We start from the raw sequence: 106886 nt of genomic DNA, 5'->3' as shown, positions 1-106886 counted from the left end.
AGGCTGAAAAGCCTGCCGCGGACAGTAAAAGCGGAAGGAGCATACAGAATGGCTTTATTCGTAACCAAGGAAGGCAAGCGCAAGAGTCCGATGGCAGTTACCTGCTTTTTCGTGGATCTGCTGTTCTGCCTGGTATTCGGCGGTATGTATGCACTGCTGACCGGCGTACTGCATGACCATCTGCCTCTCGGCGGAGGCATGGCAGAGAACTGGATCCACTGCGGTCTGATCTCTGTGGTGGGTACTGCGGTCTGTTGCATCCTGTTTCTGCTGCCGGATAAGCGGATCGTGCCTTACAGCTTTGCGAGCCTGCCGGTTATCACGATCATGTGCGTGGTCGCAGCGTTCCAGTTGGAGCCTGCTGCCCGGAATATGATGCTGTATGTGACCTTCCTGTATACCCTGATGCCGATCCTTGTCGGCAACGCGGTATCGTGGACGCTATATTTCAAGCTGTACAAAAAACCGATGCCGCGCCGCCTGTAAAGGGGGAGCAGTATGGAAAAACTGACAAAAGAGTGCGTGCTGCAATCTGCGGCACGGTTGGAGCAGGAATCGCAGGATGCGGTGATGCGGGATATTCCTCAGTTTTTTGAGGCGGAGATCGTGACCCGGTTTGCGGGTGCGGTGCCGCAGAAGAAAGAACTGAATCCGCTGGTGTTCAACATGGAGCGGGGCATATGTCTTGCTGAAACAGTAGATTTTCTCCGGGAATGCCCGGCACTGCGGCCGTATGACCTGATCCTGGCCAATGAGCTGGATAGCGGCTGTGCCCGGTCGGGCGAGCGGGATACTGCCGCAGAGATCGCCCGTGCGCTGGGAATGCAGTATGTGTTCGGGCTGGAGTTTGTCGAGCTGAAGGACGCTGCACACGGGTTTCACGGCAATGCAATCTTTTCGCGCTGGCCGATCCTGTGGGCAGAGGTGCTCCGTCTGCCAGAGCAGTATAACTGGTATTATGACCGACAGAAGCGCATCGGCGGCCGCAATGCGGTTTTTGCAAAGCTTGATGTGCAGGGACAGGAGGTCGGCGCGGTATCCATCCATCTGGAAAACCGGACGAGCGGCGCGGGCCGCCTGCAGCAGATGAAAGCTGTACTGCAGGAGGTTGAGCGTGTATTTCCGGGGATTCCCGTTGTGCTGGGCGGCGATCTCAATACCAATACCTTTGACGGACGCGATAAGGCGGTGATTCGTCATCTGTGTGACGAGCCGGAGGAACTGGCTGCGGCGATCGAAATGATCGACCTGTATGAACCGCTTCTGCAGGACTGCACCGCAGCGGGCTATGCATGGCGGGCGGCTTCGGGCGGTGCGGACTGCACACGGCGCAAACCGCTGCCGGAGGGCGGCTGCCTGCATATGAAGCTGGATTGGTTGCTGCCGCGCGGCTTTACCGTGCACTGCAGCAGTGTGATTTCTACACTGACGGCAGACTGCGGCTTTGCTGCGCAGGACAGCGCGCTGGCCCGGTATACACAGCCGGAGCTGAGCGATCACAATGTGGTTCGTGCCTCCCTTGCACTGCCGCAGAAGGAGGAGTAAACGTGATTAACACTATATTATTTGATATGGGAGGAACGCTCGAGGATATCTGGTATAATGATCAGACGATTCACTCGGTTACCGGAGAGTTGCGGACGTTCCTCAATGAACATGATTTGGGTACAGGCTGCAATGACATTACCTTCTGGAACAAGCTGAACAGCGGTATCCGTACCTACAAACAATGGAGCGAATCCAACGAACTGGAGAAAAAACCAGAGGAAATCTGGCCGGAGTATTATATGGCGGACTTCAATCTGGACCGTGAAAGACTGCAGGAGGTAGCGGAACAGCTGGCCGGCATGTGGGAAGTGACCTATTATCACCGCGAGCTTCGTCCGAAGGTCAAGGAGACTCTGGAGGAACTGAAAAAACGCGGGTATCATCTGGGCGTCATCTCCAACACGGCATCGCTTTATTCGGTGTTCGATGTGCTGGAGCAGTACGGAATCCGCGATTATTTTGAAGATGTTACCCTGTCCAGCGTGACCGGATACCGGAAACCGCATCCGTCTATTTTCCAGATCTCGCTGCGCCAGATGCAGGCGAAGCCGGAGGAATGTGCCTATGTGGGAGATACGATCTCGCGTGATATCATCGGTGCAAAGCGAATGCATTTTGGTGCCGCGATCCAGATCCAGTCGTTCCTGTCGGCGCAGAAGGATGCCGGTGTAGATGCTGCTTACCAGCCGGATCATATCATTCGGGAATTGCCGGAGCTGGTGGATTATCTGGAGGAGCGAAATCGAGCAGAGCGCTTGACGATGCAATAAGAAAAAGAACGTAACCGTAACAATCTCTCTCTCTTTTTCTGACCGTACCCTGCCATTGCAGGGTGCGGTCAAATATTTTAGACAGGAGGGAAACGAAAATGGGGAAAATTACAGTGGTGGATATCGTGCTGCGGCTGCTGGGTGCAGTGATCGTCGGGTTTGCCGTCGGCGCGCAGCGCGCACGGACCTCGCATCCGGCGGGAATCCGCACACATATTCTGGTAGCACTCGGCTCGTGTGTGGTCATGGTGACAAGCTGCATCCTGTATGAGCAGACGATCGCAGTATTTGGGACAACGCCCTCTGACCCGGCGCGACTGGGCGCACAGGTCATCAACGGCATCGGTTTTCTGGGTGCCGGTGCGATCCTGCGTGAGGGATTTACCGTTCGCGGACTGACAACGGCGGCCAGTGTCTGGGTCGTTGCCTGTCTCGGTCTGTCGGTCGGCATGGGATACTATGTGCTCACGGCAGTCGGTACGGTGATTGCCTTTGTAACACTGGTGGCGTTTGACGGGATTCAGGAGAAAATCCGCGCCAGAAGCCGCTCGGAACTGGATCTGCAGATCGAATGTGACCATATGGGCGACATCATGGTGGAACTGTCGCATCTGGCAGAACGGCATTTCGCGAAGCTGCTTGATCTGTCCTTCAGCAGAACTCCGCATAACACCTATATCATCAGCTTCCGTGCAAGCTTTCCACCGAACGGATATGAGTCCGCGCAGAATGCATTCCGTCAGGAGCTGGCAGGTGTTTCCGGCATGATCCGCATGGAAAATCATAATGACCATATCTAAGGCAACACCGCATAATTAGAGCCGCGGTTTCTTGCGCAGGCTCCGGTCGCGCTGTCGCGGTTTCTTGCGCAGGCTCCGGTCGCGCTGCCGCGGCGCTTGGCGGAAATTTTGTGCCCTGACCTTGCTGTGCTTTTATGTTAATACATCAGGTATTGCTGTAAGATCACGCCTCGTCCGTGCAGAAAAATTTGCTTGCAGTATTATGCGGTATTGTCCTATTTCTTCCCGAGGGGAACAGCAGCACCCGAATCAGTGGCATGGTCGGTGCTGCTGTTTCCTTTTACCCGCAATCATACACCGTTGGGAAAACCACAGCAGTTCCCGCGGTCATTTCTCAGACAAAGGAGTCGGTACAGTATGAACCCGGTTTTTGTTATCGGACATCGTAATCCGGATACAGATTCGATCTGCTCTGCGATCTGTTATGCAGAGCTTAAGCACAGGCTGACCGGAGAATCATATATCCCCTGCCGGGCAGGCCATGTCAATACAGAGACCAAATTTGTCCTGGAGCGCTTCGGCGTAAAAGCGCCGCGTTATATCAAGTCGTTTGAGCCGTGTCTGAGCGATGTGCAGTATCGCAGGATCCCCGGTATTGATGAGGAGATGTCGCTGCACCGCGCATGGAATTACATGAACGAAAATGATATTCAGACTCTGGCCGTTGTCGATGAGGAGCGTCATCTTAAAGGACTGCTGACGCTGAGTGATATCGCGCGCTTCTATATGGAGGATAAGGACGCGAACGCACTGGCGGAGGCCGGCACAAGCTATCGCAACCTGGTGGATGTACTGGATGGTACGCTGATTGTCGGTGATATCGAAAAGCGGTTCGAGCAGGGCAGCGTGGTGGTTGCGGCAGCCAATCCGGATGTTCTGGAGGATTATATCGGGCCGCGTGACATGGTCATTCTCGGCAATCGCTATGAGAGTCAGCTCTGCGCCATTGAGATGAACGCGGGCTGCATTATTATCGGGCTCGGCGCGAAAGTCTCGCGTACCATCCGCAAGCTGGCAAGTGAAAATCAGGTATCCATCATCGCAACGCCGCTGACGACATACAGCTGCGCCAAGGTGGTCAGTCAGGCTGTGCCGGTGCGCCATGTCATGCGCCGCAAGGGATTGATCACCTTTGAACCCGATGACGTGGTAGAGGATGTAAAGCGCGCGGTATCCAAAAAGCGTATGCGCTACTATCCACTGCTGGATGAGCAGGGACGGTATATCGGAATGTTTTCTCAGCGCAATCTGCTGGATCTGGAGCGTCCATCGGTCATTCTGGTCGATCATAACGAGCGGGATCAGGCGGCAGACGGCATTCGTTCGACTAATATCATTGAAATCATCGACCATCACCGCATTGATTCGGTTGAAACGAGCGGGCCGATCTATTTCCGCAATCAGCCGCTCGGCTGTACTGCGACCATTATCACAGGAATGTATCATGAGCATAATGTGCCGATCGAACCGAAAATCGCGGGTCTGCTGTGCTCTGCGATTCTGTCGGATACACTGATGTTCCGTTCTCCGACCTGTACGCCGCTCGACCGCGCCGCCGCAGAGGAGCTGGCGCAGATCGCAGGTCTGGACATCAGAGAGTATGCAACGGAGATGTTCCGCTCCAGCTCGCGCCTGCGCGACCGTTCAATGGATGAGCTGTTCCACATGGATTTCAAGTACTTTCAGGTACAGAATAAAAAAATCGCCATTTCGCAGATCACGAGTGTCAGCGAGAATGAGCTGAACGGCATCCGGGATAAAATGCTGGGCTATATGGAGGACTATCTCAAGACGAGCGGACTGTCCATGCAGTTTGTCATGCTGACTAATATCATCGAGGAAAAGACCGAACTGCTTTATGTCGGCAGGGGTGCAAAGAATCTGGTGCATACCGCGTTCCGCAAGGAATGTGGGGAGCATTCGGTCGTGCTGCCGGGTGTAGTCAGTCGCAAAAAGCAGATGGTAACGCCGCTGCTCAGTGCAATGGAGGAGGAAGGGACCATGTAAGGCGGAAGTGCCTTGTGCTGCGTGCAGGCGCAGCTTCGTGCGATACAGAACGAATACCCCCGTTCTGCACAATCTGTGCAGAATGGGGGTATTTACGCTCTGTGGAAGGGAAAAAACAGTTCGGAGAGGATGCATCGAAATAAAAAATTTCACAAATGCGGATATTTAGAACTTAATATATAATAATATGGAGACAATTAAATACACAAACGTTTGCGAATGTACAAATTACACAAAAATGAACAAAATACTTCTTACAATGTGAGGGATGAAACTTTGCCTGATTCGGTGTTATACTGTATATATACCAAGGAGTGCAGGGTGTAAAACGACCATTAGCGCAAACGTGTGCGTAAACGGTTTCCGCAGGAAATGAGGAGGAGCAGAACATGACAGAAACGATTGCATATCTTCGCGAATTTCACTTTGCATCGGTCGTGCTGCGGCTCGCTCTGGCTATGCTGCTCGGCGGCTGCATCGGTCTGGAGCGGGAACGAAAACGCCGTCCGGCGGGCTTCCGTACATATATGCTGGTGTGTCTGGGTGCAACGCTGACCGTGCTGCTCAGCCTGTACGAATTTACCATGGTGACAGGGCCGTGGTCGGATATTTGCGCAGAGATCGGCATAAAAACCGACGTTTCCCGTTTCGGCGCACAGGTCATCAATGGCATCGGCTTTCTCGGCGCAGGCACGATTCTGGTCACCGGCCGTCAGCAGGTCAAGGGACTGACTACCGCCGCCGGCTTGTGGGCTTCGGCGTGCACCGGCCTTGCGGTCGGCGCGGGATTTTACGAGTGCGTACTGATCGCGTTTGCTATGATCTTTCTGAGCATCCGCCTGTTCCCGATCGTGGATGCATACATTCAGGAAAACGCACGCGATATCAATCTGTATCTGGAGTTTAACTCAATGGACGATGTCAGCACGATCATCAATCAGCTGAAAGCGCAGAATGTGCAGATCTACGACATCGACATCGAGCGCAACCGGAGCGGTGAGCAGCTGCATCCAAGCTCGATCTTTTCGATTCGTCTGAATGAAAAAATACCGCATACGCAGCTGCTGTCCGAACTGGCCGGGCTGGATTGTCTGTGTGTAATCGAAGAGCTGTAACGGGAGGGAAGCAATATGTTATCTGTTTTTGACGGTCTGCGCAGCGTTACCACGCTCTCCGTATTTGTGCGTCTCGCCTGTGCATTTATCTGCGGCGGCATCATCGGCATCGAGCGCTCGTACAAGCGCCGTCCGGCAGGCTTCCGCACGCATATCCTCATCTGCATCGGTGCAGCGATCACCACGCTGACCAGTCAGTATCTGTATCTGAATATGCATTATTTCACTGATATGGCGCGTCTGGGCGCGCAGGTTGTTGCCGGAATCGGCTTCATCGGTGCCGGTACGATCATCGTCACCAAGCGGCAGAATGTGAAGGGACTGACAACGGCGGCCGGACTGTGGACCTCGGCTATCATCGGTCTGGCGTTCGGCGGCGGCTTTTATGAGGGCGGCATTCTGGCCACCGGCTTTATCATGCTGGCAGAGCAGGTGTTCTCGCGGCTAGAGTACCGTGTGCTGGAGCACGTTCCCGAGATCAATGTGTATATGGAATACGAGGATAAAACGTGTCTGGACGATGTGCTGCAGCTGTACCGCAGATGTGATGTCAAAGTGCTGAATATCCAGATCACCCGTGCGGCGGAAAACGGTGAGCACAATGCCTGTGCCATCTTCACACTGCGCCTGCCGCGCAGCTGCACGGTAAACCGTCTGATGACACTGGTCGGCGAGCGTAAAGGCATCGTGTCGGTCGAGGAACTGTAAAACAGAACAAATCTATTGCATTTCATCCTTTCAGGCAACACCGCATAATGAGACAAAAGGCGACTTGCGAGCAGGTTTTGCGTGCTGACGAGGCTTGGTTCTGCGGTAATACTTGAGGTATTACCATGGAAACGCAGCAAAGTCAGGGTGCAGAATTTCAGCAAAGCGTCGCAGTAGCGCGACCGGAGTCTGCGCAAGAAGCTGTGGTTCTCATTATGCGGTGTTGTCTTAACAGACCGTAAACCTTTTAACGCGCACTGGCGCGCGAATTGTTTAAATTGCAGGAATATGACATTTTGACAGACTGAGACGCACATCTTGCGATGTGCGTCTCAGCTTGTCGAAAAAGTTAGATTTCTATTTTGTGCTTCGTGCGACAGCACGCATAAAATAGAATTTGCGCAGCAAATTCATAAAAACCGGGGGCGTGTACCTCGGTTTTTATACAAGGGAAGAAAAAATGTGTCCGGAGGACGCGGTTTTTCTTCAGCCTCAGACGCACATCTTGCGATGTGCGTCTTTTTGCATATTTGCACGGTTACAGCTCCGGCACATCTGTATCTATGAACGGTACATCGGTTTTGCATACCGCATCAATCGCTTTGGACATATGCTGGATACGGTACTGCCGCGGTGACGTACCGACCTTCTTAACGAACAGGTTGATCAGACTGCCGCTGGTCGAGTAGCCGACCTCCTCGGCGATTTCTGCAATCGGCTTCTGCGTGCGCACGAGCAGAACCTTCGCCCGCTCAATGCGCGAGTTGATGACATAATCGGCAGGGGAGAAGCCGGTGCGGCGCTTGAACATATGCGCGAAATAGGATGCGCTCAGGCATACGGTAGACGCCAGCTCCTCCACGGAAATCGGCTGACCGATATGCGAGCGGATGTACTGGATGGCCTGCTCGACCGGCGTATCCGCTGACTGCTCGGCGGCACTCGGTGAGAGCAGCAGGTCAAACATGCGGTAGATGCGTGCCGAGCGCTGCATGTCGGTCTCTACACCGTTCTCATCGTAAAAGCGCACCATGTCGTACAGCAGATTGCCGATCAGCATGTTGTTATCGCGGCGGATGAGCCAGCCGTGCCGGTCGGTGATGCGGCGGCACAGCTCACGCGCGTTCGAGCCTTCAAAGTGCATGTACACGAACTCCAGTCCGTCCTCGGCGTGGTAGTAGTGCGGCTCGATGCAGTCGAGCAGCAGCACGTCACCGGCTTCGGCGACATGGAATTCACCGTGGTACTCCACGCGGAAGCGTCCCTTGCGGATGTAGGCGATGAGCAGCGGCGGATAACTGTCGCGCTTCATAAAATAGTTGGCGGTGCAGTAGTAGTGACCGCACCATGTCGGGTAGAACAGCAGCTCTCTCGCGGTCTGCGACGGCGTAAACGGAAAACAAACCGACTCGCTTCGGATGCCGGGATCAACACTTTGCATAGACTCTTCTCCTTCCGTATTTTGCACTCATAGAATCCATGAACGAAATAGCAGGATTGATGAACTGGTTTTCTGTGTTTTTTCACAGAAAGCAGGATTGATGAACTTTGCAGCAGAAACGCTTATTGAATATATCCATAAAATATTTTATACTTAGGCCAGAAGTTAGGAAATGGATACAATAAACAAAGATAAATCGAATTTGTTGTATGTATTTCACAAAACATCAAAATTAGCAGTACAAAAACAGAATCAAACACTTTTTTGCAAATCGAAGAAAGAAGGAAAACATTATGTTTATCGGTGAAAAGAAAATTGCTCGTCCGTTCCGTTGGGGTATCGTAGGCGGCGGCCGCACTTCCGGCGTTGGCTACAAGCATCGTCTGGGTGCTATGCGAGACAACACCTCGTTCGTACTCAAGGCTGCAGCGTTCGACCTGGACTTCGCCCGCTGCGTAGACTTCGGCAAGAACCTGAACATGGATGAGGAACGCCTCTATCCGGATTACAAGACCATGTTCGCTGAGGAAGCAAAGCGCGAGGACGGCATCGAGGCTGTTGACATCGCAACCCCGAACTTCCAGCACTTTGAGGTCTGCAAGGCAGCTCTGGAAGCTGGCCTGCATGTAATCTGTGAGAAGCCACTGTTCTTCAAGGTTGAGGAAGGCGAGGAGATCAAGAAGCTGGCGGAGGAAAAGGGCAAAATCGTTTGCGTAACCTACGGCTTCTCCGGTTTCGACCTGCTGAGCCAGATGCGCTCCATGGTTCTGAACGGTGACATCGGTGAGGTTACCATGGTAGACCTCCGCTACGCACATGGCTTCGCTTGCGACCCGACCGGCGACAAGCAGGCTGAGGGTCAGAAGTGGCGTGTTGATCCGGCAAAGTCCGGCCCGTCCTTCGTACTTGGCGACCTGTCCACCCACACCTTCTACATGTCCGAGCTGATCTGCCCGCAGCTGAAGCTGAAGCAGCTGCTGTGCGACCGCCAGAGCTTCATCAAGTCCCGCGCACCGCTGGAGGACAATGCTTACGTCCTGATGCGTTATGAGAACGGCGCAGTTGGCCGTATGTGGGCATCCGCAGTTAACGCAGGTGACATGAGCAGCCAGCACATCCGCATTGTCGGCACCAAGGCTTCCCTCGAGTGGAACGACATGCATCCGGATGAGCTGTACTACGAAGTACAGGGTCAGCCGCGTCAGACGCTGGTTCGTGCAATGGATTACCTGAATCCGGAAGCTCTCGAGTACGAGCGCCTGGGTGCTCTGCACTACACCGGCCTGATCGAGTCCTGGAGCAACCTGTACACCCGTTTTGCTATCGCAATGGATGCAAAGAACCGCGGCGACGAGGAAACCCTCAAGAATCTGGTTTACCCGGATCTGGAGCACGGCATCGACGGCATCCGCTGGGTAACCAAGTGCGTAGAGTCTGCTGACAAGGGCGGCGTATGGGTAGATTTCAAGTAAGTCTCCCGATTTCCATCTAAACTAAGACACTCTCTCATTTCTTTTCTCTGTACCGCTGCCTTCCATAAGGCGGGCAGCGGTAAACTCTTAAACGCTTATAACGCTAAAATTCCCTTTTGATAACATACTTGAAAGAATTCTCTCTCTAAAAATCGCTCCAACGATTTCTACTACAACAAAAAAGAAGAAAAGTGAGGTTTTTTATATGAAACTCGCAATTTGCACGGATGTTTTTGCTGATCTGTCCTACACGGACATGCTCGATAAGGTAAAGTCTCTCGGTATCGACGCGGTCGAGATGACCGCAGGCGGCTGGGGTGCCCGCAAGCACTGCAACACCGCGGAGCTGCTCGCGGACGAAGGCAAGCGCAAGGAATTCATGGGCGAACTTGAGAAGCGCGGCATGCGCATCTCTGCACTGAACACGTCCTGCAACCCGCTTTGGCCGAGCAAGACCGGCGAGGAATACAAGAAGTCCATGTACGACTGCGCTACGCTGGCAGGTCTGCTGGGCGTCAAGAAGATCGTTGCGATGGCTGGTCTGCCGGCCGGCAACGAAACCGACACCACCCCGAACTGGATCACCTCTACCGTTTCCTGGCCGGATTTCATGGCTCCGGCGTATGAGTACCAGTGGAAGGTAACGATCGAGTTCTGGAACGAATTCATCGCACACTGCAAGAAGTGCGGCATTGAGCACATCGCTATCGAGGAATTCCCGGGCACCATGGTTTGGTCTGCTTCGACTCTGCTCAAGCTGCGTGAGGCTACCGACCCGATGCTCGGCATCAACCTCGATCCGTCCCACATGATGGTTCTCGGCGCTGATCCGATTGCGGCTGCTCGTGCTCTCAAGGGCTGCATTTTCCACGTTCACGGCAAGGATGCCCGCATCGAGCGCGGTCTGGCAGACACCGACGGTCTGCTCGAGCCTCGCCCAGTTACCGAGTCCGCTGACCGTGTATGGAACTACGTTGCAGTCGGCTGCGGCAAGGACCTCCAGTGGTGGAAGGAATTCTTCTCCGTTTGCCACATGATGGGCTACGACGGAGACGTTTCCCTCGAGATGGAGGACCTGACCATGACTGTTGATGCAGGTGTCAACACCTCGATCGACGCGCTGCGCCAGACCATCAGCCAGTAATTGGTGCGGCATCACCGAACAATTGCGTCTGCGGCACTTTGCGAAAATTTTGTGCCCTGATGTCGTTCCGACTTTTTGCAATACACAAAGTATCGCTGCAAAGCCGCGCCTAATCAGGACGCAAAATTTGTTCGCAAATTGCTCTTGTCGAATTGTTCCGGTGATACCGTAAAAGAAAAAGATTTTTCATTAAGTCCACAGCATTTTCGCAATTCCAGCACCACCCCCATAGAGAAGAAAGAAAATCAATATGAGAAGAAGAGAAAGGGCAGTGTTTGAACTATGAAAAAGAAGCTTTTAGCAATGACGTTAGTAAGTGCTCTGTGTGCCGGCATGCTGGCAGGCTGCGGCGGCGGTTCGTCCGCATCGACTGGCAGTACGGGCGACAGCGGCTCCAACGCTTCCGGTGATGCCTACAACGTAACCGTTATCGTAAAGCATACGGACGGTCACTTCAACAAGGTTATTGCCGGTGCGCGCGCTTACGGCAGCGAGCACGACAATGTAAACGTCGAAATCCAGTCTCCGACCTCGGCTACCTCGTATGATGAGCAGGTCAACATGATTGAGACGGCACTCGGCAACCCAGGCATTGACGCCGTTGTTATCGCTCCGCAGCAGTCCACCTCTACCGCAACGCTGGTAGATACCGCGACCAAGCCGGTCGTAGCACTCGATACCGACTTCACCTCGGACAAGAAGGCATGCTTCGTTGGCACCGGCAACGAGGACGCAGCGCTGAACGGCGGCAAGGCGGTTGCTGAGGCCTGCAAGGCACTCGGCAAGGACAAGCCGACGGCGGTTATCATCGCAGGCGTACAGGGCGACGAGACCCATGAAGCACGTCTGCGCGGCTACCGCGATGCGATCGAAGCCGCAGGCGGTCAGGTGCTCGAAGTGCAGTACACCGACACCATGCCGGACAAGGCAGCCGCCGCTATGGAGGCGGTTATCCAGAAGTACCCGAACGGCGTAGACGCAGTTCTGTCCATCGCGGATGACATGGCGCTTGCAGCTGCAAAGGTTATCAAGGATTCCGGCAACACCAATTACGCAGATACCGTTCTGTGCGGTTTTGACGGCAACCAGTCTGCCATTGAGGCTGTTATGGACGGCTCTCTGACCATCGACATCGCTCAGATGGGCTACGACATGGGCTACAAGGCTGTTGAAGCAGCAGTTACCGTACTTGAGGGCGGCTCGGTTGAATCCTTCATCGACTCCGGCTCCAAGGTTATCGACTCCTCCAATATCGATGAGTACGTCTCCGACATGAAGTCCAAGGGTCTGTGGGAGTAATTCAAACACACATTTGACAGCATAAACAGTTTATAGACAGGGCGGACGCAGAGTTCGACACATGCGTCCGCCCTAACTATACGCATTTTTGAGAATTAAATTACAAATATGGGAAATTGAAGCGGTTGAGGGACCGCGTGAAAGAGGGGATTCCAATGGTTTGGACTATGGCGACGTTTATCGGTTTTACGATACTTGTTGCAGTCATTTCGTATGTAAAAACAAAGGGCGATGACCAGAGCACCGCAGACGGCTATTTTCTGGCCGGACGCGGACTGCCGGGCTTTGTTATCGCAGGTTCGCTGCTGCTGACCAACCTGTCGGCAGAGCAGCTGGTCGGCACAAATGGCCAGACATGGAGTGTGGGCATGAGCCCGATGGCGTTCGAGATCGTAGCGGCTCCGTGCTGTATCGTGCTGGCGCTGTTTGCGGCGCCGCGTTATCTGAAAAGCGGCATTACCACCATTCCGGAGCTGATCGGTCTGCGCTATGACCGCAGCACAAAGCTGTGGTTCTCCATCGCGTACATCCTGCTGTACATTGTCGTACAGATTCCGGTTATCCTGTACTCCGGTTCGCTGGTATTTGAAAATATCTTCAACGTATCCGGTATTCTGGGCGTAACCAAGTTCCAGGCCGTTATCATTCTGTGTATCATCATCAGTGTCATCGGCTCGATTTACGCCATCTTCGGCGGACTGAAAGCCGTTGCCGTATCGGATACCGTAAACGGCATCGGACTGCTGATCGGCGGCTTCATGATCCCGTTCTTCGCACTGAGCGTGCTCGGCAAAACGGCAGGCGGTGACGGTCTGTCGGTTATCGATGGTATGCGTTTCCTGATCGAAAACCATTCGGATATGCTCAACTCTATCGCTCCGGCGGATTCTCTGCCGCCTGCGGTTCCGTGGCCGACCGTATTTACCGGTCTGTTCTTCCTCGGTCTGCAGTCATGGTGTACGCACCAGTCGTTTATTCAGCGTGTACTTGCTGCAAAAAACCTCAAGGAAGCACAGAAGGGCGCACTCTACTGCGCGTTTCTGAAAATTATTGGTTTTATGTACCTTGCGCTGCCGGGCGTTATCGCGTATGCGCTGTTTGAGCTGCAGGGTGATCAGGTATCCATGATGGACGAAGCGTACCCGCAGCTGGTTTCGCAGGTTGTTCCGGCTCCGCTGATGGGCTTCTTCGCAGCCGTAATGCTCGGTGCGATCCTGTCCTCGTTCAACTCGGTGCTGAACTCGGTAGATACCATGTTCACCATGGATATCTACAAGGAATTCATCGACAAGGACGCTTCCGAGGACAAGCTCGTCAAGGTCGGCAAGAATGTCGGCATCATCTTCGCGGTGCTGACCACCATCGTTGGTCCGCTGATCTACTTCTTCCCGGCAGGTCTCAAGACCTTCCTAGATTCCCTCGTAATGCTGATTGCACTGCCGGTTCTGACGGCCGTATTCGGCGGCTTCTTCTTCAAGCACCTGCCGAAATACAGCGCAAAGGTCATTCTGGCGCTGCATGTGGTCTGCTACGGCTCGTTCCTGCTGTTCCTCAACAGCAAGTTCCATTATCTGTATGCTGTATTCGTTATGCTGCCGGTTGAGCTGCTGATTATGTTCATTTTCAATCAGCGAAACAAGACAAAGCATCCGGAGGCATGGGTACAGAAGGACATCGGCGCTGTCGATCTTACCCCGTGGAAGTATCGCTGGGTTGCCACCGCACTGATTCTCATTTGTGTCGCAGCGGTTTACCTTGCGTTCTCGCCGCTCGGTATCGGTACATGGAGTTATACACAGCCTTTCTAAAATCGAAAGTAAAACGGAGTGCGTTTGCACTCCGTTTTAGTATGTCAAAAAGTAGCATTTCGACTCTTGTACTTCGTGCGGCAGCACGCATAAAATAGAATTTGCGGAGCATTCATAAATTCCGAGATACACAAGGGAAGAAAAATGTGCCTGCAGGGCGCGGCTTTTCTTCGAAATTCGATCGAAAGGCTGCTCGGAAAACGTTAGTGTTTCGACAGACACAAAAGCCCGCACAGCTGCTTTACTCTGTGCGGGCTTTTGCAATTTACTTTTCAGTCGAATCCTCTATCACGAAGCACGCTCGGCCGTTCTCCTTGGCCTGATAGAGCACGCGGTCGGTTTCAGTGAGCAGGTGCTTGATCTCCTGCGGGAAAACAAAGCGGTACGCGCCGATGCTGCAGCTGACCGTGACCTGCTCGAGAATACCGGAAATATCGCGCAGGAACTGCGTCAGCAGATGCTCCAGCTGGTCCGGCGACAGATTTATATCGAGCATTACGGCAAACTCGTCACCGCCGATACGGCCGACAAAGCCGCAGAAACGAAAGGTGTTCTGCAGATGCTCGGCGAACTGCTTGAGGACCTCATCACCGACAGAATGGCCGTATTTGTCGTTGATGTGCTTGAAATAATCCAGATCACAGACCAGAAACCAGCCGGCTGTTCCGGCGTGGGACTTCTGGCTGCGGAGACAGGTGTGCAGGAACAGCTTGCGGCCCATAATGCCGGTCAGGAAGTCCAGCTCGCCGGTGTACTCACGAAATTTCATGTAGCGGTAGACCATCAGGATGAGGATGAGCAGAATGAAGTTGAGCGCCAGCATGGCAGTCAAAAACTGCACCTGCAGGTGGAGAATATCCCGATGGATGTGCTGTGTGACATCTACGCTGTGCTGCCCGAGCATGTAGTACATACGGTTGGAGAAGTAGACGGTCGAGAGGACCGCCATACAGAAGATAAACGTACTTACGGCCCCCAGCACGAAACCAATCTTCGGAGACCAGTACGGGGTGTTTTCGTATTCATTGACCGCTTTTTTATAGGTCTGGATAAAGGAACTGTGATACAGCTTGTCAATCGCCAGAACGACCGCAGCACAGAACAGCAGGATGATGAGGTCGCTTTTTTCAAGCATAAAGATTGATGAAAAATTGAAACCAAGAGAGGGGAAGAACAACCCCATCGCAGTATAAACCAAAAGCGCGTGCAGCTTAGGTGCCGCGATTGTGATGAGCAGCTTACACAGATTCTTTCGTTTGCTTTTGCGTGCCAGCTGAAACAGACAGCCGAGCAGAAAACCGAACAGCACACGCGTGCCGACACTCAGCAGTATGCTTCCAATGGGAAAATCACTCCGAAACGGAGAAAAGACCGCATCTGCAGGCATGACATAGGTCGCGGAAGCCTTATACAGACTGCCAAGACCGAACAGCAGTCCCGCGAGGGAAGCCTCGGCCGGGCCAAACAGGCAGGCGGTAATGATGATAGGGATATACGCCGTGGTAATGGAAATCGGCGGAATATGCACATATCCTAAAAATGTAAAGGACATAATGACTTCCACTGCCAGCAAAAGGCTGAATATGTAGTGCTCAAATTTGTGTGTTTCCCAGGTTGTATTCATTTTCCTGATTACCTTTATATAGGCAGTACCGCGACGGATCCGGCTGTGGAATTTGCTCGCAGATCACGCTTGTTCGATCATGCGGTATTGCCATGGATTTTACTGACAATTAAATATATTTGATTATATATTATACAGTAAAGGTGCGGAAAATGCAACCGATTTGCTGGCACACAGATAGTTTTGAGAATTGCGGAAAAGGTTCTGATGGGATGCGTACCGGAGCGGTTTTCGATTCTTTCCGTTTATACGGATGATTCGTTCTGCACGCTGTGACGGTAATCCTTCGGCTTGAGACCGGTGATCTTCTTAAATATGCGTGAGAAATACACGGGATCGTTAATGCCGACCCGCTCGGCAACTTCATAGCTTTTGAGTGCCGTAGTGCGCAGCAGATTTTTTGCGGCTTCGATGCGCACGTTCTGCAGATAAGTCGTCAGCGTTGTGCCGGTCTCGCGCTTAAACAGGCGCGAGAGATAGCTTGAGCTGAGATAGAACTGCTGGGCGAGCTGGTCGAGCGAAAGCTGCTCGCCATAGTGTGCGCTGATATAGGCCTGTACCGAGGAAACGATATGGTCTGCGCTGGCGGCGCTGCTCTGCGCCATGTCCTGCGTTTGCTGCACGAGTGCGCGGGTGCAGGATTCCATCTCGGCGATGGAGTTGGTCTCCATAATGCGCTTGAGCGAGGAAATGCTGCTGCCCTCGAGCGAATGTCCGGCCATTCCGGGAAACTGCAGCTCCATGCCGAACTGGTGAATATATACGCAGATATTGCGCACGGTATCCGGCGGCAGCTTGTTGCTGTCCGCATAGGCGAAAATGCAGTCGAGCAGCTGCTCTGTGTCGGCGGGATTACGCAGCTCCATCGCAGATTTAAGGGCAGAGAGCATTTCAAAGATTTCGTCGGTCAGCTGCTGCGGGAACGAGCTGAGCTCAGCGAAGTGCGTCACCGGATGGTCGGGCGTGAAGACGGTGAAGCGCACCGCCTGTGCGGCCTCGTCGGCGGCATCGGCGAGGCAGATGGGATTGTCATTGCAGTTGGAAATGCCAATGAACAGCAGAAAATGAGCCAGACTTCCGACAATATTGACTGCTTCCTTGCACAGTGCGGTGATGGGTGCTTCACCGGCGGCACAGATGACCACAAAGCAGTCCTGCGTGCCGCGGGCAATGTAGTAATGCTGGTAGGAGGATAGACAGTCGGACAGAATCTCCTGCGACTGATTGAGATACTCGTTGTATTCTTCCTCGGTCAGCGCTTCCTCGGACAGCGAGGTAATATGCAGCTTGAGTACAAAATAGCTGTGCAGGTCCATTTTCAGCTGAGCCAGGCGGTTGAGCACATACAGCTGCGAGCATGCAACACGGTGGATGAGGTCATGCAGCAGCATGCTCTGCTGCAGCTCCATGTTGCGCGCCGAGGTCGTGGAGAGCTTCTCCTGCAGGTCCTGACTGCTGCGGTCTTCCGCTATGGCGGCCTTGGCCTTTTCGATGGCATTGGTCAGGTTTTCTACCGTCATCGGCTTGAGTACAAAATCAACCACATGATACTGGATGGCACGCTGCGCGTAGGCAAAATCCGGATAGCCGGTCAAAATGATGACTTTGATGCCGGGATGGTCGCGGGCGATGATCTCGGCAAGCTCAAGACCGTCCATTCCGGGCATGCGGATATCGCTGATAACGATATTCGGCTGAATGACCGGAATCTGCTCGAGCGCCATCATGCCGTCGTCTGCCTGTGCGGCAATCTCACAGCCGAGGTCGCCCCAGTGGATGCAGTGTACCAGACCCTTGCGGATGGCGGATTCATTGTCAACGATCATAACTTTCAGCATAGGTCTTTCTCCTTTTCGGGCGGTGCGGTGATGATGGGGAGCGTCAGCACGATGCTCGTGCCGTGTCCGGGTTCGGATTTGATCGACATGCCGTAGGGCTCGCCGTACAGCAGCTGAAAACGGCGCTCGATGTTGTGCAGCGCAACATGTGTGTGGTGCTTGTCGTCGCTGCCGGGCTGGGGGATGGCGGACGGGTCAAAGCCTACGCCGTCATCGTGCACGCGGATGTACACGGCGTCCTCCTCCTCCCAGATGCTGACGCGCACCCAGCCGCCGTGACGCTTAGGCTCGAGTCCGTGTACGATACTGTTTTCTACCAGCGGCTGAATGGTCAGCTTAGGCAGGTAGCAGCCGAGCAGCTTGTCGTCCTCCACATCGACGGTGTACTGCAGCTTTTCCTCAAAGCGTTCCTTTTGCAGGGCGAGATAGTATTTTACAGAATCCAGTTCCTCCTGCAGGGTGATAATCTGCTTGCCGTGGTTAACAACGCTTGCCCGCAGCAGCTGTGCCAGATTCTGCACCGTGGTGCAGATGGCCGGCTGACCGGCTACCATGCAGCGGACATTGATCAGCTCGAGAATATTAAAGATGAAGTGCGGCTGAATCTGGCTCTCCAGCTGATGAATCTCTGCGTCACGCAGCAGCAGACCGCGCTGATAGACCTCCTGAAACAGGGTGTCCAGCCGGTCGGCCATGTCGTTGAAGGCATGCGAGATAGCGGTCGTTTCGGTGTAGGGCGTTTCATCCATGCGCACGGAAAAATCACCGCTGCCGATACTGCCGATGGTGTGCAGCATCTGCCGCAGAGGACGCAGCAGCAGGATGAGACAGGTGGCGGCCAGCAGCAGAGCCAGGATCAGGATGGCAGCACAGACGAGAAAATACACACGCGTACTCTGGCGCACACCGGTGAGGATTTCGGCGTTTGGAATATAGATGTCCACGCGCTCACGGCTTTTTCGGAGTGAGCTGGACGCATGATACCACTTGTTCATATCCTCGTTCTCGCGGAACAGGTCGGTCTGCAGAGAGCCGATGCGTTTGCCCTGAGCACCGCTGAAAATGACGACAGTGGAAGGGTAAAGCTGGTTCAGCGACAGCGTGGAGAGCAGCTTGTCGATGTTCAGCTCCACGATGATTTTGCCAAGCGGCTGCATGGTGTTGAGGTCAACAAAATCGACGATCATATATGCGTATCCAATGATGGTGTAGTGCGTGTACAGCGTGCGTGCGGAGTTGCAGTCCTCGTGCGTCTGGTACATCTGCCGGACGCGCCACGAGGTATTCAAATAGTAGTTGCCGCCGTAGACCGGCACATATTGGTCGTTTTTGATCAGATAGATGGCGCTGACCACATCGGGGTTGAGCGAATCGCCGAGCGAGAATGCGCGGCTGAAATTCTGCTCCAGCCGGAGAATCTGGATCTGGGTGAGCGGTTTGCTGCTGTTCATCATCTGCTGGGCGGCACTGTCTGAGGTCAGGTAGTACACACCATCCCGCAGGGTCTCCATCATGCGGTCGGTGCGGTCGGTGAATTCGTTCAGATACATGGAAACCGTCTCGCTGGCGGTATGCTGCAGCTGACCGGATACGGTATGGATAAAATAGATGCCGGCGGTGACAACAGGTGCGAATACCAGAACACATATCATCACAACGACCAGCCCGATAAGAGAGATCTTGCGTTTTGCCATACAATACACCTCACGGGAGCTTCTGCGAACTATACAAGGGCAGCACCATATAATAGAACTGCGGAGTTACCCTAAATATACCACAATTCGACCGCTTTGTGTACCATCCGGAGGGGGAGAAGCGACATTAGAAAAAAATATCCTGTTTTGGCGCAAAATAATCCTATGTTTTCAAAGAGGAGTGCAGAGCGTGTGAACGAAAAGCAAAATCGTCATATGTTTTGACCGGTTTACTGCATTGAGGGCAGACTGTTCCTCGGGTATAATAAATACAACAAAACACAGAGCGGTATTTGAATGAGACAAATGCCGTAAGGAGAGAAAGAGGAGGAACCCCACATGAAAACAAAGCGTATCCTCTCCCTGCTGATGGCAGGCGCGCTGCTGACCGGCGCACTGACCGGCTGCGGCGGCAAGAAGGATGATTCTGCACAGAGCGGTGACAGCTCCGGTGTGATCACCATCAACTATCCGACGTTCCAGTGCGGCACGAATACGTCCGCTCCGGTATGCGATGAACTGATTAAGGAATTCAATGAGAAGTACGCAGGCAAGTACGAGATCAAGAAGGAAGACGTTCCGGGCGACCAGAACTACATCGACAAGATCAAGGTACAGCTTGGCACGGGCGATCTCCCGCCGGTTATTTACGGCGGCGGCTACAATCTGCTGGATATGGTCGTTGCCAAGGATCTGGCAGTTGACCTGACCGATGCGGTAAATTCCGATGCAGACTGGAAGGCACTGTATTCCGATACCGCACTGGCTACCAACAGCCGCGACGGCAAGATCTACGCTTCCTCGATGGAAGGTCAGGTTATCGGTTACTTCTACAACAAGGAGCTGTTCAAGCAGGCAGGCATCACCGAGCCGGCTAAGACCTGGGACGAGTTCTTCCAGCAGTGCGACAAGCTGAAGGCAGCCGGCGTCACCCCGCTGTCCATGGATACCGCAGATTCTGCGTGGGTAACCCAGCTGTGGATGGGCGCTATGGTAGGCACCGAGTCGGACGCAGGCCTGGAGTTCATGAATACCATGAACCCGACCGACTACAACACGCCGGAAATGATCGCAGCAGCCGAGAAGATCCAGAAGATGTACCAGAACTACACCACGCAGGATGCAATCGGCGGCAAGTATGAGAATGCTGCAAACAACTTCCTGTCCGGCCAGACCGCAATGCTGGCGAACGGCCCGTGGATGATCGGTGATTTCTCCGATACCTCCATGGCAGAGGAAGGCTTCGCTGATAAGGTCGGCGTAGCGCTGTTCCCGGGCAACTTTGTATACGATGCACCGATTCAGGGCTACATCGTTACCAAGCAGGACGACCCGAAGGTAGAAGAGGCTGCCATTGAGATGGTCAAGTTCTTTACCTCGGCTGAGGCACAGCAGACCGCAATGGAGATGCAGGGCATGGTTCCGGCCTCCAACACGGTAGAGCTGACCGACACCGCAAAGGACAAGTACCCGCTGCTTGCTGAGTTCCTTGACCTTGCAACCACTGAGGGTGAAAAGCGCTCGGATACTCTGCAGGCTACGATGTACTCCAACCTGCTCGACGTTATGAGCCAGCAGCTCCCGCTGCTCGCTTCGGGTGAGCTGGACGCAAAGGGCTTCTGCCAGACGCTGACGGATGCTGCAGCGAAGAACCAGTAAACTGTTTACCGCAGGGACCCGTCAAAAACGGGTCCCTGTTTTTCTCCTCAACAAGAAAGGAAACCGCTTTATGAAACGTAAAAAAGGCTGGCTGCCGGTGTTCCTGCTTCCGGCTGTCGCATTGTTCCTGCTGGTCTATGCTGTTCCGTTGGTGATCGTGTTTGTTTCCTCGCTGTTTGATTACCGGCTGACGGGCGACTCGATGACATTCATCGGTCTGCAGAATTATACACAGCTGTTCAGCGATGCGACCTTCCGGCAGGCGTGCGGTCACACGGTCGTCTGGATTCTGATCCACTGTATTATTCATGTCTCCATCGGCGTTATCCTGGCGCTTGTGCTGTACAAAAAGCCGCGCGGCTGGAAATTTGTCCGTACGGCATACATGATTCCGAATATCATCTCCAACGCCGCAATGGGCATGATCTTCCTCAATATTTTCAACCCGCAGTACGGCGTGGTCAATTCCATCCTCAAGGCTGTTGGTCTGGAAAGCCTGACGCATAACTGGCTGATGGATACCACAACGGCGTTCCCGTCCGTCACCATGACGTGGCTGCTGTTTGCGGGCTACACCACGACGCTCGTGCTCGCCGAGGCGCTGACCATTGACGATTCGGTGCTCGAAGCGGCCCGTGTGGACGGTGCGACCTCGTTCCAGACCGATATGTTCGTTGTGCTGCCGCTGCTGCGCAAGATCATCGGCACGACCATGGTCATGGCGGCAACCTATATGCTGCAGATGTTCGACCTGATCTACATCACCACCAAGGGCGGCCCCGGCTCGGCTACCATGAACCTGCCGCTCATGCTGTACAGCGTGTACAAGAACGAAAATAACTACGGCTACTCGAATGCAATCGGCGTTTGCATCGTCATCGCGGGTGTCGTTTGCATGACGCTCATCAACAAGGCGATGCGCGTCAACGAAGAAGACTACTAAGGAGGCGTTCGACAAATGAAAACCAGCTTCGGTGCAATGACCGGCAGAGAACGCCTGTGCTTTGTGCTCAAATATCTGTTTATGGCGCTGTGTGTGGTTGTTGCGCTGTTCCCGATCATCTGGGTCATCCTGTCCTCGTTCAAGACGAATGCGGAGATCCTGTCGAACGGCATTTCGCTGCCGACGCACTTCGGGTTTGACGGCTATCAGTCCGCACTGGATATGGCGCCGATCTTCAAGTTCTTCGGCAACAGCGTGATCGTCACCTGCTGTGCGACCGTACTCAATGTGCTCGTCTTCGCTATGGCAGGCTACGCGTTTGCGCGGTTCCGCTTTCCGTGCGATAAGCTGCTGTACATGCTGCTCAGCCTGTCGCTCGTCATTCCGATGACGGCACTGCTGCAGCCGGTGTACAGCGTGGTCAACAATCTGGGCCTGTACGATACCAAGGCGGGTCTGATTCTGGTCAATACCGCACTGAATATGCCGATGAGCCTGCTCATCCTGCGCGGCGCATTCCAGTCCATTCCCAAGGCGATCGAAGAAGCCGCCTACATCGACGGTGCGGGCTTCCTGCGCACGTTCTTCCAGATCATGATGCCGTGCGCCAAGGGCGGTCTTACGAGCGCAGCTGTGCTGTGCTTCCTCAATACATGGAACGAATTTACGTTCTCCCTGATCCTGACCAGCAGCGAGAGTGCCCGCACGCTGCCGCTGTCGCTCAGCTACTTTACCAGCCAGTTCAGCTTTAACTATACGGCGCTGTTTGCCGCAGTTACCATTGCGGTCATTCCTTCGATCATCGTGTTTGCGATCTTCCAGGAGCAGGTCGTTTCCAGCCTGACCGCGGGTTCGGTCAAAGAATAAACGAGGTGAAATTACATGGCAAGCATTAGTTTGAATCACATCAAGAAGGTGTACCCCGGTGATATCGAGGTTATCTCCGACCTGAACCTGCAGATCAAGGATAAGGAGTTCGTCGTACTGGTCGGACCGTCCGGCTGCGGCAAATCCACCACACTGCGCATGATCGCGGGTCTGGAGGAGATTTCGGACGGCGAAATGTACATCGGTGACCGCAAGGTGAACGATGTAGCGCCGAAGGACCGCGATATCGCGATGGTTTTCCAGAACTACGCGCTCTATCCGCATATGACGGTTTACAAGAACATGGCATTCGCGCTCAAGCTGCGAAAAACACCTAAGGACGAAATCGACCGCAAGGTGCACGAGGCGGCTAAGGTGCTGGATATCGAGCATCTGCTCAACCGCAAGCCCAAGCAGCTTTCCGGCGGCCAGCGGCAGCGTGTCGCGCTCGGACGTGCGATGGTGCGCGACCCGGCGGTATTCCTGCTCGATGAGCCGCTGTCCAATCTGGATGCCAAGCTGCGCACCCAGATGCGCACCGAGATCATCAAGCTGCATCAGAAGCTGGATACGACCTTTGTTTACGTCACGCATGACCAGACCGAGGCCATGACCATGGGCGACCGTATTGTTGTTATGAAGGGCGGCGAGATTCAGCAGGCGGACACACCGCAGACGCTGTATGACCATCCGTGCAATCTGTTCGTAGCGGGCTTCATTGGTTCGCCGCAGATGAATTTCATGGACGCCGAGCTGGGACGCGATGCGGACGGCTACAAGCTGACCTTCGCGGACCAGAGCCTGCACTTTGCGGGCAGCGATGCGCTGAGTGAGTACGTTGGAAAGACGGTCGTGTTCGGCATCCGTCCGGAGAATCTGCACACCTCGGGTGAAAAGTTTACGCAGAATGCGGCGCATACGCTCACCATGCATGTGGATATTGCCGAGCTGATGGGCGCGGAGATTTACGCGCACTGCACCTGTGACGGTACGTCCGTGACCGTGCGTACGCCGTCCGGCGAGCCGATTCATGCGGGCGACACCATCACCGCGGCTGTGGATATGAGTCGCATCCATTTGTTCGATAAGCAGACCGAACGCGCGATCGCGTTCTGACAGGAGGAAAATCTGTGTTTCGTCCATCCTATTTGAAGGAAGGTCCGGGCATTGCCAAGGATGCACCGGAAAAGACCGGCGCCGCATGGGTCGGGGAGACCCTTGTACGGGAGTTTTGGCAGCTCGTCAAGCTGAACGTGCTGTTTCTGCTGTGCTGTCTGCCGGTTGTGACCTTTGGCACGGCTCGAGCTGCTATGGCGCGCTGCACGGTCAATATGGCGCGTGATGTGCCAAATGATGTGTGGACCGACTTTCTTGCGGCACTGCGGCAGGATACGGTGCGTAATCTTCTGTGCGGACTGGCCGAGCTTGCGCTGCTGTGGATGGGCGTGATGCTGGTAACGGCGGACGGATTTTTCCCGGCGCTGCTGGGTATGCTGCTGCTCTGCGTCACAGCTGCGTTTTTTCAGAATTTCTGGGCGGTGCAGGCAGCGGTGGACATCTCGTTTGCAGCGGCGGCGAAAAATGCGTGGTTGCTGTGTCTGCTCCGTCCCGGCATGACTGTGCTGGGGCTGGGCGTAAATGCGCTGCTGCTGATTCCGGCAGTGCTGTTTTTCCCGCTTTCTCTGCCGTATGTGCTGCTGTTCCCGTGCGGTCTGTCCGGATTTGCCTCGGGCATGATCGGCTGGTCCAGCTGCAAACGGTATCTGATTCGATAACAGGAGGTATCTTTTTATGAAATTAACGGTAATCGGCGGCGGCGGTGTACGCTCTATGTTCCTCGCAAAGAGCATTGCACAGCGTGCGGAGGAGCTGCACATTGATGAGCTGGTATTTATGGATAACGATCCGGAAAAGCTCCGCATCTACGGCGGTCTGGCGGCACATGTTGCGCGTATGCTGTGCCCGACCATGAAGTTCACGCTGACCTCCAGTGCGGAGGAGGCGGTAACCGATGCGGATTACGTCATCACGACCATCCGTGTCGGCGGCGACGCGACTCGCGTGCGCGATGAACGACTGGCGCTTGATCTGGGTATTCTCGGTCAGGAGACCACAGGTGCTGCCGGCGTTTCGTTTGCCATGCGCTCGATCCCGGCGCTGGCTGAGTACTGCGAGCTGATCAAAAAGCTGGCAAAGCCGGGCGTCAAGGTGTTCAACTTTACCAATCCGGCGGGCGTGGTTTCACAGGCGCTGCGTGATATGGGATATGATTTCACCTACGGTATCTGCGACGCGCCGAGCGGCATGCTGCACCAGTTTGCCGACCTGTACGGCGTGGATGCGTCCCGCATTTACGGCGAGTGCTACGGTTTGAATCATCTGTCCTACTTCCAGAGCATCAAGGTGGACGGAAAGGAGATCATGCCCGAGCTGATCGCCAATGACGAGGCTTACGCCAAGACCGATATGCGCTTTTTCGAGAAAAAGCTGCTCGAGGACCGCGGCTGCGTGCTCAATGAGTACCTCTACTACTTCTACTACCGTGAAAAGGCGGTTGCCAACATTCTGAATGCCAAGCAGACGCGCGGCGAGATGATCTGCGACATCAACCGCCACATGACCGAGGAGTTGTCTAAGATCGACATTGAGAACGACTTCGAGGCAGGTCTCAAGTGCTTTGAAAAGTGGTACGGCATCCGCGAGAACAACTATATGGCCAACGAGACCGGTGTTCACCGCGACAAGCCGTGGACGTTTGATGTGTATTCCAAGGACGCGGGCGGCTACGCAGGCGTTGCGCTCAAGTTCATCGAGATTGCAGCCTCCGGCGGCATGGGCACGATGATTCTGTGCGCGCCGAACGGCAATGCCATCGAGGGCCTCGAGCCGACCGATATTATTGAGGTCACCTGCGATATCTCCCGTGAGGGCTGCAAGCCGCACCATATCACCAATATTCCGGAGAGCAATCTGGAAATGATCCGCCGCGTAAAATATTACGAGCGTCTGGCGGCACGCGGCATCGTCAACCGCTCCAGGAAGGATATCACCGAGTGTCTGACCATGCACCCGCTGGTCGGCTCGTACTCGCTGGCAAGCAAGCTGACCGACGAGTATATCAAGCTCAACGCGCCGTACATCGGGGACTGGAGGGACTGACACATGTCGTTTCTCGCTTCGGTCGGTGTGACCAATGTGGATTTGATGTATGTCGGCATGCCGCGCGTGCCGCAGGAGGGCGAGGAGATCTTTTCGCAGGATTTCCGCGTGCTGCTCGGCGGCGGTGCACCGGGTACGGCAGTAAACGCCGCCCGTCTGGGCATTCCGACCCGTCTGGCGACCTATCTCGGCAGCGATCTGTTTTCCGGCTTTGCCCGCGCGCAGTTTGAGCAGAACGGCGTTTCTCCGTACAATTTGGCGGCGGAGGGCGAGACCGGTATTCCGGTGAATGTCACCAGTGCCATGCTCACGCCCGGCGACCGCACATTTGCGACCTACTGCAAGCCGACCGCCATCACGGACGAGCTGCTCGAGCGGGTATATACCATGTCCAAGGGCGCTAAGCTGGTGCAGATGCAGGAGGGCTTTTTGCCGGTATATCGCAAGCTGCACGAGGAAGGAGCCATTCTGATTTTCGACATGGGCTGGGATGATGAGCTGAGCTTTGAGAAGTACGGTGATTATCTGCGTCTGGCGGATTACTATACGCCGAATACCAAGGAAGCGCTCAAGATTACCGGCAGGGACACGCCGGAGGAGGCGCTCCGCGTGCTGGCGGAGTATTTTGAGCACCCGCTAGTCAAGCTGGATAAGGACGGCTGTCTCATTCTCGAGGATGGCACGCCGCGTCTGCTGCGCAATATTCCGGAATTCACCTGTAAGGATTCCACCGGTGCGGGCGATGCGTTCCTTGCAGGACTGATGTACGGTCTGTACCACGGCTATCCGTTTGCGGATTGTGTGCGGTTCGGCAACATCACAGGCGGCAAGAGTGTTACCGGCGTAGGCTGCCTGACCGAGTATGTGCAGGAGAGCGAGCTGCTCGCGCTGCGTGAAAAGTATAAGGATTTATAAGCGTTTGGAGGCTTTTTCGTTATGAGAATCATTCGTGCAAAGGATTACAAGGACATGAGCCGCAAGGCGGCAAATATCATTTCCGCGCAGGTCATCCTCAAGCCGGATTCCGTGCTCGGTCTTGCTACCGGTTCGTCGCCGATCGGCACATATGAGCAGCTGGTCAAGTGGTACGAAAAGGGCGATCTGGATTTTGCGGATGTGACTACGGTCAATCTGGATGAATACTATGGCATGAAGCCGGAAAACGACCAGAGCTATCATTATTTCATGCACGACCACTTTTTTGACCATGTGAACATTGACCCGTCGCGTATCAATCTGCCGAACGGCATGGAGCCGGACGAGAAAAAGGAGTGCGCCCGCTATGACGCGGTGCTCCGCAGTGTGGGCGATGTGGATATTCAGCTGCTCGGTATCGGCCGCAACGGCCATATCGGCTTCAACGAGCCGGACGACTGCTTCGCCAAGGGCACGCACTGCGTGGAGCTGACCGAGTCCACCATCGAGGCAAACAAGCGCTTTTTCGCCAGCGAGGATGAGGTGCCGCGCCGTGCCTACTCGATGGGCATTCACACCATCATGACCGCAAAAAAGGTGCTGGTCGTTGCCAGCGGCGAGGACAAGGCATGGGCTATCCGTGAATCCTGCTTCGGTCCGGTAACGCCCAAGGTGCCCGGTTCGATTCTGCAGCTGCACAACGACGCGATCGTTATCGCGGATGAGGCGGCCCTCAGCCTGTGCGGCGATTTCCTCTGATTGATGACCATGGCAGCGGCGGTACTGCGTTTTATCTCGCCGTGCGGTAAATCAACAGCATTCTGCGGTACCGTCGTTTTGAAACCCGAAGTGCAGTTCTGTCTCCTTCTGCGCTTTGGGTTTTATGATTTTTTCGCAAGGGAGGTGTGATAGGGTGCGCGTTACCGATATGACACACGGCCGTCCGATACGGCTGATTCTGCTGTTTTCGCTGCCGCTGATGTTGGGCAGCGTGTTTCAGCAGCTATATACCATTGTGGATACGATTATCATCGGACGCGGTGTCGGCATGCAGGCATTGGCGTCCATCGGTGCGGCGGACTGGATCAACTGGCTGGTTTTATGGGGACTGCAGGGCTTTACCCAGGGCTTTGCAATCCTCGCAGCACAGGAGTTCGGTGCGGGCGCCTATGACCGGCTGCGTCGTGTACTGGCTATGATCGTTAAGCTGTCGTGCTGGTTCGGCATTGCGGTGACGATCATCAGCCTGCTGCTGGTAAGGCCGCTGCTTTCGTTGCTGCACACCGATCCTGCGGTGTTCGGTGGAGCGCAGACGTACTTATATGTGCAGTTCGGCGGCTCGCTCATCATCATTGCGTACAACATGGCGGCGGCCGTGCTACGCTGTCTGGGCGACAGCAGAACGCCGCTGCTCGCGATCATCGCGGCAAGCTTTGCCAATATTGCACTCGACCTGCTGTTCGTGATGGGGTTTGGGTGGGGCATTTTCGGGGCCTCGTTCGCAACCGTACTGGCACAGCTGATTGCGTTTCTGTTGTGTCTGCGGTCATTGCGACGGCTGCCGTTCGTTCAGCTGGCCAAAGTCGACTGGAAAACCGACCCTGCGATTTTGCTGCACTTGTGCCGTCTTGGTATTCCGACTGGTCTGCAGATGAGCATGATCACACTGGGCGGCATGGTGCTGCAGTCCGTGCTGAACGGCTTCGGCGTGGTGTTTGTGGCGGGCTACACGGCGGCAAACAAGCTGTACGGCATACTCGAAAGTGCATCGGTGGCGTTTGGCTATGCCATGACAGCCTACATGGGGCAGAACCGCGGTGCACGAAACGCGGCACGCATTGATACAGGCATTCGGGCGGTACTGGCCCTATCCGCCGGATTTACAGCCGCCATCGTGACGGCTATGCTTCTTGCGGGCAAACCGCTGCTGGGACTGTTTCTTTCGACCGAGGAAGCGGGCGCGGCAGATGCGCTGGCGGTGGCCTATCAGTATCTTATGGTGCTGATGGCATTTTTGTTTGCACTGTTCGTGCTGCAGGCATACCGCTCCTCACTGCAGGGGTTGGGCGAGATGACTGTGCCGACACTCTCTGGCTTTGTAGAAATGCTTATGCGCATGGGCGCGGCGCTCGTGCTGCCAACCTTCATCGGGCAGAGCGGCGTATTTTTTGCGGAGGGCGCAGCATGGGTGTGCGCGGCGGCGCTCAATCTGGTCTGGTATTATATCCGGATTGGGAAAATCAAGCGGGATATGCTGAAATAACAAAAAGACAGCGAAAGCTGTCTTGAGGCTGTCGAAAAACTCCGTTTTTCGACAGCCTCTCGATTGAAACCACGATTTCAATCGAATCTTGACGAAAAGCCGCGCCCTACGGGCACAATTTTTCGTCCCTTGTATAATTCCCGAGGTACACGCCCCCGGGAATTATGAATTTGCTGTGCAAATTCTATTTTATGCGTGCTGCCGCACGAAAAGTAAAAACGATAGATTGACTTTTTCGACAGACTGAAGACAGCGAAAGCTGTCTTTTTGTGTTTACAGAGTCGTTTATCTGTTTACTCATCGAAACACAAAAAAGTGAAAAAATCCCTCAAATAATCGAAAGACGGATTTTGTCTCCGGACGCTATAATCAAGTCGTACAGAACAATACACTGGGAAAGTCGTATTCGGACGAAAGGAGAGTGCACCGGTGAGAGCAATTTTACTGCTTTTTGATTCACTGAACCGGCACTGTCTGGAGCCGTATGGCTGCGGCTGGACGCAAACGCCGAATTTCAGCCGTCTGGCAAAGCATTCGGTCATGTTTGACCGCTGTTATGCCGGCTCACTGCCGTGCATGCCTGCTCGGCGGGAGCTGCACACCGGACGGTATAATTTTCTGCACCGAAGCTGGGGACCAATCGAGCCGTTTGATGACTCAATGCCGGAGCTGCTCAAGAAAAGCGGCGTATACACGCATCTGATCTCGGATCATCAGCACTACTGGGAGGATGGCGGTGCTACCTATCACACGCGCTACAACTCATGGGAGTGCGTGCGAGGACAGGAAGGTGATCCGTGGAAGGCTCATGTCGGTGCAGTGGAACTGCCGCCGCATTTGGGGCAGGCAAATAAACAGGATGAAGTTAACCGTGCCTATATCCGCGGACTGGGAAAGCAGCCGCTGGAGAAGGTGTTCGGTCTGGCGCATGAATTCCTGAATGAAAACCGTGATGCGGATAACTGGCTGCTGCATATCGAACCCTTTGATCCGCATGAGCCGTTTTTTGCGCCGGAAGAGTATCAGAATCGCTATTCGGATGACTATAATGGGACGCGGTTTGATTGGCCGCCTTATGACCATGTGACGGAACCTCTGGCTGCACAGGTGCACTGCCGCAATCAGTACGGTGCACTGTTGACCATGTGTGATGCATATTTGGGCAAACTGCTCGATTACATGGATGTACACCGGATGTGGCAGGATACCATGCTTATCGTGGCGACCGACCACGGCTTTTTGCTGGGAGAGCATGGATGGTGGGCGAAAAATCGTCCGCTGTTTTACGAGGAGCTGTCGCACACACCGCTGTTCATTTGGGATCCGCGAACCGGAGCAGCAGGAGAACGCCGGAAAGCTCTGGTGCAGACTATCGACCTTGCGCCGACGCTACTGTCGTACTTTGGCGTACCTGTTCCACCGGATATGCAGGGTCACGACCTGCAAACCGTTCTGCAGCAGGATATACCAGTTCGTGATGCTGCGCTGTTTGGTATGTTCGGCGCGCATGTCTGCGTGACAGATGGTCGATGGGTATATATGCGGGCTGATCGACCGGGCACAGCGCTCTATGATTATACGCTGCTGCCGCTGCATCAGCGAGCCATGTATGCACCGGAAGAACTGCAGAAACTGACGCTGCACGAGCCGTTTTCCTTTACCAAAGGGTGCAGAACGCTGAAAATTGCCATGCCAAAGGATTTTTATCCATGCATGTCCACTGCGCCGGAGGAAAACCGAGATGCACTGTTCGATCTGCAGACCGATCCTAAGCAAGAACACCCGATAAAGGATCTGATACAGGAGCAGCACATGATTGATTTAATGCGTCGTTTGATGCAGGAAAACGATGCGCCGGCAGAGCAATATGCGAGAATCGGCTTGCAGCAGCCGTAAGAATAACAGGGAGGAACAACATGAAAACCATCTTCATTCTGTGCGATACACTCAATCGACGCATGCTGTCCGCGTATGGTGCGGGCGAGGACGCGGCCATCACACCGAATATTGACCGGCTGGCGCGGCGATCTGTCGTGTTTGACAGCCACTGGTGCGGCTCTGCGCCGTGCATGCCCGCACGCCGCGACATCATGACCGGACGGCTGAACTTTCTTGAAAAACCGTGGGGAGCAATGGAGCCGTTTGATCAGAGCCTGCAGAGCATTCTTTCTGGTGAAAAGAATGTGCATACGCAGATGTTTGCCGATCATGCGCACTATATCATCTGCGGCGGTGAAAATTATGTCAAGGGGTTTACCGCATGGGAGGTCAACCGAGGTCAGGAATGTGATCCGGTGTGGACGCGTCCGTGTAAGGACGGTATTCGTCCGGATACGCCGCCGAAGTGGTTTAAAGGCTCGTGGACCGAAGCTGAACATGAAAACCGTTCGCACTTTCACACAGAGTATGATTATCCGAGCGTAAAGACCATGTGGCATGCAGCGGAATGGCTGGAGGACAATCATGACGCGGATAACTATTTTCTGTGGGTAGAGGCGTTTGACCCGCATGAGCCGTATGACTGCCCGAAGTATTATCTCGATTTGTACGAGAAGGAAGGCGACTATGACGGACCGGACTTCACGCATCCGTCCTATGCGCCAAACGAGTTTAATGAGGCGGAGACCGAGCATCTGCGCAGACGCTGCAAGGCTGTCATGACCATGACTGACCGTCATCTCGGTGAAATTCTTGATGTGATGGATAAGTACAACATGTGGGAGGACACTATGCTGGTGTTTACCACGGACCACGGCTATCATCTCGGCGAGCACGGCTATATGGCGAAAAACTATATGGCGCCGTACAACGAGGTTTTCCACATCCCGCTGATGATTTCGGCACCCGGTGTACAGCCAGGACGATGCAGTGCAGTAACGCAGAACATTGATGTTCTGCCGACCGTGATGGAGTATTACGAGATTTCGCAGGAGGTGCTGCAGTATCCAATCCACGGCAAGAGCCTGTTGCCGCTGCTGCGCGGTGAGATCGACAAGGTTCGTGACGGTGCGATCTTCGGCTATTTCGGCAAGCAGATGGCGTGGACGGACGGCAAATACACCTATTTCCGTGCCGCAAAGGACGAGAAAAACCAGCCGCTGTACGTTTACACAGCTATGCCGACCGTTCTGCGTCAGTTCTACGGCGGCAACGATGCTGTAAACACCGAGGATTACAAGCGGATTGAGATGGGTCGCTTCCTGCCTTGGACGGACTATCCGGTATACCGTTTCCCGGCGGATATTATTCACTGGGGCAATGATTCGCAGCAGTTTGTCGGTCGTTCGCCGTATAACGAGGAAACACTGCTGTTCGATATCGAATCGGATTATGCACAGGAGCATCCGCTGCACGATGAAGCACTGGAGCGGCACTGCATCGAGCAGATGAAACGCTGTATGGCGGCACACGACGCACTGCCGGAGCAGTACGAACGTTTGGGTATCTGATAAAACTGGTTGAAATGCACATTCTTGCTGGAAGGATAAGGGTGTGCATTTTTGCCATATTTCCTGTATCATAAAAGAAGCGGTGCAATCGACGGAATTTGACAGCGCAGGAATATGGCAGAGGAGCGAGCACATTGCAGAGAGAAAAGAGAAATGGGGTATGGCGTATGCTGCTTTGCGGAAGCAAACGCCGCAAAATGTCGCAGAGCATGATAGCGACCAGTCTGCTGTGCGTGCTGATTTCGGTAGCGATTGCGGTCTGCGCGATCGGATATTTTACCTTTCAGCTTGTAGTAGGCGAAAAAGGCAAGGCCCGCGTAGATGTACTGCAGCAGATCAGCGACAGCAACTCGGTCAACCGCACCAACATGGTGAAGGCGATGGATGCACTGTATGAGGATTTTTACGATGATCTGACGGCGCCGAAAAGTGAAAAGAGCAGCTGTGCCATCCAAATGCTGCTGGAGCAGACCGACCGTCAGTTCAAACGGATCGGCATGGATATGACGATCGATATTCTGATGAACGACCGCCGCATGTTTTCGACTGACCCGGATGAAAACAATCTGAAAAGCCTGAAAAACACCTACTGGTACATCAAGCATTACAGTGGTGAGACCGATACCAGCTGGAATCTGCGCTTCTGGGATGTGGATGATATTTCTACTTATGGTCTGGCGTACGGCAAGACCGTATATGCTCAGGATGGCAAGGTTGTCGGAATGATTGTACTTACCTCGCGGTATGAAGCACTGTTCCGCACATTTCAAAAGCTGGTCAGCGACGGTGTGAAGGTGTACATTCTCGACCGGAACGGCATCATCATTTCACACACCAATCCCAACCGTGTTGGCAACTGGGCATTCGATATGAAGACATTTCAGGAGGAATACGGCAGAAATACCTATAAGATTATCCAGCGCTCCAAACAGAAGATACTGATTGCCAATTACCATGATGCGTCCAGCGGTTGGACGTTTGTCGAAGAACAGAATATGGACGAGCTGCTGAGGGACGGACTGAAAACCGTGCGAAATTGTCTGACGATTGTATTGCTCGGCTGTATTGTTGCAGCAAGCATTGCGTACTGGCGCGGCAGACGCATTACGCAGGTGCTGTCCGACTTTACGGATGAGATCGGAGATATGTCGGTTGAAAAGCTGAGTGAACTGCCGGTCAAGGACGAATACGAAGAAACCTATGTGCTCAGTACCACCTTCAACGGCATGATACATCGAATTGAAGAATTGATTGATGATATCCGTATCCGAGAGCAGGAAAAACAGCGCACGGAGTACGATTTTCTACAGGCGCAGATCAATCCGCATTTCCTTAACAACACGCTGCTGTCGGTCAAGAGCCTGATCGCCATGCACCAGCCGGAACGCGCCTATCGAATGATGAATGAACTGGTCGAGCTGCTGCATATTCCGGCAACGCCGGAGATACAGTTCGTGCCGCTGGAGGAGGAGCTGCATTTGATGCGCAGCTATATGTCCATCATGAACTGCCGCACGGAAAAGGACACGGTTCTCATCTGCGAGGTGCCGGAGAAGATGTACGGCATTTATGTGCCGCGCATGATCGTGCAGCCGATCATCGGTAATGCCTTTTTTCACGGCTTTGCTGAGATGGAGGAAGGTTGTGAAATTCGCTTGAGGGCAGGTCTGCGCGGTAATGCACTGTATATTGAGGTAACGGACAACGGTGAAGGTATTGCTCCGAAGCGGTTAGAACAGGTACAGTCAGGAAATTACCGCTCTGGGCGGTTACATCATGGCATCGGTCTGCGCAATGTGCGCAAGCGTCTGCAGATTATCTACGGTGGTCGGTCGGATGTGACGGTTCGTAGTGAGTTCGGCAAATACACCACAGTAACGATTACGATGGATCACTACCGTTCTATCCCGAAGCGGGAACAGGGAGGCAAGGTAAATGAAGATCATAGTAGTTGACGACGAACCGCTGGTCAAGCAGTATATCGTGCAGTGTGTGCGCGATGCAGGCGGCGAAAATGAAATCACCGCAGCGGTGACTTCAGGTGCAAAGGTGCTGCAGGAGATGAAGACAAACCCTGCCGATGTGGTATTTGCAGATATCACCATGCCCAAAATGGATGGTATTGAACTGCTGCAGGAGCTTCGGCGGCAGTATCCGGGCACGGCGGTCGTCATGCTGACCTGCCACGATGATTTTGAATATGCTCGTGCGGCCATGCAGAACGGTGCTAAGGATTATATTCTAAAAACCGAGGTCAGTGCGGATAAGATTCGTGCGGTTCTGGATAAGCTGCAGAGCAGCCGGCAGCAGCATATCTCTGAGAGTGCGGTACAGCAGATCGGGCGCAGCCGCTTTCTGCGCAATATGGTGGAGCAGAGCGAGGACATGACGCCGGTCAGTGCCGTTGATCTGCAGGAAAACAGCATTTATTTGAACGAGCGCGCATTTCTGACGGTGGTTTTTCTCAATCAAGGTCAAAATGCGGAGATTATGCAGAAAAACATGCAGGAGCATTTTGAAAATCCGCTGTTTTATGCGTACAGTGAGCAGGAGGTGTACCTGCTGGTCAACATTAGACGGAATGCCTTTGCGGAGGAGCAGGATGCGGCGGCATATTTCTATCAATGTGCAGAGAGGCTGAACGGCGGAATCGGATGCAGCGGCGTACATCATCATTTTACTAATCTGCCAAAGTCATTTGCAGAGGCCGTGCGGGACTTTGATGCGCGGTTTTATCAGGTGTCAGCACAGAAATTGCCGCATGAGATTCATGTCAGTGAAGTGGAAACCTGTATCATGCGTGCAACGATTAAGCTGACCGATGGAGATATTCAGGGCGGCTGTGCCGATTTAGAGCGTCTGCTGCAGTGCGCAGAGAACTATAAAGTACGCAGCAGCTTTTTACGCGAAACCGTGCAGCAGCTGTTTTCCGGTCTGGCTGTCAAGCTGGAGCCGGAACTGCAGCATACAGCGGATGCAGTTGCTTCCTGCTGCACATTTGCGGCGTTGTGTGAAGCAGTTCGCGAAGGCATTGCCGTACTGCAGCGCAAGCACGGCGTAGGATATTCTGCTGCAATACGAAAGGCACTCGATCACATCAATGCGCATTATGCGGAGGATCTTTCACTTAATACGGTTGCGGATGTGGTATTCCTCAACCGGGATTACCTGTCTCGGCAGTTTAAGAAGGAGGTCGGCGTTAACTTTTCGGAGTATTTGATGAGCGTGCGCATGAAGCAGGCGCGCTGTTTGCTGGAAAACAGCAGTCTGCGCATTTCAGAAGTGGCTCTTCGTGTCGGTATCACGAACATGAGCTACTTCTCGACGGTTTTCCACAAGGTGTTCGGCTGCAAGCCGAATGATGTGCGCAAGAACAAGCAGAGCGGATAATGTCATAAATGTGAAAAACCGAGTCAAATATTAAAAAGACTTTGTGCAGGGTTTACGGTAAACTATACTCAAATCAAGGGAGGTTGAAAAAATGAAACACGGATACAAAAGAGCGATCGCAATGCTTCTGGCAGCAACTGTAATGACCGGTCTGACCGCGTGCGGCGGCGGTTCCTCCTCCGGCGGCGGCTCGGGTTCCGCTCCCGGCGGCTCGGGTGACGGCACGTTTACCGCTTCCGGCAAAACCCTGAATGTTGGTGTTCAGTCCAACATCATTTCTATTCCCACAGTTTATGCAGAGGAGAAGGGTTATTTCGATGATCTGGGTTTGGATGTTAACCTGATTATGTTCCCGAACGGCTCTCCGGAGAATGAGGGCCTGGCAGCAGAACAGCTTGATGTAGCTTCCAATGGTCTGGCATCGGTTTACTCGACGGCTTCCGGCCTGTGCGACTGGATCGCAGAGTCGGACAGCGGCTCGATCACCGCAAAGGTTTATGTCCGCAAGGACAGTCCGGTGCTCGATCACAAGGGCGAGATTTCCGGCAAGCCGGATATGTACGGCAGTGCAGATACACTGAAGGGCCTGACCGTTCTCGGTCCTACCTCCACGATGGAGCAGTGGATTGCAAACTCGTACTTTGCACAGTTTGGCCTGACTGCAGGTGCGGATTACGAATATCTGAACATGGATCGCGCAGCAGCCGCACAGGCGATTCTGACCGGTGAAGGCGACGTATTTGTTGCCACTGACGTTGACTACTGCAACATGATGGAATCGAACAACATGGTAGAGGTTGCAGACTGCATGGAAGCAACGGACACCGAGTTCAAGAACGGTTTCCTGGCCCGCAAGGACATTCTGGCAGACCGTTACGATGATGTGGTGCTGTTCCTGCAGGGCATGTGTAAGGCAGCTGAAGAACTGCAGGCCGATCCGAATCTGCGCAACGAGTTTGCACTCAAGTTCTATTCGGAGAACGGCAAGCCGGCTGACGAAAACGATGTTAAGACCGAGACCGAAATTCGTCCGTTCGTTGTTCCGTCCGATTATGAGGCTTCGGATTATTATCTTGGTTCCGGTCTGCTGCAGGTAGGCAATTTCTTCGCCTCCATCGGCACGATTGAAGAGGATCAGGTTGCCAATATTGAGGAAGCCATCAATGTCAATCCGCTGCAGGATGCGCTCGGCATTACTGTAAAGGCAGCAACCCTGAAATAACATACTGTCAGCAAAAGGGAGCCCATGCTCCATGGGCTTCCTTTTCTGCACCCTGAAATGGACGAAAATTACAAAATAAGGTAAAAATAAGGCGGTCAAAGGAGAGGAGCATATGCAAGAAAAGAAAAAACTGCAGATCAATAAGTACCTGTTCATCAGTATTGCGTCGATCTGCGCAGGCATTTTTGTATGGTGGCTGGTAACGGACGGACTGGGTATTTTCCGATCGAATGCACTGCCTTCTCCGGTAAAGGTTGCCTCTACGTTCGTGAAAAAATGGTTTGAGACCAAGCCGGACGGCGCAACGCTGCTGCAGCATCTTGGTGCCAGCCTTCAGGTTGCACTCGGCGGCTATTTAATTGGTGCGATCATCGGTATCCCGCTCGGTATCTTCATGGCGTGGAACGACAAGGTGGATATGCTGGTTCGTCCGGTATTCGATCTGGTTCGTACCATTCCCGGCATTGCATGGACTTCGGTTATGGTAACGCTGGTAGGCATCGGTTTTCTGTCCAAAGCGCTGGTTATCTTTATTTCCGCGATGGTCGCTATGGTTATCAACAGTTATTCCGGTATTAAGCAGACAAAAACCGTGCACCTGTGGGTCGGTCAGACCTTCGGCGCAAGCAACTGGGAGCTGCTGACCAAAGTAGCGATTCCGTCTGCACTGCCGATGATCTTCACCGGTCTGGACGTTGCTCTCGGCTCCGCATGGACCACGCTGGTTGCAGCAGAGCTGCTGGCTTCCACTAAGGGTCTCGGCTTTATGATTCAGCAGGCACGCGGTATTTTTCGCCTGGATATCATCATCGTCGGTATGATCGTCATTGCGATTACCGGTGCGGTGCTGTCCTCGATTATTCAGTTTATCGGCAGAAAACTCATCAAGGGAGGTAGACGTGGATGAAAGAACGCAACAAGCGTATCGCCTATGGCGTGCTCGGTATTTTCATTTTTCTGTGTATCTGGTATGCAGCGACTAAGTTTACCTCGCTCGGCAAGGTTATGCCTGATCCGGTGACGGTTATTGCAGGCTTTTGCAAGGCATTTGTTGTACCGATCGGTACGCATTCTATGATTATGCACATCCTCATTAGTCTGCGCCGCATGCTGATTCCGTATGCGTTCGGCGGCGTGCTCGGTGTGCTGGTCGGTGTCGTGATGGGCTGGTATAAGATTGCTGATTCTATTCTGATGCCGTACATTCAGATGTTCCGCCCGATTCCGCCGATTGCATGGATTCCGCTTTCTATTGTATGGTTCGGCTTCGGTGAAGGTTCCAAGTATTTCTTGATTTTTCTGGCATGCTTCTTTACCATTGCACTGACTACCTACAACGGCGTGCATTCGGTCGATGAAACACTGGTTCGTGCAGCGCGTATGCTGGGTGCGAAAGATAACCAGCTGTTCACTTCCATTGTACTGCCAACGACGGTTCCGTACATTTTCTCCGGTCTGCAGGTAGCACTCGGCTCTGCATGGGCCACCATTGTAGCGGCAGAGATGATTCGCTCGTCCGAAGGTGTCGGCTGGCTGATCGTAAGCGGTCAGGACGTAGGCAATATGACGCAGATCATGGTAGGCATTCTGGCGATTGCCCTGACCGGTCTGCTCATCACTACCATCATGAGAGGAGTTGAATCCAAGCTATGCGCATGGACAGTGAGAGGAAAGTAACGGCTGCTGGCGAGCCGTTGATCGAGTTCCGTGATGTGGATAAGTTTTTCGACAAACCGGAGGAAGGCCGCTATCAGGTCGTTGGAGATTTGAATATTAAGGTGCGCGAAAATGAGTTCCTTGTGTTGTTCGGCCCCGGACAGTGCGGTAAGAGTACCATCCTGAACCTGATTGCAGGCTTTGAGATGCCCTCGTCGGGGCACGTTCTCTGCATGGGCAAGGATATCACCGGGCCCGGTCCGGATCGCGGCATGGTCTTTCAGAATACGGCATTGTTTCCGTGGCTCACCGTTATGGGAAACGTGGAATACGGTCCTAAGGTACGCGGTATCAAGAAGGAAGAACGCCGCCAGAGGGCACAGCATTACATTGATCTGGTCGGCCTGCAGGGATTTGAAAATTCGTTCCCGGTCAAGCTGTCAGGCGGCATGCAGCAGCGTGTCGGCATTGCCCGTGCGTACTGCAATGAGCCGCTCGTGATGCTGCTCGATGAGCCGTTCGGACATCTGGATGCACAGACACGCTATCTGATGCAGGATGAGCTGACCCGCATCTGGCAGGCGGAAAAGCGCACCGTTATTTTTGTAACCAACAACATCGAGGAGGCAGTGTACCTCGCAGACCGCATTCTGGTGCTGCGCAACTGTCCAACCGGTGTCAAGGCAGAGTATGAGATCAACCTGCCGCGTCCCCGTAATTACACCGATCCGGAATTTCTGCGGCTGCGCCGCGAGATCGATTCGGTAGTAGATCATACGCTGTAAAGGAGGTGCCGGACAATGGCAAACAAAGAGCCTAAGGTAAAAGTGCAGAACCTGACCAAAAGGTTCGGTGACCTTCTGGTGCTGGATAATTTGAACTTTGAAGTAGAGGAAGGCGAGTTCCTGTGCATCGTTGGTCCGACCGGCTGCGGCAAAACTACTTTTCTGAACAGTCTGACTCGCCTGTATGAGCCGACGGCAGGCGACATTCTGGTAAACGGTATTCCGGTCGATCCGAAAAAGCAAAATATATCCTATATTTTTCAGGAGTATTCCTCCTTCCCGTGGCTGACTGTGGAGCAGAATATCCGCTTCGGTCTGGAAATCAAGAAAACGCCCAAGGCGGAGGCGGATGCCAATGTAGAGGAAATGCTGGATATTGTCGGTTTGACCAAATTCCGAAATTACTATCCCAGTCAGCTTTCCATCAGTATGCTGCAGCGCGTTGCTATCGCGCGTGCATTTGCAACCAAACCGGAGCTGCTTCTGATGGATGAGCCGTATGGTCAGTTGGATATAGACCTGCGCTTCAAGCTGGAGGACGAGCTGATCAAGCTGTGGAAAAAGACGGGTACGACCGTACTGTTTATCACTCACAACATTGAGGAAGCTGTATACCTCAGCCAGAAGATTATGGTGCTGACCAACAAGCCAACCTCGGTGAAAACCGTGCTGGACAATCCGCTGCCGCTTCCGCGTGACGTCGTTTCACCGGAATTTGTCGAGCTTCGCAACAAGGTCACCGACTTGATCAAATGGTGGTAATGTTATAATAAAAACCGATTCACTCAATCTCTCTTCTTTCCCCTTGATATCGTTTTGGTATCAAGGGGAAAACAGTATGAGGGGATATTTCTGAAAAGGAGTGTAAAATATGCCGCGTAATATTCTGTTGTTTATGACTGATCAGCAGCGCACAGATTATGTGGGCTATGCCGCGGACAGCTGCGTTTCCACGCCGAATATCGACTGGATTGCACAGCATGCCCATTTTACTTGCTGCAATACAACCAATCCTATCTGTTCTCCGGCGCGTACCTCGCTTATCACGGGACGATATCCGCGCCAGATTGGCACGCTGACCATGGCAGGTGATCTGTTCCCGCAGATACCGACATTTATGCAGGCCCTGCAGGGTGCAGGCTACAAGACCTACGGCATCGGCAAGTTCCATTATAATCAGACCTATCCGTGGTCTACGCCGAGAGGCTGCGGCATGGATCCGGTGGCAGGAGAACAGGACGAGAAGTCCTACGGTTATGATTTCATCTGGGAGACCGCAGGCAAGCAGCAGGTGGTTTCCAACTACTGCTTCTACGGTGATTATCTGGCGAAGAAGGGCATGCTCGAGCAGGTACGAGACTTTTTCTCGCAGAGCGGCGGCAAAAACGGCGATGTAGCGAACCACAACTATGATAAGGCGCTGCCGTGGCCGTTCGATGAGGAGGATTATATTGACGTGGTTACCGGCCGTGTGGCACGCGAGCAGCTTCGCGCGCATCCGGCGGAGCTGCCGTTCTACATGATGGTGTCCTTCTGCGGACCGCACAAGCCGTATGACGCACCGCAGCGGTATCTGGATATGTTTCCACTTGAGCGGGAGGATGATTTTATCCTGCCGGAAGGACAGATTATTTCGGATGAGGACAAGGAGAGTCTGTATCGTCAGCGCCGTTCTGCAAAGGCGATGATTCGGTTGATCGACGATCAGATAGGTGCAACACTGGATGTGCTGCGAGAGCGAGGCATGCTGGACGATACGCTGATCGTATTTACCTCAGATCATGGTGATATGCTGGGCGATCACTTCATGATTCAGAAAGGCGTGCCGTGGAAGCAGTCGGTTGGTATTCCGTTGGCGGTGCGTCTGCCGGGTGCAGCGCCTGTTGGTGAAAGCACCGCACCGGTTGAAATTTCCGACATTGCAGCAACTGCACTCGATTATGCAGGATTGGATGCACAGCGGGTGCTCAGCAGAAGCTGGCCGGCGTATAACGATATTATTCCGAGCCGTTCACTGCTGCCGGTGCTGCGTGGGGAACAAGAGCGCGTCCGTGATTTTTGCTTTAGCGAAAGCGACTTTACCGAGGAGCGTATCGACGGCGTTTCCATCACTTCAACACCATATTGGCGCGGCGCAGACGGCTGCCGAAGCAATGCGTGGCAGACTATCATCACCGAGAACAGCAAGTACATCAAATATCTCGGCTATAAGCTGGATGAGATGCCGTATGAGGAATTCTACGACCTGAAACGCGATCCGCAGGAGCGTGAAAACCGCATTGCAGATGAAACTTATCGAGAGCAGATCGAACAGGCGCGCCGTAGGCTGTCGTACATGGTGGATCATTATCCGCCGGCGCAGAAAACGTGGACAACTGCCTGTGCGGCAAATCGTCAGACGGCGAAGGACTAAGGGTGTGATCAGGTGCAGAGTATTTGTTTTCTGGTAGCGTTCGGCGCTTGTATCATCGGTAAAATATGCGGTATGGGCGGAGGCGTGATCATCAAGCCTGCACTGGATGCGCTCGGTATTATGCAGGTGACAGAAATCAATTTTCTGTCTGGGTGTACGGTTCTTGGCATGACGTGCTGGTCGGTTGGTAAATCGCTGGTGCAGCACGAGTCGCAGATTGATCTGTCGATTTCAACACCGTTGGCAATCGGTGCGGCTGTTGGCGGTATGGCAGGAAAACAGATGTTTTCTGCTGTGGCCGGTCTGTTTTTAAATGCGGATACCGCAGGCGGTATACAGGCGGCGCTGTTGTGTACCGCGACGTTTGCCACGCTGCTCTATACTATCCGCAAGGACCGATTAACCATGCTTCAAGTGCGCAATCCGGCGGTCTGCGTGCTGATTGGACTGGGATTGGGCATGCTGGGAACCTTTCTCGGTATTGGCGGCGGACCGTTTAATATGGCGGTGTTGTTCTTCTTTTTCTCTATGCCGACCAAGGTGGCGGCACAGAACAGCCTGTACATTATCCTCATCAGCCAGAGCGTCGGCATCATTACTACGGCGGTGACAGGCAGTATTCCGACATTATCTATTATTCTGCTGTGCGGTATGGTGCTGTGCGGTGTACTGGGCAGCGAAGCCGGAGGACGCATCAATAAACGTCTGAGCGACCGGCAGGCAACCCTGCTGTTTGAAGGTTCCATGCTGCTGGTGATGGTGCTCAGCGCGTGCAATATTTATCGTTTTCTGTTAAAATAAAAGCTGAGGAGGGGTGATTATGCCGCCGATCAATATTCTGATCAAGCCTGCATCGTCTGCATGTAACATGGCATGCCAGTATTGCTTTTACAAGGATGTTGCGGCACACCGGGAGCAGGAGTTCGAGGGAATGCTTTCAATCGAATCAATCGAAAAGGTGATACAGGCGGGCATGGAATATGCCGAGCATATCTGCTCCTTTGCATTCCAAGGCGGTGAGCCAACGCTTGCAGGCCTGGACTTTTACCGTCAGGTGGTGGTACTGCAAAAGCAGTATGCCAAACCGGGTGTGGAAATTCGTAATGCCATACAGACCAACGGATACACGATTGATGAGGAATGGGCCGCGTTTTTTGCGGAAAACCATTTTCTGGTGGGATTGTCGCTGGACGGACCGCCAGAGCTGCATAACCGCAATCGCACAGATGTGCAGGGAAAGGATACGTTCAATCGAGTTATGAAATCCGTGCGGCTGCTGAAAAAACACAATGTTGCGTTTAATATTCTGTGTGTCGTAACCGGACAGAATGCACGTTCGGTCGAAAAGTTGTACCGGTTTTATCGTAAACAGAATTTCAGATGGCTGCAGTTTATTCCGTGCATCGATCCGTTTGACCGGGCAGATGGTGAGCCATGCTATACGCTGACCGCAGACGGTTACGGTGATTTCCTTGTACGGCTGTTCGACCTGTGGTTCGACGATCTTCGGCACGGCGAGTATATCAGCATCCGCCATCTGGACAACTGGCTGTCCATCCTTCTGGGGGAGCGGCCGGAAGCCTGTAATATGGCAGGCTGCTGCTCGGTGCAGTTCGTTGTGGAGGGCGACGGCGGTGTGTATCCTTGTGATTTTTATGTGTTGGATGAATGGCGGCTGGGAAACATCGGAGAAACTGGTCTGGCTGATATGCAGAACAGCGAGACTGCAAAAAGATTCGTTCGGCAGTCGCTTGCCGTACCGGAGGAGTGCAAGACCTGTCAGTGGTTCGGTTTGTGCCGCAACGGCTGCCGCCGTGACCGAGATATCCTGCCGAGCGGCGTAATCGGGCAGAATATTTACTGTACGGCATACAAAAAATTCTTCTCAGAGCGATTCCGTCAGCTGGCACAATCGATTGAGTGCATTCAGCGTATGCAGTATAGGTAAAAGGGAAATCCTCATGCCATTTTGATATGCGATCCTCATGTTTTCTGCCACTCCTATTATATAGTAAGAAAAGGACCGGAATCTTCCTTCCTTTTGTTTGGCGTAAGGTGTATTTCGCGTGCCACCTCCATCTGGGTGCGTCCCTCGAAGAACCGCAGCCGGATGATACGGCGCTCGCGGTCATTCAGGCTGCGCATAGCGTCCCGCAGAGCAATACCGGCCAGCCAGTTGTCGTCCGTGTTTTTGGTGTCACCGACCTGATCCATCACGCAGACCGTGTCCGTGCCGTCGTGGAACACCGGCTCGAACAGCGACACCGGGTCGAGTATCGCGTCGAGCGCGAACACGACCTCCTCTTTCGGCACGTCCATCAGCTTGGCCAGTTCCACGATGTCCGGCTCACGCTGGTGCTCGCGGATGAATGCCTCCTTGGCCTGCAGAGCGCGGTACGCCGTGTCGCGCAGGCTGCGCGAGACTCGCATGGCACTGTTGTCGCGCAGGTAGCGGCGGATTTCGCCGATGATCATCGGTACGGCGTAGGTGGAGAAGCGTACGCCGAGTTCGGTATTAAAATTGTCGATGGCTTTCATCAGGCCGATGCATCCGACCTGAAACAGGTCGTCCGGCGATTCACCGCGGCCCTGAAACCGCTGAACAACGCTGAGCACCAGCCGCAGATTGCCGCGAATCAGCTCATCGCGTGCCTGCTTGTTTCCGGCAGCGGATTTTTTCAAAAGCTCGTCCGTCTTTTTTGCGGAGAGCACCGGCAGTCCCGATGTATTCACACCGCAGATCTCAACTTTTGTCTGCATAAAATTCCCTCCTGTTGGTCGTCACTATGAGGATACTATCTGGATTTTCCCCGCGGTCCCGGTCAAATATACCGACGAAATATTTTGCATGGGCCGGAGATTCGATAAATTTCACGTTCGCCTTGTGATATGGAACCGAGAAAGCGTTTTGCGCCCATCAGAAATTCCCTCTTGTGGGAATAGGGGGAAAGGGTGTATAATAAATTCAAGAGAATGCCTGTTTGCGGTGTCATACTGCACACAGGCGATTGAAAACGAAGGAGAATGCAATATGTTTGAAAATCTGATTGCAGCACTCAAGGCTGACAAGCGCAAGATCGTATTCACCGAAGGCCCGGACGCTCGTATCCTCGAAGCGGCTGCACGCCTGAAGAAGGACGGCCTGATGGATTCCATCCTGGTCGGCAATGTTGACGAAGTAAAGGCTGCTGCTGCAAAGGGCGGCTTCGATATCGAGGGCATGGAGATCATCGACCCGGCTACCTACCCGGAGATGGACGCTATGGTAGCTAAGATGGTAGAGCTCCGCAAGGGCAAGATGAGCGAGGAAGACTGCCGCGCTGCACTGTCCAAGGGCAACTACTTCGGCACCATGCTCGTTAAGATGGGCAAGGCTGACGCTCTGCTCGGCGGCGCTACCTACTCCACCGCTGACACCGTTCGTCCGGCTCTGCAGCTGATCAAGACCAAGCCGGGCGCACACCTCGTAAGCTCCTGCTTTATTCTGGTCCGCGAGAAGGACGGCGTAGAGGAGAAGCTGGCTATGGGCGACTGCGCGATCAACATCGACTATCCGGATTCTGTTGACAAGGAAGGCAACGTAACCCTGAAGGGCAGCCAGAAGCTGGCTGAAGTTGCAATCGAGACCGCAAACACCGCAAAGGCTTTCGGCATCGACCCGAAGGTTGCTGTTCTGTCCTTCTCCACCAAGGGCTCCGGTAAGGGCGGCACGGTTGCTCTGTCCCGCGAGGCTACCGAGTACGCTAAGGAGATGAACCCGGAGCTGGCAATCGACGGCGAGCTGCAGTTTGACGCTGCTGTATCCCCGGTTGTTGCTGCTACCAAGTGCAAGGGCTCTCCGGTTGCAGGCCAGGCTAACACCTTCATCTTCCCGTCCATCGAGGCTGGCAACATCGGCTACAAGATCGCTCAGCGCCTGGGCGGCTACGCTGCTTACGGCCCGATTCTGCAGGGTCTGAATGCGCCGATCAACGATCTGTCCCGCGGCTGCAACGCTGACGAGGTTTACCAGATGGCGATCATCACCGCTGGCCTGAAGTAATTTCAGCACACACATAATTGCATAAGTAAGGAATCCGCCGACGTGAAAATTCAATCATGTCGGCGGATTTTGCTTTTTCAGTGGGGAGGGAAAGCGTATGAAACGGAAGATTATAGCTGTTATTGCAGGTATTCTGATTTTTGGATGGGCATATTGGCTTGTGCCGTATTCGCCGATACCGGATACGGTGAATATCACGGAAATGCGGGTGTATCAGCTTGACAGGGGAGAATACGCTGATGATTTCACCGAGCGGGTTGATACAGATACCGTACGCGAACTGCTTACGCATATTCGGGCACGCCGTATACCGAGTCTGCGGCTTGAGGGGATACAGGAAGGCAGTTTTGTCGTTGAGGTGAAATACTGGGATAAAACTATGTGTATCAATCTCGGCGAACCGGGTGGACCGGATTATGTGTATGACGGTATATTGCGTCCTACGCTGTGGATGCACAAGGTGTCCGGCGGTGAGGAATTGCTCACGTTGCTGGCGGACAGCTACTACAACAAAGGGGAGGGATAGCGATGAAACGAAGGATAGTATTTGCATTGATAAGTGTGCTGATTTGTGTGGGAGCAGCGGTTTGGCTTGTGCCGTACACGCCTATGCCGGATATGAACGGCTTCTGGAACGTGCGTATCTGGCGCGTCAATGGTGCGGATATGACCGAACTGACCGAGCAGGTCAATCAAACGGCTCTGCGCGAAGCGCTGACACAGGTGCAGGCCAAACGTGTTCCGCGTTCGCAGCATAGCTTCTCGATGGATAAGGTCAGCTACGAAATCATCGCGGTGTATAACGATACGCCGACCTTCCTTGACATTGGTGAACTGAATTTTGTGTACAACGGCAGCGGCTGGGTACATGATTTGAAAAACGGCAGTGAGATTCTCACTCAGCTGGATGAAATCTGCAATAATTGAGAATTGAGAATTAACGTAACGGTATAACGTTTTGTGCGTCTGCAAATGGGTTAACGTGCATGGCATTACGGCATACCGTCACGCCCATTTTCCATTCTCCATTCTCAATTATGCAATCGCTGACAGAAAACAAAAAGGACTGACCCACCGGTCAGTCCTTTTCACAGCAGCGACATCTGTCCATCCGCGAGATTTACAATTTTCAGCCCGCTCTGCTCAGCCATATGCACGGTCTGTGCCGTACCGCCCGACCGTCCATCATAGTAACAGATGAGCCTTGACGACGCATCCACCATAAACCGGTTGCGCGCGGCAAAGCACCCGGCGTGATAGCTCCGCGAGAGCGCGTACACCTTATCTGCGGCGAGCAGACAGCGGTTGAACCGGCGTTTCCACTCGAGCGGAAACCGATCAGCCTGTCCGTCGAACGGTACGGCGCACAGCAGCTGCACCGGGAGCGCCGCACGCGCGCGCAGGACGGCCTCAGCGGCCCACAGGTCAAAGCCGGTGGACATGCCGGAGAGAAAACGTGTGCAGCCGTCAGCGGCGGCTTCTGCGACCGCAGCATCGAGTGCGGCGAACAGCTCGCGCGCAGCGGGACAGTCCTCGTTCCGGAACGGCATTTTTTCAATTCGGTAGCCGGAAAAACAGCAGGTCACCGGACGCAGATCCGCCATGACACACCCTCCGATCAGAACAAATGTTCTGTTTTTATCAGTATACAATAGATGAAGCCAAAACGCAAGTTGTAAATTTGATAAAAAGCTGATATGATAAGTACAGCAAAATTTACCGACACAGGGGAGGGACGCAATGAACGGTCAAAACCGATGGCTATATCTGATCAAGCGCATGGTTTACCGCTTTTTTGATGACGGCATTCCGCAGTCGGCGGCAGAGCTTTCGTATTTTCTGCTGTTTTCCATGTTCCCGCTGCTGATGTTCGTCAACTCCATGCTCGCACAGCTTGACCTGTCAATCGAGGGGATGCAGCCGGTGCTGGAAATGCTGCCGAAAAGCCTGCAGCAGCTCATAGGCGGCTATATTCAGCAGCTGACCGGCACGCCGTCGTTCAGTCCGATGATCGTCGGTCTGGGTCTGACGCTGTATTTCCTGTCCCGTGCGGTGCGCTCAATGATGCGCACGGTCAACGATATTTACCACGTTGAAATCTCGCGCGGCATGGTCAAGGACGTGCTCATTTCGTTCGGTATTACGGCGGGCTTTCTTGTTTCGGTTGTGTGCAGCTTTGTGCTTGTCGTCGCCGGACGAACCATCATCCGCGTTGTACCGAAATATCTGCCGGTGCCGCCGGCTGTGATGGACGGACTGCATGATGCCAGCTTCTGGGTGATGATCGCGTTTATTTTCGTGTTTCTCATGCTGTTCAACAAGGTTGTGCCCAATCTGCACCTTAGGTTCCGCGAGGTGTGGCCGGGTGCACTGTTTTCACTGGTAGCATGGATTCTGGTCTCGCTTGGATTTTCGTTCTATGTGGACAATATGGCGCGGTATTCCGTGCTGTACGGCTCTCTGGCGGCGATTATCGTACTGATGCTGTGGCTGTATATCGTCAGCATGATCCTGCTGATGGGTCCGCAGCTGAATCATACACTGGTGGTCATGCGCCTGTATCGATTGGAAAATCAGAAGCATTTGTAAGTCAAAAACGGTGCGGACGCGCACTGAAAATAGAGAAAACACGGAGGAAAAGGATATGAAAGTTGTAGCAATCAACGGCTCGCCGCGCAAGGGCGGCAACTGTGCGCAGATGCTCGAGGTGCTCGGCAAGGTGCTCGAGCAGGAGGGCATCGAGTTTGAGGTATGTCAGCCGGGGGCGAAGGTGCATCCGTGCATGGCGTGCTATCACTGCCTGGACAACGGCACGCTGCGCTGCGTGCAGGACGACGACGGTGTAAATGAAATCATCGCCAAGTGCATTGAGGCGGACGGCATCGTGCTCGCGTCTCCGGTGTACCACGGCGGCATTGCGGGCGGTATGAAGTGCGTGCTCGACCGTCTGATTCTGGCGGCAGGCTGCGGCGATAATCAGCTGAAGCACAAGGTCGGTGCGGCGCTGTGTACGCTGCGCCGTTCGGGCGGCATGGAGACCTACCAGCAGCTGCTCGGCACGATCAACACCATGGAGATGGTGCTTGTCACCTCGGACTACTGGAACGCCGTACACGGCGCAGACAAGGGCGAGGCTGTGCAGGATATCGAGGGCGTTGAAGTCATCGAAAAGCTGGGCCGCAATATCGCATGGATGCTCAAGGTGATCGACAAGGCCGGAATCGAGCCGCCGGAAAGCCGTCCGCGCACGATGATGAACTTTATCCGCTGATCCGTATGGTTATCCGTTAAACAAAAATTGCAGAGTTCCAAAAGGCACAATGAGAAACTCATTGTGCCTGAGGCTGTCGAAAAACTTCGTTTTCCGAACAGCCTCTCGCTCGAAACCACGCTTTCGAGCGAATCTTGAAGAAAAACCGCGTCCTACGGACACATTTTTTCTTCCCTTGTATAAATTCCGAGATACATGCTCCCGGAATTTATGAATTTGCAAAGCAAATTCGATTGAATGCGTGCTGCCGCACGAAGCATAAAAATCGAATATTGCTTTTTCGACAAGCTGAGGCACAATGAGAAACTCATTGTGCCTTTTTATGCATAAATTTATCAAATTTGTGGGCATATCCGGTGTAACTGCTGAGATATGCGAAAAAATTTACGAATTATTAACGGAACTGTGCAAAAAATGTCATGTAAACGCGAGTGGATTCTGATACAATAAATATATCACACAATACAGTAAAAGGGAGGAATCATCATGACACCGGAACACGATATTTTACAGGTCACGCCGCGTGTGGAAGCGCTGGCGGCGCTCTGCCGCTCGAACAGCCGCATTGATCCGGCGTTGTACCGCAAGTACGATGTCAAGCGCGGTCTGCGCGACATCAATGGACAGGGCGTACTGGCCGGTCTGACCAACATTTCGGACATTATCTCCCGCAAGGAGATAGGCGGCGAAATCGTGCCCTGTGAGGGCGAGCTGTACTATCGCGGCATTCGCATTCAGGATCTGGTGCAGGGCTTCATCCGTGACGGCCGCAAGGGTTATGAGGAGGTTGCCTATCTGCTGCTGTTCGGTGAGCTGCCGGATGCCAAGAGTCTGGGCGATTTCAAGGCTCTGCTGGCACAGGGACGCACGCTGCCGACCAATTTCACGCGCGATGTTATCATGAAGGCGCCGACGCATGATATGATGAACAGCCTGTCGCGCAGTGTGCTCACGCTGGCATCCTACGACAGCAACGCGGATGATATCAGCCTGCCGAACGTGCTGCGGCAGTGCCTGATGCTGATTTCGGTCTTTCCGATGCTGGCTGTGTATTCCTATCACGCCTACAATCACTACGAGTGCGGCGGCAGCATGTACATTCACTACCCGTCGGACAGTCTGTCTACTGCGTCCAACTTCCTGCGCATGCTGCGCCCGGATATGCAGTACACGCCGCTCGAGGCCAGCGTGCTCGATCTGGCGCTTGTGCTGCACATGGAGCACGGCGGCGGCAACAACTCGTCGTTCACAACACACGTTGTCACGTCCTCCGGCACGGATACCTATTCGGCTATTTCTGCGGCGCTCGGTTCACTGAAAGGCCCGAAGCACGGCGGAGCGAACTACAAGGTCGTGCAGATGTTCGAGGATATGAAGAAAAACGTGTCGGACACCACGGATGAGCAGGCAGTCGCGGACTATCTTGTCAAGCTGCTGCGCCGTGAGGCATTTGACCAGAAGGGACTCATCTACGGCATGGGCCACGCTGTGTACTCGATCTCGGACCCGCGTGCGCAGGTATTCCAATCCTTCGTCGGTCAGCTGGCGCACGAGAAGGGCAGAGATGCGGATTTCGCGCTGTACACCATGGTCGAGGAGGTGGCGCCTCGGGTTATCGCGCAGGAACGCCACATCTATAAGGGTGTGTCCGCAAATGTTGATTTTTACTCAGGTTTTGTGTATTCCATGCTGGGTTTGCCGCCGGAATTGTACACGCCGGTGTTCGCGATGGCGCGTATCGTCGGCTGGAGCGCCCACCGCTTGGAAGAGCTGATCAACACGGATAAGATCATCCGTCCGGCGTACCGCTGCGTGCAGCCTGCGGAGCCTTATATTTCTCTTAAGGAACGCTAAGACTTAATATAATAAAGAAAGCAGGTGCTGTAAGCGTAAATTACAGCACCTGTTATTATAGATATAAGATTTGAGGCAATACCGCATAATTGAACAAGAGTGATTTGCGAGTGAATTTTGCGTACTGACGAGGCACAGTTTTGCGGTAATACTTGATGTATTACCGTGAAACTTCGGCAGCGCGGACGGAACTCTCGCAAGGAACCGAAGCCAAAGTCAGGACACAAAATTTTCGCAAAGCACCGCGGCTTTAATGGTGCGGTGTTGCCTTAACCAATATTGAGCGCTTCGCGCAGCACCTGCAGGCTGGCGAGATGACCGTCGAGCATGGAGAGCGTCAAATCTTCCATTTCAAGGGAAATCTCATCGTTGTAGCCAGACATGCGGACAACCGAGAAAAACTCCTTCCACCACTTGGCATCGTGTCCCGCGCCGACGGCAACATAGTTCCACGAGCGTCGGGCAAATGCGTCGATCGGCTTGGTATCCAGCATGCCGTTTGGCTGCCAGTAGCGGCGCTCCGGCCGCGAATCCTTGCCGTGAATATGGTAAATCGCGCCGTGCTCACCGAGCACGCGGGCCGCTTCGATCGGATCGCCGCCCATCCAGAACAGGTGGGACGGATCGAGGTTCATGCCGATCATCGGACCGACAGCCTCACGCAGACGGAGCAGCGTTTCCGGGTTGTAAACCAGCTGCATACCGTGGTTTTCGAGCGCGATTCGCTCGATTCCGCAATCCTCCGCCAGCTTAACAAGGTTTTTCCATGCGGGAATCGCAACCTGATTCCACTGGTAATCCAGAATGTCCTGCGTCTCTGGCGGCCACGAGGTCGTGATCCACACCGGCGTTTTATCGCCCTCGCAGCCGACCGGCAGACCGCTCATCATAACGATCTTCTTTACTCCGAGCTGATGCGCCAGCTCGAAGGTTTTCTTGGTTACATCCATGTCCTTTTCATACGCGAGCGGGTTGCCCGAGCAGTTGAGCGCGCACAGCTCCAGCCCCTTTTTACGCATGGCGTCATACCATTTTTCACGGGCGGTCTTGTCGCTTACCAGAAGGTCGAGGTCACAGTGCGGCGCACCCGACCAGTTGCCGGTGCCGATTTCAATAGCGGCAATTTTCTGCTCCACGCAGAAATCGAGCATCTGCTCATAGGGCATATCCAGCGTGCAGGTTTTGATAGCAAGCTTCATTGTCGTATTCCTTCTCTCATTAGGATACTGTAATTTTACCACATTGTAACCTTTGGTGGCAAGAGATGTCTCCAAAATGTGCCCAAAACGACCATGAAATTTCCATGATTTTATGGGAAAAATGCCGTAAGAAAAATAAAAATGCACAATGCACGGCGTCGGATTTTCAAATGTCACAGCAGGAATTTGTGAATGTGTACAAAACGGAATGTGTGAAAATCACCACCTCTTACAAAAATAACAACGAAGGGTTGCCAAAACGATATTATTGCATTAAAATATTACCAGAACGTTGGAGCGTTCCTAAGTCCCACAGCAGTGGGAACCGACCGCAGAGCAGACAACATGAGAGACTGTCTGCTCCGCATAAAAAAGGAGAGAGGTTTTATCATGAAGAAGAGATTACTTGCTATGCTGATGACCGGCGCTATGGTTGCAAGCCTTGCAGCTTGCGGCGGCGGTTCTTCCACCCCGTCTACGGACGACAAGACCGGCGGCAATAAGGCTGGCACCACTTCCGGCTGCTCTGTTGACGTTATCCTGAAGACGACTGCTTCCGAGTACTGGAGCTACGTTAAGGCTGGCGCTGAGGCTTACTCCAAGGACAACCCGGACGTAAAGGTTGAGGTTAAGGGCGCTACCTCCGAGACCGCTTACGACGAGCAGCAGAATATGATCGAGACCGACCTGAACTCCGGTGCATACGATGCATTCGTTATCGCTCCGCTGCAGGCTGACCTCGTTAAGACCCTGATCGCTGGCCAGACCGCACCGATCGTTGCTGTTGATACCAACATCGACGCACCTGAGGTTCTGTCTTTCGTAGGCACCGGCAACGAGGATGCTGCTGCAATGGGCGGCAAGGCTGCTGTTGAGGCTGCTAAGGCTGCTGGCTGGGATAAGGTTCAGGCTATCGCAATTTCCGGTGTACAGGGCGACGGCACTGCTACCGCTCGTCTGACCGGTTATGAGAAGGGCGTTACCGAGGCTGGCGGCGAGTTCCTGAAGGACGAGATCCAGTACGCTGACGCTGTTGCTGATAAGGCTGCTACCTCGATGGAAGCAATCATGCAGAACCATCCGAAAGGCGTCGCTATCATCGTCTGCAACAACGACGATATGGCTATGGCTGCTGCTCGTGCTGCAAAGGGCAACGCTGCTTACGAGAAGACCATCTTCGTTGGTTTCGACGGCATCCAGTCCGCTTGCAACGCTATCCTGTCTGGCGAGGAGACCATGTCCGTTGCTCAGGAAGCATACGACATGGGCTACAAGGCAGTTGAGGCTGCTGTAAAGGCTGTTAACGGTGAGAAGCTGGAGAAGTTCATCGACTCCGGTTGCTCCGTTGTCAACAAGGATAACGCTCAGGAGCGTCTGGATACCCTGAAGGGCTACATCGGCTAAGCAATCCATCCCACACGCTTGTGGTTTTCCATTAGTTCCAGCATTTAAGTGAACGAGAAGAAACCCCTGCTCGATTTTAATCTCTGCAGGGGTTCTCTTTTCAAACATGCTCCCGCGGACAAGAAATGGTAAAGAGCTTGCACTGGGCAGGCTTTTCCTTAGGGAACTGAACCGAGAACAGTTTACTTTGTCCCGCACTTCATCTCGGAGAAGAAAAGGTGATATGCAAATGAGTGAATACGTAGTAGAACTGAAAAACGCGACCAAGCGTTTTCCGGGCGTAGTGGCTCTGAAAAACATGCAGCTTTCCGTCAAGCCGGGCGAGATCCTCGGCCTGATCGGTGAGAACGGCGCAGGCAAATCTACGCTGATCAAGGTGCTGACTGGTGTACATCAGGCAGACGAGGGTCAGATTTTCGTAGACGGCGTCGAGCAGCATTTTAAGGACCCGAACGATTCGGCAGCGGCTGGCATCGCGTGCGTATATCAGGAGCTTAATATTGAGAAGCTGCTGAGCATTACTGACAACATTTTCATCAACAAGTGGATTAAAAAGGGTACTCTGCTGGATTACCCGACCATGCATAAAAAGGCAAAGGAAGTTATGGCTTCGCTCGGTCAGGACGTAGACCCGACCAAGCCGGCAGGTAACTTTGGTATGGGCGTACAGCAGATGATCGAGATCGCGAAGGCGGTTCTGATCAACGCAAAAATGATTATTATGGACGAGCCGACCTCCTCTCTGGGCGAGAAAGAGGTTGAGCAGCTGATGAAGACGTGCCGTGAACTGAAGGCACGCGGCATCGGCATCGTCTTTGTATCCCATAAGCTGGAGGAGCTGTTCGAGCTGTGCGACCGCGTTGAGGTTATCCGTGACGGTGAGTTCATCGCAACCAAGCCGATCGATCAGTGGGATAATGACTCCCTGATCACCGCAATGGTAGGTCGTTCGCTGGACAACCAGTTCCCGAAGGAATTCGGCGAAAAGTCCAAGGAGCCGATGCTCGAGGTTGACAACGTTGTTGAGGCAGGCGTCCTGAACGATGTATCCTTCAAGGCATACGGCGGACAGATTCTGGGCTTTGCAGGTCTGGTCGGCGCCGGCCGTACCGAGATCATGCGCGCAGTATTCGGCGCAGATCCGATCGACAGCGGCAAGATCAAGATCAAGGGCAAGGAAGTACATATCAAGTCCCCGCGTCAGGCGATCCATCACGGCATTGCGTTCCTCACCGAGGACCGTAAGGGACAGGGTCTGGTACTGGCTCAGACCATTCGCACCAACCTGATTCTTGCTAACATGAAGGGCTTCTCTTCGGGCTTGTTCCTGAACGAAAAGAAGATCCTCGAGGCAGGCGAGCAGAACATTGCGTCGCTGCGCATCAAGACCCCGTCGATCGACGAGATCGTAGGCCAGCTGTCCGGTGGTAACCAGCAGAAGGTCGTAATCGGCAAGTGGGTCAACACGGATGCAGAGATCTTTATCTTTGACGAACCGACCCGTGGTATCGACGTCGGCGCAAAGGTCGAGGTTTACAACGTAATGAACAGCCTTGTCAAGCAGGGCAAGTGCGTTATCATGGTATCTTCGGAAATGCCTGAGATCCTCGGCATGTCCGACCGCGTAATCGTAATGCGCGGCGGCGAAGTAATGGCCGAAGTAGACCGTGACAGCGAACATTTCAATCAGGAAGACCTTATGAAGGCAGCTTGGGGAGGTAAATTAGATGACTAAATCGAAGAAATCCAGCAGTTTGATGTCTTATGCTGGTACTTTTGGCGCACTGGTAATCCTTTGTGTAGTTCTGGCGATCGCTTCGCCGAACTTCTTTAAGTATTCCAACATGATGTCTGTTCTCAAGCAGACCTCGTTCAATGCACTGGTATCCACCGGTATGCTGCTCTGCCTGATCACCGCCGGCATCGACCTGTCCGTAGGTGCGAACGCAACGTTCGCTGCCTGCCTTGCAGGTATGCTGGTTAACAAGGACATGAACAATCCGGTTCTGCTGCTGGTTGTTGCCATCGTTGGCGGCACCCTGATCGGTTGGATCAACGGTATGCTTCTTACCCGTCTGCACCTGCCGCATCCGTTCGTATCTACCCTCGGTATGAAGAACGTACTGTGGGGCGGTGCGCTGATCATCACCAACTCTCAGATGGTATCCTTCTCCGGTAATGATGCTGTTATGTGGCTCGGTTCTTCGACCGTAGCCGGCTTCCCGGTATCCTTTATCGTAGTACTTGTCATCTACGTTATCATGCACATCCTGCTGACCAAGACCGCTCTGGGCCGTTCCATCTACTGTGTAGGCGGCAACCCGGAAGCAGCTCGTCTGTCCGGTATCAACTCCGCTAACGTGCTGACCTTCTGCTACACCCTGTCCGGTTTCATGGCAGCTCTGGCTGGTATCGTATCCATCGGTCGTTCCGGTATCTGCAACGGCGTTAACGCTATTCAGCCGTACGATACCGACGCAATCGCAGCCTGCATCATCGGCGGCGCATCCTTCATGGGCGGCAAGGGCACCATGGTTGGTACCATGCTCGGCGCGCTGATCATCGCTGTTCTGCGTAACGGCTTCTCCCTGCTGTCCGTTTCTTCGGCAGTACAGAACCTCGTACTCGGCCTGGTTATCATCGGCGCCGTACTGCTCGACGTTACTCGTGAGCGCATGGCTGCTAAGGCTCGCCGTCTGGCTGCTAAGTAATCAGTCCGCGCATATCAAACAAAAAAGAGTCGCTGTAAAGCGGCTCTTTTTTGTTGTGTAAATCGTTATCTGATTACTAAAGTATTGGAAATGGGAGCCAACCTTTGGCTGGGGGACCAAAAGGATAGACACCTAAGGTTTCTATCCTCTTGGGACTCCATCTTCCTTTATTTCTTAGTTTGGCGCAGATCAGAGAACGGCGACCGCTTCGATATGGGGAACGGCAGTCGGGTTACCATTGCGTGTCTTTCGCAAACTATTCGCAGTTCACAGATAGCGTACTGCTACACATGCGGGTTATTCTTCACAGGCGCGACATAACAGTGTCGCGCAACTCGTTGGCTTGGATATTTTGCACGACACCTACGAATTGCACTCGTTATACCGTAGGGTGTGACGACTCGGCGCACCGCTTGTATCCGACCTGCACAATCTATCCCGTAGGGGCGGCCATTGGCCACCCACACAACGGTAAACCGTCACGTCAATTTTCCATTCTCCATTATCAATTCTCAATTACTGCAAATCGCTAAATGCAATCTCTCGTTACAACATCTCCTGCGTAATCAACCGCAGATCGGTATAATACAGCTCCCGTTTGGGCTGCACGCCGCGCAGCAGCATTTGATACATCGCCAACACGGCGTGGAACGATTCCTGCGAGAATGACTGACCGATCACGAAATCCACCGTTCCCTCGCGCAGATACCGCTTCGCGGTTGGCGTGAGGTCGTTGCAGACGATATGCGGACGGGTGGTGCGCCGCGCTTTTCGGATGCCCGCGATGCAGCCGGAGAGCGGCTGGCAGGCCATATAGACGGCGTGCAGGCGGCTGTCGGCCTGAAGCGCCTGCGCGACGAGTTCACCGGTGAGTTCAGGCATTTCGTTGGTTTCGATCACGCGGTAGGCATCTTCGGAGAAACCCAGCTCGAGCAGCCGGCGGCAAAAGCCGTCCACGCGGCCTTTGTGGGCCTCCATACGCAGATTTCCGGTGACAATGAGAACGTGCTCGGGCGGGCGGATGAGCCGCGCCATGACACCGGCGGCGATAGCGCCTGCGCGGACAAGATCCTGTCCGGCGTGGCACAGACGGCCGCTGTGCGGCACATCGGCATCATAGGTGATGACGGTAACGCCTTTCTGCACCGCCTGCTCGATGGCGGCGCGGACCTCCGGCGTATTCTCGGCACGGATAATGAGTCCGTCCACGCCGGAACGAATCTGTTCGTCCATCGCGCGGAGCAGCTCCTGCATCGTCATGGTGCGCAGCGGCTGCTCGGTCAGTATAAACGCCGGATCGGCGATATAGCGCAGTGCCTTGCGAATGCCGCTGACGATCTGCCGGTTGAAGTGCCCATCCGTCCATTGCGGAATGAGAATAGCCGCTTGCCTGCAATCTGCCGATTTCGGCGGCACTGGAGACTGGTAGCCGAGTTTTTCTGCGGCACGGACAACTTTTTCGCGTATCATCGGATTGACGTTGGGGCGTCCGTGCAGCACACGGTCCACCGTGCCGCGCGACACACCGGACAGCTCTGCGATTTTTTGTATGGTAACTGCCATTGACACATTCTCCTTTTCTACTTCAAAGTATAGGGGAGAGCAGCGCTGACGTCAAGTATAACTACGCACAGTGCACAATCAAAAATGCACTGTCATCTGCTTTTGAGCCTTCATTTTGCCATAAATTTGCGGTGCTTTTTTAGGCAGGCTACCAATGTTTTGGTGGGACGGTTGACCGTGACGGCGGGATTGCGGTACAATGTATACAATGAAGAAAAAAGTGTGAAAAAACGCGGGAATCCGCGAGTATTAACGAGATTTTAAGCGATTATTCTTGCTGTTAAAAGGAGAGGATCAGCATGCTGAATATTGGTGTTATTGGCTGCGGCGCAATTGGCCGCGATCACATTCGACGCCTGACGGACATTGTTCCGGGCTGTCAGGTTGTTGCCTGTGCAGACTATTTTGAAGAAGCTGCGATTAAGGTTGCGGCGCAGTACGAAGGCATGAAGGCATACAAGACCGGCGAGGAGCTGATTGCAGCACCGGAGGTGCAGGCGGTCGTTATCACCTCGTCCGACCCGAGCCACGCAGGCTATGTGCTCGAGGCTCTCAAAGCGGGCAAGCAGGTGTTCTGCGAGAAGCCGCTGGCACAGAGTGCCGCCGACTGCGAGAAAATCATCGCGGCCGAGACCGCACACGGCAAGCGTTTGGTACAGGTCGGCTTTATGCGCCACTATGACCGCGGCTACGCCGAGATGAAGCGCATCATCGACTCCGGTGAGCTGGGTGCGCCGCTGATGATTCACGCGTGCCACCGTAACGTGTCTCAGCCGGACGGCTTCCAGACCGAGATGGGCGTTTCCAACGTTGCAATCCACGAGCTGGACATATGCCGCTGGCTGCTCGGCGATGAGTATAAGAGCGGTCAGGTGCTCAAGGTGCGCCAGTCCGCGTGCTCTACCAAGGGTTACGACAACCCGCAGATCGTGCTGCTGGAAACCCAGTCCGGTGCGCGTATTGACGTAGAGGTTCAGGTTGCGGACGCTTACGGTTACGACATCCAGTGTCAGGTCGTCTGCGAGAAGGGCACAGTCAACCTGCCTGATCCGTATGCGGTTGTCAAGCGCTCGAACGCAACCCGTTCGTTCCCGATCCTGACCGACTGGAAGGACCGCTTTATTGAAGCCTATGACATTGAGCTGACCCATTGGGTCAAGACACTCGAGGAGAAGGGTGAGCCGGATGGTCCGTCCGCATGGGACGGCTACGCTGCCTGCGTCGCAGCAGACACGCTCAACCGTTCCCGCGGCACGAATCAGTTCCTGCCGATCGAGATGATGGATAAACCTGCTCTCTACAAATAATCTCTCATATATAAGAAAAAGGACCGCCCCAGCGGTCCTTTTTCTTTTATATTGGGTTATACGGTCAGCTTTTCCGCTTGATATGCGGCACGGATAAACAGGGCAAGCAGCACAAGGCTGGCAATCTGCGAGAGAAAAATCGGAATGGAAGTTGGCAGCATGCGCAGCAAAATGTTGATAAGGGAAAGATAAAAGCACCAGCGAATACGCTTGGGCGGAAAGTCGTAGCCGCGCTCTGTACAGACATCGTCCAGTCCGGTGTACAGCCAGAACTGCGAGACATAGGCTGCGATCACACCGGCAAGTGCGATCAGGCTGAACAGCAGATAAAACGTGCTGGGTGTATACGGCGGCGTGTCGCTCGGAACGAGCGTCATGGCCAGCAGGCCGACAACGGTTGCCGCCACGCTGAGCACAGTGGCTGTGAACGCACGCTGCAGGCGCTCGGACACGCGGCTGAACCGGTAAAACGGATAAAACTGCACGAGGGTGCAGAATATACCGAGAATGCCGGTAACGGTGAGCGCTGCACCGTTTGTACCGTTCAAAGTGACGGAGCCGCTGAATTGTCCAAGCACCAGTGAAACGGCGCTGCACAGCCAGAACATGGAAAGCCAGCGGGCAATGGGAATGTTGTTGTTCATAATCTCTACCTCCTTGCCATTATAATAGCAGAGAAGATGAAAATATGCAAGAAAAAGCAGAGCCTTTCGACTCTGCTTTTGTGCGATTTTACAATATATTAATACTGTACCTGAACCGGCTTGCCGGAGTGGAACGAATCCGTAATCGCGTAGGTAACGAGGGTTGCCTTGGTGCCGTCGTAAACGGTCAGCTCGGGCTTGCGGTCCTTCTGGATGCAGTCGATGAAGTCCACCATTTCGAGCAGGTAAGCCTCTGCGAAACGCTGCGGGAAGTTCTCGACGATCTCCTGACGGGCACCGTACTGATCGTAAACCATTACACGGTCCTTCCACGGTACACCGGCTACGCGGATATGCGCCTCGGTGCCGACGATTTCGGTCTCGGTGTGGTAGCCGTGCGGCGCAGTACGGCCAACGTGCAGGAAAGCGACCGTGCCATTGTCAAACTTGAGCATTGCCATGCCGGTCTCGGTGTCGCCGTTCTCGGCAAACTCGGGGTGCTTAAAGTTGGTGCCTGCGGCGTAAACCTCGGTAACCTCACCGCCGAGGAACCAGCGCATCAGGTCAATGTCGTGCGAAGCCGCGTCGATGAAGATGCCGCCCGAGGTCTTGGAGAACTTGATGCAGCTCTCGACCAGTGCTTCCGGGTCCAGACCGGTAGCCTTTACCAGATACGGCTTGCCGATGCGGCCTGCGTTGATCTGTGCCTTTGCATCCGCATAGGACGGATCGTAGCGGCGCATAAAGCCAAGGAAGAAGATCTTGTCCTGGTGACGTTCAACAGCAGCCTCAGCGCGCTTGCACTCCTCAAGCGAGCAGCCGAGCGGCTTGTCGGTGAAAACGTGCTTGCCTGCATCGAGCGCGTACTCGATCATCCAGCAGTGCTCCGGAGAGGAGGAGACGATAACGACAGCTTCAATGTCTGCCTCATCAACCATTTTCTTGTAGTCCGTGGTGGTGTACTCCACCTTGAGGTAGTCCTTTGCCCAGTCCAGCTCCTTCTGCACGAGCGAGCAGGCAGCGACCAGCTTGCAGCCGGGAATCTTGAACGCAAGATTCTGCGCGTGTACCGAACCGAGACGGCCCAAACCAACGATGCCAACTTTGATTTCCTTCATGTTTGTTCTCCTTTTTATAGAGCGGATTTTCTCTCTACGGCAATCGAACGATTGCCTGTCTCTCTCATAATAATTTTATCACTGTGTGAACGCGAACGCAAGGAAAAACGACCAAATCAGAGCATTTTTCATACGGTGAAAATTGGCATTTCAGCACTCGGCAGACGAGTGTGATAAAATTCCGACCATCATTTCATAAATTGTTCACAAACAGCACTTGACTTTGTCCGTATGTGGTGGTAAATTAAGTTTAGCACTCGGGGAGATGGAGTGCTAACAACCGAAAGAAAGGAGTCTGCTTCGGTGGAGCTTTCGGAACGTAAAAAGCAAATACTCAAAGCCATCATCGGCGATTACATCCGCACGGCTGAACCGGTTGGCTCCAAGGCATTGACCGAGGGACACGAGCTGCCGTTCTCGTCCGCCACCATCCGCAATGAGATGAGTGAACTGGAGGACATGGGCTACCTCGAAAAGCCGCACACCTCTGCGGGGCGAATCCCCTCACCGCAGGGTTATCGACTGTATGTGGATGAACTGATGGAGCGTCCGGCCGACAATGCGGAGGACGGAAACGCACTGCAGAACAGCGTGCTTACCAAGGTACGCGAGCTTGACCACCTCATTCAGGAAGCCGGCAAGCTGCTCACCAGTCTGACGAATTACGCGTCGGTTGCTATCACACCGGCCATGACGCAGATCGCCATCCGGCAGTTTGAGATCATTGCAGTCGATAAGATGAATTTCGTAATCGTAGTAGTTACGGATTCGGGCACGGTCAAGAATAAAATGGTCCGCACGGTGGCCGAGGTCTCCAAGGATGAGGCCGAGCTGCTCACCTATGTGCTCAACCAGACGTTGACCGGACTGCCGCTCTCGAGCATCACCGCCGAGCGATTCGACATTGTGCGCCGCGCCGCGGGATTGACCGCGCTGCTCGCTCCGGTGGCCGAGTACATCGCAGAGCTGATCACCGAGCTGAGCGACCAGAAGGTTTACCTCGACGGTGCCAGCAAGCTGCTTCGTTTTCCGGAGTACCGCGATACGAAAAAGGCGCAGACGCTGCTCGATTACATGGAGGACGACCGTAAGCACCTGCTGCCGGCCACCCGCAAGATCGACGGCATCCAGTTCTTCATCGGACCGGAAAACGGTGAAAACCCGCTGAGTGAAACCTCGGCGATTTACGCAAAATACGATATCGGCAAGATCGGTCAGGGTGCGATCGGCATCGTGGGTCCGACCCGCATGGATTACGCCAAGCTGTCCGCACAGCTCAGCCGCTTTGCAAAAGGGCTGAACAAGCTGATTGCCGAGACATTTTTAGATGAAAAAGACGGAAATCATTGATTTCCTGTAAACGGAGGCACAAAACGACATGAGCAAAAAGACAAAGCCGGAGGCGGAAGAGCAGGAGCAGGTAAAGACCGAGGCTCCCGCAGAGGAGACCGCTAAGGCTGATGCAAAGCCCGCGACGGACTGGGAAGCCAAGTATAACGACTTGAACGATCGTTATCTCCGCATGGCGGCGGAGTACGACAACTTCCGCAAGCGCAGCCAGCGCGAGCGCGAGCAGGCGTACACCGATGCAGTCAGCCGCGCCGTAACCGCACTGCTGCCGACCTATGATAACCTCGAGCGGGCGCTCAAGGCAGAGACCGCCGACACCGAATATAAAAAGGGTGTCGAGCTGACCATGACGCAGCTGACCGAAAGCCTCAAGGGCATTAACGTCACCGTCATCGACGCTACCGCAGGCACCGCATTCGATCCGAACTTCCACAACGCGGTTATGCACGTTGAGGATGAAAGCCTCGGTGAGAATGTTATCGCGGAAACCTTCCAGCAGGGCTTCCAGATCGGCGATAAGGTTATTCGCCATGCGATGGTGAAGGTTGCAAACTGATTACTAACTATTAATTAAAGTAAACTAAATCCTAACTATTAAGGAGTGTATTTATTATGGGTAAGATCATTGGTATTGACCTTGGTACGACGAACTCTTGTGTATCTGTTATGGAGGGCGGCGAAGCCGTAGTCATCCCTAACGCTGAGGGTGCGCGCACCACTCCGTCTGTTGTTGCATTTTCCAAGGACGGCGAGCGTATGATCGGTCAGGTCGCTAAGCGCCAGGCTGTAACCAACGCTGACCGTACCATTATTTCTATTAAGCGTCACATGGGCACCGACTACCGCGTAAACATCGACGGCAAGCCGTACTCCCCGCAGGAGATTTCCGCTATGATCCTGCAGAAGCTGAAGGCTGACGCAGAAGCATACCTCGGCCAGCCGGTCAATCAGGCGGTCATCACCGTTCCGGCTTACTTCTCCGACTCGCAGCGTCAGGCTACCAAGGATGCCGGCAAGATCGCAGGTCTGGAAGTTCTGCGTATCATCAACGAGCCGACCGCTGCTGCGCTGGCTTACGGCGTAGATAAGGAATCCGAGCAGAAGATCATGGTTTACGACCTCGGCGGCGGTACGTTCGATGTATCCATCCTGGATATCGGCGAGGGCGTTCTGGAGGTTCTGTCCACCGCAGGTGATACCCACCTCGGCGGCGATGACTTCGACCAGCGCATCATCGACTGGATGGTTGACGAGTTCAAGAAGTCCAACGGCATTGACCTGTCGAATGACCGTATGGCTATGCAGCGCCTGAAGGAAGCTGCTGAGAAGGCAAAGATCGAGCTGTCCGGCATGAGCCAGACCTCCATCAACCAGCCGTATATCACCGCAGACGCAACCGGCCCGAAGCACCTCGAGCTGACCCTGACCCGTGCAAAGTTCAACGAGCTGACCGCAGACCTCGTAGAGCGCACCATGGGCCCGGTTCGTCAGGCTATGAGCGACGCTGGTCTGTCCGCTTCCGATCTGTCCAAGGTTCTGCTGGTTGGCGGTTCCACCCGTATCCCGGCTGTACAGGAGGCTGTTAAGGGCATCACCGGTAAGGAAGGCTTCAAGGGCATCAACCCGGACGAGTGCGTAGCAATCGGCGCATCCATTCAGGGCGGCGTACTTGGCGGCGAGGTCAAGGACGTGCTGCTGCTCGACGTAACTCCGCTGTCCCTCGGCATTGAGACCCTCGGCGGCGTATGCACCAAGCTGATCGACCGCAACACCACCATCCCGACCAAGAAGAGCCAGATCTTCTCCACTGCAGCTGACAACCAGCCGTCGGTTGAGATCCATGTTCTGCAGGGCGAGCGCGAGATGGCTGCGGGCAATAAGACCCTCGGCCGCTTCACCCTCGACGGCATCGCTCCGGCACCGCGCGGCATTCCTCAGATCGAGGTTACCTTCGATATCGACGCAAACGGCATCGTAAACGTATCCGCTAAGGACCTCGGCACCGGCAAGGAGCAGAAGATCACCATCACTGCATCCACCAATCTGTCTCAGGACGAGATCGACAAGGCAATGCACGAGGCTGAGCAGTACGCTGAGCAGGATAAGAAGAACAAGGAAGCAGTTGAGGTTCGCAACAACGCTGAGCAGCTGGTATTCCAGTCCGAGAAGGCACTGACCGATCTGGGCGACAAGCTGTCCGCAGATGAGAAGGCAGGCGTTCAGGCTGAGATCGAAAAGGTTAAGGAAGCGCTCAAGGGCACCGATACCGATATGATCAAGGCTGCAACCGAAGGTCTGTCCAAGAAGTTCTCCGATCTGGCCGGCAAGATCTATCAGCAGCAGGCACCGCAGGGCGACCCGAACATGGGCGGCCAGCCGGGTGCAGGCGCACAGGGCGGCCAGCAGGGCGACTTTGTAGACGCTGACTTCACCGAGGTTAAGGACGACGACAATAAGTAATAAGCAAGAGTGAAGATAGAAGAGTGAAGAGTGGAGAGAAAAACTCCTCACTCTTCACTCTCCACACTCCACTCTAATGGAGAGGCGCACTTTGGTGCGCCTATCCCTGTGTATAGGATGATTTTTTATGGCTGATAAAAGAGATTATTATGAAGTGCTCGGCGTACAGAAGGGCGCAAGTGATGATGAGCTGAAAAAGGCATACCGCAAGCTGGCGCGCAAGTACCACCCGGACCTCAACAAGGATAATCCGGAGGCTGCGGATAAGTTCAAGGAAGTAAACGAAGCATACGAGGTGCTGTCCGACAAGGAGAAGCGCGCCAAGTACGACCAGTTCGGCTTTGCCGGCGTTGACCCGAGTTACGGCGGCGGCGCCGGTGCAGGCGGCTACGGCGGCGGCTTTGACATGGGCGATTTGGGCGACCTGTTCGGCTCATTCTTCGGCGGCGGCTTTGGTGGCGGACGGTCGTCCCGCCGCAACGCACCGCAGCGAGGCGAATCCATCCGTCAGACGGTGATCCTGTCCTTCGAGGAAGCCGCATTCGGCTGTGAGAAGGAGATCACGGTCGAGCGCATCGAATCCTGTGACGACTGCGGCGGCACAGGTGCCGCAAAGGGCACCACGGCGGAGACCTGTCCGAACTGCCGCGGCACCGGCGTTGTTACGCAGACCCAGCGCACGCCGCTCGGCATGTTCCAGACGCAGGGCGCCTGCCCGAACTGCCGCGGCACCGGCAAGATCATCAAGAAGCCGTGTCCGAAGTGCGGCGGTCAGGGTCGTGTCCGCAAGACCCGCAAGTTCAAGGTCAACATTCCGGCAGGTATCGACGATGGTCAGTCCATCCAGCAGCGCGGTCAGGGCAATGCAGGCGTGAACGGCGGTCCCGCAGGCGATCTGTTCGTAACGGTTGCCATCCGTCCGCATCCGATCTTTACCCGCAACGGCTCGGATGTACATGTCGATATTCCGATTTCGTTCGCACAGGCCGCACTCGGCGATACGCTGCAGGTGCCGACCATCGACGGCCGCATCGAGTACAAGATTCCGGAAGGCACGCAGACCGGTACGACGTTCCGCATGCGCGGCAAGGGCATTCAGAATGTCAACGGCCGCGGTCGCGGCGACCAGTACGTCCGCGTAAACATCGAGGTGCCGAAGAACCTGTCCGACAAGCAGAAAAAGCTGCTGCGTGAGTTCGAGGAAACGTCTACCGACGAGAATCAGGTCAAGCGCAAGAGCTTCTGGGATAAGGTAAAGGACGCACTTAAGGATAAATAATTAAAGGAGCTTTGCTTTTTGAAGAAATACGGCGAATTGGATTCGGTAAGCTGACCGGGAGGTCGGCTGAACCCATAAACCACCTCCCCAAAGGACGAATAATATCGACTTTTCAGGAGGAATTCTCATGAATCGGGAGAATAAACGCAAGCAATATCAAAAGGGTTATTACAAAACGCACGCCTGCGACGACAGCTTCACCTGCAGGGTGTGCGGCCGTCCGGTCGTACCGGCAGGCGCGGTGTACTGCACTCTAACCGCGCAGCGGCGGACGATAACCCGATGAAGCTGATGTCCATCGCCATGAAGCCGGTGGCGTTCCCGCCGTTCCCACTGGAGCGGATTGAGGAGCTGACCGCGCTCATGGGCGGAGAAGGCTCGGTAGAATAAAGAAAACCACCCGGGATTTTCTCGGGTGGTTTTTCGTCTGCAGGAGGAAAATGGAGAATTGAGGATGGTAAATAAAAATGCTCTCTGAATCATCAGAGAGCATTTTTTTTTTTGCACAATTTTAGAGCTGCGGCAGCAGGTTTGCCAGCTCGAGAGCCGCAATCGCTGCATCTGCGCCCTTGTTGCCGGCCTTGGTGCCTGCGCGCTCGATGGCCTGCTCGATGTTCTCGGTGGTAACCACGCCGAAGGTCACCGGCACACCGGTCTGCAGGTTGACCTGTGCAATGCCCTTGGCAGCCTCGTTGCACACGAGGTCGTAGTGGCTGGTCGAGCCGCGGATAACCGCGCCGAGGCAGATAACTGCATCATACTTGCCGCTCTGCGCCAGCTTCTGCGCCGCCAGCGGAATCTCAAATGCACCCGGAACCCATACGAGCGTGATGTCATCCGTGTCCACACCGTGACGTACCAGCGTGTCCTCCGCGCCGGAGATCAGCTTGGAAACGATAAATTCGTTGAAACGTGCACCAACGATTGCAAACTTGCCCTTGGTTGCTACTAACTTGCCTTCGAGTACCTTCATCTTAAAATCTTCCTTTCAATATGGTGAACAGATATATTGCAGGGCGAGGTGAGGTCATCCCGCCCTGCGGGATAGATTGATTACAATGTTTCACTAAAGAGGTGACCCATCTTAATTTTCTTGGTTCTGAGGTAGAACGCGTCGTCCTTCTGCGGTGCGATCTCGATCGGCACGCGCTCGGTGATCTCTACACCAAAACCGTCCAGACCGTAAATCTTCTCCGGATTATTGGTCAGCAGGCGCAGCTCCTTTGCGCCGAGGTCCTGCAGAATCTGAGCGCCGATCCAGTATTCACGCAGGTCGGGCGCAAAGCCGAGCTTTACGTTTGCCTCGACTGTATCGAAGCCCTTTTCCTGCAGCTCATACGCCTTCAGCTTGTTGATCAGACCGATTCCGCGGCCTTCCTGGCGCATATAGAGCAGCACGCCGCGTCCTTCCTTGTCAATCTGCTGCATGGCTGCCGCCAGCTGCTGACCGCAGTCGCACCGGCGGGAACCGAACACGTCGCCGGTCAGGCACTCGGAGTGTACGCGGCAGAGCAGGTTCTTGCCATCGCCGATCTCGCCCTTGACGAGCGCAACATGGTGCTCGCCGGTCAGGTCGTTGACGTAGCCGTAGATGCGGAACTCACCGAAACGGGTGGGCATTTTCGCACAAGCTTCGCGGACAACGTGCTTATCATGACGGCGGCAGTAGTCCTGCAGGTCCTTGATGGTGATGATCTTGAGACCCCATTCTTTGGCCTTCTCCATCAGCTCGGGCGTGCGCATCATCGTGCCGTCATCGCGCATGATCTCACAGCACAGACCGCACTGCTCGAGTCCGGCCAGACGGCACAGATCGACAGTCGCCTCGGTGTGGCCGTTGCGGGTCAGCACACCGCCGCGGCGTGCAACAAGCGGGAAAACGTGTCCCGGACGGCGGAGCTCCTCCGGCTTGGTGTGGATATCCGCACATTTGCGGCAGGTAAAGCCGCGTTCCTCGGCGGAAATGCCGGTCGTGGTGTCCACATGGTCGATGGAGACCGTGAACGCGGTGTGGTGGTTGTCCGTGTTGACCTTTACCATCTGCTCCAGACCGAGACGGAGCGCAACCTGCTCACTCATCGGTGTGCAGATCAGGCCCTTGGCATGGGTCGCCATGAAGTTGACGTTTTCGGTCGTGGCGAACTGTGCGGCGCAGATGAGGTCGCCCTCGTTCTCGCGGTCCGGGTCGTCGATGGTGAGGATGAGGTGTCCGGCGCGAAGTTCTTCGAGCGCTTCTTCAACTGTATTGAACTGATATTCCATAAAAGAAAACCTCCGTTAAAATCCGTGTTGTGCAAGAAAATCCATTGTAATACCGCTGGATTTGTGCGGCGTGAGCATTTTTTCAACGTATTTGCCGATCACATCGCATTCGAGGTTGACCGGCTCGCCCGGCTTTTTGCCGAGCAGAATGGTCTGTGCGCCGGTGTGCGGGATGATGGAGACCGAAAAGTCGGTGTCCGTCACAGCCGCCACGGTAAGGCTGACGCCATCAATGGCGATCGAGCCTTTTTCGACGATGTACCGGAGCAGGGGAGCCGGTGTTTTGATCGTCACCCACACGGCGTTGTCCTCGCGCCGCTGCGAGAGAACCGAGCCGGTGCCGTCGATATGGCCGGATACGATATGACCGCCGAACCGTCCGTCGGCAGGCATCGCGCGCTCCAGATTGACCAGCGAGCCGCTCTGCAGACTGCCGAGCGCGGAACGCCGCAGGCTCTCCGCCATCACGTCGGCGCTGAAGCTGTCATCCGTCAGCGCGACCACGGTCAGACATACGCCGTTCGTGGCAATGCTGTCGCCGATTTTGGTATTTTCCAGCACGGTATCTGCCGCAATCGTCAGCCGAGCGCCCTTTGCGCCGCGCTCGATGCGCCGCACCGTACCGATTTCTTCGATAAGTCCAGTAAACATTACAATCTCCCTTCAAGCAGGAAATCTTCGCCCATCGGCGTGCAGGTCACGTCCTTCAGCGGAAGCGCCTGCACCATCTTGTCAAATCCCAGACCTCCGACCGGACTTTTTGCGCCTGCACCGCCGATGATTTTCGGGGCGATGTACGCCTGCACGCGGTGCACCACACCGGCCTGCAGCGCGGAGAACGCAAGTGCCGAACCGCCTTCAAGCAATATGCCGTCGATGCCGAGTGCGCCGAGCTGGTGCATCAGGTCGGCAAGGTCTACGCGCTCGTCTTTCGTTTTGCATTCGAGAATGTGTACACCGTGCCGTTCCAGTTCAGCGGTGCGCTCATTTCGACCGACGACCGCGATATAGGTCGGGATTTTGTTTGCCGTCTGTACGATTCTGCTGTCGATCGGCGTGCGTGCGCGGCTGTCGCAGATTATGCGGATCGGATCGCGCCCGCCGTCAATGCGGCAGGTGAGCAGCGGATCGTCCTCAAGCACGGTGCCGATGCCGACCATGATGGCGGGCAGCCGGTTGCGCGTTTCGTGTACATTACGGCGGGCGGTCTCGCCGGTAACCCAGCGGCTGTCGCCTGTGTGCGCGGCGATTTTGCCGTCCAGCGTCATCGCGTACTTGAGCGTCACAAACGGCGTTTTGTGCGTGATGTAGTGAAAGAAGACTTCATTCACGCGGCGGCATTCGTCCTCGCACACGCCGGTCTCGACTTCAATGCCTGCGTCGCGCAGGATCTGTGCGCCTTTGCCGGCTACCAGCGGGTTCGGGTCGAGGCAGCCGACGAACACGCGGCCGATCTTGTGCTCGATGACTGCGTCTGTGCACGGCGGCGTGCGTCCCCAGTGGCAGCACGGCTCGAGCGTGACGTACAGGTCTGCGCCTGTGCAGTCCTCGGTGCAGTGCGCGAACGCGTTGCGCTCGGCATGCAGGCCGCCGATGTGCTCGTGCCAGCCTTCACCGATGATTTTTCCGTCCTTGACGATGACGCAGCCGACCATCGGATTCGGATTGACGTGACCGGCTCCGCGCTGGGCCAGCGCCAACGCCTGACGCATATATTCCTGTTTTTGCTCCTGCATAGAATCACCTGATATAATAATTCTGTAGAAAATTTCACGATAGTTTGGCGACAGCCAAAAAAACGTCCCAAAGACAGAATCTTCGGGACGCTGAAAAAAGCATTGTGAAAATAAAAAGTCTGAAACACCGAATCGGCATTTCAGAACAGCAAACAACGGAAAATCTTTCCGCGCATTCTTCTTTTATCCAGACTATACTGTCGGCCTCGGAATTTCACCGAATCATGCTTCCGCCGAATGGCATCCGCTCGCGGGCTGTACCGCCGGTAGGGAATTGCACCCTGCCCTGAAGAATCAAATATTTGGTTTTGCGGGGCAGAGCCTTTATTGTTCCGCCTGAGGAAAGTATAGTCCCAAGCGGAGAAAAATGCAAGAGTTTTTTGAAAAAATAATTTTACAGAATATGTGAATGCAAACAAAACGCTGTAAAAGTTCGAAAAAGACTGGAAAATACGCTGATAACGCACAGAAAATATAAAATGACCATACGGTTGTTATTGATAATTTTCCGTTTTCCATTACCAATTTTCAATTTGCTCCGGTTGTGCTATAATCAAATAGCTATGAAACGAAAGGAGAGTGTGCCATGCGGATCTGGACCGGACGAGCGGGAAGCGGCAAGACAACGGCCATCCTGCGGGAGATCGCGGCGCTGAGTGAAAGGGGAGAGGGACGGCAGATTCTGCTCGTGCCCGAGCTGAACTCGCACCTGATGGAGCGGCGGCTTGCCGCAGCCACGCACAACCACGGCGCACGCACGGCCGAGGTGCTGACGTTCTCGCGATTGGCTGACCGTGTGTTCTCTGAGGTCGGCGGACTGGCACAGCAGATGCTGACGCCGGCAGGTCAGCTTTTGACCTTGCAGGAGGCGGCACGCCGTGTGCAGGGGGGGCTGAGTGCGTGGAAGGGTCTGGCAGACAAGCCGGAGCTGCTGCAGGAGGCGCTGCGGCTGATCGACGAGTGCAAAACCTGTGCGGTCGCGCCGGAGACGCTGTTTGCGGCTGCCGAGGAGAGTGAGGACGCGGTACTTGCAGAAAAATTGTCCGATCTTGCACAGATTTTAACAGCTTATGAGCGTCTGTGCGAGGAGTCCCTGCCCGACCCGAGAGACCGCCTGACACATCTGCGCGACCGCCTGGCAGAAAGCCACACGTTGGACGGTGCAGCGGTCTATCTGGATGGTTTTCTCGGCTTTACCGTGCAGGAAAGTGCAGTAGTTGATGCCATGCTGGCGGCGGGTGTGCCGCTCGCTGCAGCGGTAACCTGCGATACGGATTACCCGGAGATTTTCCTTACCGGCTGTAAAACAGTGCAGAAATTAACCCGAATGGCAAAGCATCATAACCAGACGGTCGAGCGCATCGAACTGGGCGAAAGCAAGGTGGCCCGACCGGCGGGACTGGCTGCGCTCGAGCGCGAAAGCCTGCTGCCGGTGCGCACCCCGCAGGAGAGCGCGGCCGGCGTTCGTTTGTACGAGGCGGCTTCGCCGTTTGACGAGTGCGAGCACGCGGCGGCTTACATTCGGCGCAAGGTGCGGGACGAAGGCGCGCGCTGCCGCGATTTTGTGGTTGCGGCACGTGATATCGAGCCGTACAGTGCGTTCCTTGCAATGGCGATGGCGCGGTACGACATTCCGGTGTTCCTCGCGGAAAAGCCGGATCTGCTGTCTCGTCCGCCGATGGCGCTGGTCACGAATGCACTCGAGGCGGTACGAAATCACTTCCGATATGAAGATCTGTTCTCCTGTCTCAAGACCGGACTTGCGGGCTTGGATTGGGACGAAATTGATAAATTAGAGAACTATGTGCTCACCTGGAACATCCGCGGCGGAGCATGGGAACGCGAGTGGACCGAGCATCCGGACGGCTATGGTCTGTCCATCGACGAGAATGCGAAGGCGCAGCTTGCCGAACTGAACACACTCCGCAAACGGGCAATCGCGCCGTTCTCCGCACTGCGCGAGGCACTTGCAGGTGAGCAGCCTGCAGGTGACTGCGTGCGTGCGCTCTATGCATTCCTTCTCGCGGTGGATGCGCCGCAGCGCATGACCGACCGCGCCGCCGGACACGAGCAGGCGGGCCGTCTGCAGCTGGCCGACGAGTACCGCCAGCTGTGGGAAATCCTGGTTTCTGCGATGGAGCAGTTTGCATGGGTGTGCGGTGATATGCCGCTGACGCTCGACCGTTTCGCGCAGCTGTTCCGGCTGGTGCTCGGCGAGTACGATGTGGGTACGATTCCGGTTTCGCTCGACCGCGTGACCTGCGGCAACATCGAGCGTGCGTGTACGGAAAATGCGAAATATGTCATCCTGCTGGGCGTTAACGACGGCCTGATACCGAAAACCCCGTCCTCGACTTCGCTGCTGAGTGACATGGACCGCGACAAAATGGATGCGCTCGGCGTGGAACTCAAAGCCTACGGCGAGGAACGCCTGCTGATGGAGCAGGAAACGCTCTATCGGGCACTCGCGTGCCCGACAGACGAGTTGCTGCTGACGTATCACACCATCGACGCAGGCGGCGGTGAAACGCGGCCGTCCTACTTCGTGAACACAGTGCGGGAGCTGCTGCCGGATGTGCCGTTTTCCACCCATCGGACGGAGACCGTGCGCGACCGCCTGCAGGCGGAACGACCGGCGGTCGAACTTGCGTGTGCGTATCTTTCGGGCGACCGGACAGCCGCCGTGCGGGCCGCCTATGACTACTATAAGGATGATGAGCGAGTCAAAAACGCGCAGGCACAGCGGCGCGGCAGAGGCCCGCTGAGCAGTCCGCACACGATTGATGGATTGTACGGAAAAAGCCTCAATCTGACCGCTTCGCGCGTGGATACGTTCTATTCCTGCCGGTTTGCGTTCTTTATGCAGTACGGTTTGAAGGCCAAGCCGCGCCGCGTGGCGAGGTTTGATGCGCTCTCGACCGGCACGTTCATCCACTATGTGCTCGAGCATGCGCTGGATACCCTTGGAAAGTGCGAGGGCGGCGCCGCCCATGTCGATCAGCCGACCGTGCGGAAAGCCTGCCGTGAAGCGGTACGGCAGTATGTCGCGGAGGAACTGGGCGGCTTGGAGAACAAAACCGCGCGTTTCCAGTACCTGTTCCGCCGACTGGTGCGCGCCGTGGAGCAGATCCTCGACAACGTGATCGAAGAACTGCGCGTATCCGACTTTGCGCCGATCGACTATGAGCTGGACTTCTCGCGCAGCGGCGACCTGCCGCCCGTGCAGTGTGAGGACGGCGATGTGTCGGTTTCACTTTCCGGCAAGGTGGACCGCGTGGACGGCTACATCAAAAACGGCCGTCTCTATCTGCGCGTTATGGACTATAAAAGCGGCAAAAAGTCATTTTCGCTGTCCGACATCTGGTACGGACTCAACATGCAGCTTATCATCTATCTGTACGCGCTGCAGCAGGAGGGCCTTGACCGTTATCGTGCCCGCCTGACTGCCGAGCTGAACGAAATCGTACCGGCGGGCGTGCTGTACGTTCCGGTACGCGATGAGCTGCCGGATGCGGCGCGCGACACGGACGAGGACGGGCTGCGCATCCTGCGCGATAAGGCGCTGCGGCGTTCGGGTCTGCTGAGCGACGATATGTCGCTGCTCGAGGCGATGGAGCACGGTCTGGAAGGTGACGGACGGTTTATTCCGGTCTCTATCAAGACCAGGAAGGGCGAGGACGAGCCGACGCTTGCCGCCAAGTCTGCGGTAGCCGATCTGGCGAAATTCGGCAGACTGGCACGCTACACGCAGAAAAAGCTACTCGAAATGGGACAGGCTCTGCGAAACGGCAGCATTGAAGCCAACCCGCGCAAGACCGACCGCAGCTACTGCGAATGGTGTGATTTCCGGGCAGCCTGCCGGTTCGATGAGACCGCCGGAGACAAGGTGCGCTGGCTGAAAAACATCAAGGACAAGGAATTCTGGGAGCAGTTAGGAGGGGACGACAATGCCGAAGTGGACACCTGATCAGCAGACCGCGATCGACGATCGCGGCGGTGCACTGCTGGTTTCGGCGGCAGCCGGCTCGGGCAAGACGGCCGTACTGACCGAGCGTGTGCTCCGGCGGCTGACGGACGAGAACGATCCGGTCGATATCGACCGCCTGCTGCTGGTTACCTTTACCAGCGCAGCGGCAGCCGAAATGCGTGAGCGAATCGGTGCGGCCCTTGGTGCGGCTGTAGCCGCAAACCCGCGGGATACCCGTCTGCGGCGGCAGCTGTTCCTCGTGCACCGCGCGAAAATCACGACCGTGCACGCGCTGTGTCTGTCGCTCGCGCGCGAGCAGGCGGCAGTGCTCGGTATTGCACCCGACTTCCGCCTGATGGACGAAAACGAGGGCAAGCTGCTTCGCGCCGAGGTGCTCGAAGAAGTGCTCGACACGGCCTACGAGCAGGCGGATGAGAAGTTTTTCGCGCTCTGCGACCTGCTGACGGCGGGGCGCGACGATAAAAAGCTGGGCGAGGTCATTCTCGGCACCTACGAGAAGATTCAGGCGCATCCTGATCCGCGGGCGTTCCTCGAGGATGTGCGCGCCGGATTGTACACGCGCGGCATGGACACGCCGCACGGCCGTGTTCTGCGCGAGCAGGCGAAGTCGGCGGCACAGCACGGTGCGGCATTTCTGCACATGGCTGTGGATGAATTGACCGGCATTGATGAGCTGGCGGACAACTATCTGCCCGCGCTGACGAGCGACTTAAATCAGGCCGAGCATCTGCTGGACGCACTGTTTGGCGGCAGCTGGGATGACTGCGTGAAGGCTGCCCGGTCGATTTCGTTTGACCGACTGAAGGCCGCGAGAAAATTTGAGGACAAGGCGTTCCTCGAGCAGATCAAGGCCATGCGCGAGGAGTGGAAGGGCGTTGCCAATAACATTCGGGAGAAATGGCTGACCGTCACCGCAGAAGAAGCGGAGTACGACCGCGGCCTGACAGCCCCCGCGCTGTTCGCACTCATTGACATGGTAAACGCCTTTGACGATGCCTTTACGGCAGCGAAACGTGCGAGAAATGCTGCGGATTTCAACGATTTGGAGCACTTTGCCGTGCGTCTGCTGTACACAGACGGCAGGCCGTCTGCACTGGCGAAAACCATGTCCGAGCAGTTCACCGAAATTGCGGTGGACGAGTATCAGGACACCAACGCCGTGCAGGATGCCATCTTCCGTGCACTCTCCAGAGACGAGACCAACCTGTTCATGGTCGGTGACGTCAAGCAGAGCATTTACGGCTTTCGACTGGCTGACCCGTCCATTTTCCTTGAGAAATACCGCAGCTTCGGTGAGGTGGCAGACGCCGCTGACGGGCAGCCGCGCCGTGTCGTGCTCGGGCAGAATTTCCGTTCACGAGCGGCCGTGCTGGACGCGTGCAACTATCTGTTTGCCGCCGTCATGGGCGAGACCGTGGGCGATCTCGTGTACACGGACAAGGAGGCGCTGCACCTCGGCGCGGACTACTATCCGGAGTCCGGAAATGCGCGGTACAAGACCGAAGTCCTGCTCGTGGACGCGGACGGACTCGGCGAGGACGATGATGCGCCGGACAAGACCGAACTCGAAGCACGGCTTGCCGCGAAGCGCATTCGTGCGCTGCTCGATGAAGGCTTTCCGGTGACGGATAAGCAGACCGGAAGGCTGCGTCCGGTCACGCCGGGTGACATCGTAATCCTGCTGCGCTCGCCCAGAAGCAAGGCGCCGACCTACATTGCGGAGCTGGAGCGTATCGGCGTAACAGCCAGCGCCGAGCAGCGCGGCGGCCTGCTGGAGACTGCCGAGGTCGGCACAATGGTGTCGCTGCTCAGCGTCATTGACAATCCGAGGCAGGACGTTGACCTTATCGGTGTGATGCGCTCGCCGCTGTTCGGCTTCACCGAGCAGGAACTGGCAGATATTCGCCTTGTGGATCGCAAGATCAGCTATTATGACGCGCTTTTGCAGTCGAGAACGGATTTCCCGAAGGTGGAAACCTTTCTGCAGCGGCTGGACTTTCTGCGCACTTTTGCGTGCGATCAGCCGGTGTACCGCCTGCTGTGGGAGATTTACGATCAGACCGGTGCACTCGGCCTGTACGGCGCGCTGCCGAACGGCGCACAGCGCCAGAGCAACCTGCTGACATTCTTCGAGCGGGCGCGCTCGTTTGAGGGACAGGGCTTCCGCGGCCTGTTTGACTTTGTGCGCCTGCTGCGCGGCATGCTCGAACAGGGCGAGGATTTCCAGACGGTCGGCGCCGAGGCCACCGGCGGTGCGGTCCGCATTCTGTCCATCCACAAGTCCAAGGGACTGGAATTTCCGGTTGTTATCGTGGCGGACTGCGCCAAGCAGTTCAACGACAGCGACCTCAAGGAGCCGGTGCTCGTGCACCAGAACCTCGGCTTCGGCAGCAAGTGCCGCGACCGTGACCGCGGTGTGCAGTACGACACCGCCGAGCGCATTGCGGTCTCGGTGCAGATGCGCCGCGAGATGATATCCGAAGAGCTGCGCGTATTATATGTAGCGATGACGCGCGCCAAGGAAAAACTGATTCTGACGGCAGCCACCGGCAGCCTGCGGAATTCGCTGAAAAAATGGTCGCTGCTGGCATCGCTCGATGAGCTGCCGCAGTACGCCATGGGCGCGGCGCGCACGCCGCTTGCGTGGATTCTGACACCGCTGCTGCGGCATCCGTGCGCGCGTGCGTTCCGCGAGGAGTATGCGCCTGAGGTGCCCGAGCACGGCACGGACAATGACGCATTCACGCTCAAGGTGTATTATCCGAGCGACCTGCAGCCGCAGGAAACTGAAATCCTGCGTTTCGAGGACAGGGAGACCGGCGACTGCACCGTGCAGCCGCACTTCGACTACCCGCATGCTTACCTCGCGGATCTGCCGAGCAAGCTGACCGCCACCGGTGTCGGCCGCGGCTACCGCGCAGACGAGGCCGCCGAGCAGACACCGCCTCCGCGGAAGGAGGTGCAGCTGCGCGCGCCGCTGTTCGAGCAGGGAGAAAAAAAGCTGACGCCTGCCGAGATTGGCACAGCACACCACCTGTTCATGCAGTTCTGCGACTTTGACGCCGCCTGTGCGCCGAACGGCGTGGAAAACGAGCTGAACCGTCTGGCGGAAAAGAAGATTTTGTCCACAGAACAGGCGCATGCTGTGGATAAACGCAAGATCGAACGGTTTTTCGCCTCCGATCTGTACAAAACCTTTATGGCGGAAAATAGGATGCGGCGTGAGTTCAAGTTCTCCGTGCTCGTTCCGGCGCAAGCGTATTTTCCGGTTGCGGCAGACGTACCCGAGGAAAATGTGCTCCTGCAGGGCGTTATCGACTGCCTGATCGAAACCAGGGACGGTTTTGTTATCCTTGACTTCAAGACCGATCGCATCAAGAAGGGCGGTGCGGTCGAGAGAGCTGAGCAGTACCGTCCGCAGCTGGCCGCCTACGCGCGTGCCGTGCATGAGATTTACGGCAGACCGGTCCGCGCCTGCGTGCTGTACTTTTTCCACACCGGCGATACCGAATGGGTGTCGCTTGACGAGGACTGACAGCATTTGACTGCCCGGCAGTTAAGAGCGTGTTAAGATTCATTTGCATGCATTGACATTGCGGCCGCACGATGGTAAATTGAGTACAACAAAAGCGAAGGGGCACCGGAAAAATACCGGACGGCTCCGCAGAACCTCAATACGCCACCATCATTCATTCCTCATTTCCAAATGAAAAATCCGCAGACGGGAACGTCTGCGGATTTTTCTATCTGTCAGAGGCTGGTTTCGCGACAGCCGTTTGCACGGATTGCATAACACGCATGCGGCAAAAATCGTGAAAAACCGTCATATGCCCGCTTTACTTTACAGGGCAAAAAGGATATAATAAACTTAACTATCAAAAACGACCTATTTGGAGAAAAGGAGAACGACGAAATGGCGTATTATTTCAGTGAACCTTCGCATACCTTTAACGAATATCTGCTGGTACCGGGGTATTCCTCTGCGGAGTGCATGCCGGCGAACGTAAGCCTGCGCACACCAATCGTTAAGTACAAAAAGGGCGAGGAATCCGCGCTGTATGCCAACATTCCGATGGTTTCCGCAATCATGCAGGCGGTATCGGATGATCGTATGGCGATCGCACTGGCGCAGGAGGGCGGTATCTCCTTTATCTTCGGTTCGCAGTCGATCGAGAGTGAGGCTGCCATGGTTTCCCGCGTAAAGAGCTACAAGGCAGGCTTCATCGTATCCGACTCCAACGTAAAGCCGGACACCACCCTTGAGGAGGTTCTCAAGCTGAAGGAGCGCACCGGTCACTCCACCATGGCTGTTACCGATGACGGCACCGCGAACGGCAAGCTGCTCGGCATTGTCACCAGCCGCGACTACCGCGTTTCCCGCATGGAGCGCAGCGTTAAGGTTGAGGAGTTCATGACTCCGTTTGACAAGCTGATCACCGCTCCGGCAGATACCAGCCTCAAGATCGCAAACGACATCATCTGGGACAACAAGCTGAACTCTCTGCCGCTGGTAGACGACAAGCAGCATCTGGTTTATATGGTATTCCGCAAGGACTACGACAGCCACAAGGCAAACTCTCTTGAGCTGCTCGATGAGCACAAGCGTTATGTAGTCGGCGCAGGCATCAACACCCGCGACTATGCAGAGCGTGTTCCGGCACTGGTTGAGGCGGGCGCAGACGTTCTCTGCATTGACTCCTCCGAGGGCTTCTCCGAGTGGCAGAGCCGCACCCTGTCCTGGGTACGCGCAAAGTACGGCGACAGTGTAAAGGTCGGCGCGGGCAACGTTGTTGACCGTGAGGGCTTCCGTTTCCTCGCTGAGGCCGGCGCGGACTTCATCAAGGTCGGCATCGGCGGCGGCTCCATCTGCATCACCCGTGAGCAGAAGGGCATCGGCCGCGGTCAGGCTACCGCGCTGATCGAGGTCGCAGCCGCTCGTGACGAGTATTTCGAGGAGACCGGCATCTACATTCCGATCTGCTCGGACGGCGGTATCGTTCACGACTACCACTGCACGCTGGCGCTGGCTATGGGCGCTGACTTCCTCATGCTCGGCCGCTACTTCTCTCGTTTTGACGAGTCCCCGACGAACAAGGTCAACATCAACGGCAGCTACATGAAGGAATACTGGGGCGAGGGTTCTGCTCGTGCCCGCAACTGGCAGCGCTACGACATGGGCGGCGACAAGAAGCTGTCCTTCGAGGAAGGCGTTGACTCCTACGTTCCGTACGCAGGCTCGCTGAAGGACAACCTCGGCCTGACCCTGAGCAAGGTTCGTTCCACCATGTGCAACTGTGGCTCTCTGTCCATTCCGGAGTTCCAGAAGAAGGCAAAGATCACGCTGGTATCCGCAACCTCGATCGTCGAGGGCGGCGCACATGATGTTGTGCTCAAGGAAACCTCATCTACGAGCAAATAAGCATAGTTTACTCACAAATTGCCCCACAGGTTATCTCTGCGGGGCAATTCTTATCGGAAATGAGATTGCGTGAAGGGGGAGGGGCGCTATGCCTCAGAATAACAAGCCGGGACGCCGTCTGCTGCGGCAGCTGTACGGCTCGTGGTACCGCATGCGGCATAATATCAGCATTTTTGCGAGATGGTGCCTGTTTGCGGTAATCATCGGCGTGGTCGTCGGCGCGGTCGGCGCGGCGTTTGAGCACGCGCTTGAATGGGCGACCGAAACCCGGCAGGAGCAGAGCTGGACACTGTATTTTCTGCCGCTGGTCGGTGTTTTCATCGCGTTCTGGTACAGTAAAATGGATATGCCGCTTGAGCGCGGCACTAACTTTATCCTGACCTCGGTGCGGCAGGATCATCCGGTGCGGCTGCGGCTTGCGCCGAGCATCTTCATCACCTCGGTGCTGACCCACCTGTGCGGCGGCTCTGCCGGACGAGAAGGTGCGGCGCTGCAGCTCGGCGGTGCGATTTCGGGCAATATCGGACATCTGATGCACCTGGACGACAAGGATTCCCGCACGATCACCATGTGCGGCATGGCAGCGTGCTTTTCGGCGCTGTTCGGCACACCGCTTGCGGCGAGCGTGTTCGCAATGGAGGTTATCAGCGTGGGCGTGATGTACTACGCGGCGCTGTTTCCGTCCATCCTCGCGAGCGTGATCGCGCATCAGGTAGCGCTGCAGCTTGGCGGCGGCACGACTGCGTTTACGCTCTCCGGTGTGCCGGAAAATACGGATGTGCTGCTCATTGTAAAGCTGGTGGCGTTCGGCGTGGTCTGCGCCGGACTGAGTGCGCTCGTGTGCGTCATCTTCCATAAAATCGGTCATCTGTTCAAGCATTTTCTGCCGAACCAGTACGCCTGCATTGCGGTTGGCGGCGCGGTCGTGGTGCTCATCAGCCTGCTGCTCGGCACCCGAGACTACAACGGTGCAGGCATGCAGGTCATTGAACGCGCGATTGCCGGTCATGCGGCCTACGAGGCGTTTTTCCTCAAGCTGGTGCTGACGGCCATCACCATCGGCGTCGGCTATAAAGGCGGTGAGATCGTGCCCGTGCTGTTCATCGGCGCGACCTTCGGCGCCGCCTACGGCGGATTTTTCGGTCTGGCTCCATCCTTTGCGGCCGGTCTCGGTATGACGGCCGTGTTCTGCGGCGTGACAAATTCGCCGCTTACATCCATCCTGCTGGCGTATGAGCTGTTCGGCGGTCAGAGCCTTGCGCTGTTCGCGCTGGTCATCGCCATCTCGTATATGCTCTCCGGCTACTACGGCCTGTACAGTGAGCAGAAAATCATCTATTCCAAGCTCCAGCCGAGATATATCGACCGAAAAACCAAATAACCAACCATCCGTAGGGCGCGACGACTCGGCGCGCCGTGTAAATCATGTGCAGTTGCTGAAAAGGCGGCGTGCCGAGGTCGTCACGCCCTACGATATACGTTCTCGAAAGGAACAAAACCAATGCAGAATTTCAAAGGTGCAATTTTCGACATGGACGGCACGCTTTTGGACTCCATGCCGGTCTGGAAACGACTGACACAGCGCTACCTTGCGCAGTTCGACGTTCACATCACGGATGCGGACTACGCGGTGTGCGAGGGCTTTTCGCAGCCGCAGGTCGCGGAGTATTTTCTGAAACGCTATCCGAATCTGCCGCTGACCCGTCAGCAGATGCTCGACGGCATGGACGAGTTGATTACCTCCCGCTACGAGACGATTGCAAAGCCCAAGGACGGTGTAATCGACTTTCTCGAAGGTCTGCGCGCACGCGGCGTCAAAATGGCCATCGCTACGCTGACGGCACGCCGCCACGCGGAGAAGGCGCTTATCGACCGCGACATGATGAAATATTTCGAGTTCATGCTCACCATCGAGGACGTAGGCGTGCCCAAGTACGAGCCGGACATCTATCTCGAAGCCGCCCGCCGCCTCGGCCTGACAGCAGGCGAGTGCATGGTGTTTGAGGATGCGCCGTATGCGGGCGTAACGGCGAAAAAAGCCGGTTTTGCGCTCTGCGGTATGGCAGAGCCCGCCTACGCGGAGGGCGAAGACACGCTCCGGCAGGTCAGCGATGTGTTCGTCGAGCATTCCTTTGCCGAACTTGCGGATAAACTGTAAAAAACACTTGCAATATAACGCATCATATCCTATTATATATAGGAAAGAGAGTATGGAGCTGCGTTAGAAATCCTAACGCGGCTTCCTTTTACGTTGGGAGGCTGAAATTTTTGGAACAACAGAATAAAATGGGAACCGCCCAAATGGGCCCGCTGATCTTCTCGATGGCACTGCCGGCGATGATCTCCATGATCATCAACGCGCTGTACAATATCGTGGACAGTATCTTCGTGGCCAAGTATTCGCAGGATGCGCTGGCGGCGGTTTCGCTCGTATATCCGCTGCAGATGCTGGTCGTGGCGATCGGTGTCGGCACCGGTGTCGGCGTAAACTCACTGATCGCACGCCGTCTGGGCGAAAAGCGCCAGAAGCACGCGGACTCGGCGGCAGAGCACGGCGTAGCGCTGGCGGTTGTTGGCGGCATCGCATTCTTCATCCTCGGCTGGGGATTTTCGGGTGTATTCGTCGGCGCATTCGGTGCGAGCGAGGCGGTTTCGGCTTACGCTATCCAGTATTCGCACCTTGCGGTCGGCATGAGTATTTTTGTTATGATCTCGATGATGTGCGAGAAGATCCAGCAGTCCGGCGGCAACATGATCATCCCGATGTGTCAGGGTCTGACCGGTGCGATCATCAACATCATCCTCGACCCGCTGATGATCTTCGGTATCGGTCCGTTCCCGGAGATGGGTATTCGTGGCGCGGCGCTCGCGACCGTTATCGGCCAGATCTTCGGCATGGCGCTTGGTCTGTGGGGCGTGTTCCGTCGTCAGAAGGTGTTGAATGTTAACATGCGCGAGTTCAAGTGGCGCGGACAGACGATCAAGGACATTTACCGTGTCGGCCTGCCGGGTATTGTCATGCAGAGCGTCGTTTCCGTTATGACGGCCGGTATGAACGGTATTTTGATTGCCTTCTCGCAGACGGCGGTCAACGTACTCGGTGTGTATTTCAAGCTGCAGACCTTCGTCTTTATGCCGGTATTCGGACTCAATCAGGGTGCGCTGCCGGTTATGGGCTACAACTACGGCGCACGCAACCGCAAGCGTCTGATGGGGGCGTACAAGATCACGCTGACGGCGGCTGTCGTCATTATGGCGCTTGGTCTGGTGCTGTTCCAGCTGCTGCCCGAGCAGATGCTCATGCTGTTTGTGGACAAGTCCGATGCAGCGGCAGCACAGGAGATGATTGAGGTCGGCGTTCCGGCGCTCAAGACCATCAGCCTGTCCTTCCTCGGTGCAGCGTTCGGTATCATTAATTCCACAATGTTTCAGGCAACCGCACGCGGCATGAACAGCCTGATCGTGTCTGTCTGCCGTCAGCTGGTCGTTATCCTTCCGGCGGCATGGCTGCTGGGTCAGCAGTTTGGCCTGAATGCGGTATGGTATGCGTTCCCGATTGCAGAAATCGCAGCATTCTTTATCTCGTATATTTTGCTCTGGCGCGAATACCGCTCGGAACTTCGGTTCCTTGATGTAGAAAAGGAGGCAAAGGCATGAAACGAATTGCCAGCTTTGAAGTAAACCATGATAAACTGAAGCCGGGTATGTATACCTCGCGTATCGACGGCGACATCACCACCTATGATATCAGAATGGTGTACCCGAATGCGGGTACTTACATCCAGCCTGCGGCGGGTCACACGTTTGAACACCTGTTTGCAACGTATGCGCGCAACTCGAAGTTTGCCGATCAGATCATCTACTGCGGTCCGATGGGCTGTCAGACCGGCTTCTACTTCCTTGTGCGCGATATGAAGCCGTCGGATGCGATTGCGCTCGTGCAGGAGAGCATGGCGTTTATCGCCGCTTACGAAGGCGAGATTCCGGGCGCGAGCCGCATTGAGTGCGGCAATTATCTGCTGCACGATCTGGCAGGCGCAAAGCAGCTTGCCGCTTCCATGATTCCCGTGCTCGAGGGCTGGAAAGAAGAAAATCTGATTTATGAAAAATAATGCTTGCATTTTCGGAAAACATGTGGTAAGATAAATTTACGACTGTTGGAGATATGTAAACATATCCGTGGAAAGAGGTGAAACAACATGAAACAGGGCATCCATCCCGACTACAAGCAGACCACGATCCGCTGTGCCTGCGGCAATGTCATTGAGACCGGCTCCACCAAGGAGAACATCGTCGTTGACGTTTGCTCCAAGTGCCACCCCTTCTTCACGGGTAAGCAGAAGCTGGTAGACACCGGCGGACGTGTTGATCGCTTCAAGAAGCGTTTCAATCTGGACAAGTAATGAGAAAAGCCATCGAAACGTGTTTTCGGTGGCTTTTTCGTTATCTGTTTGCAGATTGCGGAAGGGTGTTTGCGGCACAGGCGGTTTGGTGCGCTTGAACCGCGCAGGCGGTTCATCCTGTCCGGGCGTCAGGCTTTTCCTGCACCGATTAGGCGGGGCACACGAGTCGCGTTAGCAATACTCGCTGTCCGGGCGGAAAGTTTTTCGCTGAACCTCAGCGGAGAGTTGCCGTCTGCGGACGGCAGAAGATTCGCCGTACCCACGGCGGTGGGCAAGAGGGTAGACACCTGCGGTTTCTACCCTCTTAACTCCCGTTTCCCTTTGTTTCTTAGCTTGGCGCAGACCAGAGACCGGCGACCGCTCTGAAATAGGGGGACGGCAGAGGACTTTTTTCTACCGTAGGGGAGCACAGTGTGCTCCCATGTCGCGGCCTATCCGCAGTGCCGGATACCATGCTGCTGCACAGACGGTTTACTCTGCGCAGGCGCGGCATATCTGTGCCGCGCAACTCGTTTACGCGTTGTTATGGACAGCAACTACGAGTTTAATTTGATAACAGATGTTACCGCAGGGTGTGCTGACTTACAACGATAGGGCATTTTCTATATAACAAAAAATCCGCCACGGTTTGCCGTGACGGAAAAATATTCACTTTTCTGCCTTTATATTACCGCAAATCGGACGGAAAATCAAGTCTTGTACGGTTTTGCGTTTGGGTGTAATAAATATAGAGGACAATTTAACAGCAAGGAGGAATTTTCCATGCCGTTTACCAATCAAACAGAAGAAAAGCAGATCGAACGGGCGGTTCTGGTCGGTCTGTCGTGTCCGAGCTTCAACGCCGATCAGGATGCGGACGAGCGCACGATGGACGAGCTGCGCGCGCTGGCGGAGACTGCCGGTGCGGAGGCCGTTGCGATGACGCTGCAGCGCCGTCCGGCGCCGGATGCCCGCACGTTTATCGGTGAGGGCAAGGCGGAAGAGGTTAAGCAGCTTGCCGAGATGAACGACGCAAGTCTGATCCTGTTCGACAATGAGCTGTCGCCGTCGCAGATGAGCAATCTGGAGGAATTGACCGGCCGCACGGTACTCGACCGCTCGGCGCTCATCCTCGATATTTTCGCGCAGCGTGCGCGCACCGGCGAAGGCAAGCTGCAGGTCGAACTGGCGCAGTACCAGTACATTCTGCCGCGTCTGGCGGGCATGGGCAAGGCGATGAGCCGTCTCGGCGGCGGCATCGGCACGCGCGGACCCGGTGAGAGCAAGCTGGAGAGCGACCGCCGTCACATCCGCAGCCGCATCGACAAGCTGCGCCGTGATCTGGAGCAGGTGCGGCAGGTGCGTTCTGTGCAGCGCCGCCAGCGCAAAAAGGCCGAGCTGCCACTGGTTGCCATTGTCGGCTACACGAACGCGGGCAAGTCCACGCTGCTGAACACCCTGACCGGTGCGGGCATCGAGGCGAACGACCGTCTGTTCGATACGCTCGACCCGACCACGCGTAAAAAACGCATTTCGGATACGCAGGAAATCCTTCTGTCCGATACCGTAGGCTTCATCCGCAAGCTGCCGCATCATCTCGTGTCGGCGTTCAAGGCAACGCTCGAGGAGCTGGCGTATGCCGATCTGCTGCTGCATGTCGTGGACGTTTCGGACGAAAACTGGCAGATTCATGCACAGACTGTGGATAAGGTTGTGGCACAGCTCGGCGCACAGGATATTCCGCGCGTGATGGTGTACAACAAGGCGGATAAGTGCGATCCGGATGTTATTCCGTTCATTCGGCCGGATGAGGGCGTGAAGATTTCCGCAAAGAGCGGAGAAGGCATTGACGACCTGCTGACAGCCATCGAAAAGGCGCTCGGCAAGGGCAAGCATAAGGTAAAGCTGTGCATCCCGTACAGCGATGGTGCCGTGCTCGATATGCTGCACCGTGAAGCGCAGATCGACTCGACCGACTATGCCGCAGAAGGCACGATTGTCGAGGCGGTCGTGGATGATAAGACCTACGGCAGAGTTTCGACATACATTATGGATAATGAGTAATTAGTAATGAGGAATTAGGAATTAAGGTGCGCGAAGCGCATTTTGAATCATCGCGCATGGCGCGATACCGCAATTACTAACTACTAATTCCTGATTATTTAAGGATTTGCTGATGGAAAAAGACTACTTTGTGCCTTTTGCCGATTACGGCGAGGACAAATTTGAAGAAAAACGCTCCAAGTTCACTGGACGGCTGTGGCACGTTGAAACCGCCGAAGAGGCGGTAGCGAAGATAAAGGAGATGCGCGAGACCTACTGGGACGCGACACACAACTGCTACGCCTACATTCTCCGTGAAGGCAATGTGATGCGCTACTCGGATGACGGAGAACCGCAGGGCACGGCAGGCATGCCGATCCTCGAGGTGCTGCGCCATGAGAACCTGACCGACTGCGTTTGCGTTGTCACGCGCTATTTCGGCGGTATTCTGCTCGGTACGGGCGGATTGGTCCGCGCGTACACGCAGGGCGCGCAGGTGGCTGTCGCGGCAGCCGGTGTACAGAGAATGAGCCTGTACACGGTGGCGCTCATCGCGTGCCCGTACAATCTGTATGAGATTATTCTGCACCTGCTGCCGGACCACGACTGCGCGGTCGAGGAGACCGACTACGGTGCGGATGTAACGCTGACCGTGACGCTGCCCGCCGGTCGGGAGGACGAGCTCAATCGGGCGCTTGCCGAAGCCACGGCAGGGCAGGTCTACGCCGAGGTCATGGAGACCCGATTCATGGGTCGGCGTGTCAAGTAAATATCGGCTTGCAAGGCTCACAAAATTCTGAAAAAATTTTTGTGAAAAAAGAGGATTTTCAGATTTCGTTTCGTATAACTATTATGTGACGGATTCTCCGAGGCTGAGGAGGCGGTACATATGACCATTCGAGAGCAGAACGAACAGCGCGAGCACGCGGTGCTCGAGCCGTGGGCGACCTTTGCGGACAGCTCCGCAGGCAGGCTGCGCCCGATGGAGCCGTGTCCGTACCGCACCTGCTTTCAGCGCGACCGCGACCGCATTATCCACTCGAAGGCGTTCCGGCGGCTGGGCAACAAGACGCAGGTATTTATCTCGCCGGAGGGCGACCACTACCGTGCTCGGCTGACGCACACGCTCGAGGTCGCGCAGATTGCGCGGACAATCGCGCGGGCGCTTGGACTCAATGAGGATTTGACCGAAGCGATCGCGCTCGGACATGATCTCGGGCACACGCCGTTCGGTCACGCCGGAGAGGCGGCGCTCGATGAGGTTTGTCCGTTCGGTTTTCGGCACAACGAGCAGAGTTTGCGCGTTGTGGATGTGCTCGAGGATTTGAACCTTACGCGCGAGGTGCGCAACGGCATTGTCTGCCATACCGGCAGGCGCAAGGCGAGTACGCCGGAAGGCCGCATTATCCACTTTGCCGACCGCATTGCCTATATCAACCACGATATTGACGATGCGGTACGCGCGGGCATTATCCGCGAGAGCGATATTCCGCAGCATTTGAGGAAACGCCTGGGTGAGACGCACGGCAAGCGCATTGACACGCTGGTGACGGCGATGATCGAGTACGGTCAGCGGTATCTGGAGATCGGCATGGACGAGCAGATGCACGCGGACATGATGGAGCTGCGGCAGTTCATGTTCGATCATGTGTACCACGGCACGGCTGCACAGCGCGAGGAAAAACGCGCAAAATCCATGCTGCGCAGTTTGTACGAATATTTTATCGAGCATCCTGACGAGCTGCCGGACGATTACTTCGTGCTGCAGGCCCGGGGGGAGGCGCTCGAGCGGATTGCGTGCGACTATGTTGCAGGCATGACCGACCGCTACTCGATAGCGGTCTATAAGAATTTGTTTATTCCGAAAAGCTGGAATAAGATTGAGGATTAACGAAAATGGGTATTATATATTCGTTTTCGTTCGATAAATAGGGAAGGAGGGGCACGAAGTGCCGTTTGACCGTATATTTCTGGATGAGCTGTCCGCGCGGAACGACATTGTAGAGATCGTTTCGCAATATGTGCAGCTGAAAAAGAGCGGCGCGAACTATTTCGGTCTGTGTCCCTTCCACAACGAGAAAACCGGTTCGTTTTCGGTCTCGCCGGACAAGCAGATCTTTCACTGCTTCGGCTGCGGCGCAGGCGGCGGTGTCATCACCTTTATTATGAAGGCGGAAGGTCTGACCTTCCCGGATGCGGTACGCTATCTCGCCGAGCGAGCGGGCATGCAGATACCCGAACAGGGTGAAGCCGAGCGCAAAGCGGCGCGCCACAGAGAGCGTCTGTACGCGCTCTGCAGGGACGCCGGACGCTATTATTATGACACACTCTGGCGGCCGGAAAACCGAACCGCACAGCAGTATTTTATCAACCGAGGTCTGTCCCGAAGGACAATGAACCGTTTCGGACTCGGCTATGCACCGGATTCCTTCCACGCGCTCATCGATGCGATGACGGCCAAAGGCTACACGCGCGAGGAACTCATGGACGCCGGTCTGGTCAGCCGCAGCGAAAAGGGACATATTTACGACCGGTTCCGCAACCGTGTCATGTTCCCGATCATCGACGTGCGCGGCCATGTGATCGCATTCGGCGGCCGTGTGCTGGATGATTCCAAGCCGAAGTACCTGAACTCGCCGGAAACGCCGATCTTCCACAAGAGCCGCAATCTGTTTGCGCTCAACCTGTCAAAAAGCACGAAGAACGATTATTTTATCTTAGCCGAGGGCTATATGGATGTCATCGCGCTGCATCAGGCGGGATTTGATTCCGCGGTTGCATCGCTTGGCACCTCGCTGACCGAGGAGCAGGCGCGCATTATCGCGCGGCATACCGACCGCATTGTCATCTCGTATGACGCGGACGGAGCCGGTCAGGCGGCGGCACAGCGCGCGATCGACATCCTGAAAAAATGCGATCTGCAGGTCAAGGTGCTGCGCATTCCGGGGGCCAAGGACCCGGATGAATTCATCAAGGCACGCGGCGCGGATGCGTTCCGCAATCTGATTGAACGCAGTGAGGACCACAACGCGTTCCGCATTGAGCAGATTGCCGCAAAGTACGATCTTGAGGACGACGAAGCACGCGTGCTGTTCCTCAGAGATGCAGCGCGCATGCTCGCCGGCATCGAGAGTACCATTGAGCGCGAGGTCTACGCCGGACGTGCCGCCAAGATGGCAGGCGTGACCGCCGAAGCCATGAACGTTGAGGTTCGGCGCGAACTCGGCATTCAGCGCAAGCGGCGAAAGGCCGCCGAACGGCGTGAGATACGCTCTCCGGTCGGACTGGCGCAGCCAAAGGACAGGTCGCTGGCGTATACCGATATGAAATCCGCCAAGGCCGAGGAGAATGTGCTTAGACTTCTGTTCTCGGACCAGAAATTGATTGCCGTTGCCGAAAAGGACTTGCAGCCGGCGTGGTTTTCCGCACCGGTGCTGCGTAAGATATACGAGCGCGTGCTGGAGCTGAACCGAAACGACCAGATGGTCGATGTGCTGTCCTTTGAGGGATGGCTGGAGCCTAACGAAATGAGCCTGCTGTCCGCGATACTCGAACCCGGCATTCCGGCCGGAGAGCATCGAGGGGAACTGCAGGAATACATAAACACCATACGAATGCAGCGCGTCAAGGATGGAACCATTACGCAGGCGGGAGAGGACCCGCTGCTTACATTCGGACGCATCAAAAAACAAAACGCGGGAGGACAAACGATATGACGAAAGCAAACGCAAATGCAGCCGCAAACGCACAGGAGCAGCAGGCAGCACAGCAGCAGATCCTGCGCGACCTGCTCGCGCTTGGCAAGAAGAACGGCCGACTGACCCTCAAGGAGATCTCGGATGCACTGAGCCATCTGGAGCTGTCGAGTGAGGACATCGACAAGGTGTACGAGACGCTCGAGACCATGGGCATCGAGGTCGAGACGAACGGTGTGCTGGAGAAGGTCATCGGTGACGATGACGACTCCTTTGAGCCGGAGGAAGTGGAAGAGGTTCCGGAGGAAGAACTGGTCGATACCTCTGCCATGGCTGAGACGTTCGCCATTGACGATCCGGTCCGCATGTATCTGAAGGAGATCGGCAAGGTCGATCTGCTGTCTCCTGAGGAGGAGGTAACGCTCGCAGAGCGGATGCAGAAGGGCAACGAGGCCGCAGAGCGTATCGCAAACGAAGGCGATGCCATTCCGGCGGAGGAGCGCGCACAGCTTGAAAAGGATATCAAGCTCGGCGACCGTGCAAAGAAGCGTCTGGCTGAGGCGAACCTGCGACTGGTTGTCTCCATTGCAAAGCGCTATGTCGGCCGCGGCATGCTGTTCCTCGATCTGATCCAGGAGGGCAACCTCGGTCTGATCAAGGCAGTTGAGAAGTTCGACAGCACCAAGGGTTTTAAGTTCTCTACCTACGCAACGTGGTGGATCCGTCAGGCGATCACCCGTGCGATTGCGGATCAGGCGCGTACGATCCGTATTCCGGTACACATGGTTGAGACCATCAACAAGGTTATCCGCGTTTCCCGCCAGCTGCTGCAGGAGCTGGGCCACGATCCCAGCCCGGAGGAGATCGCCAAGGAGATGAACATGCCGGTTGACCGTGTGCGCGACATCCTGAAGATCGCGCAGGAGCCGGTATCGCTCGAGACGCCGATCGGCGAGGAGGAGGATTCTCACCTCGGCGACTTCATCCCGGACGACGACGCACCGGAACCGGCAGAGGCGGCCTCCTTTATGCTGCTCAAGGAGCAGCTCGTCGAGGTGCTCAAAACTCTGACGCCGCGTGAGGAAAAGGTTCTGCGCCTGCGCTTCGGCATCGAGGACGGCCATACCCGCACCCTCGAGGAGGTTGGCAAGGAATTCAACGTAACTCGCGAGCGTATCCGCCAGATTGAGGCAAAGGCGCTGCGTAAGCTGCGTCATCCGTCGCGCTCCAAGAAGCTGAAGGATTTTCTGAACTAAGCAAGATATCAAAAGCCGCTTACCATTGGTAAGCGGCTTTTTTATGGAAAACGGAGGATTGAGGATGGAGAATGAAACCGTTGCGTTAATTCTTCATGCTCAATTACTGCGATATTCGAGATACCGCAAAAATGCTTGACCGCCGGAGATGCGTCTATCGTGTTGTAAAACTGCGGCAGAATATTGCCTGAGATCGGTGGAACGGCCAGCTGTGCAAAATGCCGTCACAGGCTTTTCTTTGTCAGATTGTGCGAAGGGTGTTTTTTCTTCCTTTGTGAAGTAGCACTAAAATTATATCATTTTATTTGTAAGAAATAAACAAAAGCGGGCGATTTTGCTGAAAATCTTTCAGAAATGCAAAAAACAAAGGAAAATTCGGATTTTTTATCAGAATGTGTGCGAAACGTACACTAAGTGGCCGCCGCTGTTATTCGACGGCGTTGTGAAAAATGCTACATGAAAATTGCACAAAAAACTGCTTGCATACCTGGTTCATATGGTGTATAATAACGAAGAAGGGGAACGATCCCGCAAAGAGAGGATCGCTCCCGCGAAACAAAGCGCCCAGGAGTATAACGTGCCGGCAGGGCACGATAACAGGTTAGGGCAGGGGAGTGTAATATAAACTATGGCGAATTATCCGGTTAACAAGATCCGTAATGTATGTCTGATGGGTCACGGTGGCGACGGCAAGACCTCGCTGGTCGAGAGCCTGCTCAATATCGCCGGTGTAACCGACCGCGTTGGCAAGATCGCGGACGGCAACACGGTTTGTGACTTTGATCCCGAAGAGATCAAGCGCAAGTTTTCCATTTCCACGGCTGTAGCGCCGGTAGAGTGGAACGGCTGCAAGATCAATCTGCTCGATACCCCGGGTTTCTTTGATTTTGAAAGTGAAGTGCAGTGCGCACTGCGCGTTGCGGAGTCCGCGCTGATCGTCGCAACCGGCAAGTCCGGTCCGGGCGTCGGCACCGAAAAGGCATGGGCTCACTGTGAGGAGCACGCAATGCCGCGTATGTTCTACATCTCCAAGATCGACGAGGAAAACTCGGATTACTATAACTCTCTGCACAAGCTGCAGAAGCAGTTCGGCGTATCGGTAGCGCCGATCGTTGTCCCGATTTTTGAAGGCAACCGCGATACCGTTGGTATTGTGGACTGCGTTATCCGCAAGGCGTACCGCATGGAAGGCAACAAGCGTGTCGAGATCCCGATCCCGGACAACATGAAGGACCGTGTCGACCAGCACCGTGCAGCACTGTGCGAGAACATCGCCGAGCTGTCTGAGGACCTGATGGAGCGTTACTTCGCAGGTGAGGAGTTCTCGGATGAAGAACTGATCGCCGGTATCCGTCAGGGTGTGAAGGATCTGGTTCTCGCGCCGGTATTCTGCGGCACCGCTGCAACCGGTATCGGTTCCTACGCACTGCTCAAGGGCATTGCGGACTACATGCCGTCTCCCGACGAAAAGCCGGTTGAGATCTGCGAGGACGAAAAGGGCGAGCTGATCGAGATCAACTGCACCCCGAACGGCTCTGCCTGTGCATTTGTATTTAAGACGGTCGCTGACCAGTACGGCCGCTTCTCCTATTTTAAGGTTATGTCCGGCGAGGTTAAGCAGGATATGACGCTGGTCAACAAGCGTGCCGATGCAAACGAGAAGATGGGTCACATCTTCACCGTATGCGGCAAAAAGACGACCGAGGTTCCGGTGATTGGCTGCGGCGACATCGGTGCCGTTTCCAAGCTGGTTACCACCAAGACCGGCGATACGCTTTCGATGAGCGTTCGCAAGGTTGAGCTTGAGTCGATCGAGATTGCGCCGCCGTGCTACACGCAGGCAATCGCGCCTAAGGTAAAGGGCGTTGAGGAGAAGATCTCCACCGGTCTTGCTCGTCTGCGTGACGAGGATCCGTCCTTCGATACCGAGTTCAACCCGGAAACCAAGCAGCATCTGATCTCCGGTGCCGGCGATATTCATCTGGACGTTCTGTGCTCCAAGCTGAAGGATAAGTTTGGCGTAGAGGTTACGCTGACCGATCCGATCGTTCCGTACCGCGAGAAGATCCGCAAGGCTGTTACGGTAGAAGGCAAGCATAAGAAGCAGTCCGGCGGTCATGGTCAGTACGGCCACGTTAAGATGGAATTTGCACCGTATGCCGAGGGTGATTATCTGTTCCAGGAGAAGATTTTCGGCGGTTCCGTGCCGAAGAACTTCCATCCGGCAGTTGACAAGGGCATCCGCGAGGCGATGGAGCATGGCGTTCTGGCTGGCTACCCGATGGTTGGCCTGCGTGCAACTCTGCTCGATGGCTCCTACCACGATGTAGACTCCAACGAGCTGTCCTTCAAGATGGCAGCACGTCTGGCATACAAGGCCGGTATCCCGGAGGCAAATCCGGTACTGCTCGAGCCGGTATGCTCGCTCAAGGTCGTTATCCCGGATTCCTACATGGGCGATGTTATCGGCGATCTGAACAAGCGCCGCGGCCGCATCATGGGCATGAATCCGCTCGACGGCGGCAAGCAGGAGATCGTGGCCGAGTGCCCGATGGCAGAGCTTGGCGATTACGCGATCAAGCTGCGCTCCATGACGCAGGGCAGAGGCTCGTTTGTTTCCCAGTTCGAGCGCTACGATGAGGCACCGGTTCCGGTACAGGAAAAGGTTATCGCAGCGAATAAGGCTCGTCTGGAGGCGCTGAACAAGGAATAACATTCCCTGCATTTTGTGAAATTGAAACCGGCTGCGTGAGCGGCCGGTTTTTCTTTGCTTAACCGGTTAGGAATGGGTGTTTGACGCTTGCGAAGCGAACGAAACTTGCCTACCCGGCAGGGGCACAAGAGGGTAGACACCTGCGGTTTCCACCCTCTGATTTTCATCCCTTTCCCTTAGAGGGCATGGCGAAAATCGGAGAGCGGCGGCTGCGAAAAAGGGGAACGGCAGAGAATTTTTTCTACCGTAGGGGAGCACAGTGTGCTCCCATTTCTTTACCTCTACGCAGTGCCAGATACTTTGCTGCTACACAGGCGGTTTCATTCTCACTCCTATCTTGCAGAAACTGAAGATTTCTCCTATAATGAGATTTGAAGGGGGAGCTGCCCATGAAGAACAAACGAATGCGCTATATATCGATAACGGCGGCTATCCTGCTGGTTTTTGTGCTGCTGATGCTGCTGTTTTCCAACCGATCCGGCGATTTCAGCGCAATGGAAGCGCAGAACGGCGTACTGGATGCAACATCAGCGGACTTTTCGTCGGCGGTATATGAAATAGACGGTGAATGGACGTTCTATCCTGAGGTGCTCGGCAGCGGCGCAGAGCTGGACGCTGCCCAACCGGGAGAACGCAATGAATCCATTCCATACGGCTCATATCGGCTGAAAATACACGCGCAGCCGAAACAATACCTGACACTCGGCGGCTACTCATTCGATTACAGCACGCGCGTGTTGGTAAACGGCAGTAAAGTGCTCGAAATCGGCAAGGTGGGGGCGTCTGCGGCGGAGTCTGAGCCGCGCATCGACTACATGCTCATACCGATTTACACCGGCGAGGATGGCGAGGTCGAGGTGGTCTGTCAGTACGCGAATTTCGTGCACCGCGAAGGCGGCGGTCTGACGCAGATGCACCTGTCCACCGCGGAGAACATCGACCGCATGCGCCGAAGCCGGAATCTGTATTCACTGGTGCTTGGCGGTTCGCTGTGCCTGTTCGGCATGTATTTTCTGCTGTTTGCGGTATTTCAGGGCGAGAGCAAGTATGTTTTCCTCGCGGTCATCTGTGTGCTGCTCGGTCTGCGCGACCAGAATTTCTATGTGCTGCATCTGCTGCCTGCAAACTACAACTGGGCAGTCGCATATCGGTTTCTGGTGCTGATGATTACGCTGCAGCCGTGTTTTCTGCTGCTTTTGCTGCAAAGCCTGTACGAAAAACTGGCGAAGCCAATCGTTGTGCGGTGCTATGCGGCGCTGTATGCCGTGCTGGCGGCGGCGCATTTTATCCTGCCGACGCAGGATATCGCACCGCTGAGTAAAATCGGGTACTATCTCTCGATGCCGTTTTTCCTGTATCTGGTCGTACAGCTGATTCGGCGGTTCTGGCGCATCCGGCGGTTTGAACGGGACGATGTGCTTGTTCTGCTCGGCTATCTGCTGCTGTTCGGCTCGAACGTGTACGAGGCGGTATTTGGCCGCATCGTGACGACCATCACGCGCCACGGAGCAGCGCCGCCGTATCTGCTGGTGTTCGTGTTCCTGATTGCGGGAGCCATCAGCCTGAAGATCAACCGCCGGGAACAGGAGCTGTCCGAGAGCCGCCGTCAGCGCGAGGTGCTGACCCAGCTCAACCGGCTGAAAAGCGAATTTCTGCACCAGATGGCGCATGAACTGAAAACACCGCTCACGGTCATGAGCGGCTACGCGCAGCTGACCGACTGGCAGCTTGGCACCGGAGAGGTCAGCGCGGACGCGCATGAACACATGCAGACCATTTCGTCCGAAGCGCAGCGGCTTTCTGCGCTCGTATCGCGGCTGATTGATCTCGCCAACGGAGGTTCACCCGATATTGAGATGGGCGTCATTGACGCGGTGCAGCTGCTGTCCGGTGCGGCGGATGTATGCCGTCCCATGCTGGAAAAAAAGCACAACCGGCTGGAAAGCGACAGCGGAGACGGTATTGCGCTCTGGGGCAATCCGGAAATGCTGCTGCAGGTGCTCATCAACCTGACGGTCAATGCCAATCGCCACACGGAGAACGGCGTGATTGCCTACCGCATTACGGACGAGGGCGAGCGGGTGTGCCTGCGCGTGAGCGATACCGGCAGCGGCATTGCGCCCGACCTGCTGCCGCATATCTTTGAGAAGGGCTGCAGCGGCGACGGCGGCAGCGGTATCGGTCTGACGATCTGCGCGGACGCGATGAAGATTCACCACGGCTCGCTCGAGGTGGAGCATACTGATGCAGACGGCACGGTGTTCCGGCTCGAACTGCCGAAAAAGCCGCTCAAAACACAAGGAGAGAACGATTGTGGAAGATAAACTGATTTTGCTGGTCGAGGACAATCCGCACATCATGGCGATCAACGACGCGGCACTGCACATGCGCGGTTACCGCACCCTGCAGGCGGAAACTGCACACAAGTGCCGGGAGCTGCTGTGCTTTCACGCGGTGGACTTGATCGTGCTGGATATTCTTCTGCCGGACGGCGACGGCGTGGCGCTGTGCCGCGAGATCAAGCAGGAATACGATGTGCCGATCCTGTTCCTGACCGCTATGGGCGAAAATGAGGATATCGTCAAGGGCCTGACCGCAGGCGGAGACGATTATCTGACAAAGCCGTATGATCTGGAGGTGTTCATGGCCCGCGTGGAAGCGCGTCTGCGGGCGGCGCACCCGAAGGAACGCGCAGTACGGCTTGGCCCGCTGCGGATGAATCTGCTGAGCGGACGCGCGTACATCGGAGAGACCGACCTGAACCTGACGCAGAAGGAGTTTGCGGCGCTGCTGTATCTGGCGCGGCACCCGAACCGCAGCGTCAGCGCGCAGGAACTGTACGAGGCGGTCTGGCAGCAGCCGATGGGAGCCGACCCGCATGCCGTGCGCATGACGATCTCACGGCTTAAGCAGAAGCTCGGCGGCGAGGATGCGAGGGTCACGGTCAATTCGTACCGCAGCAGCGGATATCGGCTCGAGGAGCAATAATTGAATATTTACAGCGGACGGCGAAGGTAACAAATTTGGTACCTTCGCCGTCCGCCGCCTTTTTGCCCTTATACTGAAAGTACGGTGAAATACCTGTATCCTCGGACGGTGCTCCGCGGTAAAGCAAGGGGAAAGCCGTGGAAACCGTTTATTTCATAAGGCAAGGAGGAAGAAAGATGAAAAAACGAATTTGCAGTTTGCTGCTGATATGCAGTATGCTGGCGGGTCTGCTGCCGCAGATCGTGCTGCCGCAGGCGGCGGCAGCGGATACTGCAGCAGCGGATACTGCAGTAGCAAAAGACGGCTTTGGTCTGCCCACGGAAGAAAAAACGGGCATAAAAGACACAGCCACACTTCGTAATAACCCGTACGGCACGCTGGGATGGGTTCCGCTGTTCCAGAACCACGAGCTGGTCGTAGCCGGTGTGGACTCGGATGAGTTCCAGACGACATACGAGGGCGCAGTCAAAGGAAAGGGTAAGCAGATGTCTACGTTTCGGTGGAGCAACTCGACCGATGTCGGCAATGCCGAGCGTATTGCGACTGTGGCGTTTGATCCGAACGGCACCGGCAAGGATGAATACATTGCGAATCTGGTATTTGATAAAAGTTCGGCACGGCTTCACCTGTATGTGACGAACAAGGATCGCAGAGTATCGAAGGTTGTCCAGATTGGTGATGGAAACGACAGTGAATACATCAAGAAACTGAAATTCTACCAGACCCGCGCTATGCTGAGTCTGGTCGCAGGCGACTTTGACGGTGACGGCAAGGACACCCTGATGGTCTACACGCCGGGCAACAACAACAGCACGGATACGGTAGACAGCATTAAAGAGTATACGTTCAGCGGCGGCAAACTGGATGAGGGTAAGCGCGTTATCAACCTCGGCGACGTCATTGACGGCGGCCGAAACGCGCTGAAAGCAATGCTGTACCACGACGGCAACGGCGATAACGAGCTGCGTGCGCATCTGAGCGTTGATATGGAAGTCGGCGACGTGGATATGGACGGTATCGACGAGCTGGCAATGACAGTCAATGTCAACGACCTGAAGGAGAAATCGTATGACGGTCATACCGACTACGAGAAATCCTATCTGACGGTTTACGATTACAACAACAATAAAAGCTGGAAGCAGCTGATGAACAAGAAACTGCTGAACAGCAATGACGGTCCAAGCGGCCGTGCCCGTTTTGCAGGCGTAACCATCGGTTATGTCAGCAATGCGCCGAGCGGCAGTATGCCGCCGGAAGTTGTTGCGGTAGGCTACTACGATCAGAATGGTGATTATCAGGACTGCGACTTTAACAAGAGCAAGCTGCTGGCATACAGCTATCAGTACAGCACGAAGGATAATTCGTGGACAGAGAAATGCAAGGCAACCGAAGTTGTCACCAACGGCTTTACCAATACCGGCACCAAGGGTGACGATGTGCAGAATCCGATCGCGGTAGCGGCTGTTGCAGCGGACGGCGTGAACACCAAGGAATATCTGTTCATTTCCGGCAGTATGTATCAGATTGGCACGGTGGACGGCAATCAGCGGCTGTCTATCCTGAACGGCTCGGATAAGGGCCATGACCGCTGGCTGGGCGGCCGTCTCATCAACAACAGCGGTATTCTGGACTATGCCGTCGGCAATTTTGACGGCAACAAGCAGGGCATGGAACAGGTATACTACGTTGAGTACCGCAAGCAGGAGACCTTCGACAAGCAGTTTTTGAAGATTGGTCAGCTTTACAAAGGCTCGACTGGCAGCACGTTCAACCGCTGGGAGGATGATTGGACATACTATGACAAGAGCAACTGCAATCTGGCGCTTACAACGGCAGATGTAAACAACGATGCCATGCTCGCGAAGATCCAAAGCGTCAGCACCGGCTATACCGACCCGAAGGTAATGGCGATTCTGGAGGCGTCGCCGCATTTTGCGGAGGTGAATGACGGCGATATCGGAAACTCGCAGACCGGAATCGGATACAGTAAGGATAATACTGTAACAGTAACGGCATCCGGTTCGTTTGGTTTTGATATCATGGCGGGCTTTGAATATGTTGCACCGCTGATTGAGACCGGCGGCGGTGTTGAATTTAATACCAGTCATACCTTTACTGTTGGTGCAACAAAATCTACAAGCAAGGGAATAACGGTCGAGTGGAATAATGATACGAACGACAATATGGTGCTCATGTATGCAACACCGATGACCTATTACGAGTATCAGGTGAAGTATCCGGATGACACAAAGAAGGGCAATTCGCCGAAGCTGACCAGTTCTATGACGCTGGCGGTTCCGGGTAATCCTTCGATGAACATGGTTTCGGTAGATACTTATAATAAGGCTGCTTCGGCGTACGAGGGTATGCAGCAGATTGGCAGCAACCTGCATCTGGGCACGTCCGGTCAGCCGAATACGTATCGTTCCAGTCTGCCGAGCGGTAAACATTCGGAGCAATCCGGTAGAGTTGGTCATTACAAAGATTCGGGTACACAGCTGCAGAGTTTTACGGCTGCAACCAGCAGCGGCGTAAACTTTGAGTACTCCTATGAGGGTTCGGTGCAGATGTATGGTGTAGTTGGCGGCTTCAAGGCTGGCGGCGGCTATCACTGGGGAGCAAGCGCCGGAACCGAAAGGGTAAACACCAATACGATTACCAAGCTGGGCGCTGTTACCGGCGGCGGCGATTCGCGCTATAACTTTGACTGGAGCTTCGGCACATGGACGGTACCGTTCAACGGCGATGAAGTACCGGTATTGGGCTATGTTGTCAGCAATGTGACGGCACCGCCGTCTCCGGCGCAGGATCTGTCGCTGAGCGAGCAGACCACCAACAGCATGGTGCTGTCGTGGGAATCCGGCGACCGTCCAGCAGAGTATTACAAGATTTACCGCTATCTTAAAGATAATAAGGAAGAACCGTTCGTATTGATTGATACTGTGGATGCGGCTGAATCTTCGAGTGGTCAGTATGAGTACACGCTGAAGGATCTTGCACCTAATGCGAAGTATCAGTATGCGATTACCTCGGGATATTACACCAGTCAGGAAGAATCGGTTGAAAGCGAGATTATTGCCGGTACAACTCTGGCAAATGATAAGAGCCGTCCGGACATCAACGGACCGGATAACGCAATCGTTCAGATGAACGGCTCGGCAACCTTCGAGGTACTGGCTTCTGTACCCGATGAGTACAGCAGCACGAGATACCAGTGGCAGCAGCGTCTGCCGGGCAAAAAGTGGGGCAATATTGCAGGGGCAACTAGGGACAGCTATACTGTAAAGTCGGTATCGAGTGACCTGAACGGTGCGATGTACCGTTGCGTGGTAACATGTTATGACGGTGCAAGAACGCCGATTTCGTTCTACAGTGATGCGGCAACGCTGACGGTTGGTACACCGCAGGCAACCGCCGGTTTGACGGTATCCGGTACTTCGGAGGGCAGCGGCACTCAGGATACCCCGTATATCGGTCAGAGTAATTTCAACACGGTTAAAACCACGACAGAATCCGTAAAGACAACCGTTCCGTGCACCGTAGAAGCCGATGACATGACGCTGAATGTTTACGAGGTAAAAGATCAAGCGGGTACGGTGCAGGGATATGTCGGCATCGGTGAAAAGAAGGAAGACGGTTCGATATCGACCGTATACTACGCCGTAACAAAGAATGGCGAGACGTATACCGCAGGTGCGGAACTCACCATGAATACCACCTATCAGTGGAAGAACGGTGATGCAGACGCAGCGGTGCCGAGCACAATTACGCCGGAAACCGTGGTGATAGACAAAAACGAAAACGAAAACGCAAAAGCAAAAGCGTTTACGCTGGACAGTACAACGTATGTACCGACAGCCGCGGAATACGACGAAAGCAAGTACCGGAACGGCGAGCAGTACCTGATTCACGGTATGGATACCGTGACGGAGAACGGAGTTGAAGTTCCGCGCTATATCCTCAGCAAGATGGATAAGTCGACCAGTGGTGCAGACAGTGCCGCAGAGGACACCTATACCGTCAAGTATTATCAACTGCTGAAGAAGGCAGAGAACAGCTATGAACTGACCAAGCTGACCTGCACACAGCAGACGACCTTGGGCAGTTATACGGAGCCTTCCTTCACACTGGTAACAAAGAAAACTACGGTTGAAAATAAGGTTACGACCTCTACGCCGGGTCCCGGTACGGCGCTGACCCTGACGACGAAAACGGCGGAAAAGGCGGAAAAGAACGGCGCTGCACTCGGCAATGTGGAGTACACGCTGACGATTACGAACACGTCGGACGGCACGGTCAGCACGATTGTCGGCAGAACGAACAGCAGCGGCACGGACAGCAAAACGTGGACTGCACCGACAGCCGGTCTGTATGCCATCACAACCACCGCAACCGGCGGCTTGACAAGTGATACGGTATATTATCTGGCAGGCGTGCAGAGCGTAAAGGACGGCGATACCAGCACAACGGAGACCGTTTACACGCTTAAAAGCACTGTTGGCAAAGAAAACAAGATTACGAGCGTATACGGCACGCCGATTGCTCTGACCGTGCAGCAGCAGACTGTAACGAAAAACGGAAACGCTGTTACCGCAGGCAACAAAACAGAGGTTACGGGAGATATCGCCTACACCTGGCGTCAGTCCGGTCAGAGCGAGAGTAAGGAAACGGCTATCACTGACAGCATTTTCCGACCGGAGAAGGCGGGAACCTATATCATTACGGCATATCAGGATGATAGCGATACTTCCAAGCGCACCAAGCTGGCATCCACGACCATTACAGTAAAGCGCAAGCCGCTGGAGCTGTATGTTACCTGGGATAAGGATAACGCCACGCACACTTCGACCGAAGCGCCGGACAGCAAGGGCGCATTGGTGGTCAAGGCGGATGCGCTGGAGACAGGTGATTCCCTGCCGTCGGCAATTACAGCCGCATGTGCGCTGTATGCTGACAATGGCAATCGAAAGAACGTCAGCGGCCGCTTTGAGGTAACGATTGCGGTCAACGGTGAGGACGCGGCTGTGAAGTCGCTGCTCGAGAAGTACGAGCTGAATCTGACCAAGCGCATGCTGGTTGTCAAGCAGGACACCTTGAGCGTAACCTATCGCGCCGGGGAAGGCGGCTCGCTTAGTGCAAGCTACAACAGCGGCAACCTCGACCAGAAGTTTGAAAGCGGTAAGAACATCGCTAAGAACACCAGGCTGATGTTTGATGCCAAGAGCAACGACGGTTTCATTGTAAAGGAATGGAAGGTCAACAGTCAGTCCATTACCGGTAATACCAATTACAAGGTGACGGATATTCTGTCGAACGGCAAAAAGGTCGGCGAACGACTGACGGTAGCGGCGCTGACGGAAAAGCTGGACGTAGAAGTAGCCTTCAGCAGTGATTCGCACACGATTACCTTCAGCAGCGGCGAAGGCGGTAAGCTGACCGCAGCACTGAAGGACGGCGGTGCAGTCACGACCGGACAGAAGATTGCGGAAGGCGCAAATGTGACGTTCACGGCTGCGCCGAACCCCGGTATGTCGGTAGCAAGCTGGGTGGTGGACGGCAAGCCGTATTACTGGCGGGGTACGACCGATTTGTACCGCGAGTCCACACTGATACTGGAAAATGTGCAGAAGGACCGCAATGTAAAGGTAGAATTCAGCAGCGCAGGCAAGCATAAGCTCACCTTCAACATCGAGTCGGAAACCGGCAGCACCTTGCCGTCCGTGCAGACCTCGGCGAAGCTGGCAGACGGCACAGCGGCAGATCTGAATGCGGTTCCGGACGGTGCGGCAGTGACCTTTGCGCTGGAAAATCTGGGCAGCAACTACACGGTCAAGACGTGGAAGGTGGATGGTAAGGAAGCCGCAAATTCGGGTACGCAGAAGCAGTTTACACTGCGCAATATCACTGCAGCGCATACGGTTACGGCTGTAATCAATGCGGCGCAGGAGGTAACGCTGACCTTCAAGGCAGTGGATGCAAATGGTGCCCCGATAACCGCAGACATTGCTTCCGTTACCGCAAAGATTAAAAACGGCAATGCGATTACCAGCGGCAGTACGGTCGGCAATTATTCGACGATTGAGTTTGCTGCTGCGGTAAACGAGAATTACTACGTTTCTCAATGGACTGGTGCGGAAGCGGATAAAAATGATTCGGCAAAGGCCTCCATCGCAAGTCTGGAAAAGACCACTGAGGTTATCGCGCATATCGCGGAGAAGCCGAAGGTGACGGTGGCTGCGCCGGTCAACGGCACAGTCGAAGTTGCTGGCACACGCGGCATCCAGAATGTAACATTGATTGGTGCGGCAGGTGAAAACGGCCATGTGAATATGAACAGCACGGCAGCAATTACAGCAACACCGAGTGATGGCTACTTCGTCAAGAGCATTATCGTTACAACTGACGGTGCAGCGCAGACATTCGATTACGACAATGCGAAGGACTATCAGCCGGGTAAGGTAACGAAGGATGATATCCAGATTACGAAGGATACCTTGGTTCAGGTAATCTTTGCAGAGAAGCCGACGGTAACCTTTGGCGGTGACACTCACATCACCGTAACGGCAAAGCAGGGTAACAAGACGCTGAGCACCGGCGATCATGTCGAGAAGTACAGCGGCGATATCGTATTTACGGCAACACCGGATGATGGCTACGAGACTGACAACTGGAACGTTACCGGTTGGACGAATGTCAACGGAGCAGAAAATGATAACACCACTTATACCCGGAGTGGCTCTATCGAAAGCAATGTAGACGTTCATGCAACGTCTAAGGCGCTCCCGCAGTACGACTTCACCCTGTCCGTTGATTCGCTCGGTGACGAGGGTGACGGCGGTACAGTTTCCGCAAAAATCACCCGCAAGGGCATGAGCGCATACGAACAGGAGAACCTCGAAGCAGGCAAGCACCGCTTCTACCGCGACTCGAATATCACGATCACGGCGGTGCCGAACGCAGGCTACCGCGTACAGGACTGGACCATCAACGGCCAGACCACGGCGGATACCGCAACGAGCCAGACGCTGACCAATCGGCAGGGCAATGTCACCGTTTTGGTTCGCTTTGTCAAGCTGGTGACCGGCATCACCTTCGGTCCGACGGACAAGAACAGCGAAGGCGGATACATCAGCGAGGCAAATCTGGTAAACAATAATGAGTCGATCCTTGACAGTGCAGAGACAGGCGCAAATATTGCACTGAATCTGCCGATCCAGTTTACGGCAGAAGTAAAGCCGGGTTACGAAATCGAAGGCTGGTACGTTAACAATGTGCGTGACGAGGAAGCAGGCAATTCGGAAACCTATAGCTATCCGAATACGACCAGTGCAAGCTCGATTTACATTGCACCGAAGTTCCGGCAGGTTGAGTATGACATCACCACAGGCGATAACGTCACCGTAAACGGACAGAACCGCACAACCGCACGCGGCGGCGAGTCGCTCACCTTTACGGCAGTACCGCCGGCAGGTCAGAATGTGACCGGCTGGGCGGTAAACGGCGAGGCTGTACAGGGCAGCGGCAATACGCTGACTTGGACGGTCGAGAACGGCTGTCTCACGAAGCCGAACGTAACGGCATATCATGTTGAAGCACAGTTCAGCGCAGGCGAGTACGAAGTAACGTACAGCCAGCCGGCAAACGGCAAACTAACGGCTTCCGTTGAGAGCGGCACACAGGTCAACGGCGGCACTAAGGTTGCCTTCACTGCAGAACCCGATGAGGGTTACGAGATTGACGAGTGGACGGTAAACGGTCATTCGGTTGCCAACAGCGGCAGCAGCTACACGCTGAACGTAACCGAAAACAGCACGGTTGCAGTCACCTTCAAGGCAATGGTTCCGGTCAGCGCCGTGCGGAACGGCAGAAACGGCAATATCGCCATCACCGCAAACGGCAAGACGGTTTCGGACGGCTGGGTATCCTCCGGCGCGGACGTGACCTTCACCGTAACGCCCGAGAACAAGGACGATATGGTGCAGCAGTGGACGGTAAACGGCTCGACAGTCGCTGAGATGACCGATACGGCAGATGCACCGCTCACTTATACGGTCAAGAATGTAACCGCAAAGACTGAGGTTTCCGCAACGCTGATTGAGCGCCCGACATACACCATTACGGTAACGAGCGAGGGCAGCGGTACGGCGTCGGCAGAACCGGCAAGCGTCAAGCGCGGCGGCAGCACGACTATTACGGCAGTGCCGAGCAGCAATAGCTACTATCTCAAGGAATGGTCGGTTAACGGCGGTGCTGCACAGGCTGCCTCCGGCAATACGCTGGCACTGACGGAAATTCGCAGAAATACCACAGTCAAGGCCGTATTTGACGGCGCGATCAACTACGATGTAACCCTGGATGTTCAGGGTGCAGATACTGGCACAACGGTTGCTGCAGCGGCAAACGGCAAGGCCATTACGCCGCAGAAGAACAGTCCGGCAAGTGTTACCCGCGGCAGCAAGGTTGTATTTACGGCAACGCCTGCCGTAGAAAACGGACAAAACAAGCAGATGGTCGCACAGTGGACGGTAAACGGTGTAGATCAGAATAACATCTCTAACGAGCTGGTTATCCCGAGCCTGACCGGCAAGACCGATGTGGCTGTCAAGTTCGTTCCCTACGAAGGCTTCGCTATTCCGACCGGCGGCACCGGCTGGAAGGTCTCCGACGTAAAGCGCACACCGGAGGACACTAAGCCGGCAACCGAAATCCGCAAAAACGGCACGGTCACCTTTACGATGACGCCGGTTGACAAGCGCCTGTTCCGTAAGCTGATAATCGGCGGCATGGACTGCATGGCACTGCCGACTACTGGCAATGTCACCGCCGTGAAGAACGGCGCGGCGTACACGATCACGGTCAAGGATGTGACGAGTGATATCACGGTTGACGCGGAAGCGGTTGAGTATCAGGTAGCAAGCAGCACGCTTGCGACCGTTCCGACTGCACTGAAGGGTACGTTCGACTCGCTCGACAAGCTGAAATCCGCGCTCCGTTCCAAGGTGAACAGCGCAGTCACCGAAGCGAACACTGCTTATCTGGATATCGTTCTGCAGTACAAGAGCGGTACGGATTGGGTAACGGTTACGAATCCTGCCGACTTCCCGGAGGGCGGCATGGACGTTCAGGTTCCGTACAGCACGCTGGCGGCAACCAATGCGCCGAACAGCAGCTATAACTTCTCGGTCGTTCATATGTTTACGACTGATATGAGCGGCAAGACGGTCGGCGATACGGAAACGCTCACGCCGACCAAGCTCGACGATGGAATTACGTTCCATGTTTCCAGCCTGTCTCCGTTTGCCATCGGCTGGTACAAGAGCACCGCACCGTCCGGCGGCGGCGGTGGCGGCGGCGGAGCCGTTGCCCCGACCACCTACGATGTTGTGATCCCGTCCGCACTGGCGAATGTCGTCAAGGCGGATAAGACCAAGGCGGCCGCAGGCGACACCGTAACGCTGACTGCTGCCGGAGAAGGTACGCTGACTGTCACGGACGCAAACGGCAAGACGGTTGCCCTGACCGACCTCGGCAGCGGCAAATACACCTTTAAGATGCCGTCGGCTAAGGTCAGCGTGGGCTTCAAGACCACCGCAGATCAGCCGTGCGACGGCGGCAAGGATTGTCCGTCCGCACCGTTTACGGATGTAGATACTGCAAAGTGGTATCATCTGTCCGTTGATTATGTGCTCACGCACAAAATGATGAACGGTGTATCGAGCCGTGCATTTGCACCGAACGCCAACCTGACGCGCGGTATGCTCGTGCAGATCCTGTATAACCTGGAAGGCAAGCCGAAGGGCACAGCGGCGAACTTCTCGGATGTGCAGGCTGATGCATGGTATGCCGAAGCAGTCGGCTGGGCAGCGTCCAATAAGGTCGTAACCGGCTATGCAGACGGTACCTTCCGACCGAATGCCGCCGTCACCCGCGAGCAGGCGGCAGCGATCCTGTATCGCTACGCCCAGAGCAAGGGTATCGACGTAAGCGTGGGTGAGAATACCAATATTCTCAGCTATGTGGATGTTCAGCAGGCCAGTGAGTACGCGATTCCGGCTCTGCAGTGGGCAGTCGGCGCAGGCGTGCTGAACGGCAAGAATGGCGGCCGTCTGGCACCGACCGGCACCGCCACCCGTGCCGAGATCGCAGCGATCATGCAGCGCTGGTGTGAAAACATCATCAAGTAACGGCAGACAAAACAGCAAGACAGAGAAAA

Annotated in this window: 77 protein-coding genes, 1 pseudogene and 1 riboswitch; of the genes and pseudogenes, 64 read left to right on the top strand and 14 right to left on the bottom strand. The window is 55.0% G+C overall.

Annotation, left to right across the window (positions count from 1 at the left end; genetic code table 11):
- Positions 1-48: 48 nt before the first annotated feature.
- From DW806_RS02915 to DW806_RS02890, 7 genes are all read left to right on the top strand, one after another.
- Positions 49-486 (top strand): hypothetical protein, encoded by a 438-nt coding sequence (locus tag DW806_RS02915; protein ID WP_117489562.1) that lies wholly within the window; start codon positions 49-51, stop codon positions 484-486.
- 12 nt (positions 487-498) lie between these two features.
- Positions 499-1545: an endonuclease/exonuclease/phosphatase family protein gene (locus tag DW806_RS15090; protein ID WP_158574633.1), complete on the top strand. Its 1047-nt coding sequence runs from the start codon at positions 499-501 to the stop codon at positions 1543-1545.
- 2 nt (positions 1546-1547) lie between these two features.
- Positions 1548-2318 (top strand): HAD family hydrolase, encoded by a 771-nt coding sequence (locus tag DW806_RS02910; RefSeq protein ID WP_158578268.1) that lies wholly within the window; start codon positions 1548-1550, stop codon positions 2316-2318.
- Positions 2319-2416: 98 nt separating this feature from the next.
- Entirely contained in the window at positions 2417-3118 is a 702-nt protein-coding gene (locus DW806_RS02905; protein WP_118479050.1) for an MgtC/SapB family protein, read from the top strand.
- A 357-nt stretch (positions 3119-3475) separates the two neighbouring features.
- Positions 3476-5125 (top strand): putative manganese-dependent inorganic diphosphatase, encoded by a 1650-nt coding sequence (locus DW806_RS02900; protein ID WP_118729040.1) that lies wholly within the window; start codon positions 3476-3478, stop codon positions 5123-5125.
- 389 nt (positions 5126-5514) lie between these two features.
- On the top strand, positions 5515-6240 hold the full coding sequence (locus DW806_RS02895) for an MgtC/SapB family protein (RefSeq protein WP_117554962.1): 726 nt from the start codon (positions 5515-5517) through the stop codon (positions 6238-6240).
- Positions 6241-6255: 15 nt separating this feature from the next.
- Positions 6256-6948 (top strand): MgtC/SapB family protein, encoded by a 693-nt coding sequence (locus DW806_RS02890; protein ID WP_117489569.1) that lies wholly within the window; start codon positions 6256-6258, stop codon positions 6946-6948.
- Between the two features lie 538 nt (positions 6949-7486).
- Here DW806_RS02890 and DW806_RS02885 read toward each other — a convergent pair.
- Positions 7487-8389, bottom strand: coding sequence for an AraC family transcriptional regulator (locus DW806_RS02885; protein WP_118729039.1), 903 nt, complete (start codon positions 8387-8389; stop codon positions 7487-7489).
- Positions 8390-8682: 293 nt separating this feature from the next.
- On the opposite strand from DW806_RS02885, the gene DW806_RS02880 reads away from it, so the two are divergent.
- From DW806_RS02880 to DW806_RS02865, 4 genes are all read left to right on the top strand, one after another.
- Positions 8683-9861: a Gfo/Idh/MocA family protein gene (locus DW806_RS02880; protein WP_117751205.1), complete on the top strand. Its 1179-nt coding sequence runs from the start codon at positions 8683-8685 to the stop codon at positions 9859-9861.
- Between the two features lie 205 nt (positions 9862-10066).
- Complete coding sequence (locus DW806_RS02875; protein WP_118284888.1) at positions 10067-11005, top strand: sugar phosphate isomerase/epimerase family protein; 939 nt, start codon at positions 10067-10069, stop codon at positions 11003-11005.
- Positions 11006-11308: 303 nt separating this feature from the next.
- The gene (locus tag DW806_RS02870) at positions 11309-12304 is read left to right on the top strand and encodes a sugar ABC transporter substrate-binding protein (RefSeq protein ID WP_158578267.1); all 996 of its coding nucleotides are present in this window, start codon (positions 11309-11311) and stop codon (positions 12302-12304) included.
- A gap of 155 nt (positions 12305-12459) precedes the next feature.
- Positions 12460-14112, top strand: coding sequence for a solute:sodium symporter family transporter (locus DW806_RS02865; RefSeq protein WP_118729037.1), 1653 nt, complete (start codon positions 12460-12462; stop codon positions 14110-14112).
- A 265-nt stretch (positions 14113-14377) separates the two neighbouring features.
- Here the strand turns inward: DW806_RS02865 and DW806_RS02860 are convergent, their stop codons facing one another.
- The 3 genes from DW806_RS02860 to DW806_RS02850 form a co-directional block, all read right to left on the bottom strand.
- Entirely contained in the window at positions 14378-15736 is a 1359-nt protein-coding gene (locus DW806_RS02860; RefSeq protein WP_118729036.1) for an ECF transporter S component, read from the bottom strand.
- Between the two features lie 245 nt (positions 15737-15981).
- Positions 15982-17574 carry a response regulator gene (locus DW806_RS02855; RefSeq protein ID WP_118284884.1) on the bottom strand — a complete coding sequence of 531 codons (1593 nt, stop codon included), beginning with the start codon at positions 17572-17574 and terminating at the stop codon, positions 15982-15984.
- Entirely contained in the window at positions 17568-19268 is a 1701-nt protein-coding gene (locus tag DW806_RS02850) for a sensor histidine kinase (protein ID WP_118729035.1), read from the bottom strand. Before DW806_RS02850 ends, DW806_RS02855 begins: the two co-directional genes overlap by 7 nt.
- Positions 19269-19607: 339 nt before the next feature.
- Between DW806_RS02850 and DW806_RS02845 the strand changes: the two genes are divergently transcribed.
- The 21 genes from DW806_RS02845 to DW806_RS02745 all read left to right on the top strand — a co-directional run bounded on the left by DW806_RS02845 (position 19608) and on the right by DW806_RS02745 (position 43937).
- Positions 19608-20927, top strand: a complete 1320-nt coding sequence (locus DW806_RS02845) for an ABC transporter substrate-binding protein (RefSeq protein WP_118729034.1) — start codon at positions 19608-19610, stop codon at positions 20925-20927.
- Between the two features lie 70 nt (positions 20928-20997).
- Positions 20998-21870 carry a carbohydrate ABC transporter permease gene (locus tag DW806_RS02840; protein ID WP_118729033.1) on the top strand — a complete coding sequence of 291 codons (873 nt, stop codon included), beginning with the start codon at positions 20998-21000 and terminating at the stop codon, positions 21868-21870.
- Between the two features lie 15 nt (positions 21871-21885).
- Positions 21886-22737 (top strand): carbohydrate ABC transporter permease, encoded by an 852-nt coding sequence (locus tag DW806_RS02835; RefSeq protein WP_117751200.1) that lies wholly within the window; start codon positions 21886-21888, stop codon positions 22735-22737.
- A 15-nt stretch (positions 22738-22752) separates the two neighbouring features.
- The gene (locus DW806_RS02830; protein ID WP_118360265.1) at positions 22753-23853 is read left to right on the top strand and encodes an ABC transporter ATP-binding protein; all 1101 of its coding nucleotides are present in this window, start codon (positions 22753-22755) and stop codon (positions 23851-23853) included.
- Between the two features lie 14 nt (positions 23854-23867).
- Entirely contained in the window at positions 23868-24512 is a 645-nt protein-coding gene (locus tag DW806_RS02825; RefSeq protein ID WP_158578266.1) for a DUF624 domain-containing protein, read from the top strand.
- A gap of 16 nt (positions 24513-24528) precedes the next feature.
- A complete protein-coding gene (locus tag DW806_RS02820) occupies positions 24529-25896 on the top strand; it encodes a family 4 glycosyl hydrolase (RefSeq protein WP_118729031.1) in 1368 nt (455 codons plus the stop codon).
- Between the two features lie 3 nt (positions 25897-25899).
- Positions 25900-26811 (top strand): carbohydrate kinase family protein, encoded by a 912-nt coding sequence (locus DW806_RS02815; protein ID WP_118360268.1) that lies wholly within the window; start codon positions 25900-25902, stop codon positions 26809-26811.
- 21 nt (positions 26812-26832) lie between these two features.
- Positions 26833-27570 carry a glucosamine-6-phosphate deaminase gene (nagB, locus tag DW806_RS02810; RefSeq protein ID WP_118284876.1) on the top strand — a complete coding sequence of 246 codons (738 nt, stop codon included), beginning with the start codon at positions 26833-26835 and terminating at the stop codon, positions 27568-27570.
- A 154-nt stretch (positions 27571-27724) separates the two neighbouring features.
- Positions 27725-29074 (top strand): MATE family efflux transporter, encoded by a 1350-nt coding sequence (locus DW806_RS02805; RefSeq protein WP_158578265.1) that lies wholly within the window; start codon positions 27725-27727, stop codon positions 29072-29074.
- Between the two features lie 429 nt (positions 29075-29503).
- Entirely contained in the window at positions 29504-30970 is a 1467-nt protein-coding gene (locus DW806_RS02800) for a sulfatase (RefSeq protein WP_118729029.1), read from the top strand.
- A 20-nt stretch (positions 30971-30990) separates the two neighbouring features.
- Positions 30991-32523, top strand: coding sequence for a sulfatase (locus DW806_RS02795; protein WP_118729028.1), 1533 nt, complete (start codon positions 30991-30993; stop codon positions 32521-32523).
- A 167-nt stretch (positions 32524-32690) separates the two neighbouring features.
- The gene (locus DW806_RS02790) at positions 32691-34478 is read left to right on the top strand and encodes a sensor histidine kinase (RefSeq protein WP_118729027.1); all 1788 of its coding nucleotides are present in this window, start codon (positions 32691-32693) and stop codon (positions 34476-34478) included.
- Positions 34459-35913, top strand: a complete 1455-nt coding sequence (locus DW806_RS02785) for a response regulator transcription factor (protein WP_118729026.1) — start codon at positions 34459-34461, stop codon at positions 35911-35913. Before DW806_RS02790 ends, DW806_RS02785 begins: the two co-directional genes overlap by 20 nt.
- A 91-nt stretch (positions 35914-36004) precedes the next feature.
- Positions 36005-37135, top strand: coding sequence for an ABC transporter substrate-binding protein (locus DW806_RS02780; protein WP_118729025.1), 1131 nt, complete (start codon positions 36005-36007; stop codon positions 37133-37135).
- Positions 37136-37247: 112 nt separating this feature from the next.
- Positions 37248-38042 carry an ABC transporter permease gene (locus DW806_RS02775; RefSeq protein ID WP_117489590.1) on the top strand — a complete coding sequence of 265 codons (795 nt, stop codon included), beginning with the start codon at positions 37248-37250 and terminating at the stop codon, positions 38040-38042.
- Positions 38039-38812 carry an ABC transporter permease gene (locus DW806_RS02770; protein WP_117489592.1) on the top strand — a complete coding sequence of 258 codons (774 nt, stop codon included), beginning with the start codon at positions 38039-38041 and terminating at the stop codon, positions 38810-38812. Before DW806_RS02775 ends, DW806_RS02770 begins: the two co-directional genes overlap by 4 nt.
- The gene (locus DW806_RS02765; protein ID WP_442861138.1) at positions 38785-39576 is read left to right on the top strand and encodes an ABC transporter ATP-binding protein; all 792 of its coding nucleotides are present in this window, start codon (positions 38785-38787) and stop codon (positions 39574-39576) included. Before DW806_RS02770 ends, DW806_RS02765 begins: the two co-directional genes overlap by 28 nt.
- 15 nt (positions 39577-39591) lie before the next feature.
- A complete protein-coding gene (locus DW806_RS02760) occupies positions 39592-40338 on the top strand; it encodes an ABC transporter ATP-binding protein (RefSeq protein WP_117489594.1) in 747 nt (248 codons plus the stop codon).
- Positions 40339-40447: 109 nt separating this feature from the next.
- A complete protein-coding gene (locus DW806_RS02755; protein WP_118729024.1) occupies positions 40448-41989 on the top strand; it encodes a sulfatase family protein in 1542 nt (513 codons plus the stop codon).
- A 12-nt stretch (positions 41990-42001) separates the two neighbouring features.
- Positions 42002-42790, top strand: coding sequence for a sulfite exporter TauE/SafE family protein (locus tag DW806_RS02750; protein ID WP_117489598.1), 789 nt, complete (start codon positions 42002-42004; stop codon positions 42788-42790).
- A 19-nt stretch (positions 42791-42809) separates the two neighbouring features.
- Positions 42810-43937 (top strand): anaerobic sulfatase maturase, encoded by a 1128-nt coding sequence (locus DW806_RS02745; RefSeq protein WP_118479098.1) that lies wholly within the window; start codon positions 42810-42812, stop codon positions 43935-43937.
- Between the two features lie 56 nt (positions 43938-43993).
- Here the strand turns inward: DW806_RS02745 and sigG are convergent, their stop codons facing one another.
- The gene (gene sigG, locus DW806_RS02740; protein WP_118729023.1) at positions 43994-44749 is read right to left on the bottom strand and encodes an RNA polymerase sporulation sigma factor SigG; all 756 of its coding nucleotides are present in this window, start codon (positions 44747-44749) and stop codon (positions 43994-43996) included.
- 271 nt (positions 44750-45020) lie between these two features.
- Between sigG and pta the strand changes: the two genes are divergently transcribed.
- The 3 genes from pta to DW806_RS02725 all read left to right on the top strand — a co-directional run bounded on the left by pta (position 45021) and on the right by DW806_RS02725 (position 46958).
- Positions 45021-46031 (top strand): phosphate acetyltransferase, encoded by a 1011-nt coding sequence (gene pta, locus DW806_RS02735; protein WP_110436271.1) that lies wholly within the window; start codon positions 45021-45023, stop codon positions 46029-46031.
- A gap of 97 nt (positions 46032-46128) precedes the next feature.
- Positions 46129-46557, top strand: a complete 429-nt coding sequence (locus tag DW806_RS02730) for a hypothetical protein (protein WP_117751195.1) — start codon at positions 46129-46131, stop codon at positions 46555-46557.
- 2 nt (positions 46558-46559) lie between these two features.
- Positions 46560-46958 (top strand): hypothetical protein, encoded by a 399-nt coding sequence (locus tag DW806_RS02725; RefSeq protein ID WP_147358067.1) that lies wholly within the window; start codon positions 46560-46562, stop codon positions 46956-46958.
- A 161-nt stretch (positions 46959-47119) separates the two neighbouring features.
- Here the strand turns inward: DW806_RS02725 and DW806_RS02720 are convergent, their stop codons facing one another.
- Positions 47120-47635, bottom strand: a complete 516-nt coding sequence (locus DW806_RS02720; protein WP_118729021.1) for an SLOG family protein — start codon at positions 47633-47635, stop codon at positions 47120-47122.
- 136 nt (positions 47636-47771) lie between these two features.
- Between DW806_RS02720 and DW806_RS02715 the strand changes: the two genes are divergently transcribed.
- The 3 genes from DW806_RS02715 to DW806_RS02705 all read left to right on the top strand — a co-directional run bounded on the left by DW806_RS02715 (position 47772) and on the right by DW806_RS02705 (position 51156).
- Positions 47772-48620, top strand: coding sequence for a YihY/virulence factor BrkB family protein (locus DW806_RS02715; RefSeq protein ID WP_118729020.1), 849 nt, complete (start codon positions 47772-47774; stop codon positions 48618-48620).
- A 55-nt stretch (positions 48621-48675) separates the two neighbouring features.
- Complete coding sequence (locus tag DW806_RS02710; protein WP_118284858.1) at positions 48676-49302, top strand: flavodoxin family protein; 627 nt, start codon at positions 48676-48678, stop codon at positions 49300-49302.
- A 486-nt stretch (positions 49303-49788) separates the two neighbouring features.
- Complete coding sequence (locus DW806_RS02705) at positions 49789-51156, top strand: citrate/2-methylcitrate synthase (RefSeq protein ID WP_118729019.1); 1368 nt, start codon at positions 49789-49791, stop codon at positions 51154-51156.
- A 269-nt stretch (positions 51157-51425) separates the two neighbouring features.
- Here the strand turns inward: DW806_RS02705 and DW806_RS02700 are convergent, their stop codons facing one another.
- On the bottom strand, positions 51426-52355 hold the full coding sequence (locus DW806_RS02700; protein WP_118729018.1) for a sugar phosphate isomerase/epimerase family protein: 930 nt from the start codon (positions 52353-52355) through the stop codon (positions 51426-51428).
- Positions 52356-52745: 390 nt separating this feature from the next.
- On the opposite strand from DW806_RS02700, the gene DW806_RS02695 reads away from it, so the two are divergent.
- The 3 genes from DW806_RS02695 (at position 52746) to DW806_RS02685 (ending at position 56470) form a co-directional block, all read left to right on the top strand.
- Positions 52746-53759, top strand: coding sequence for a sugar ABC transporter substrate-binding protein (locus DW806_RS02695; RefSeq protein WP_118729017.1), 1014 nt, complete (start codon positions 52746-52748; stop codon positions 53757-53759).
- Positions 53760-53988: 229 nt separating this feature from the next.
- A complete protein-coding gene (locus DW806_RS02690) occupies positions 53989-55494 on the top strand; it encodes a sugar ABC transporter ATP-binding protein (RefSeq protein ID WP_118729016.1) in 1506 nt (501 codons plus the stop codon).
- On the top strand, positions 55487-56470 hold the full coding sequence (locus DW806_RS02685) for an ABC transporter permease (RefSeq protein WP_118729015.1): 984 nt from the start codon (positions 55487-55489) through the stop codon (positions 56468-56470). The genes DW806_RS02690 and DW806_RS02685 overlap by 8 nt, the downstream gene beginning before the upstream one ends.
- 546 nt (positions 56471-57016) lie before the next feature.
- Here DW806_RS02685 and DW806_RS02680 read toward each other — a convergent pair.
- Positions 57017-58033: a LacI family DNA-binding transcriptional regulator gene (locus DW806_RS02680; RefSeq protein ID WP_118729014.1), complete on the bottom strand. Its 1017-nt coding sequence runs from the start codon at positions 58031-58033 to the stop codon at positions 57017-57019.
- Between the two features lie 299 nt (positions 58034-58332).
- Between DW806_RS02680 and DW806_RS02675 the strand changes: the two genes are divergently transcribed.
- Positions 58333-59340 carry a Gfo/Idh/MocA family protein gene (locus tag DW806_RS02675; RefSeq protein ID WP_118286294.1) on the top strand — a complete coding sequence of 336 codons (1008 nt, stop codon included), beginning with the start codon at positions 58333-58335 and terminating at the stop codon, positions 59338-59340.
- A 56-nt stretch (positions 59341-59396) separates the two neighbouring features.
- On the opposite strand, the gene DW806_RS02670 is transcribed toward DW806_RS02675, so the two are convergent.
- Positions 59397-59984: a hypothetical protein gene (locus tag DW806_RS02670; RefSeq protein ID WP_118286295.1), complete on the bottom strand. Its 588-nt coding sequence runs from the start codon at positions 59982-59984 to the stop codon at positions 59397-59399.
- Positions 59985-60082: 98 nt separating this feature from the next.
- On the bottom strand, positions 60083-61102 hold the full coding sequence (locus DW806_RS02665) for a Gfo/Idh/MocA family protein (protein ID WP_118729013.1): 1020 nt from the start codon (positions 61100-61102) through the stop codon (positions 60083-60085).
- 303 nt (positions 61103-61405) lie between these two features.
- Between DW806_RS02665 and hrcA the strand changes: the two genes are divergently transcribed.
- The 5 genes and pseudogenes from hrcA (at position 61406) to DW806_RS02640 (ending at position 66581) form a co-directional block, all read left to right on the top strand.
- Positions 61406-62452 (top strand): heat-inducible transcriptional repressor HrcA, encoded by a 1047-nt coding sequence (gene hrcA, locus DW806_RS02660; RefSeq protein ID WP_158557228.1) that lies wholly within the window; start codon positions 61406-61408, stop codon positions 62450-62452.
- A 28-nt stretch (positions 62453-62480) separates the two neighbouring features.
- Entirely contained in the window at positions 62481-63008 is a 528-nt protein-coding gene (gene grpE, locus DW806_RS02655) for a nucleotide exchange factor GrpE (protein WP_118729012.1), read from the top strand.
- A gap of 56 nt (positions 63009-63064) precedes the next feature.
- A complete protein-coding gene (gene dnaK, locus DW806_RS02650; protein ID WP_118729011.1) occupies positions 63065-64912 on the top strand; it encodes a molecular chaperone DnaK in 1848 nt (615 codons plus the stop codon).
- A 127-nt stretch (positions 64913-65039) separates the two neighbouring features.
- On the top strand, positions 65040-66191 hold the full coding sequence (gene dnaJ, locus DW806_RS02645) for a molecular chaperone DnaJ (protein WP_118729010.1): 1152 nt from the start codon (positions 65040-65042) through the stop codon (positions 66189-66191).
- Between the two features lie 127 nt (positions 66192-66318).
- Positions 66319-66581 (top strand): annotated as a pseudogene (locus tag DW806_RS02640) (hypothetical protein).
- Positions 66582-66702: 121 nt separating this feature from the next.
- On the opposite strand, the gene ribH reads toward DW806_RS02640, so the two are convergent.
- The 4 genes from ribH to ribD all read right to left on the bottom strand — a co-directional run bounded on the left by ribH (position 66703) and on the right by ribD (position 70189).
- Complete coding sequence (gene ribH / locus DW806_RS02635; RefSeq protein ID WP_117750905.1) at positions 66703-67164, bottom strand: 6,7-dimethyl-8-ribityllumazine synthase; 462 nt, start codon at positions 67162-67164, stop codon at positions 66703-66705.
- A gap of 80 nt (positions 67165-67244) precedes the next feature.
- Positions 67245-68453, bottom strand: coding sequence for a bifunctional 3,4-dihydroxy-2-butanone-4-phosphate synthase/GTP cyclohydrolase II (locus DW806_RS02630; protein ID WP_117491331.1), 1209 nt, complete (start codon positions 68451-68453; stop codon positions 67245-67247).
- Between the two features lie 15 nt (positions 68454-68468).
- Positions 68469-69104 carry a riboflavin synthase gene (locus DW806_RS02625; protein WP_118729009.1) on the bottom strand — a complete coding sequence of 212 codons (636 nt, stop codon included), beginning with the start codon at positions 69102-69104 and terminating at the stop codon, positions 68469-68471.
- Positions 69104-70189, bottom strand: a complete 1086-nt coding sequence (gene ribD, locus DW806_RS02620) for a bifunctional diaminohydroxyphosphoribosylaminopyrimidine deaminase/5-amino-6-(5-phosphoribosylamino)uracil reductase RibD (RefSeq protein ID WP_118729008.1) — start codon at positions 70187-70189, stop codon at positions 69104-69106. The genes DW806_RS02625 and ribD overlap by 1 nt, the downstream gene beginning before the upstream one ends.
- Positions 70190-70360: 171 nt before the next feature.
- Positions 70361-70487, bottom strand: a riboswitch (FMN riboswitch).
- A gap of 288 nt (positions 70488-70775) precedes the next feature.
- Between ribD and DW806_RS02615 the strand changes: the two genes are divergently transcribed.
- From DW806_RS02615 to DW806_RS02535, 17 genes are all read left to right on the top strand, one after another.
- Positions 70776-74156 (top strand): PD-(D/E)XK nuclease family protein, encoded by a 3381-nt coding sequence (locus DW806_RS02615; RefSeq protein ID WP_118729007.1) that lies wholly within the window; start codon positions 70776-70778, stop codon positions 74154-74156.
- A complete protein-coding gene (gene addA / locus DW806_RS02610; protein WP_118729006.1) occupies positions 74137-77712 on the top strand; it encodes a helicase-exonuclease AddAB subunit AddA in 3576 nt (1191 codons plus the stop codon). The genes DW806_RS02615 and addA overlap by 20 nt, the downstream gene beginning before the upstream one ends.
- 378 nt (positions 77713-78090) lie before the next feature.
- Entirely contained in the window at positions 78091-79596 is a 1506-nt protein-coding gene (locus tag DW806_RS02605) for an IMP dehydrogenase (RefSeq protein ID WP_110436297.1), read from the top strand.
- Positions 79597-79684: 88 nt separating this feature from the next.
- Complete coding sequence (locus tag DW806_RS02600) at positions 79685-80977, top strand: chloride channel protein (RefSeq protein WP_243022614.1); 1293 nt, start codon at positions 79685-79687, stop codon at positions 80975-80977.
- A gap of 120 nt (positions 80978-81097) precedes the next feature.
- Positions 81098-81754 carry an HAD family hydrolase gene (locus tag DW806_RS02595; RefSeq protein WP_118729005.1) on the top strand — a complete coding sequence of 219 codons (657 nt, stop codon included), beginning with the start codon at positions 81098-81100 and terminating at the stop codon, positions 81752-81754.
- Positions 81755-81864: 110 nt separating this feature from the next.
- Entirely contained in the window at positions 81865-83253 is a 1389-nt protein-coding gene (locus tag DW806_RS02590; protein ID WP_118729004.1) for an MATE family efflux transporter, read from the top strand.
- Positions 83250-83708, top strand: a complete 459-nt coding sequence (locus tag DW806_RS02585) for an S-ribosylhomocysteine lyase (RefSeq protein WP_110436301.1) — start codon at positions 83250-83252, stop codon at positions 83706-83708. The genes DW806_RS02590 and DW806_RS02585 overlap by 4 nt, the downstream gene beginning before the upstream one ends.
- A gap of 87 nt (positions 83709-83795) precedes the next feature.
- Complete coding sequence (rpmE, locus tag DW806_RS02580; protein WP_016147979.1) at positions 83796-83999, top strand: 50S ribosomal protein L31; 204 nt, start codon at positions 83796-83798, stop codon at positions 83997-83999.
- Positions 84000-84761: 762 nt separating this feature from the next.
- Positions 84762-86042 (top strand): GTPase HflX, encoded by a 1281-nt coding sequence (gene hflX / locus DW806_RS02575; protein ID WP_118729003.1) that lies wholly within the window; start codon positions 84762-84764, stop codon positions 86040-86042.
- A gap of 112 nt (positions 86043-86154) precedes the next feature.
- A complete protein-coding gene (locus DW806_RS02570; protein ID WP_118729002.1) occupies positions 86155-86790 on the top strand; it encodes a YigZ family protein in 636 nt (211 codons plus the stop codon).
- A 120-nt stretch (positions 86791-86910) separates the two neighbouring features.
- Entirely contained in the window at positions 86911-87912 is a 1002-nt protein-coding gene (locus DW806_RS02565; protein WP_118729001.1) for a deoxyguanosinetriphosphate triphosphohydrolase, read from the top strand.
- A 58-nt stretch (positions 87913-87970) separates the two neighbouring features.
- Positions 87971-89737: a DNA primase gene (gene dnaG, locus DW806_RS02560; RefSeq protein WP_118285635.1), complete on the top strand. Its 1767-nt coding sequence runs from the start codon at positions 87971-87973 to the stop codon at positions 89735-89737.
- Entirely contained in the window at positions 89734-90972 is a 1239-nt protein-coding gene (gene rpoD, locus DW806_RS02555; RefSeq protein WP_110436306.1) for an RNA polymerase sigma factor RpoD, read from the top strand. The genes dnaG and rpoD overlap by 4 nt, the downstream gene beginning before the upstream one ends.
- Positions 90973-91600: 628 nt before the next feature.
- Positions 91601-93685 (top strand): elongation factor G, encoded by a 2085-nt coding sequence (locus tag DW806_RS02550; RefSeq protein WP_118729000.1) that lies wholly within the window; start codon positions 91601-91603, stop codon positions 93683-93685.
- A gap of 389 nt (positions 93686-94074) precedes the next feature.
- Entirely contained in the window at positions 94075-96009 is a 1935-nt protein-coding gene (locus DW806_RS02545) for a sensor histidine kinase (protein ID WP_118728999.1), read from the top strand.
- Positions 95999-96673, top strand: a complete 675-nt coding sequence (locus DW806_RS02540; RefSeq protein ID WP_158574639.1) for a response regulator transcription factor — start codon at positions 95999-96001, stop codon at positions 96671-96673. Before DW806_RS02545 ends, DW806_RS02540 begins: the two co-directional genes overlap by 11 nt.
- A gap of 176 nt (positions 96674-96849) precedes the next feature.
- Positions 96850-106857, top strand: coding sequence for an InlB B-repeat-containing protein (locus tag DW806_RS02535; RefSeq protein WP_118728997.1), 10008 nt, complete (start codon positions 96850-96852; stop codon positions 106855-106857).
- Positions 106858-106886: the final 29 nt, after the last annotated feature.

It is taken from the genome of Butyricicoccus sp. AM32-19, from assembly GCF_003480365.1.
In the GTDB taxonomy this organism is placed as follows: domain Bacteria; phylum Bacillota; class Clostridia; order Oscillospirales; family Butyricicoccaceae; genus Agathobaculum; species Agathobaculum butyriciproducens.
Note: the sequence above shows the minus strand (reverse complement) of the source record. Positions and strands in the feature narration are given on the sequence as shown.

Bases quoted from the DNA above. Each gene is read 5' to 3' on its own strand.
- DW806_RS02915 (WP_117489562.1), top strand. From the start codon at position 49: ATGGCTTTATTCGTAACCAAGGAAGGCAAGCGCAAGAGTCCGATGGCA.
- DW806_RS15090 (WP_158574633.1), top strand. From the start codon at position 499: ATGGAAAAACTGACAAAAGAGTGCGTGCTGCAATCTGCGGCACGGTTG.
- DW806_RS02905 (WP_118479050.1), top strand. From the start codon at position 2,417: ATGGGGAAAATTACAGTGGTGGATATCGTGCTGCGGCTGCTGGGTGCA.
- DW806_RS02900 (WP_118729040.1), top strand. From the start codon at position 3,476: ATGAACCCGGTTTTTGTTATCGGACATCGTAATCCGGATACAGATTCG.
- DW806_RS02895 (WP_117554962.1), top strand. From the start codon at position 5,515: ATGACAGAAACGATTGCATATCTTCGCGAATTTCACTTTGCATCGGTC.
- DW806_RS02890 (WP_117489569.1), top strand. From the start codon at position 6,256: ATGTTATCTGTTTTTGACGGTCTGCGCAGCGTTACCACGCTCTCCGTA.
- DW806_RS02885 (WP_118729039.1), bottom strand. From the start codon at position 8,389: ATGCAAAGTGTTGATCCCGGCATCCGAAGCGAGTCGGTTTGTTTTCCG.
- DW806_RS02880 (WP_117751205.1), top strand. From the start codon at position 8,683: ATGTTTATCGGTGAAAAGAAAATTGCTCGTCCGTTCCGTTGGGGTATC.
- DW806_RS02875 (WP_118284888.1), top strand. From the start codon at position 10,067: ATGAAACTCGCAATTTGCACGGATGTTTTTGCTGATCTGTCCTACACG.
- DW806_RS02870 (WP_158578267.1), top strand. From the start codon at position 11,309: ATGACGTTAGTAAGTGCTCTGTGTGCCGGCATGCTGGCAGGCTGCGGC.
- DW806_RS02865 (WP_118729037.1), top strand. From the start codon at position 12,460: ATGGTTTGGACTATGGCGACGTTTATCGGTTTTACGATACTTGTTGCA.
- DW806_RS02860 (WP_118729036.1), bottom strand. From the start codon at position 15,736: ATGAATACAACCTGGGAAACACACAAATTTGAGCACTACATATTCAGC.
- DW806_RS02855 (WP_118284884.1), bottom strand. From the start codon at position 17,574: ATGCTGAAAGTTATGATCGTTGACAATGAATCCGCCATCCGCAAGGGT.
- DW806_RS02850 (WP_118729035.1), bottom strand. From the start codon at position 19,268: ATGGCAAAACGCAAGATCTCTCTTATCGGGCTGGTCGTTGTGATGATA.
- DW806_RS02845 (WP_118729034.1), top strand. From the start codon at position 19,608: ATGAAAACAAAGCGTATCCTCTCCCTGCTGATGGCAGGCGCGCTGCTG.
- DW806_RS02840 (WP_118729033.1), top strand. From the start codon at position 20,998: ATGAAACGTAAAAAAGGCTGGCTGCCGGTGTTCCTGCTTCCGGCTGTC.
- DW806_RS02835 (WP_117751200.1), top strand. From the start codon at position 21,886: ATGAAAACCAGCTTCGGTGCAATGACCGGCAGAGAACGCCTGTGCTTT.
- DW806_RS02830 (WP_118360265.1), top strand. From the start codon at position 22,753: ATGGCAAGCATTAGTTTGAATCACATCAAGAAGGTGTACCCCGGTGAT.
- DW806_RS02820 (WP_118729031.1), top strand. From the start codon at position 24,529: ATGAAATTAACGGTAATCGGCGGCGGCGGTGTACGCTCTATGTTCCTC.
- DW806_RS02815 (WP_118360268.1), top strand. From the start codon at position 25,900: ATGTCGTTTCTCGCTTCGGTCGGTGTGACCAATGTGGATTTGATGTAT.
- nagB (WP_118284876.1), top strand. From the start codon at position 26,833: ATGAGAATCATTCGTGCAAAGGATTACAAGGACATGAGCCGCAAGGCG.
- DW806_RS02795 (WP_118729028.1), top strand. From the start codon at position 30,991: ATGAAAACCATCTTCATTCTGTGCGATACACTCAATCGACGCATGCTG.
- DW806_RS02790 (WP_118729027.1), top strand. From the start codon at position 32,691: ATGCTGCTTTGCGGAAGCAAACGCCGCAAAATGTCGCAGAGCATGATA.
- DW806_RS02785 (WP_118729026.1), top strand. From the start codon at position 34,459: ATGAAGATCATAGTAGTTGACGACGAACCGCTGGTCAAGCAGTATATC.
- DW806_RS02780 (WP_118729025.1), top strand. From the start codon at position 36,005: ATGAAACACGGATACAAAAGAGCGATCGCAATGCTTCTGGCAGCAACT.
- DW806_RS02775 (WP_117489590.1), top strand. From the start codon at position 37,248: ATGCAAGAAAAGAAAAAACTGCAGATCAATAAGTACCTGTTCATCAGT.
- DW806_RS02770 (WP_117489592.1), top strand. From the start codon at position 38,039: ATGAAAGAACGCAACAAGCGTATCGCCTATGGCGTGCTCGGTATTTTC.
- DW806_RS02765 (WP_442861138.1), top strand. From the start codon at position 38,785: ATGCGCATGGACAGTGAGAGGAAAGTAACGGCTGCTGGCGAGCCGTTG.
- DW806_RS02760 (WP_117489594.1), top strand. From the start codon at position 39,592: ATGGCAAACAAAGAGCCTAAGGTAAAAGTGCAGAACCTGACCAAAAGG.
- DW806_RS02755 (WP_118729024.1), top strand. From the start codon at position 40,448: ATGCCGCGTAATATTCTGTTGTTTATGACTGATCAGCAGCGCACAGAT.
- DW806_RS02745 (WP_118479098.1), top strand. From the start codon at position 42,810: ATGCCGCCGATCAATATTCTGATCAAGCCTGCATCGTCTGCATGTAAC.
- sigG (WP_118729023.1), bottom strand. From the start codon at position 44,749: ATGCAGACAAAAGTTGAGATCTGCGGTGTGAATACATCGGGACTGCCG.
- pta (WP_110436271.1), top strand. From the start codon at position 45,021: ATGTTTGAAAATCTGATTGCAGCACTCAAGGCTGACAAGCGCAAGATC.
- DW806_RS02730 (WP_117751195.1), top strand. From the start codon at position 46,129: ATGAAACGGAAGATTATAGCTGTTATTGCAGGTATTCTGATTTTTGGA.
- DW806_RS02725 (WP_147358067.1), top strand. From the start codon at position 46,560: ATGAAACGAAGGATAGTATTTGCATTGATAAGTGTGCTGATTTGTGTG.
- DW806_RS02720 (WP_118729021.1), bottom strand. From the start codon at position 47,635: ATGGCGGATCTGCGTCCGGTGACCTGCTGTTTTTCCGGCTACCGAATT.
- DW806_RS02715 (WP_118729020.1), top strand. From the start codon at position 47,772: ATGAACGGTCAAAACCGATGGCTATATCTGATCAAGCGCATGGTTTAC.
- DW806_RS02710 (WP_118284858.1), top strand. From the start codon at position 48,676: ATGAAAGTTGTAGCAATCAACGGCTCGCCGCGCAAGGGCGGCAACTGT.
- DW806_RS02705 (WP_118729019.1), top strand. From the start codon at position 49,789: ATGACACCGGAACACGATATTTTACAGGTCACGCCGCGTGTGGAAGCG.
- DW806_RS02700 (WP_118729018.1), bottom strand. From the start codon at position 52,355: ATGAAGCTTGCTATCAAAACCTGCACGCTGGATATGCCCTATGAGCAG.
- DW806_RS02695 (WP_118729017.1), top strand. From the start codon at position 52,746: ATGAAGAAGAGATTACTTGCTATGCTGATGACCGGCGCTATGGTTGCA.
- DW806_RS02690 (WP_118729016.1), top strand. From the start codon at position 53,989: ATGAGTGAATACGTAGTAGAACTGAAAAACGCGACCAAGCGTTTTCCG.
- DW806_RS02685 (WP_118729015.1), top strand. From the start codon at position 55,487: ATGACTAAATCGAAGAAATCCAGCAGTTTGATGTCTTATGCTGGTACT.
- DW806_RS02680 (WP_118729014.1), bottom strand. From the start codon at position 58,033: ATGGCAGTTACCATACAAAAAATCGCAGAGCTGTCCGGTGTGTCGCGC.
- DW806_RS02675 (WP_118286294.1), top strand. From the start codon at position 58,333: ATGCTGAATATTGGTGTTATTGGCTGCGGCGCAATTGGCCGCGATCAC.
- DW806_RS02670 (WP_118286295.1), bottom strand. From the start codon at position 59,984: ATGAACAACAACATTCCCATTGCCCGCTGGCTTTCCATGTTCTGGCTG.
- DW806_RS02665 (WP_118729013.1), bottom strand. From the start codon at position 61,102: ATGAAGGAAATCAAAGTTGGCATCGTTGGTTTGGGCCGTCTCGGTTCG.
- grpE (WP_118729012.1), top strand. From the start codon at position 62,481: ATGAGCAAAAAGACAAAGCCGGAGGCGGAAGAGCAGGAGCAGGTAAAG.
- dnaK (WP_118729011.1), top strand. From the start codon at position 63,065: ATGGGTAAGATCATTGGTATTGACCTTGGTACGACGAACTCTTGTGTA.
- dnaJ (WP_118729010.1), top strand. From the start codon at position 65,040: ATGGCTGATAAAAGAGATTATTATGAAGTGCTCGGCGTACAGAAGGGC.
- ribH (WP_117750905.1), bottom strand. From the start codon at position 67,164: ATGAAGGTACTCGAAGGCAAGTTAGTAGCAACCAAGGGCAAGTTTGCA.
- DW806_RS02630 (WP_117491331.1), bottom strand. From the start codon at position 68,453: ATGGAATATCAGTTCAATACAGTTGAAGAAGCGCTCGAAGAACTTCGC.
- DW806_RS02625 (WP_118729009.1), bottom strand. From the start codon at position 69,104: ATGTTTACTGGACTTATCGAAGAAATCGGTACGGTGCGGCGCATCGAG.
- ribD (WP_118729008.1), bottom strand. From the start codon at position 70,189: ATGCAGGAGCAAAAACAGGAATATATGCGTCAGGCGTTGGCGCTGGCC.
- DW806_RS02615 (WP_118729007.1), top strand. From the start codon at position 70,776: ATGCGGATCTGGACCGGACGAGCGGGAAGCGGCAAGACAACGGCCATC.
- addA (WP_118729006.1), top strand. From the start codon at position 74,137: ATGCCGAAGTGGACACCTGATCAGCAGACCGCGATCGACGATCGCGGC.
- DW806_RS02605 (WP_110436297.1), top strand. From the start codon at position 78,091: ATGGCGTATTATTTCAGTGAACCTTCGCATACCTTTAACGAATATCTG.
- DW806_RS02600 (WP_243022614.1), top strand. From the start codon at position 79,685: ATGCCTCAGAATAACAAGCCGGGACGCCGTCTGCTGCGGCAGCTGTAC.
- DW806_RS02595 (WP_118729005.1), top strand. From the start codon at position 81,098: ATGCAGAATTTCAAAGGTGCAATTTTCGACATGGACGGCACGCTTTTG.
- DW806_RS02585 (WP_110436301.1), top strand. From the start codon at position 83,250: ATGAAACGAATTGCCAGCTTTGAAGTAAACCATGATAAACTGAAGCCG.
- rpmE (WP_016147979.1), top strand. From the start codon at position 83,796: ATGAAACAGGGCATCCATCCCGACTACAAGCAGACCACGATCCGCTGT.
- hflX (WP_118729003.1), top strand. From the start codon at position 84,762: ATGCCGTTTACCAATCAAACAGAAGAAAAGCAGATCGAACGGGCGGTT.
- DW806_RS02570 (WP_118729002.1), top strand. From the start codon at position 86,155: ATGGAAAAAGACTACTTTGTGCCTTTTGCCGATTACGGCGAGGACAAA.
- DW806_RS02565 (WP_118729001.1), top strand. From the start codon at position 86,911: ATGACCATTCGAGAGCAGAACGAACAGCGCGAGCACGCGGTGCTCGAG.
- rpoD (WP_110436306.1), top strand. From the start codon at position 89,734: ATGACGAAAGCAAACGCAAATGCAGCCGCAAACGCACAGGAGCAGCAG.
- DW806_RS02550 (WP_118729000.1), top strand. From the start codon at position 91,601: ATGGCGAATTATCCGGTTAACAAGATCCGTAATGTATGTCTGATGGGT.
- DW806_RS02545 (WP_118728999.1), top strand. From the start codon at position 94,075: ATGAAGAACAAACGAATGCGCTATATATCGATAACGGCGGCTATCCTG.
- DW806_RS02535 (WP_118728997.1), top strand. From the start codon at position 96,850: ATGAAAAAACGAATTTGCAGTTTGCTGCTGATATGCAGTATGCTGGCG.